Raw genomic sequence first — 88,870 nt, 5'->3', positions numbered from 1 at the left:
ACCCACACCAACACCCACACCCACGCCAATCCCTGGGGAAACACCCACACCAACACCCACACCCACACCAATCTCTGGGGAAACACCCACACCAACACCCACACCCACGCCAATCTCTGGGGAAACACCCACACCAACACCCACACCCACGCCAATCCCTGGGGAAACACCCACACCAACACCCACACCCACACCAATCTCTGGGGAAACACCCACACCAACACCCACACCCACGCCAATCTCTGGGGAAACACCCACACCAACACCCACACCCACGCCAATCCCTGGGGAAACACCCACACCAACACCCACACCCACACCAATCTCTGCACCAACCCCTGCACCAACCTCTGCACCAACCCCTGCAGAAACACCGACGCCAACACCATTGGTAACGCCAATACCAACAACCAACAACCTCCCTAACGATGACTGCATCTGTGACAAAATTGCCTATCCGAATTTAAACCAACCTAACTCAGTTGAAAACACCATACTTGGTGTATCGGGAATTCAAATAGGCACTGCCCAAAACGATGAATTTCTCGGCACTAACAACGGCAATATATTCGATGCCAAATCTGGGAATGACAACTTATATGGTGGTGCCACCAACGACATCTTTAATGGCAATCAAGGCAACGACTTCATCACCGGAGGCAAAGGTGACGACATCCTCTATGGAGATCAAGGAAACGACATCGTTCTTGGCGAATTGGGCAACGATTTAATCTTCGGAGGCAAAGGCAATGACTCCTTACATGGCCGCGAAGGTAATGACATCATTCTTGGTGATAAAGATGACGATTTCATCGATGGTGGTAAGGATAATGACGTTTTATATGGAGGCAAAGGTAACGACATAATGCTTGGTAGTCAAGGTGATGACTACCTGTTTGGACAGTTAGGTTCAGATACTATCTGCGGCGGTGTAGGGAATGACTTAATTAGCGGTAATGAAGGAGCAGATATCCTAGGAGGATGTGAAGGAAATGATACTCTTTATGGAGGGGAAGATAATGATACTATCCTGGGAGGAAAAGGCTCTGATATCCTTTACGGAGACTTGGGCAATGATAGTTTGATTGGCGGTAGCGGCAATGATATCTTTGTCTTAAAAGCTGGTCAAGGATTTGACATACTCGCTGATTTTACCGTGGGTCAAGATTTGATTGGATTAACCGGAGGTTTGAGTTTTGGTCAGTTAGCAATCAGTCAAAATACTCAGGGAACTCTCATCAAGAATCTCTTGACAGGGGAAGAGTTAGGTGTGATGATTGGAGTGAGTGCCAATGCGATAACATCTGCTAATTTCCGGTTGATTTAGGAAATCAAGAAAAGTACGATCGCCCCTTCGATCCAAAAGTGCGATCGCACTTAACCCAAAAGTCGATCGCCAAGTTCGATCGCACTTGAGAAGCCCGACTTCTTTAAGCCGTCGGGCTTCTCGCCTTCACTGCCAACCTTTTCTAAACAGTCTTAGCCCACTCGATCCAAGTTTCCATCGGGCGGAAACCGACTGATTTGTAAAGCTTCGTCGCCCCCGTCAAACTGTCAGCATCAACGCTGAGTTTAGCTGTGTTTGCCCCCGCCGCTTTTAAGGAGTGCAAACCCGCCAGCAGCATCGCTTTTCCTAAACCCATTTTCCGAAAGTCGCGCCGCGTACCCAACAATTCAATCCAACCGTCTTTTGTGCCGCTGCGGGCGTTTTTTTGGGGTTTGATTTGACAGTCGCAGAAAGCTGCAAATTTACGATCGCCCGAAACAGCAATCAAGTCTAATTCCGGTTGATAATTCGGATCTTGCATCCAGTAGCGCACGGTTTCCGCAGTTAAATCGTGGTGATTCCAGTGATCGATAAATGACTGGTTAAACATCTCTACCCAAGGTTGGATGTCTTGTTCTCCTGATACGTGTGTGAGCGCAAAATCTGCGGGAAATTCGGGTGTTGGTATTGGTTCGGCGAGCGATCGGGCCATTGTGAGAAAATAGCGATCGACCTCAAAGCCCTGTTTGTCTAACAGCCGCATCTCATCGGTTTGGTCCTCACGGCTGTAGGTACGCAATTTCGCGGGCAAATTCCGTTCTTTTCCTACTTCGCGCAGCCGCTTTTCTCCCCACTTAATTATGTCTTTTTCCAAACCTTCGCTACGGACATTTGGATGCACGTAAAACCAGAGACAAGCGTCTATTTCCTCTGGAGACTCGGGCATATCTAGGAGTGACAAACCGATCAGTTTGTAATTACCATCTTCCCACAACTGCACGTCGCGGGCTTGGTCGAGTTTGGGTGCATCAAGTATTAGCTTGAGTTCAGTTGCGGAGACTTCTTCGCCGAGTCTATCCACTGCTTCGCAAGCGTCGATTAAATTTGCGATCGCGCACCAGTCAGTTTCGCCCTTGTACGAGCGTGTTGTCAGGATATTCATAGAAAACTTGCAATCCGTAATTTCGGACTGTTCCTCTTAATTGGTATTGGCAAACAAGTACAGTGAATTTCTGGCAAAAATCCGAGTTTTTGATTGTTAACCGCTTCGGAATGCGGATAAACGCGGATGTAATGCAGATTTATTGTGGTGTCGATAAAACTCAGAAACCTGTTTATATCACCCAGGGTTTCAGGTTTTATCTAATTAGGCAATCATAAAAATTGGTTTGCCCTTCCGGGCTAGTTTTATATGTGAGTTTATGGCTGGATGTCGATGAGTCGCGCTCTCTTTCGTTACCAAGCTTGGTGCTTAAGTAACTATTGTTTGAATAAAGTTTCTACAGCTAAGTAAAGAAGTTGTCACCCCCACCGGGTAGTTGATTTTTACTTTTGCTCTCTTTTACACTAAACCCTTTTTCAGGGATTTTTGGCTCCTCCTGTTAACTCGCCCGATCGGGGGAGGGGAGAAGTTGAACTTATTTAAAAGTTACCTATTGCAACTATAACCTGAGCCGTTTTTTTTGGCAAGTTTGAAATTGAGGGAATCTTGCTAGTATTAACGAGGCTGCCATTTGAAGGCAGGAGCGCTCCGGCTTTTAACCAGCCGTAACTGTAATTTTTATAACGTTTTTCCCCGAGTTGGGGATTTAATTTTATCCAAACGTTAAACTAACGTTAAACAGTTTTCTCAGATTTATATGAGGTAAATATGCTCGACAACCTCGATTTAGATATCTCCCTCGATAAAGAAACCTACGAGGCAAAGATAGAAGTTTTAATGAAACAGTTGCGATCGCTCCAACTGGCTTGTCGGCAAAAAAACTTGCCCGCAATTATCGTCCTCGAAGGTTGGGCCGCCGCCGGTAAAGGCGCGCTGGTCAAAAAAATGGTGGGGTACATGGACCCGCGCGGGTTTGCCGTCCACCCGATTTGGCCGCCATCAGATGCAGAAATGGGCTATCCTTTCCTATGGAGGTTTTGGCAGAAACTCCCCGCGCGCGGCAAAATTGGTTTTTTCTACCACAGTTGGTACACTCATATTCTAGAAGACCGATTGTTCGATCGAGTCTCCGACGCAGAAGTACCAACAGTTATCCGGCAAATCAACGCCTTCGAGCGGCAGATGGTTGATGACGGCGCAGCAATTGCCAAATTTTGGATTCACTTGAGCAAAAAAGAACTCAAGCATAGGCTCAAAAAACTAGAAGACGATACCTTACAAGCTTGGCGAGTGCGGCCCGAAGATTGGAAACAAGCCAAAAAATACGAAGAATACACAAATTTGGCAGAAGAAATGATAGCCCAAACCGGCACGGGCCGCGCACCTTGGACGCTCGTAGAAGGCGATTGTCAACGCTGGGCGAGAGTCAAAGTTTTAACGCAAATGGCAGCGACAATTACAGAAGCATTGGACAGACAGCCGATGCAATCTGCACCCGTAGAATTGCCACCTCAAGAAAGCTTGCAACCCACCGAACCCGACTTGCTGGCCCAAGTAGATTTAACTCAATCGCTGTCGCCCGACGAATACAAACAGCAACTTCGCGAGGAACAAACCCGTTTTGGCAAACTGCAACAAAGCATCTACGAAGAGGAAATCCCCGTGTTAGTGCTGTTTGAAGGTTGGGACGCCGCCGGTAAAGGAGGAGCAATCAAACGCTTGACAGACATATTAGACCCCCGCAGTTACACTGTTAATGCCTTTGCGGCCCCGACAGACGAAGAAAAAGCGCATCACTACCTCTGGCGGTTCTGGCAGCGGCTGCCAACTGCTGGTAAAATCAGCATTTTCGATCGCAGTTGGTATGGTAGAGTGCTGGTCGAGCGAGTCGAAGGATTTGCCACCGAACCCGAGTGGCGCCGAGCTTATCAGGAAATCAACGAATTTGAGGAGCAACTCACCAGTTTCGGTTGTGTCTTAGTTAAATTCTGGCTGCACATCAGTCCTGACGAGCAACTAAAGCGGTTTACAGAGCGACAAAACAATCCATTTAAACAATACAAACTCACCGAGGAAGATTGGCGGAATCGGGAAAAGTGGAATTATTATGAAGTGGCGGTGAATCAAATGATTCAGCGCACCAGCACGCCGCTTGCTCCCTGGACGCTAATTGCGGCGGATAACAAGTATTATGCTCGTGTTAAAGTAATTCAAACGGTAACGCAGGCAATTCGGAATCAACTGAAGCGCCGATAAATTGGGATTGGTGAATCGGTAACAGGTAATGGGGAAAAAAGTAGGCAGAACAAAGCAGGGTTGAATTGTCAATTCCACCTGCGGCGTGCTCGATCCATTACCAATTACCAATTAACTATTACCAGTTATCAATTACCAATTAACTGTCAGCAATCTGTGACTGGAAGTAGCGGGTTTCACCCTGCAACCAATGGTTGATAGCTGACAGGAAGCGAGCATTAGGATACATGCGATCGGACTGCGTTATTCGCGAAAGTTAAAAACCCACCGATGCCCGTATTTCCTCCCGCAACTAAATTCGCGCTCGTTTCCAAAACTTCTGTACTAATTTATGAAGACACAGAATATTGCAAGATGCCAGAACTGTTAGCTCGCATTCTATTTCTATTCCTCCTGTTCTCATTGATCAAATCGTGGTGGGATCAATCAGGGGGCAAAGACAATCCGTTATTAGACCGGCTGCGCGTTTTGCTACTGATCAGCCTTTTGATCCTAGCTTTTTTTGCACCAGACACCCCGGTCGGAGCAGCGATTTTCGGCCTAATAGCCTTCTTCTTTAAGCCGCTGGGTTTTTCAATCACTCTGCTGGTGATTGCATCGGCGCTGATCACGAACGGGGGCATCCGCAACCCGGCGCCGAGAATGATCCTGGCAGCGCTGCTAGTTTTGATCCTTTCGAGTATGCCAGTTGTCGCTTATTGGTTCGCCGAGCAAGCAGAACGGGACGCCGCCGCAGCCGTCCGCACAGTTTGCTGTGACGAAACCGCAGCGGCGATCGTCCTCCTGGGCAAGGGAACCACTCAGCCTCACATCCCCAACCGAGTAGCGATTCAACTGACAGATACAGGCAATCGCCTGCCCTATGCTGCCGTTTTGTACAGAAAACAACTCGCACCTATGGTCATCGTTACCGCTGGCCCCAGACCAGAGTTGGAGGGTTATGTTGGCGAAGCTAAGGATATCGAGACTTTGCTGGCAAACAACATGGGCGTGCCGCGCAGCAGTATCGTTCTCGACGATAACGGCAGCAACATACGCACCAGCGCTGAAGAGGTGAGAAAGATACTCGACAGCCGCGGCGCGCCGCGCAAAGTAATCCTGGTAACATCTGCGATTCAGATGCGCCGTGCCAGCCTCGCTTTTGCGAATATGGGAATCCAGGTGATTCCTAGGGCTACCGACTTCTACACTTTTCAACCCACCAGAGGAGGGAAATCCAGTAGACTCCGCTTAGACGCGGGAGATTTTTTGCCTAGTGCAGAAGCTTTGGTAACTACGACGCGAGTATTCGATGAATATTTCGGGTCTTTCTATTACTATTTGCGTGGCTGGCAGGCTCCCAGAGCCTAAAGTGGCGAGTTGCTGGTGTTTTTCTTAGGCAACAGCGACTGCTCCCCAGATTGGTTTAAAATCTGATGAGAAGAAGACCTTTGTGGGGAGCTGTATTTTCTCATTCCGGCGGGGTCGCCGACAATCAAGTTTGCCATAAATGCAAACAATACCCAAAAGATAACTGGCTCCCACTCGGATTTTTTGGGCGGTGCTTCTGCCGCTTTGACAGATTCAACGTTGACTTTGATGTCTAGTTTGCCTTCAATTTCTTTGCCTTTGAGAACTCCGTCCTTGCACACACCCTTAAAAATCATGGGAGCGGGCTTTGGTGCTTCTGCTTTCGCTTCATCTGGCATTTTTTTATCCTGGTTTTGGTGAATCCGGTTGGATAGTACATTCTTAAAGGTTCGCGGGTTTTCCGGACAGGATTTTGCGAACTCTGAAAGAATTAAGTTAAATATGCACCCCGCCCCTTGCTGGGGCTTAAACATAAGAATCTGAAGGCATTTCAAGCTAGTGCTTGTTTGTTTTGGCTAGCAGCGTTGCCTTGAAGGTGCTACTTATATATCCGGGTGAAGGGGAGATTTTTATGCAAAGTACAGGTTTTTTATGAAAAATTTATTTGTTCCCGGCGGGCCGAAACGTCAATAGCCTGAAGTTCGAGCTTGGTTTATCTCCCCGAAGAAACCCAGTTTCTTCCCGCAGCGGGCCCAAGTGACGCAATTCGGTTAATAAACGGGGTTTCTGGCTCAATATCGCGCCAGCAGTGCCAATCTAAAATTTAAAATGATCGAAATAATCGAGAGTGAAAATATCCACTAGCAAACTATCTTGCCTGCAACCCGAACAACTGCAAGCTTGGGCAAAAGAGGCAATTAATCGCAGTAAATCTGGTCAAATTCCCGCGTACATACCTCTCCTAGCGCAAGCCGATCGACAAGGGTTTGCCGTGCAAATTCTGGCAATTGACGGTCAAATTTTGAGCTGGGGTAGCATTGCTCAAACATTCCCGCTGATGAGTGTAGTCAAGCCCTTTGTGCTGCTTTATTTGCTGTGCGAATTGGGCGAAAAAACGGTTTTTGACTGCGTTGGCTGCGAGCCTTCGGAACTGCCTTTCAACTCCTTAACTCAACTCGAAATAGACGAAGGGAAGCCGAGAAACCCGATGGTTAATAGCGGGGCGATCGCCCTAGCGTCTTTGATTCCCGGTCAAAATGCTGTTGCGCGCTGTCAAAACTTGCTCGATTGGCTGAATCTACAGGCAAACAGTCAGCTATTTGTTGACGAGTTAATGCTCGATTCCGTGAAGGCAATGCCGAATCAAAATAATTGGAATCTCGCCTTAAAAATGGTAGAATCGGGTTGTCTTCAAAACTCAAAAATTGCTTTAGAAACTTACAATCGCGTCTGCTGTTTGTCGGGAACTGTGGATGATTTAGCTAAGCTGGGAATGGTTTTGGTAAATAGTGGCGATCGAGCAATGGGAGAAAACTGCCGTACTGTCAAAGCGCTGATGGCGACTTGCGGTTTGTATGAAGCATCCGCCCGCTTTGCCCTGCGGGTGGGACTGCCGGCTAAGTCGGGAGTTAGCGGGGCAATGCTTTCGGTAATTCCGGGTCAGGGTGCGATCGGCTTTTACAGTCCGCCCCTTGATAAAGACGGAAATTCTATCGGTGGCTTATTTTTGTTAGAAAAAATAGCTAAAACTTTGCGGCTCAGCGTATTTGATTAGATGAGATTGCACTTTAATTTACCCTTTAATTTCCCCGACTAATTGGGTAAAATAATGGGTAATTGGTGATGGTAATGGGGTCAAATCAATCAGACATAATATCACAAATAATGACTAATGACTAATGACTAATGCTTTTCGCCCAAAATAGCATAAACCACAGTTTCTTCTTTTTTACCGCGCAATTGAATCGAGCCTACTTTTTGGCCTTCGTAGCGATCGCGCACGTAAGCAAAAGTCCTCGCCGTCACCAACAAATTAAAAGGACTGTCAGAAACAATTTCCTTATTCATCGCCTCCAATCTAGCAGCAACGTTGACAGCATCGCCGATCACAGAATAATTCAAACGCCGGGAACCGCCCACGCTACCAGCAACTAACTGTCCGGTATGCAAACCGATGCCAAACTTAATTAAAGGTTTGTGTTCACTTCTAAGCTGCTGATTAAGTTGGTGCAGCCGTTCGTGCATCGCAATACAAGCCGCAACTGCATTCAAAGCATCTTGTTGAATTTCTCGATATTCGGTATGACAAAAAGGCACCCCAAAAACTGCCATAATCGCATCACCAATGTATTTATCTACAACGCCGCCGTGATCCATAATACAGTTAGTCATCGCTTCCAAATAATTGTTCAACCAGGTGAGTAAATCTCGCGGTCGCATTTTTTCTGAAATCGAAGTAAAACTACGAATATCCATAAACAGCACCGTTGCTGTAAGTTCTTGAGGTTCGAGTTCTCCCTGTTCAAATATCTCCGCTTTGCGTTCCCAAATAAGCTGAGCTGTCTCTGGAGCGACGTGCTTTTCAAATAACCTCATCAACTGCTGCTTTTCGTACTGTTCCCGCAGTTGCAAAGCGGTGCCAGATAAAATGAGAGTGCCGATAGGCGCCGCAATCGGAACCCACCAAAAAAAGAAGCCAAATAACAAAGCAGCAGCCCCAATCCAAATTATAGGCAAACCGAGAGCGATCGCAATTCTCTCCTTAACACCTCGGTTGCCCAGAACCAAAGCGGTAAGCGGGCCAATCCCCAACAATAACAAAATTTCTAGCAGTATCGGCAGCCGCCGTAGCAAGCGTTGATTGAGCAAATTGTCAACCAATGCTGCATATAAATAAACCCCAGCCGTAGTCTTATTTAGAGGTGAAGATATGGGGTCTAAACCGGTAGCAACTATGCCCACTAAAACTAACTTATTAGTCAGAGCATCTGCGGGAATTCTACCTTTTACGACATCAACAAAAGCATAGGTAGGTAGATTTTCGGTTGTCCCCGGCCAGTTAACCCAGACTTTTTTTTCCGCCCTATTTTTTGAGTGTGGGAGCAATACTGGATCTTGGGGATTAGCAGCATTGTACCTGTGAGTCATTGCTAAACCGAAATTAGGAATCCCGTTGAGAAAGATTTTTGACTCGCGGGTAATACCGTCGCTATCGGCTTCTTGGCCTATGTGGCCGACACCTGCGGCGGCTGCTTTTAAAGAGGCTACGGGTTCTTCTTTGGGGGTTCTAGGGAGTACAACTTTGCCGTTGGCGGCGATTGCAGCGGCTAAAATATCATCTTTCGGACTGGGATCGAGGAAAAGAATGTCAAAACCAACTGCTGTAGGGGGGGATTTTTTCAGCGCTTCCAGCAGTTGGGCGTAGCGGTTGCGAGGCCAAGGAAATTGACCGTATTCCTGCAAGGAATGCCGTTCGATCGCAATTACCACAATTCTCTCATCCCATCCGGGATTTGGCAAAATTCCCGATTCTCGAATTTGAAATAGGGTTTTGTATCCCAAATATTCAAGGGGTTTCCACATTCCAAAGTGCAGCATGGCGACAGACATTATACCTACTGCTGCCCCTGTTATCCAGGGAGGGTTTGTTGCTATATATTGCCGGAGGCCGATTAGTTGATTGTGTTTTAGATAATCAATCCATTCTTTGAACTTCATGCAATTAATTTGACGCAATAATTCACATTCGAGTCCGAACTTCGAGAGGAGTGGGAGTCATGAAGTTTTACAATACCGTAAGGGCGAAGGGTGGGGGCAAAATTGATTTATTTTGACTACCGAGATTCACCGCAAAATGCTTCGTACCTACACAAAATAATCAACCCAGATAGGACTTAGGATCTAACTCACGTCCTCAGAGACTGCCCGCGTAAATTACTCGCGACGATAGGTTGTTTAGCGAACTGCGAAGCTGTAATGCCGTTCTGTGACTGACGGGCCTCGCACTACGATTTTGAGGCGGCGACTTGGAGGTAAAATTCCTTGGATTTTGAAGTTGCCATTTCGATCGATCTTAATCTCTTCGTTGTGGACATAAACTGTGTCGATCGGGTTAATTTGACCGCTGAGGCGATAGATATTGCCGCTGACTCTCAACAAACTGCGGACTTTGAGTTGAGCTAGGCGAGGGCTCGCTGAGGGAGCCACGGGCGAGGTGTGAGGGAAAATTGTCGTGGCGTTGCCGCCGTTGACAACTACTTCCGAGTCGGTGTTGCCGGATACTACGACTGCACCTTCAATAGTTTCGACTGCGGTTTTGCCCTCGCCGACGCTGACGCCAAAGGAGGTGCCCCGGACTCCGGCGACGCCTTCTGGGGTTTCAACTCTGACTGGGGCAGTTTTGGCAGAACTTTTTTGTTGGGCAATTTGACTAGATTTGCCGAGTCCGCTGAAGGTATTGAGGGCGACTATTTGGTTCGGCGGGATAATTGTTGAGGTGTTGGCTGCGGGAGTTGCCGCAGCAGTTTTGCCGATCGACAACCTGACTCGCCCCCTGCTGACAAAAATAGCTGTGTCTTTTTCCCCACCTGCACTGCTTGACAAATTGGATATTCTGACTGTGGTTTTTTCTCCAACTTCCACGATGCCGGCGTCGTTGTCGATGGCTAAACGGGCTGTGGAATCGGGGCCAGTGATGATTTCATCTCCGGGGGCGAGTAGCCGATCGCCCACGACCGCTGGCCGCCCTTTAAAGCTGACTGTACCGCGAATTTCTTCTATTTCGAGCGATCGCGCGGTCGCTGTTCCCTGGGCGTTTATCGTGTGTGCTGGGGATGGATTCGCCGCCACAGTTGCCGGATTTGTTGGAGATTTTGAGGCGATTGCCAATGCTGGCGGTCGATCGACTGAGATAATTTTAGTAGCGTTCGACTGCTGTTTGGGGGATGGAGAGAGCGGACTGGCGATCGTCCCACGAAAGGGCGACAGAGTCGCCAGCACAGCCAAGGACAAACTTAGGAGCGAAATTTTGGTCGATCGCCCACACGTAAAAATTTTATTCATAATTTCAATTTTGTCATATTGAAGTTCCTCGACTTCCTTTCCTCTATCAGACGGCATACATCCGGAAATCGTTCCATTTTTTATGCCGTAACACAGCAGTAAAAATAAACTTTAGCAGCCTGAAAGTTTAGCATTAAAACTTTTTTTTATGGTCATATTTTAGTAAACTGTTACAACATGGCAGTTTGCTAAAATCTAACCTTCGGAATTTTGTGCCAAGCTGACTCAAAGTGTTCTGCAGCATCAACTTTAGCCGATGTCAACGTTAGAGAGCGCAGATTTATATATAGCAAGCATAAAATTAATTACTGCCTATGAATGCCTTTTGGCTTCTGCCGGAAGGATGACTAATTTGGGATAAATTCTGTAGTTGTGGCAATTAATAAAAAACTTATTTTTGCTAAGCAATAAAAAATAATTATCTAAGTGGTGAACAACCTCTGCCAGTGGAGCTGGCGGCTGTGAAACCTTATGAAGCAAACCCAAGCGAATCAGCGTAGACGATCGACCAACTCCGACTAGAATACCGTCTTTTAGGGAAAGTTGGTGGAAATTTCGATGGAAAATCATAGGGAGCGATCGCCTGTTGGTGTTGCTGTTCCGAAGTAGACGCCAAACTGTAAAATAAACGGTTGTATATAGGTTATATAGAGCAGGAGAACAATTTCAGTGGCAATAGAAGTAGGTCAGAGAGTGAAGGTGCGCCGTCTCAGAGATCGGATACCTGCAAATATGGTGGGCAAGATAAAGGAGAATCCAGTAGGCACTGTTGACGGATTCAGAATGGTTGACGGTAGCGGAGTAGGCGTGGTTGTCAAGTTTGACGGTTTTGCGACTTGGTTCTTTGAAGATGAGCTAGAACCCGTTTAACAGATGTAGAAGGAAGAAGGAAGAAGGAAGTTCGGCAACGGATTCTGTAACGGATGTAACGGATGTAACGGATGTAACGGATGTCAGTCCGATGGAAGAAGGAAGAGGAAAAATTTTCCCAATTCTTCCCCTCTCCCACTCTCCCACTCTCCCACTCTCCTCTTCCTCCACTCTCCCCCCTCCCCCACTCTGGCTGAAGGTTGCGCTTAAATGTTAAAGAGTAAGCTTTGGCAGTGAGAACAGAAAATGGCTTTGATTTTGACATTTTTGGGCAAAGGTGGCACTGGCCGCAGTACGATCGCGATCGCAACAGCTAAAAAATATGCCGCTCAAGGCAAGCGAGTTCTGCTGCTCGGCCAAGATCCGGGCCCTGCATTGGGTATTCTGCTAGGGGTTCCTCTGACTCTCAGTCCCCAGGAAATCGCCCCCAACCTCAAAGCAGTTCAGGTGCAAAGCGCGCCGCTGCTAGAACGCAGGTGGGACGAAGTTAAACAACTAGAAGCTCAATATGTCCGCACTCCGTTTTTCAAGCAGATTTACGGTCAAGAATTAGGAGTGCTACCGGGAATGGACAGCGCGCTGGCGTTGAACGAACTTCGGGAATACGAGGACAGCAAACAATACGATGTAATTGTTTATGACGGCAATGGCGGCATGGATACGCTGCGGATGCTGGGAATGCCGGAAATTCTGAGTTGGTACATCCGCAGGTTCCGTCAAGCTTTGGTAGATTCGGATTTGGGGAAAGCGCTTTCACCTTTTATTCAACCGGTTGTCAGTACCGTCTTGACTGTGGATTTGTCGGGAGACAATGCTTTTCAATCTACTAAGCAAGTCGATAATCTTTTGGATAAGGGTAAGGAAGCGCTGGCAGATCCGAACCGCACGGCGGCTTTTTTGGTGACGACTGGGGATGCAAGTGCGATCGCAACTGCTCGCTATCTTTGGGGAAGTTCTCAACAAGTTAGTTTGACTGTGGGCGGTGTCATTGTCAATCAAGCACCGGTTACAGAAGCTATTACTGCCGAGTTTGATCCTTTGACGGCTGTTTCGGTTCCGGCGCACAGTGACAATAATTGGCAGCCGCTAATTGATGCTTTGCCCGATTTTTCTGAGGCCGCAAAAGCTCCTAAACCGATTAACATAAACATTGCACAGCGTCTAGTTAGTTTGTTTTTGCCTGGGTTTGACAAGAAAGAAATTAAATTGATTCAATCCGGGCCGGAAGTGACGATCGAAGCAGGCGATCAGCGGCGCAATATTTTGCTGCCTCCGGCGCTAACTGGGAAGTCTGTTACTGGTGCTAAGTTCCTGAATGGTTACTTGATTATTTCTTTTTAGGGTAAGGAAGAAGATCGTTTCTAGTAAGGACTAAAGTCCTTAGTTTCCCGAAAATCATGTGGGTAGGGAGACGGCAATGCCGTATCCTCCGCGGCCCAAGTCAGGACACGGCAGTGCCGTTTCCCTACAATTAATCGAGGGTAGGGATACGGCATTGCCCTGTCCTCCGTTGCTTATGCTACAATTTCCAACAACACATCACCAACCCAGCCAATGTTCCGACAAATTTGGCAAAGAATCCTCAACCTGTGGCGGCAAATTCAGCGGCGCTTCCGCAAACAACCTGCACCCCCACCGCCAAAGCCAACTCCGATTCGCACTTTTGGGGAATACGAACAGAAATTTTTGCAACTCTTAGAGGGTGTTGAAGAAGGCTGGAGTCGGGGCGAAATTAAAGGTTTTTTAATCGCCTGCAACATCAAAGATGCTGAGTGGGAAAACTGGCTGCAAGAATTTGGAGAAAGGTTGCTGGTATCCCCGGAAAAGCATTTAGAATTGGGTGGGCGAATGGTGCGGCTGGGTGAGATGAATTGCGGGAAAATTAGTGAGGTTGCTGCGAATATCGGCAGGCAATTGTTGGCTGGGGAGAGTTGGAGTCGGAATCCGGCGGATGATTCATCGGTTATAAGTGAAAATATTGTTACTCGATTGTTGGCTGGGGAGAGTTTGAGTGTTTCTTCTACAGATAATTCATCGGATGCTAACCAACCCTACTCAATCTCGCAGTCAGAACTCATAGCAAGAGGAATCAGTCAAGAGGCTATAGAATTATTTAACCAAGCAACAGAGAGTCGTAATGCAGGAGATTTAGAAGGCGCACTTGGCTTTAGCGAACAAGCGATTAAAATTCAACCAAACTACGCTGCTGCATGGTATCGGAAAGGGAGTGTTATAGCTGATTTAGCCCGCAACAGTGAGGCGCAAGCAGCCTACGAGAAAGCCTTAGAAATTGATCCCAAATACCACTATGCCTGGAACGGGCTGGGCAATGCCCTAAAAGATTTGGGCCGCAACAGTGAGGCGATCGCAGCCTACGAGAAAGCCTTAGAAATTGACCCCCAATTCCACTTTGCCTGGAATGGTCTGGGCATTGCCCTAACAGATTTGAGCCGCTACAGTGAGGCGGAAACAGCCTTCAAAAAGGCCTTAGAAATTGACCCCAAATACCACGATGCCTGGAACGGGCTGGGCGCTACCCTAAATGCTTTGGGTCACAATCGTGAGGCGATAGCAGCCTACGAGAAAGCCTTAGAAATTGACCCCCAATTCCACTATGCCTGGAATGGGCTGGGTCTTGCCCTAACAGATTTGAGCCACTACAGTGAGGCGCAAGCAGCCTACGAGAAAGCCTTAGAAATTGACCCCCAATTCCACTATGCCTGGAATGGGCTGGGCAGTGCCCTAAATTATTTAGGCTGTTACAGTGAGGCGATAGCAGCCTACGAGAAAGCCTTAGAAATTGACCCCCAATTCCACTATGCCTGGAATGCGCTGGGCGCTACCTTAAATGATTTGGGTCGCAACCGTGAAGCAATCGCAGCCTACGAGAAAGCCTTAGAAATTGACCCCCAATTCCACGATGCCTGGAATGGGCTGGGCAATACCCTCAATGATTTGGGCCGCTACAAAGAGGCGATCGTAGCCTACGAGAAAGCCTTAGAAATTGACCCCAAATACCACTTGGCCTGGTACAACCTGGGCATTGCCCTAAAGAATTTGGGCCGCTACAAAGAGGCGATCGCAGCCTTCAAGAAAGTCTTAGAAATTGACCCCCAATACCACCAGGCTTGGTATGGGCAGGGCGCTACCCTAAATGCTTTGGGCCGCTACAGGAAGGCGATCGCAGCCTTCAACAAAGCCTTAGAAATTGACCCCAAAGAGCACTATTCCTGGAACGGGCTGGGTAATGCCCTAAGTTTTCTGGATCGCAAGATTGAGGCGCAAGCAGCCTACGAGAAAGCCTTAGAAATTGACCCCCAATTCCACTATGCCTGGAACGGGCTGGGCACTGCCTTAACTTGTCTGTGCCGCTACAGTGAGGCGGAAGCAGCCTTCCACAAAGCCTTAGAAATTACAGGCGATCAATCATTGGAAGCTTGGGTCTGTCGAGGTTGGGTATTTTTCTACTCAGGGCGCTACACTGAAGCCATTCAAAACTGGGATGAAGGCTTAAAGAAATATCAGCCCAGCAATTGCGACTATCGCCTTGCTTGCAGCACGTTGCACCAGCAAAAAGACGAGGCACTACGAATACGGCAAAAAAATCGGCACTTATTTTGAATCTTTTCACAAAGGCAAAGCCAGCGATGAGATATCTAGCGCTTTAATGATGATTCGATTCTATGAAATTCTCAACGAACAGCGTTGCCAAAATAAGTTGCATCCGGCACTAGCCCTCAAAGAAGCGCAAAAATGGCTCCGAACTATTACTTACAGCGAACTATCCAACTGGTATCTGGAATTGTCTGAAATAATTAAAGACAATTCCGGTTGCAGTCAAGATTTGAGAGACGAAGCTAACCTCATCCGCAGAGATCGTGCTAAAATTGAATCTGATAAACCTCCTTATGCCGATCTCTACCACTGGGCAGGTTTCACAATTACTGGTAAAGTTAATCCCTAACTTCCAAACCATCGACTATTATGAAAGCAAGAGATATTATTAGTCTGCAAGCCCTTGGCGCTGCTTTAGCTAAACTAGATTCATCTGTCCAGCTTGGCGAGTTGGAAGAGAATATAAGTCGTCAGATATTGGCTTTAGAAAAATTAGCCGAACAAAACAACACTCTGAACGAAATTTACACAAAAGAACGCCTCGACTTAAAAGAGCAGTACCAAGCAAAATCAAAAGACAAACGCTACCAGCCGACAAGTGACAGCATTTACAGCACGGATGCTGCAAATTTAAGCCCTTCCTTTCCTCAGCCGCCTGAAGAAATGGAAAATCCCTCTGAAATAGCTAAAGCCTTTGACAATTTAATTGCATCTTTTAATAAAATCAAAAGCCTGTACGCGGTTGAAAACCCTATAGAAAGTTTTCAAATCATCATGGAACAAGAAGCGATCGCACCTTTGATTCTGGAAGCTTACGATCGCATTCGAGCGCTATTTCCTACGGAAAGATTAGGCTTGGAAGTGAAAACAGATCCAGAAATTGCCAACTGGCGATCGCTGTGGATTACCATTTACACCAAACTCGAAGTCGATGAAGCTTTTGCAAAGTTAAAAAATCTCGATCGCACTTGGTGGCTAGACGCGAGTCTTGTCATTCCTAACAATATACTAAACATTGACTTGGGGTGGGAATGAAATTCGATTGGGAGGAATACTTTAATTTAGCAAAAGAGCTAGCTGGAACCACTGAAGAAGCAAAATTGCGTTCTGCTGTAAGTAGAGCTTACTATTCTGTGTTTTGCCTAGCACGGAATTACTTGCGCGACATTCAACAAGATCCCCGACTCTCGCGCAATAAAACTTATGATATCAATGACCATCAATATGTAGCTGAAGAATTTATTCACAATCAATCAAAATCCCAGCCAATGATAGAGATAGGTAAAGATTTAACTCGCTTGAGAAAAATGAGGAATAAAGCTGATTATGAAGATACTATGTTTAACTTACAAAAAGAAGCGAGAAATGCGTTAGTGCTAGCTGAAAATATTATTTCAGCGTTAAGTAACTTAACTGAATAATCCGACAAATAGGAATCGATCGCAATAAACTTTAATGGCAACTCCTGCAAAAGCCCGGTTTCTTGAAGAAACCGGGCTTTTTAAGAAAATTACCTAACTTTTACCGTTACCGTTTCCATTGCCGCCAGTCGTTAGCAAAACCCGCTTAGCTAAAGGTTCCGGCACTTCTTGCAATCGATCGAACTCCCAATTAAAAAATCCTACTCCCATTGTCTGCGATCGCAATTCTACGATCAAATTCTGCATTTCTGCGATCGGCAAATAAGCAGAAACAGCATCCCATCCCTTCCAGCCTTTTTTACCTTCGTAGCCGAGAATTTGGCCGCGGTGTCCGCTGACCAACTGCAACACCTTTGATGTACACTCGTTCGGAGCGCAAATTTCAACTTTGGCGATCGGCTCGAGCAATGCCGGTTCGCACTTCGCCATTCCCTCCTGCATCGCCAAACGCGCCGCTTGCTTGAAAGCTTGTTCGGAACTGTCCACAGAATGGTAAGAACCGTTCGTCAGCGTCACCGCTACGTCTACCACCGGGAAACCCAGCGGGCCGCGGTCCAAATACTCGCGCACTCCCACTTCCACGCCGGGAATGTACTGTTTTGGGACGACGCCGCCGACTATTTTGTCGGTGAAATTGAAGCCTTCGCCGCGAGGCTGCGGTTGAATATCGAGGTACACATCGCCAAACTGTCCGTGTCCGCCGCTTTGGTGTTTGTAGCGCCCGTGGATAGAAGATGCAGGTTTGCGGATGGTTTCTTTGTACGGCACTTGCGGTAAGTGAGTTACCATCGGCAAGTTATACTTGCGGCGCAACCTGTCCAAGGCTACTTTCAGGTGGATTTCGCCTTGACCCCAAAGTATAATTTCGTGAGTGTCGCCGTGCTGTTCCCAGACTAAAGATGGGTCTTCTTCTAGCAATTTAGTTAAAGCGGAGCTCAGCTTAACTTCATCGTTGCGCTTTTCTGGGACGATCGCCAGTGCGTAGACAGGCGGGATGATTTCGGCTTTTGGCAATTCTTCCGATCGGTCTAGCGCCAGGGTATCGCCTGTTTTCAAGCCTTCTAGCCTTCCCAAAGCCACAATTTCCCCGGCGCTGACAGACGGCAAACTTTGCGTTTGCTGGCCACTCAAGCGGTACAAACCGTTAACTCGAACGCCGTTCAAAATTGCTCCGTCTGCCAGCGTCCCCCGCCACATTCTCACTAACGATAGTTTGCCTCCCTGGGGCGTGTAATAGGTTTTGAGGGTTTGAGCCAGAACTTTGTTTTCACTTAGTATAATGCCGCGGCGATCGGCTGTAGTTTCCGGTGTCGGCGCTTCCCTCAGCAAAGCTTCCAGCAGGGGCCGCACGCCGAAATCTTGTTCGGCGATGCCGATGAATACTGGCACAATTAAATCTGCGCCTAATTCCATCTTTAAATCGCGGGTAATTTCTTCGGCGTCGGGATTGATTTCTTCGAGCAATTCTTCGAGTAAATGGTCGTCAAAATTCGCCAATTCTTCGAGCATTTGCTGCCGCGCTGCGCTTTCTTGTGCTTTGAGGTGTTCTGGAAGCGGGACGGGATCTGCGGCGGCGCCCGGATGGTAGTGGTAAGCTTGTTCGGTTACTAAGTCGATAAAACCGATGATTTGTTCGTTTTTGCCGATCGGATATTGGTGAGGTACGATCGGTCTACTGGAAACGGATTTGAGCGCGTCGATCACCTCGGTGAAGTTGGTGCCGCAAGTAGTTTCGTCTGTGTAAGCTCGATCGATCTTGTTGATGAAAACTAGGTGGGGAATTTCCCAATCGTCGAGGAATTTAAACAGGGGTGCGAGGGTTAAAGTGCGATCGGCAACGGGTTCGCAAACAATTATCGCCGCATCCACACCTATGAGCGCATTGTAAGTTTCTTGGACAAATTCTACCGAGCCCGGACAGTCGAGAAATGTGAAGCGGACGCCTTCATATTCAGCGGTGGCGGCGTTTACTTCTACGCTCATTTGGCGATCGCGTGCTTCCGGCGAACTATCACCTATTGTGTTGCCATCTTTGACATTTCCTTTGCGGGTAATTGTCCCTGTCACCGACAGCAAACTTTCGAGCAGTGCGGTTTTACCGCTTAAATAAGGGCCAACAATTGCAACGTTCCGCGTGGCCCCAAGGACTTTTTCGTTCATATTGCCTCCAACAGAAAACTTGTTTTCCATTGCTCTTGGTGCAATCAGCTCAATACCATTTTCTAGACTTTTTCTAGGTTAATTTTTATTGCAGTTTCGAGCAATTTCTGATTTTGGTATGATTCTCTACTTTTGACGCTAGCGTATTTTGAGTGACGCAAACAGAAATTGTAGTTTTTCTTAATATTTGTTTGAATTTTTAACCGCAGATGAAGGCAGATTAACGCAGATGAACGCAGATAAGACTCTCGTTCCCAGGAAGAGCCTGAGAACGTATTTCTAGAGGATATGCCTCGATTTTAGCGGTTTTTGGTGTCTAATTTCTCAGGAGGCGCAAACCGCTTAAGGTTACTATTACTGTAGAGCCTTCGTGACCGATGACGCCGAAAGGCATGGTGATATTTCCGAAAAAATTAGCCGCTAATAACAGGACAATGCAACTGAGTGCAAAAACAATGTTTTGTTTGATAACTTTTTGAGCGCGACGGCCCAAACTAATTGCTTTAGCTAGTTGCTCTAACTTATCTGCCATTAATACGATATCAGCAGTTTCTAAAGCAACATCGCTGCCGGAAATTCCCATCGCAATGCCCACGGAAGCTTGAGCGAGGGCGGGGGCGTCGTTGATGCCGTCTCCTACCATTGCTACAGTTTGATACTGGGTTTGCAGTTGTTTAATTGCCTGCACTTTGTCTTCTGGCAAAAGTTCGGCGTACACTTCATTGATGCCTAATTGGCGGGCGATGTGTTGAGCTGTTTGCTCGTTGTCGCCGGTTAGCATAATTATATGTTCTACGCCTAATTTTTGCAATCGTTTTACCGTTGCTGCTGCTTCGGGGCGGAGGGTATCTGCTACTGCAATGATTCCCAAAAGCTGCTCGCCCTTTGCCACCCAAACAACTGTTTTACCTTCGGCTTGCAACTGCTGGCTGATTTGAGCTAATTCGGAAGTTGCTTCGACAAATTCGGCTTTACCAATGGCAATGATTTGATTGTTGACTTTGCCGACAATTCCTTGACCGATTTTTGCTTGTACGTCGGTAGCGGTTGACAATTGTAACTGTTGCTGCTGGGCGGCGCTGACAATTGAAGAGGCGATCGCGTGTTCGGAATGAGCTTCTAGGGCTGCAGCCAATTGCAGAACTTCTGTTTCAGTATATCCGGCTGCTGGTACAATTTGGATAACTTCAGGTTTTCCCGTGGTGAGTGTTCCGGTTTTGTCAAAGGCGATCGCCCTGACTTTACCAATCATCTCTAATTGCGCGCCACTTTTAAACAAAATCCCCTGTCTCGCCCCATTAGCAATTCCTGAAAGCAGCGCCGGCATAATCGAAGCCATCAGCGCGCAGGGGGAAGCGACTACTAGGAAAATCAGCGCCCGATAGATTGTCTCTTCCCAATTCCAGCCCAAAACAAAGGGCGGCAAAGTTGCGAGAAGCAAGCCTAAACCGACAATTAATTTGGCATAACCGCGCTCGAATTTTTCCACAAATATTTGAGAAGGCGGCGCTGCTGTTTGCGCTTCTTGAACCAGCCGAATCACTCGCTGAATCAAGCTGCTCTCTGGAGTTTTATGCACTTCAAGTTTCAGCGCGCCGACACCGTTAATTGTACCTGCATAGACTTCATCGCCGCTGGTTTTCTCCACGGGCATCGATTCGCCGGTAATCGAGGCTTGATCGATCGCACTGTAGCCTTCAATAATTATCGCATCTGTGGGGATGATTTCTCCGGGCTTGACTAAAATGCGCTCGCCAATTTCCAATTTGTCGATCGCAACGAACCGTTCCCCGCCGTACATTACCACCCTAGCAGTATCCGCAGTCAAACTCATCAAACTGCGGATGCTCCGTTCAGTCCGCTGCATAGCATAACCTTCAAGCGCGCCGCTAATTGCAAAGATTAAAATCAGCACCGCACCGTCAACAATTAAATGATATTCTTGCCGCCACAGCCCCAAACCGGCCGCGCCCAAAGCAGCGACAATCATTAACAAATCTACATCTAATTCGCGTTCTTGAAAAAGCGTAGTTAAGCCTTCGCGGGTGCTGGAATAGCCACCAATAACATAAGCTGCGGGCAAAATTAACACGGCTAAACCCAGCCAGCCGAATTGTAGCGCTAGCGAACCCAAGATTACTAGAATTCCGCACAGGGCGGCAGTCACAGCATCTGGATGTTCTTCGGCGAGGCGCCAGAGGCGAGAAATGGGGAGGGAATTGGGAGTCATGGGGGAAATTTGATTTGGTAGATGACTCCTGTAGCTTAAACATTGACATTAATGTCAATGTCAAGAGTGAAACTAAAATAAATCCAGCATCAACTCGCCCCTCGTTGAGTCCCAGAGTCCGACAGTCCGACAGGGATTGAAATCCCTGTCTCATAGCGCAAGTCCTCTGAAAGAGGACTCAAGAGAGTTGAGAATTGAATTTAATGTTTTAGTCGGTTTTAACCGACTTCTGCTATGAGACGGCGAATTGATTCCCCGGCGGACTCTGGGTAAATCAGAAAGCCAAATATACAGTCCCAAAATTCCCAAAATCGAATGCAAGAATACCTGACAATCAAACAACTTACAGAAGCGGTAAAAGGCACAATTACCCCGCGGATGGTGCGACATTATCACGCTTTGGGACTGCTATCTCCGGCGGTGCGATCGACCTCTAACTACAGACTGTACACCCGCAGGGACGTGCAAAGACTGCAAAGAATAGTCGCACTCAAGCAGCAAGGCTTTCAACTGTCTCACATCCGCAAACTGTTAGAAACTGACGCGGATGCTTCCCCAGACGCGCTGATGGCGACTCTGCAACGGCAATATCTGTCGGTTATTCAGCAAATTGTTCGCCTCAGAGAAACGGCTTCGGCGCTGGAAGGATTGCTGGGGCGGGATATTTCCTGTCAAGCGGTGCAAGCCGACGCATTGGCGCAATTAAGGCTGTTGCAGGCGGAAACTGAGGGGGGGTTGGATGAGTGGGAACAACTTTGGGAGGGTTGGGATGCGGGGGCGCACACTCACCCGGAGGATTTTGGGGAGTCGTTGCAGCATTTGTTGCCGGATTTGGCCGATCGCTCGGAAATTGAGGTAGACTTGCTTTCTAAACTGGTGTTAGCCTGCGGAGATTGTTCGCTGCTGCCGTTTGTGAAGTTGAGCGAAACGGCGATTAAATCGGCGCGGGAAGCTTTGAAAAATCAGTGTCAAATTGTGGCTGATGTGCCGCCTGTTTTTGCGGGTTTGGATCGGACAAGATTGGCGCATTTGGGAACAAGTATTGCAACTTTAATTGATGACCCGCACATCAATGCTGCGGCGGAAGCGGAACAGGAATTCTGGCGGCAGCGTGAGTGGTTTGATAAGTTGTTGAAACTGGAAAAAGGATGTATATTGGTGATAGGATATGCGCCGTCGGTGCTGATGGCGGTTTGCGAGGCGATCGAGTGTGGGCAACTGCAACCGGCTTTGGTAGTTGGAATGCCGATCGGTTTTAGTCATTCTCCGGTGGCGAAACGGCGGTTAGTGCGATCGGGCGTTGCTTATATTACAACTGTGGGGACTTTTGGCGGCGGGTTGTTGGCGGCGGTTGCTTTGAATGCTTTGGTTGAGTCTTTGATTGAAAAGCCGAATTGTCATTGTCATCTCAAGTAAAAATTGGCTTGAGAAAAGCGTACAAATCAAATTATCCTTAATCTGGATTTGTTGGATAGCGCAATTATGGCTTGAAACCTAGTTCAAAGAGTATGGCAAAAAGAAGTGTTTATATTCTAAGTATTACTCCGATTTTTCGGGGTTTAAGACAGCAAGATATGACTTAATTACTCAGGTTCCTATCACCCCTAAACAACATTTTGATTCTCTTTTAACCTAAAAATTTCGGAGATTCAAGCCAGAGCAATTAACCGCAAAAGGTACTCAGCTACTCACCATTGTCTTTGACCGTGGTGAGTATATCTTGTACTTTTTCAAAGGCAAGCTCAGTTATTCGGGCTGCCGATCTGGCACTGAGGCTGCATCTTTGACTCGTGTTTTTGGTTGGCTGTTAGCATAAGCACGAATTAAGGCAGACTTCTTAAGCCGTTTGACGCCACTCAAAACCAAGAGTGCAAACAGCGTTCCTATCAAACTCATCACCCACAAACCGCAGCCTGCCGCTGCACCTAATCCGGCAGCCAACCAAATAGTTGCTGCGGAAGTTAATCCTTTTACTTCAGCTTTACCCACTGGGTATTGAGTTTGTTGCAGAATGATTCCGCCCCCCAGAAAGCCTACCCCTGTGGCAACTCCTTGGATAGTTCGGCTCAAAGCATTGGAAGAGGAAAAGGTGCTGTCGCCATCCATCTGCAAAGGAATCATTACAAATATAGCTGCGCCTAGACTCACAATCATAAAGGTTCTTAAACCTGCTGGTCTACCTGGCTGCTGGCGGTTCATACCGATCGCGAAGCCTACCAGTAGTGCAGCCGTCAGCCTAAAGGTGACTGTTTGCCAATCGTTGGGGCTGAAAAAGATAGAACTCATTGCCTGTACTCCTACTAGAACTCGCTCTTCACGCGCACACATTCCCAGGCGTGGCAGGCTGACTTAAGGTAACTCCTGTTAGTCGCTAGATTTACTAGGGAATCAGGTTAAGTTTAAGTTAAGACTAAGTTAAATTCAAGTAGAGGTTCGGCTCGATGTGGGGCCCCGAAACGTCAAACGCTGGAACTCGGACGCTTTGTGGAGGCGCTTGGCTAATAGCTTGCAGAGAAATATCTGCGGTTGCCAATTTACATCGTTGCTTCTTTCTTCACCACTTCCCCAAAGCCCCCCAAACAGTACCCGAAACCACCCCCCAAATCGCCCCTAAACCAGCCCCCACGATCGCCCCCGCCACAGGCCCCAACTCCATCGGCACCCCAGCGCTAACAGCCGGAAACATCGCAGACACCGCCGCCCCCAACACAGCACCCGCAAAAGTACCCAAAAAACTGCCCCAAATCGCCCCCAAAGTCCCACCCCTGACCCCCGAAGGCTGAAACGAAATCGGCAACTTCGGCGCAAAACCGCAAAAACCCAACAAACCCCCAGAAACCACACCCCCAATAGCACCCACACCAGCCGCCACGATCGCCACACCCAGCAGCAAACCCGCAAACTCATTCACCGGCCGCATCTGGACACCGTATTGCTGCCAAACCACCAGCCCAGCCCCCAAAAAAACACCAGCCAGAGTCCCCACAAACGAGCCCCAGACAGCGCCCAAATACCCTCCGCGCCGGCCCCACACCCTACCCATCGGCAGCGCCAGAGGAGGCCGAAAACTCGCCCAAACACAGCCCCAGACAGCACCAACCACCGCCCCAGCCAAAATCCTCTCCCCGATTCCCGGAGTGCTATTAATCGCGCCAAACACCGCACCGCCGATCGCCGCCAACAAAAAAGCCCCCCAAGACGCCCCCACCAAAACTCCGCCCCACTTCCGCCAAATCTGATTCGGCGGCAAAGTAAAAACGCCCCACATCACCCCAAAAAAACAGCCCCAAATCGAACCAACAAAAATCGCCCCCAAAATAGCACTGCCGCCCTCAGCTATTGCCGAATAAATCCCCCCGATCGCCGCCAAACACAAACTACCCCAAACACCTCCCCAAGCAGCATCCTGAAAAATGCGCTCAAACTTGCCCACAGGAACCGGAGGCGCAGGAGTCCGACTCCGAGAAGACATCGGCATCGGTAGCAACGGCACTGCGTACTGGCCGAGGGGACGTGGCAGCCCCGTGGAGGGCTGTTGCCGACGCATTGCGGGCTGTGCCACGACAGGCGGTGGTTGGGGCTTTTTACGCTTGATTTTCGCGGGCTGCAAGTGCAATCCGTTGCTGACTGCTTGCCGCGAAGGAAACGGATCGCGCCCTTTGAGGAGTTTTGCCCGATCGCACCAAGGGCAACGACTGAGATGATTTCCGTATTTATGCTGACTGTTTTTGCTGCAAGTTATCAAAGCATCTTCGGCTTCCCGAATCGCATTCACCCAAGTTTTTGCATCCGGGCGCGCCGCAGGATTGCCGTGCCCTTCCTCAAAACAGCGGATAAACATCTGCCGCAGTCGCGGATGCAGCATCTCAAAAGGAGGCGCAGCCGGCATCGGGCGGTAGGGAATCCGTTTCGTACCTGTGGGGAAATGGCCCGATCGAATTCTCGCTTCCAAAGACGGCGGTTCATCGCTACCGAGATAAACTCCCGAAAACGGGTGCGTACCTTCCATCAGCAATTGAAAAATTAATACAGCTAAACCGAACAAATCGTGCTCTGGAGATCGATCTATATCGCGGAAAGTCTGGCCCTGCAACTCCGGCGGCGTAAACTCGGGTTTCCCCACGGGACACCGATAAACGTAACCTGTATAAGGATCGCGCACTTGAAACGAATCCGTGTCTACCAGCGTTACCAAGGCCGTATCCGTGACGAGAATGTTCGACTCGTTTACGTCGCCGATGACGTAACCCCTGACGTGGAGGGCGTTTACAGCCGAGGCGAGATTTCTGGCGGTACGGTGGAGGTAAAGATAGTTAAACAGCGGTTTTTGTTCGCGCCTGGTTTTAGGAGTGTAGAAAGTGTGTACCGGCATCACTTTGTTGACGCGCGGCATCACAAAACCGACAATTTTTTCTCGCCCGCCGACAGTATGCAGCAAATCGATCGGCCAAGCAATTGAAGCGTGTCCTGGTTCCGCGATCGGCGCATCCGGCGGCATACTGAACATGACTGTGAGTTTGTCGCCGTCTTCGTCTGTCGGTTTGTGGTAGATTTTTGCTACAAGGGACGAGTCTTGGGCGATCGGGTAGATGCGACCTTCACCGCCACTGGCGATCGCGGTTTTGGTGTCGATCGCAATCAGTTGTCCGCTAAATTGGCGCTGCAACTGCATAGAATTCCGTTATGGGATAGAGGATTTGGAAGCCATCACTCAATAAACTTGACTTGCACATTAAATCTTACCTTTGTTATGACTTAGGCACGGGTGCGTCGAAACCGGGTTTTTCACCAAAAGAGGCGTTGCAGCCCGCCGATTCGGTAAAAAACCCGGTTTCTTGGGTCGGAGTGCGTCAGCCCTGTTTCTGTTGGTGGGATGGGCGTCCCGCCCGTCCGCGCTATCAAAATTAGATGTGAACCAGCTTCAAATCCACCGACAATAACAACATTTTATCCTCAATTTTTTGCCTGACGGCCGGTGTCACCTGACAATTATCGCTGTTGAGGCATTCCACTAGCAAGTTGTGGGCATACCAATACTGTTTCAGCAAAGTTTTCTGTTGGGGGCAAAAGTTTCGATTGTAGCCGATCGCAGTTTTGAATTTTCCCAGCCAACTGCAACCGCACTCTTTGCGCCACTTTTTCCAGTTTTGCAAATCAGGCATCTGAGTCTGAAATTGTGCCAGCAGTTGTTTAAGTTCTGGTTCAATATCTAGTGCCCAAATGCCAACCAAGATACTCGCCACATCATTATCAAAAGCCCATTTCAGAGACTCGTTAACATCTGGAAATTCTACATTTTTTCCCGCCTTTGCCAAACAATTCCGCAACTTGCGAACTTTCGATCTATCAAACTTCAAACTCGGATCGAGGACGCGAGTCAAAGCCAAATCGAGTACGCAAACTAAGGCAACATAAAAAGCCCGAATTTCCGCCGGTTTGAACTTCCTTTGCACTAACTGAGACTTGTGATTTGCCCAGATTAGCAACTGCTGCAAAGTTTCATCTTTAGCGGCCATACTGTCTAATTTTTGTTGCATCAGCAGCAAAAGTTCGTCAGCAGGTTGCAAAATGCTGACAACTCTCACAAATTCATTTTTCCACTTTTTGTCTGCAATCCGGCTGACTAATTCTGGCAGGGAGTCAGGGTTGGCACTGTCAATGAGATATTCTGGTTGAGTGTCGGTTTCCTCTAGCAGTTCGTCAACTGCGCTTTTGATAAAGTTATCCACCAACCAGTCGCGGGTACGCGAGAAATTGCTCTCCAATTCTAGGTAATGACTGCCTAATTTTGCCTTAAAGTCTTTGGGAAAAATCTTTTTAGCCACTAACATATTTTTCCAGCGAGTTAGCTGGCTGCTGTTGCGTTCGGGAAAGCGGTTGTACAAATAGTCGATCGCGATCGCATCTAGAATATCCGCACCCAGCATTTCCCGCCGTTTCACCTCGTTTTCGGGCCTTATTAGGCGCCGCTGAGTTATATCCTCCCGATACTGGCTAACAGTTGGTTCAATCAAGTGCTGAATCAGCCAGTTTCCCCCACGGGAAAAATCGCGATCGAACTCTAAGTAAATCGCGGCAAACAAAGCCTCAAAACTTTCGGAAAAAGATATATTGTATTCGCTTTTGTCTGTTTCTTTCCCGTTCCATACGAGCCAACTAAGCTCGTTTAATTTCAAGTTTTGTGCAAATTCCGCAGTTTTTTTCGAGTCTGCTAAACGAGCTTTTAAGGTTGAGATAGCATCTGGATCGAGTTCTGGATATTGGCGGTAGAGGTAATCGGTAACAACTGCACCGAAAATCGCTCCGCCTAGGAGTGACAGACGTTTGTACTTAACCTCTTGCCAAGCGGGAGACTCCTCCGGGCGATCGGAGTAATATCTGGTAGAGTAACGGCAATTCAAGGCTATTTCCAACAGTTTTGTCTGCTGAAAGCTGGGAAGGTCGATCGCTGCTTTGACTGCTTCAATATCTACACTTTTATGTTTAATTCGCTCTAATTCTTCTTCACATTTACCCCACTTTTCCAACCAATCACCGCCCGCATCTTCCACATACAAATCCACAAAATCTACCCCGTAATTCATCCATTCATCCTGCATTTTTCTGGCTGCTTCCAGTTCTTCCCAGACTTTCTGCAAGTTATTTTCAACGGTGTGTGTACCTTGTACTGTCATAGTATTTGATTTTGATGTAATTTGATTTTATTTCCAACAATTCCACCGCGATTAAATCAAATCTCAATTCAATTTAGAGCGAGTTGCTAGTTGTGTCACAAGATTGATTGCTGCGGTAAATCTTCCCGTTACTTAGCCTTCCTCTCAAACACCTGTTGCCACCGTCTGGCAGATCCCTCCCGGAAACAGAAAAGGGGAGGAAAAATCTTGGTCTGTTTTCCCTTTTCCAGAAGCAGGCTGGGGGTTAGGTTTTTGGCATTGTCGCAAATTGTGCAATATGTGAGTTAGTCAAATTTTTTTTTCACCGAGTTTGGAGCAGTCGAACTATTCTCAGCAGCAGATATGCTTGATTTACGGGAACTTGAGGTAACGACCTGCGGGCAAATTATCACTATTATATAATGCAATGTTAACTAACTGGTTCAGGAAATTTGCATCGTTTTTATCATAACTTAAAAATAATCCTCTGTCAATCCCCCAATCTTGAAGAGTTTGTTGCCAATTCTGATATTTTTGTTCAGAGAATTCATCCGAAAGAGTAGTGACTTGAATGCAGAGGGGCTGTTGTTGGCGGCTGCTAACGATGGAATCGGTTGCCATAGAAAGATCGGCAACATATCGATACAAAACAGTGCCTTGGCGATCGACAATTCGGGCTGCGATCGCACGAATCACGATATCATCTCCCGGATCGAATTGGCCGGCCTTGAGTTTTTGTTTCCAGATGTAAAATTTGCGATCGTTTTCGCTCAACCATTTAGGAAATAGATAGCTGTACCAATACCTTTCTCCCGGCGTCATTAACTCAAACGCGGCTTTTTGTTCTCTTTCTGAAGGTAGAGATTGAACTGCCAGCCAAACCTGAGAATCTCGGATAAGCTGCAGCAAAAAAGCCATCACAAATTTCTTAGCAGTTAGCGAACCGGGTTTAACATCTTTCACCCAGCGATTGATTTCATCCAATCTTCTCGCCAAACTCGGATCTATTGGATCTGCTGCGCTAATTAGGGAGTTGAGCTTATCCTTAATCTCTTGTGCTTGCAAACGACGACCTACTGTACAAACTAAAGCAGAATTGTTGACACCTCGATTTTATTATAGAACCGCGCCAAATTTTCACCGCTCATTAGGCCTCTCCCAAAATTGTTGTGGGTAAGTATCCTGCCAGCCCTTAACTTTATTTGAGCAGATGTCTATTGAGTAGCTGCGACTGATTCCCGTAGGCGCTGGTACAATAAAACAAAATAAACATTCATCAACGGCCCGGCTAAAAACCCGAGTAGATTAGCTGCAAGCTGATATGCTACGGATTTCCCCGTCGGATCGATTAATAGGCAAATCAATAGTATTGGCACAAAAACCACCAAGATTATCAGCAAAGTGGATCTAAATACCAACCACCAACGCCCTTTAGTTAATTCCCAACTGCTGCTAATACTGTCCAACGCCGAAGAGTTATCAATAACGGTAGCGTAAGATGAAAACATTAACCTATATGATACATAAAACCCGGGAATTATTAGTGCAATGAAGCCAGCAGACACCAGCAGCAAACACATAAGGGAAGCAGCAATTAGTTGTAGCAATCTTCTGTTTGACTGAGTAAAAGACTGACCAACAGTTACTTGATTTTTTGTTAAATCTCGGTAACTGTAAAAAATCATAGCTCCCGACAAGAAAGGAACTACCACCAACCAGTAGATAATATTGAAAGCAACACCTACTGAACCTAGCTTGCCAGAACTATTGAGTCCGACACATATCAAAATTGGAGAGTTGATGAGCAACAGGGGAGCGTATCTAGAACCTATATTAGCAAAGGTTTCTCGCAACAGGCTTCGGGCACTAATTCGTGAAGCTGTCATAGTTTTTTATCCTGCTTTTGTAAGTGGATTGGTACATATTAAGTGCGTTTGACAAATAAACATTACATGGGAGGGTAAGTGAGAATACTCATCAAGTCGCTGGTATCTTATGATCCTACGCTAAACCTGCCCGGACAAGATACTATTTTTGTTAGCCCTTACCTACTTAGACATTATTAATTAGAAAAAGTTGCTAACAATAATGTTAAGTCATCATCGGTGCGTTCGGAAACGCGGGGCGATCGCAAAAATGACTCTAACTGCTGTTTCGCATCTTCCTCTTCTTTCCACTCGCCAGAAAACCGAAACAAAGGCGCAAAAAACGGCCCGTGGGGCGTGCCTTCCGGGATTTTGAGCGCTAGCATTTGCAAGCCGTCGGAAAAAACCGCTAAGTGCCGGAGTTTTTCCCGCAGTACCTTAAATTGCGCTGTTTCTATAGCATTCGGCGAAATCAAAAAGATAGTTTCGTTGATGTATTCGCCGCAGGGAGGTACAGTCAGGGCGATCGCATTTCCTGCACTATCACCTGCTACCGCCGCACCGTCGCCGATTTGAGCAACTGCGATTAATTCCGGTGTAGCAACAACCGCAATTAAAGTGCAGGCTAAATCTCTCGCAGCCACTTCCCGTACTGCCGCTTCTGCTTCCACCTGTGCCCGCGCAACTTGCAGTGATGCTGTCAAGAATACCTGCCATTCATCGTCATTTTGAGGCAGCTTTTCTTGTTGCTGGCAAATCGTTTCAACAACCGCTTCCACAGCAATTTTTGCCCCAACTTCTGCGAGTGCTGCCGAACCCGCACCATCGGCAACTGCTGCGGCTAAAACACCATTCGGCAAGAGACGCCAGCAGTGGGCATCTTGACAAGGCTGCGATCTTTTTTCGTGGCTGGTACCTATCACCGATGCCGCTACAACTTGCCAATTAAAGGATGAATTCTGCATTAATAACTCTTTAATTCAAAACTTCGTAAATTCACAACTATGCAAAGTCTGGACGGGTTTATTTATCCCTAATTAGGTAGGGCGATGCACAGCACACCTTACTTATTATGTAGGGCGACGCACACCGCACTTACCGCTGGTCACTTACTAATGACCAAGGACTTCCAACTAATGACTAAACAGTTCCCCATCCGGGTGGCGGCAGTGCTACTTGTTCATCAATTTTTGAGTGAGAAACTCTCTGCATACTAGCCGACAGCCAGATGAACATCTCTCTAAAGTCTAATCCTCTCAATTTTACAGGCGTGCGCTCGACAATTTGCGCCAGACGGGTGATATTAGCACCTTCCACTCCGACTGCAAAAAATGCCACGCGCTTGTTAGTTTCTTCCTCTTTAATCCGCTGTGCTGCTATTTCCACAACATCGTCGGATTCACCTTGAGGTTCGCCGTCGGTAATCATAAATACCCACGGGCGGTAATAGGTAATGCCGTTGTTGCGGTATTCGGATTTGCGGGCCGCAATAGTATCTAGTGCTAGCTGAATGCCTGCGCCCATGTGGGTTTGTCCTTGAGCTGTCAGCAGTGGCGTCTCGAACTGGTCGGCGGTCACGAAGTCTTGCACGACTTTGATATGATTGTCAAATGAAATAATCGCGACTTCGACTCGCTTTTTAGCTAGTTCGTCTTTAATTAGGTCATTCCTAAAAATTTCCAGCCCCTCATTCAAGGCATCTATGGGTGCGCCTTGCATGGAGCCGGAGGTGTCCAGCAGGAGGACGCAGGGACAGCGCGGCTCTGGGTTTTCGGCAAATTCTACGGCTTCGTCTAGTCTCATGGTTCGGGGTTGACCTGGGAGTGGCTCGATTTCTAGGTTTGTTACTTTACTGTATCAAGTCAGTAACAAATTTAAGTGCAAATTGCTAGGGCGATCGCATTTTACCATTTACCTGAATCGATTTTTGATTTTTGATTGTATATTTTAGATTTGAGAATAGGATGTCTGCGGTCAAAAAAACAAATTCATTCCTGCTTGTGGTAATATAGACTAATAGTATTACTGCAAAATAAGGATAAATCTTATGATTGCAACAGTCACGCAACAATTAACCTTTGACCAATTCCTTGTAGAATGTCCAGAAGATGGACTCTATGAACTGGTAAATGGAGAAATTGTAGAGATGAATTCCACAAGAAATCATGAGGATGTTGCTAATTTCATGTTGTTTGGCTTCAACGATGAAATCCGGCGACTAAATTTGAATTATGTAGTCAACACTACAGCCGTTATCAGAACTGTAAGTAAAGCCGGCATCGAACAAGGGCGGAGACCGGATGTCAGCGTAATCGATCGCGACTTGTGGCGATCGAACCGTTCTGCTTATGCTGCATTGCGGGAACCAATTCCACTGGCAGTGGAAGTAACATCAACAAATTGGGAGGACGATTATATCGACAAATTGGACGAATATCGCCGGCTCGGAATTCCCGAGTATTGGATTGTCGATTATTTAGCAATTGGCAGCAGGGAGTTTCTGGGAAATCCCAAAGTTCCAACTGTATTTGTTCACCTTTTGGATGCAGAGGGCAACTATCAAAGAAGCGCCTTTAAAGGCAGCGAACGAATTGTGTCGCGGACTTTTCCCGAATTAACGCTGACAGCAGAAGAGGTGATGAATGTTTAACTTCGGTTAATCCAGCTAGTCAGACTATTCTCCATAAACAATCACTAAAAATATGAAATCTATTTCTGATAAAAAACTTTCTAATCAAAAAGCTATTAGTCCTTGGAGTTACAAACCTTGGTGGTGCCAGCCTTGGTCGATTCTTTTAACTGGTACTAGCCTGATTAGCGGTAGTTGGTTTTTATTAAAAACTGTTTGGATAACTGTTTTAGTCGCGATTCCTTTATTAGCGTGGATGGGTTTTTTCTTGTTAGTTTGGCCGAGGTTGATGCTGTCTGGCGAAGTTTTGGATTCCGATGCAGATTAGGTTTTGGTGGCGCGCACCTTATGTTTAGGATAAGGTGCGCGGTCATTGGTGTCAACTTAACGTTAAACCCTCAGTCCGGCAGGGGTTCAAACAAGAGCCTCAAAGCGAAAGTCCTCGCTATGAGGACTAATGAGTTCTTCAGTCCTCTTCGAGAGGACTTTAGCTATAAGACAGGGAATTCATTCCCTGGCGGGCTGCCGGGTGAGCCAGAGGACTGGCGGACTCAAAGCTTAAGTTGACACTAATAGTGCGCGCTGCACACCCTAAACATAGGGTGTTTCCCCCTCTAGGTTTGCGGGTAATAGTCTTGAATTGCTTTTACTTCCATTGGGTAGGATTTGAGCGATCGAATTCCCGCTGCTGTCGCTTTGGCGCCGGCTATTGTGGTAATAATCGGGATTTTGTAAGTCAAAGCTGTGCGGCGGATAAAGATTCCGTCGGCTCGGGATTCTTCGCCGGAAGGCGTGGTGATAATTAGTTGAATTTTCTCATTCTTGATCGAATCCAACAAATTCGGTCGCCCTTCGTGCAGTTTCAATTCCAAATCTACCTCTAAACCTTGCTCTCGCAAAACTTTGCGTGTCCCGTGGGTTGCGACTACTCTGAAACCCAATTCTAAGAATTCCTTGACAACGGGTACAACTGCTAGTTTGTCCCGATCACGCATCGAAACCAGCACGGTTCCAAACAGCGGCATCATTTGTCCGGCACCTAATTGAGCTTTGGCAAAGGCTTTGCCAAAATCGGTGTCAATTCCCATGACTTCGCCGGTCGATCGCATTTCTGGCCCTAACAAGGTATCAGCTCCCGGGAACTTAGCAAAGGGCAATACTGCTTCTTTTACCGAAACATGAGTGGGTATAATCTCTTCAGTAAAACCTAAAGCTTCTAGAGTTTTGCCAGACATGACTCGCGAGGCCATTTTTGCTAAGGGAACTCCGATCGCCTTGGAGACAAAAGGCACTGTTCGAGAAGCTCGCGGATTAGCTTCCAAAATGAAAACTTGTTCTCCTTGAACAGCAAATTGAATGTTCATCAACCCGATTACTTTCAGGGATTTTGCTAATTCTATAGTCCAGCGACGGATTGTTGCCAAAGCTGTCTCCGAAAGCGTTTGGTAAGGGATAGAACAAGCAGAGTCGCCGGAGTGGATTCCCGCTTCCTCAATGTGCTCCATAATACCGCCGATCGTCACATTGCCAGTAGCATCGGCGATCGCATCGACATCCACCTCGATCGCATTCTCCAAAAACTTATCAATTAAAATCGGATGATCGGGTTCTACTAGGACGGCATAGGTCATGTAACGTTCCAATTCCGTATCGGAATAAACAATTTCCATTGCTCGCCCGCCTAATACGTAACTCGGGCGCACAACTACCGGATAACCGATCCGTTGAGCTACTATTAAAGCATCCTCAAAACTGCGCGCTAAACCGTTAGCAGCTTGCTGAATATCCAATTCCCGCAGAATCTTTTCAAATCGCTCTCTGTCTTCAGCAGTATCAATGGAATCCGGCGAAGTTCCCCAGATTTTGGTTTGTACATCGGAGTGATTTTCGAGAGCTTTTTGTAAAGGAACCGCTAATTTCAGTGGCGTTTGACCGCCAAACTGAATAATTATTCCCTCTGGATTTTCGGCTTCGATGATGTTGAGAACATCTTCTTTTGTTAGCGGTTCAAAATACAGGCGATCGCTCGTATCATAATCCGTCGAAACCGTCTCCGGGTTCGAGTTGACCATAATTGTCTCAAAGCCGTCTTCTCCTAGCGAATAGGAAGCGTGACAGCAGCAGTAATCAAACTCAATTCCCTGTCCGATTCGGTTCGGGCCGCCACCTAAAATCATCACTTTTCGTTTGGTAGAAGGCAAAACTTCCGACTCTGGCGCGAGACTGTGGCCTACAGGCGAAACTTTCTTTTCTTCATCGCCCACGTCCCAAATTGCGGCTCCCGCTTCGTAGGTGGAATAATAATAGGGTGTAAACGCTTCAAATTCAGCGGCACAGGTATCGACTGTTTTGTAAATCGGAATTACGCCTAACTGTTTACGGTAAGTGCGGACTTGATCTTCCGATGTTTTGGTGGCGTAAGCAATTTGGCGATCGCTAAAACCCAATTGCTTTACTTCAAACATTGTCTCTTTTGTCAACTCCTCCAACCGCGTTCGTTTCAAGAACTTCTCAGTTTCCAGCAATTCCTGCATCTTATCCAAAAACCAAGGGTCGATTGCTGTGAACTCGAAGATATCTTCCACCGACATTCCCATCATCATCGCGTGGCGAACTGTAAAAATGCGATCGGGATTTGGCGTCCGCAATCCGGCGCGAATTTGTTCCAAACTCGGCAATTTTTCCGGTTTGTCGCACCCGAAACCCGCGCGGCCTGTTTCCAATCCCCGCAGGGCTTTTTGGAAGGATTCGTTGAAGCTGCGCCCGATCGCCATTACCTCCCCAACTGACTTCATTTGTGTTGTCAGAGTCGGTTCGGAACCGGGGAACTTCTCAAAGGCAAATCGGGGAATCTTTGTCACCACGTAGTCAATTGTCGGCTCAAAAGACGCCGGAGTTTTCTTGGTGATATCGTTGGAAATTTCGTCTAGGCTGTAACCTACCGCTAATTTTGCCGCCATTTTTGCAATAGGGAAACCAGTTGCTTTCGAGGCCAAGGCGGAGGAACGGGAAACCCGAGGGTTCATTTCAATAACGATGAAATCTCCGTTGACTGGATTGACGGCAAATTGAATGTTGGAACCGCCGGTTTCAACTCCGATTTCGCGAATAATTTTCACTGAAGCATCTCGCAGGCGCTGATATTCTTTGTCTGTGAGAGTTTGCGCCGGGGCGACGGTGATAGAATCGCCGGTGTGGACGCCCATCGGGTCGAGATTCTCGATCGAACAAATAATCACCACATTATCTGCCAAATCTCGCATTACTTCGAGTTCGTACTCTTTCCAACCAATCAAAGATTGTTCGATCAAAATTTGGGATACTGGACTGGCATCAATCCCGCCTTGTGCCATTTCTTCAAACTCTTCTTGATTGTAAGAAATGCCGCCTCCCGTGCCTCCCATTGTAAAAGCAGGGCGAATAATTAACGGATAACTACCGATTTGGTGACCAATTGCTTTGGCTTCGTCGAGAGTGTTGGCAATTCCCGAAGGGCAAACGGCTACACCAATTCGCGCCATCGCTTCCTTAAACAATAGCCGATCTTCTGCCATTTCAATTGCTGGCAACTTAGCGCCAATCAACTCGACGTTGTATTTTTCTAGAACTCCATTTTTAGCGACGGCAACTGCTAAATTGAGCGCCGTTTGACCGCCCATAGTCGGTAAAATTGCTTGAGGTCTTTCTTTAGCGATGATTTGTTCGAGGATGACCGGCGTTAGAGGTTCGATGTAAATGCGATCGGCAGTTTCCGGATCGGTCATAATTGTTGCAGGGTTGGAATTCACCAACACTACTTCAAAACCTTCTTCTCGCAAAGCTTTGCAAGCTTGTGTCCCTGAATAGTCAAATTCACACGCTTGACCGATAACAATTGGGCCGGAACCAATGAGAAGAATTTTTTTTAAGTCTTGACGACGGGGCATAGGTTCGTAATTAGTAATTGGACAAGGTGGAGGATTAATTTGATATTTTGCATCAGTCTTAGAAACAGGCTTTTTGAGCTGTTCCCCCCAAAGCTTACTCAAAATAGTGCAAGTTTTGTTGTTAATTTGAAATTGTGCACCATTATCAGCCTTTTGGAAGCCGAACCTCGCAACTCCGGCTGACAGACACCCCCAGCTAACCAGAAATATTGATGAGAAAAGGGTGCAGTCGATCGGTAAATCAAGACTATTTTAAGTGTTGCGGTCAAATCGTGTTCTAAAATACACAATCCCTGTATTCCGCCTGATTAATTATTGTAGAGACTTAGACCAAGGCCTGTCCTGACTGTGGGGAACGGGTAGAATTAACCGGGTTGGATGATGAAATTTCCCGTAGCTTGCGGGGCCCGACGCCATCGCCCTCCGAGGATGTGACAATCACATATCCAGCCATGTAGCCGCGGCGATGGAGGACACGGCAATGTCGTGTCCAAAGCGTGTCAACTTAAGCCCATCGTCCGCCCTCCCACCCGCCCGTCAGTCCGCCAGGGAATGAATTCCCTGTTTAATAGCTAAAGTCCTCTCAAGAGGACTAATGAGTTTAAAAGTCTTCTTCTGAGTCCTCATAGCGAGGACTTGAGTTTTGAGGCAGGGGTTTCAACCCCTGTCGGACTGCGGGTTTAACGTGTTTGTTGACACGACGAAAGGCACGGTGTCGTGTCCCTACCGTATTTAATCCAATTTTTAGGCTTTGCGCGATCGGCGAATGAGTACACTAATCACTTCTCCCAGCTTTGCACCTCGCTGCGGCGGGCTCCAATCCCCGACGGCGGCAAATCCCAGTCGGTACAAGGTGTGGATGGTTTCTAACACGGCTGCGCGGGAACCGACAACAGTGATCCGCACTACTTCCTGTTCGGATACTGCTGAGGTGTCATTTGGACGATCGGAAAAGTTATCGTCAGGCACGAATTCCTGTGACATAATATGGTCTCCTGGTTTTTGGTTTTCTAGGAAAACCCAAAAACCCAGCCGCCCCGCACGTTAACACCGAGCAGGGCGGCTACAGAGAGTGTTAAAATTCTCCATTAGCCTCCAGACTGCTGCTATCAGTTTGGCGGTTAGCTGTCCATTGCTGTTGGTAGCAGCTTTGGGCAGTGCAACTAGATTTTTGAGCGACGCGGGCTGCTTCCTCTTCGAGCAAAGCAGCCTTAATTTCACAGCGTAGCCGCAGATGGGGGCCGCCGTCAATCGATTTTAGATTTTAGATTTTAGATTGAGATTTTCCTGCAACAACTCTCCGGTCACTCCCACCCTCCGCTTCTTCCAGTCTCTCCCCCTCCCTCAACCCAACCTACTAGATGAGGGAATGCGCCGAGGAAGATGTAAAATATGGAATCGTTCCAAAAGCTTAAAATCAAAAAACTAAAATACAGATATGCCTAGAACACAAGTGCGAATATTCCTTGCACCTGCTGCTTGAGGGCAACCACATCAATTTTAGATTTTAGATTTTAGATTGTCCTCCAACAACTCTCTCCATCTCCTATGCCTAGAACTCCCAGCGAATATTCCGTGCACCTGCTGCTTGAGGGCGGCCACCGCGAAGAAGTGCGTTTCGCAACGCTGCAAGATTTTCAAAAGTGGTACAGCAGTACGCTGGTGCCGAAACAAGATTCAAGAGAATTTCTTAACGTCCCGATTAAAAATATTCAAGGCGAATACATGGTAGTTCGGCCTACCAGCGTTCTCGCAATTCGCGTAGAACCGATATTTACTTCTAGCGTCGAACGATACGATGAATAAGGAAAATAATCAATTGAGTAGGGAAGATTGGAAATTGAGCAAGATTTTTCGCTATCAGCTATTAGCGATCGCCTGTTGCGTTTTGGCGATCGCTTTTTCCGTGCCCGCCGTTGCAGCCCCGCCACTGCAACCAATTAGTCTAAATCAATTGCAAGCTGGCGAGTCGGATGATCTCGCCTTTGACGCTCAAATCTGGGGCGAAAATGGCAAACCGGGCGATAAAGAATTGCTGTTAAAGTCGCTCGACAACAGCCTCCGCTATCTCGATACATCGGCCGCCGCCACTGCTTACAGCCGCTATCCGGTAGCAGGAGTTACGCGCGATCGAGTCCGCCGTTCCCTTGATCGATTCCGCCAATTAGTTGTCAGTTCCACCACCCCATCACAACTTCAGGAATCGGTCAAGCGCGAGTTTGTATTTTACAAATCTACGGGCAAAGATGGCAAAGGAACAGTCGCATTTACAGGTTATTTCGAGCCGACTTACGCAGCATCTCGCACCCCGAATTCCGAATACCGTTATCCCCTGTACCGGATGCCGCCAAACATGGCATCTTGGCCCAAACCTCACCCGACAAGATTGCAATTAGAAGGCGAAGATGCTTTGCAGGGAAGTAAAGGATTGCTGCGAGGATTAGAATTAGTTTGGTTGCGCGATCGCTTCCAAGCATTTCTCGTGCACGTCCAAGGTTCTGCCAGATTGCAGCTAACAGATGGTAGCGTCATGACAGTCGGTTTTGCAGGCAAAACCAGTCACAGTTATACAGGAGTTGGAAGAGAATTAGTTAAAGACGGAAAATTTACTTTAGAAGAGTTAAATTTGCCTAAACTCAAGGAATATTTTACTAATTTTCCGGCAGAGATGAACAAGTATTTGCCGAAAAATGAAAGCTTTGTATTCTTCCGGGATACTAATGGAGTTCCAGCCACAGGAAGCATTGGAGTGCCAGTAACTGCCGAAAGGTCGATCGCCACGGACAAAGCTTTAATGCCGCCCGGTGCACTAGCATTAATTAGTACAAAACTCCCTTATCCGAATGCGGCGGGACAACTCGAACAAAATGCGGTAAATCGCTACGTTGTGGATCAGGATACCGGCGGTGCAATCAAAGGCGCGGGGAGAGTTGACGTATTTATGGGAACGGGGGATTTAGCGGGCGAGAGGGCCGGTTTTATCAACTCGACAGGAGAACTGTATTATCCGCTTTTAAAGTAGATTAATTCTACTTGATGTGATTGTTTGCTGTGCGTTGCAATCCCGGACACGGCACGGCCGTGTCCCTACAGATATTATCGCCGACAATCTATATTTAATCCTACTTTTCAGAATTGCTATAAAATAGAAAATACCCCTCCCCTCCAAACTCCACAAATGCTAAACAAAATTCTGCACTTCTTCAAACGACTATTTCAGCGAATATTCGGAACCCCAACCCCACCCACCCCGCCGGGGAATACCGCCATCCGCCCCACCCTAACTGACGCGGAATACGAGTCGAAATTCATGGAAATCCTGGAAGGGGTGAATGCCGGTTGGAGTCGCGGTGATGTAGCGGGATTCTTAATCGCAAAACGCCTTAAAGATGGTGAATTGGTGGCTTGGTTGCGACGGTTTGGGCAAAGATTGTTAGAGGGCGCACATGATGACACCGCTGCTACGGAGGCGGTGGCATCGCTTCAGGAATTGGCGCAGCGGCTGGTTTTGTTAGGTAGAGTTGGCAGCGGGGAATTGTCAGAGGTTGCGAGGCAAATTGGGCGGGAAATATTGACACGGTTCCCGCTGCCGGAGGTTGAGGAGGAGGATACAAAGGGGAGGGTGATTGAGGCGGTGTTTGTTGGGGATGGTTTGGGTTTTTCTGGGGAAGTGAACCGCACAGGCGCAGAGGCTGCTGCGGAGGAAGAATCTGAAGTTAATGTAGATGCTGAGGCGTGGTGTGATCGAGGGAATGAGCAGTATAATTTAGGAAGATTTGAAGAGGCGATCGCATCTTATAATCAGGCAATTGCTCTCAAACCAGACTATCACGATGCTTTGCACAACCGAGAGGTAGCGCAACGTAAGTTAGGCGAAATTAAATAGGCGGACTCGCTTGTCTCCATAATTTTTGCTAGGTATTGCGAGCGACATGATACTATTAATAAGTAATGCCAGTTTTCCTGGCTAATTATCATACATTTAAAAGAGAAGTTGGAGGACTTCAGTCCTCACTACCCACTTAATTTGTAAGGTGTGTTAGGCGCACATACAATAGGTTTATACTATTAAAATTAGTCCCAAATTATTACATCCCAAACCCACATCGAATGACACAAGTAATCGGCATTGACTTAGGCGGAACCGCAATTAAACTCGGCCGATTCGGCGAAGACGGCATTTGTTATCAATCCTTAACTGTCCCAACTCCTCAACCCGCAACGCCAGAAGCCGTTTTAGCTACAATGACCGATGCTATTTTACAACTGAATCCGGTCGAAAATGCTGTAAGCGCGATCGGCATCGGCACTCCAGGCCCCGCAGACGCCGCCGGCCGCATAGCGAGAGTAGCAATTAACCTCAAAAACTGGCATAACGTCCCCCTAGCTGACTGGGTGGAAGATAAAACCGGACTGCCGACCATGTTAGCGAATGATGCCAACTGTGCCGGATTGGGAGAAGCTTGGTTGGGCGCAGGAAGGCACTTTAAAGACCTAATTTTAATAACTTTAGGTACAGGAGTCGGCGGTGCAGTTATCCTAAACGGCAAACTATTTGTAGGCCATCAAGGGGCGGCAGGAGAACTAGGATTGATTACTATAAACCCCGACGGCCCGGAGTGCAACAGCGGCAATCGCGGTTCTTTAGAACAGTACGTTTCGGTGCAAGCAATTCGCCGAGAAACGGGTTTGGAACCGCTAGAATTAGCAAATATAGCTAAGTCGGGAGATGCCAAAGCTTTAGAATTCTGGCAAAATTACGGGCGCTATCTGGGTATCGGTTTGGCAAGTCTCATTTATATTTTGACGCCGGAAGCTGTTATTATCGGCGGTGGAATTAGTGCAGGTGCAGAATTTTTCTTGCCGAAGGTTCGAGAAGAAATTGAGCGGCGGGTGTTGCCGACTTCTCGCGAAGATTTGCAGTTATTGGTTGCTGAATTGGGCAATCAAGCAGGCATAGTAGGTGCGGCCAAATTAGCTTGGCAGCTTGTTCAATAGTTAAAATTTAAAAATTCAGCGCATTTTACGGCGCTTTTTTCATATCTAAAATTAGGATGCAACCTAAGCATTTTAGGTAAAAAAATAAAATGAATGTGAGGAGTTACTAAACATAGTCTCCTTCATTCTTCATTGTTCATGCTTCTAACTAAGGACTAAGGACTAAGGACTAATGACTGCTTCATGGCAGAGATTGTCCAGTCGTATTTTTTATGTATTCCTGAATTTGTTGATAAGTTTCCGGGTTGCTTTGGCGGAGGATAACAATATTAGTTGCGCTGTCAGGCAGGCAAAAGCTTAGCCGACCGTTTTGTTCGCAAGCAAAAGAGCTAATTCGACTCATATCGATCGCAAATTCTTTGCGGTCATAATGAATTTTAATCCACGAACCTCTAGAATTGCGATCGATGGTTTTTTTGAGGTAATCGAGAACTTGCTTGTAAGCCTCATAATTGCCTTGGGGATTGAGGATAATCGGCTGACTGCTATTAGGCAGCCAAAAGGTGAGACGCTTGTTATCCAGTTCGCTAGAAAAAGCACTTATAGTGTCAAGGTCAATTATGTATGTACTTTTCTCATAAGTAATTTTGCTCCAATAAGCCACAAAGCCTCCTCAAACCTGTGTTTCTTGGTATTTTAGGATAGTTTGACAACTCCTACCATTTTAGATTTTAGATTGTAGATTTTAGATTGGGCATGACTGATGACTATCTGGGTTGGGAAGTTGCCTAAAGTTGCATTTTTTTGGGAAACTGGTATCAGCCTTGAAATCCGTAAAAAGTTAAGTAAAAATATCAGCATTTTTACCTTCTGCCTTCTGCCTTCTGCCTTCTGCCTTCTGCCTTCTCCCTTGTGGTACTAGCCCCCCAGCCCTAGCATAGGGGTGGGGGGAAGGTTTTTCACTCGTTGAGAATGCTGCCCGATATCTAGTCCGGTAAGTGCGACCCCTATCAAATCTTATTGGTCTGTTGGGCGGGTTTTGTAATGTCGATTGTCTGGGCGATTTGAATATTGTCTATTCTGAACCGCCCCTACAGACCTCTAATATATCAGAACTAATCGATCGCACAGGAGATGAGATCAGTTTGCTGCAACTTTCCCGGCAACCAAGTCCCGGCCCTCATCTTCTAAAACATCCTGCTTTCCTTGGATGCTAGCGGCCTGGATAAACCCTTGAAACAATGGGTGGGGGGTGCTAGGTCGAGATTGGAATTCGGGGTGAAATTGGCAGGCTATAAAAAAGGGATGATTGGGAAATTCGATCATTTCTACCAAGCGGCCGTCTGGAGATGTACCGGAGACTGCATAACCTGATTCTAAGAAAAGATTGCGGTAGGCGTTGTTAAATTCGTACCGATGGCGATGCCGCTCGTAAATCACTTCTTTCTGATAAAGTTTGAAAGCTAGCGTGTCTGGGTTGACACGGCACGGATACAAACCCAGTCGCATTGTACCGCCCAAATCAACTACATCTTGCTGTTCTGGCAATAAATTAATTACCGGATTTGATGTATCCGGGTCAAATTCAGCGCTGTTGGCATCTTTTAGTTGGGCGATGTGGCGCGCCCATTCAATCACAGCACACTGCATCCCCAAACACAATCCCAAAAAGGGTATTTTATGGTGTTTGGCATATTCGATCGCCGCTATTTTGCCGTCAACTCCCCGAACCCCAAAACCTCCCGGTACAAGAATGCCGTTGATATCTTTGAGATAATTATCGAGGTTTCCCGATTCTAAATCTTCTGAGTTAATCCAGTGCAAATTCAGGTCGCAGCCGATCGCAATTGCCGCGTGTCGCAAAGCTTCGACCACCGAAAGATAAGCATCGTTTAACCGCACGTATTTGCCAACTAAAGCAATATCAATTTTGTGATTGGGACTGTAAAGCCTGTTGACTAAAGTTTGCCACTGATGCAAATCTGGCTGGCGATGTTCGAGTTGCAGCAAATTGATCGTTTGTTCCGCTAAACCCTCCTGTTCCATCATCAGCGGCACTTCGTAGATACTTTTAGCATCTTGAGCGGTGATGACACATTCTTCAGGGACGTTGCAGAATTCCGACAATTTCTGTTTCATGCCCAAAGACAGCGGCCGATCGCACCGACAGACTAAAATATCTGGTTGAATGCCGATCGACCGCAATTCCTTCACCGAATGCTGAGTCGGTTTAGTTTTCATCTCCCCAGCCGAAGGAATCCAAGGTATCAGCGTGACGTGCATATACACAACATTTTGCCGGCCGACATCCTTGCGAAACTGGCGAATTGCCTCCAAAAACGGCAAAGATTCAATATCTCCCACCGTTCCGCCGATTTCCGTAATCACGACATCGGGATTAGTATTTTTGGCTACCCGGTGAATTCGCTCTTTAATCTCGTTAGTGATGTGTGGAATCACCTGCACCGTGCTCCCCTGATACTCACCGCGACGTTCTTTGTTGATCACCGCTTGATAAATGGAACCCGTGGTGACGCTATTGAGGCGAGACATGGAAGTATCGGTAAAACGCTCGTAGTGCCCCAAATCCAGGTCAGTTTCCGCACCGTCTTGCGTGACAAAGACTTCTCCGTGCTGAAACGGGCTCAGAGTGCCGGGGTCAACGTTAATATAGGGGTCTAGCTTCAAAATCGAGACAGAATAGTCCCGCGACTTTAATAGGCGGCCCAAGGAAGCACCGACAATTCCCTTGCCGATACTGGAAACCACGCCGCCAGTCACAAACACAAATTTGCTCATAGGATTTTCGACTTTAGATGTTTCAATGTCAGGTCAGACTCAAATGTGACATAGGTAATCCATAAGGGCAACCACGGGGGATTGCCCCTACACCCATTTGACCTATCATTGACGATTGTTATGTGCTTGCAACCAAGTTGTCAAATCTGACACACTGGCCAACTCTAAGACGGCCTCTCCTAAATTCTCTAATTGCTCAGCGGATAACTGACTGATGCGAGTTGGGATCTCCGGCGACAACGGGCCGACACGGCGCTCCAACAGCCGCATAACTAACTCCAACTTTCCTTGTTTGATGCCTTGTTCGATGCCTTGTTCGATGCCTTGTTCTCTCCCGATTCTGGTAGCTTTGGTAATTGCACCGCGTTGGTCTTGAATAAAAATTTCTCGCCTTTCTAAATCTTCTAATTCATCAGGAGCGAGATTCGCTTCATTCGCAATTGCAAAAGCCTGTCGGAGTTCCGGCACATTTCCCAACTCTTCGGGAACTGACCGTAAAATTTGAGCAGTTTTCATAAAATATATCCACTTATCTGTCAGCGTTTCTAACTCCTGTAATGTCTTGTCAAATTTGGGCAACTCAACAAATACAAGTTCAAATTCATCAGCTAGATATTCGGTTGAAAAACTTTTTTCTTTGAAAACAAAGCGCGAAATCACTGTTTCCATATCCTCAAACATTGGAAAATCTGTAATCGTCAGAGCAATCACAGGGTTTAACAAGCTGTAGCGGCTTCCTGTGGTTAGCTGCATTGAATAAGCTTTAGTGGCATTGTATAAAATCCGCTTCTCGAATGACTCTACATTCAATACTTGCATTTCAATAATTACAGTTTTGTTGCCATCAATCTTAGCTTTGACATCCAAGTAAGTATCTTTGACTCCTTTGATTTTGGGAGCTAAATAGGGATCTATAATTTCTAAATCTTCGATGACTGGCTGTGCTTCGTAGAGCATGGCATTCAAGAAACTAATCAAAATGTCCTTACTTTCAGCAGACCCGAAGATTTTTTTAAAGGCAAAGTCGGTTTTGGGGTTAATAAAATTCATGGCAATTTAAATTTATTAGAAGTTGAGAGGTTGAGGTTAGAGTTATTTAATTATTTAACTATTATACAATCTTGTAGATTGGGTTCGCGGACGATCGCCCCAACCGACCTCACCCAAATACGGATCAAGCGGCCGACAGCAGTCGCCCTGAGCAATCATGGCTTCGACAAAAGTTCCAGCGCCCAGTCCGCCCCTAGGCGAGCCAATCTAAAATCTCAAATCTCAAATCTAAAATCAGCCCTACGCGCTCAGTCATTTTTCCCAAAAAGCTAACTCAGGAACGTTTCGGCAATCGTAAAGTCATGATAAGCAAAGCACCTCAAGCCTGCTAAAAACAACAGCTATGAAGTTTGTCTGCGTTCTATCCCCTCAACGGTTGCTTTCTGCTGGTATCGCATTGCTCGCTGCGATCGAGTGTGGCGCGTGGCTTGCTCCCAATGCAGCGCGGGCAAAAGATCCTGGGAAAAATTATTCGTCTGTGTCGCCGAAAATCCTCGCTAGTAACGATGTTAATTGCAATGGCGGACGATCGCCAGAAAATCGGTGTCCAGTCGGCGGTTTGTTCGTCAAAGCTCAAAATACGACCCCAGAACAAGTCTTTCCTCTCAAGCAGACTGAAGTTAAAGCCAAAATAGCTGGCAATATCTCCCGCGTCGAAGTTGTTCAGAAGTTTGAAAATCCTTTTCCAGAATCTATAGAAGCTGTTTATGTATTTCCTTTGCCCGACGAAGCGGCGGTGGACGATATGGAAATTAAAATAGGCTCACGAATTATTAAAGCTGATATCAAACGCCGCGAGGAAGCTTTGGAAATTTACGAACAAGCCAGAAAGCAAGGCAGGACTGCTGGTTTGTTGGAACAAGAACGCGACAATATTTTTACTCAGTCTCTCGCTAATATCAAACCGGGAGAAAAAATTGAAGTTACGATTCGCTACACCGAAAGTCTCAAGTTTGCCGGCGGCGATTACGAATTTGTGTTTCCAATGGTGGTAGGGCCGCGCTATATTTCGGGAAATACGATCCCCCCCAACCCCCCTTTAGCAAGGGGGGGCTATAGTTCTGGTGCCGATCGCATTAACCCGCCTGTTTTGCCTCCGGGAACACGATCGGGCCACAATATTGCTGTTTCGGTAGAAATAGATGCCGGAGTTGCGATCGGTGATGTCCGCTCTACTTCCCATCAAATTACAACTCACCGCAGCGGCAATATTGTGCAAGTCCAATTAGCCAATTCAGACACAATTCCCAATAAAGATTTAATTCTGCGCTATCGAGTCGCGGGCGAAAATACTCGGGCAACTATTTTGACTCAAGCCGACAAGCGGGGCGGTCATTTTGCTACTTATTTGATTCCGGCTTTAAACTACAAAACAAATGAAATTGTACCTAAAGATGTCGTGTTTCTGATGGATACTTCTGGTTCTCAACAGGGCGAACCGCTGGCAAAATCTAAGGAGTTGATGCGCCGCTTCATTCAAGGGCTCAATCCCAACGATACTTTTACTATTATTGATTTTGCCAACACTACGAAAGCGCTTTCAACTACTCCTTTAGCGAATACAGCAGAAAATCGACAAAGCGCAATTAATTATATTGACAAGTTGCAGGCTAACGGTGGTACTGAACTGCTTAACGGTATTCAAGCAGTGATGAATTTTCCGGCGGCGGCTACGGGAAGGCTGCGGAGTATTGTATTAATTACGGACGGTTACATTGGCAACGAAAATGAAGTGCTAGCACGGGTTCAGGGGAGTCTGAAACCGGGAAATCGACTTTATAGTTTTGGTGTCGGCGGTTCGGTGAATCGGTTTTTGATTAACCGTTTGGCGGAAGTGGGAAGAGGCACGTCTCAAGTAATTCGTCAAGATGAACAGTCAGCAGAAGCGGCAGAAAAGTTTTTTCGTGAAATTAATCGTCCGGTATTGACTAATATTCAAATTAGTTGGGAAGGAATGGGGGAAAAACCGGAGATTTATCCGATCGCGCCCCCAGATTTGTTTGCGAGTCAGCCGCTGGTTTTGTTTGGCAAAAAGACCGATCGAGCTAACGGCCAACTTCGCATCCGCGGCACTCTTGCAGGTGGCAAAGCTTACGAGCAAGTTTTACCTGTTAATTTTGCTCAATCCGGCGGGCGGCAGCGAGAGTCCACTTCAGTCGCAGCAGGCGCTACGGATTTTGGCAATCCGGCGTTAGCTCAACTTTGGGGGCGATCGCGCATTAAAGATTTAATGAATCAAATGTTTGGTGGGGAGACTAAATCTCTGGTGGAAGCTGTGACTAATACTGCTCTGACTTATCGCTTGCTTTCGGAATACACGGCTTTTGTGGCTGTGAGCGAAGAAGTGCGAGTCGAACCCGATGGAACTCGTCGTCGAGTGCAAGTGCCTGTGGAATTGCCACAGGGTGTCAGCTATGAAGGTATTTTTGAGTCCGAGGGCGCTGAGCAAACTAGAGGTGGCTCTGGCAGGGTTACCTCCACTCGCAACTCGGCACCAGTGAGTCCAGCTCCTGCTATGGCGCCGCAGCAAGGTTACGGTGAGTTGCAACGCCCGAAGCCTTTGGCTTCTCGCCTCCAAGTAGTTAGCGCCGAAGGGTTGGATGCCGGGGCGATCGCCGCTTTGACTCAATACCTGCAATCTGTTAATCTCCCGGCGGGGGTTAGCGGTGAAACCGTGTGGGAGTTATCGGTACAAGACGGCCGCGTTGCCCGATTGGCGATCGACCCTCAAACCTCGACGCTGCAAGCAACAGACGCCGTAGAGACTCTCAAGAGGGCCTTGAGTTCCTGGCAACCCCCTGCAGGATTCAAGGGCACGCTGCGCCTCAAGTTGCGAATTACGGTCGATCCTTAAGGAATGACTATCTATGTCAAGAAACATTAACTTTTAATTCAAAAATACCGAAAGCGGGATCGCTACCGCGTGGAAGATATAAAATCTTTATTAAGAGATTGCCTTTAAACAGAAAGTGATGTTATTGAAATTTATACCGTTTGAGGCAAACGCTAAAACAGTTTCCTTTCTAAAACAGTTTCCTTTCTGAAACAACCTTAACAGTAAAGATTTCTGGATCGAAACCCCACAATCATAGAAGGTATGATGCCCTATGGAAGTTAGTGAACTGCTCAACAATTACGAAAAAGGACAAAGAGATTTTACTGGAGCCGACCTCAGCGGGAAAAACCTCAGCGGAGCAATCTTAATCGGAGTCAACCTTTCCCGAGCTAATCTTTCCGGCGCTAACCTCAGCAGGGCGTTTCTCACCAAAGCAACACTCAAAGGTGCACTGCTACAAAGAACAAATCTGAGCTTTGCCAAAATGGGTGAAACCCAACTCTCAGGTGCAGATTTGACAAAAGCTAATCTCAGCGGAGCTTTTTTGGTAAAAGCGAAATTGCCGAGAGCAAAGTTAAGTGGCGCAACTTTAACTGGCGCCAACCTGCGGGGTGCTGTGTTGTGGAATGCCAATTTGTGCAGCGCCGACTTGCAATTAGTTAACTTGCTGGGCGCAAATCTGACGGCAGCTAATTTTAAATGGGCAAACCTTTATGGTGCAAAGCTCAACAGTGCAAAACTTTTTGGAGCTCAATTAACAGGAGTCAGTTTGCGGCGAGCGCAGTTGACAGGGGTGAATCTCTGCGGTGTAGATTTAAGCGGCGTTAACGTGAGCGAAGCTAAACTAATGGGAGCTAATTTGGAAGGCTCGAATTTGGCGGGGGCGAATTTCAGCGCGGCTCAGTTGCGTGGGGTGAAGTTGGCGGGTGCAAACTTAACCGGGGCTAAGTTGAGGGGAAGTTGTTTGAGAGGGGCAAATCTGAATTGGGCAAAGCTGTGTCAAGCAGATTTGATTGCAGCAGATTTGAGCGAGGCGACGTTAATAGGAGCTAATTTAGATAATGCTTTGTTGGCGGGAGCTATTTTGCCGGATTCTACTAGGCGCTATTTTTCCTTAGCTGGGGCGGGCAGAGTCAATTCTTGGGAAGTTAATGAGATTAACGGTTGATTGTTGATTGATGACTGTTGACTGATGACTGTTCACTGTTGACTGATGACTATGACAATTAATTTTGGGGTGGTGCTGGTAACTGCTGCATCGGAGGCGGAGGCGGAAAATATTGCTAAAACTCTAGTTGAACACAAGCTGGCTGCTTGTGTGAGTTTGTCGCCAATTCGCTCTATTTATACTTGGCAAGGTGAGATTCATGCCGAGTCAGAGTGGCAGTTGGTGGTTAAAACTGATTTGGCTAAGTTTGAGGCTTTAAAAACAAAAGTTCAGGAACTCCATTCCTATGAAGTTCCCGAAATTATTGCTATTCCTATTATCGCTGGCAGCCATGCTTATCTGAATTGGCTGGGACAATCTTTAAATTTGTAGTCAAGACTTTACTCCTAAATTATCTAATGAAGAGGAACTAAAGTCTTTACTAAAAACTGTCAGAAACCTAGGAATTATGACTGGTAGGGCCGATGACGCCGATTTTGTGGCGAAAACTTAGTTCGCCACCGAACCAGCCTGTAATGCCCAGCAAGGTTGCAACGACGATCGATATTGCTAAACCTGTATATACGATCGGCTCAGCCGGATTTCCTTGTCGCAACACCAGGTTAATCAGGGTAAGTACCATAACCGCCACATTGCCGCCCATGTGCAACCAACCGGCACTGCGATCGCGCACTCTTTTAACTTTGAAAAAATCTAAAAAGCCCGTGATTGCTGCTAAAATCCCGGCAGCAAAACCGACACCCATCAGCCAAACCGAAGCTCTCGCCCAAAACGGATCGCTTGTGAGCCAATAACCGATGTCCGTGCCGGCGGCTCCTACTAAAAAGGCTACCGGAAAGATGACGATGATGGGGTGGATGGGATGGCCTGCAACTGAAAGCGTACTCGTAATGCCGGCGTCGCGATACTCTGAGTCGTCACTTTCGAGAATCGGCGGAATATTGGGATAAGGCGTACTATTTCTTTGATTTGTTTCCATGATTTCTACAGTAACTTTTGTACAACAAACCCATTTTTATTGGATTGAACTTAATCCCAAACCCGCTCGCCATTTTCGTCAACGCGGGCCTGCCGAATTACGTCAGAAATTTCATCGGCGTCTTTGACGTGGTGCAAAGCTTTCTTTTCCCCATCCTGTTCTTCGACGATCACATAAGTTGGAACTGTAACAACATCTCCCGTGATGTCTGGTACGTGGTCTACCGCCAGTTGCTGCGCTTTTTCTTCAATGGTTTGCGGTTCGTCGGAAATGCGATCGCCCGGATTGACAGTGCGCTCCATATCTTTGCCTGGTTTGTCGATACTCATAAAAACCTCTCTGGTATTTCTAATTTTTTTGCTGACTCTAATTCCTACTATTGAACGAAAAATATCCCTGCACAAACATCTCCCGAGGGGTGGAAGTTTCAGTTAGGGCGATCGCAGGCAGCCTCTTCCTGTAGGTAGAGGTTTTTCGATTGGTTCCGAAAAAACGTAAGCTAAAATCTAAGCATGATATTTTCCTTCCCTTTGAGTTGCCCATGAAAAGTTACGATTGGATTGTTGTCGGCGGCGGCATTACGGGTGCGTCACTGAGTTACGAACTGGCAAAAAAAGGTTTTGCTGTGCTGCTTTTGGAACGAGATGCTACCATGCAAAATGCTACTCGTTTTAGTTATGGTGGCTTAGCTTATTGGTCGGGTACGACTGATTTAACTCGGCAATTGTGTGGGGAAGGTATCGAACGCCACCGCAATTTATCGGCGGAATTAGATGCTGATACTGAGTTTCGCGAGTTGGATTTGTTGCTGACAATTGATGCGGGCGATGATGCCGAAAAAGCGGCAGCTAATTATGCGGATTTTGCGATTCCTCCGCAGCTTTTGAGTGTTGCAGAAGCTGGCGAGTTGGAACCTTTGCTAAATAAAAGTGCGATCGCCGGAGCTCTGACTGTGCGTCACGGTCACATTTCGCCGCCAGCCACAAATAAAGCTTATTGTCAAGGGTTTCTGCGGTTGGGAGGCACGATAGAATTTGCTGAAGTAATTGGGTTTATAGAAGAGGGAAATCGGATTTCGGGAGTCAAGACTGCCCAGGGAATTTATCGTTGTGAAAATGCTGTGGTTTGTGCTGGAGGTTGGAGTCGGAGTTTGCTGAAAGCCGCTGGTGTTTCTGTGGGAGTTTATTTTACTCACACGGAGATTTTGGAAACTGCACCTGTGGATTTGAAACTCAGGACTTTGGTGATGCCTGCGGTATTAAAACGTTTTGAATTGGAAGCTGAATCGAGTAGAAATGAGGTGGATTTTCTTTGGGATGAACCGGGTAAAGAGTTGCTGCCGCCGATTTTAGATTCGGGTGGAATTCAGTTTAATGATGGGAGTTTGCGGATCGGGCAATTGTCGCGTACTTTGAGCGATTTGAATGCTAAAGTCGATCGCGAAACCAGCGAAACGGCAATTCGTGCAGGAATCGGCAAGGTTTTGCCTGATTTGGCAGGTTTATCGGCAACTTGGCACGAGTGTATTGTGGCATTCAGCGCTGATAATTTGCCTGTAGTGGGGCCGATTGCCGATCGCCCTGGATTGCACGTTTTTTCGGGCCTCAGCAATCCTTTGGTGATTGTACCTGCTTTGGCTGAGCGATTTGCGAAGGCGGCGGGAGAAGAAGAGAGGGCGATCGAGCTTTTATCTCCCAGTCGATTTATCGCAGAAGAAAGTTCGGCAACGGATTCTGTAACGGATGTAACGGATGTCAGGAAGAAGGAAGAAGGAAGAAGGATAGATGACTAATGACTACTGACTAATGACTAATGACTAATGACTACTGACTAATGACTACTGACTACTAACTAACAAAGGCAGCGTGACAATAAATGTAGTACCTTTGTCGATCGCACTTTCCACACTTATTGTACCGCCGTGCAGGTCAACTATGTGTTTGACTATGCAGAGTCCCAAACCCGATCCTTTAATCTTGCCTACATTAGCACCCCGTTCAAACTGCTGAAATAGTTTTCCTTGATATTCCGCTGTCATCCCAATTCCCTCATCTCGAACGCACAAAATTATTTGTTGGTTTTCGCAGCTTAAGTCTAAACTTACCTTGCCGCCGTTTGGAGAATATTTAATGGCGTTTGAAAGCAAATTAGTCAGAAGGTGGTGCAGTAGTTTGGCATCGAGATTGGCGTGCAGCGGATTTGTGTGACTGCGGAAATGTACTAGGTGTTTGTCGGTGACGATAGGTTGCAGTTCTTCTAAAATAGAATTGCATAAATCCGTCGCATTAATATGATTTAAATTTAAGGAAATTTTGCCGGACTCTGCTTTGCTAAGCATTAAAATATCTTCCAGCAACCCACTCATATTACTAACTGCTTTTTTTATGCGATCAACATTTTTATTGCTAGTTCCGGGGTGTCTATGCAAGTCGCTATCTTCTAGCATTTCAGCCGATAACTGTATAGTAGTTAAAGGAGTGTTTAAATCGTGGTAAGCCATTGAAATAAAGCGCGATCTATTTTCGCTTTTTTCTGCTGCTAATGCCATTGATTTTTTCAGACTAACTGCTTCTTGATGTTTGCTCAGTGCTATCTTGATAGTGGCGTGCATTTCTCTTTCTTTAAAAGGTTTGAGCAGGTAGCCGTAAGAACCAGTATTTTCGGCTCGCTGCAAAGTTTCGTCGTCGGCATAGGCAGTTGTATAGATAATTGGTATATCTAATTCTTGATTAATTATTGCTGCTGTTTCTATGCCGTCAATGTCGCCTTTGATAACTATATCCATTAAAATTAAATCGGGTCTTAGTTCGCGGGCGCGCTGGATGGCATCCGCTCCTGAAGAAACGATATCGGCGATTTGATATCCCAATTTTTCTAATTTAGGAGATAAATTTTTAGCAATTAACAGTTCGTCTTCGACGATCAAAATATTAATTGGTTTTTCAGCAAAACTCATATTCTCACAATCTTTGAAAGTAGTTTAATTCGTTAAATTTCAAGTGAAATGCTGTTCCAACTTGTCTGGATATTTCGATGGTTCCTTCTAACTGCTCGGTTAAAGTGCAGACAACTTGAAACCCCATCGAGTGAGTTTTCCGAAAATCTAAGTTTTGAGGAAAGCCAATGCCGTTGTCCTTAACTAAGAGGTTGATTTCTTGATCGCCAGTTTGATAACATTCTACACTAATTGTACCAGTTGTGCCATCAGGAAAAGCGTGTTTCAGGGTATTTGAAACCAATTCATTGGCAATTAAACCGCAGGGAGTAGCGGTTTCAAGATTTAGGGAAATTGGCTCAGCTAATACCTGTAACTGAATTCGGTTGTTGCTAATATTGTAAGAGTGAAACAAGTTACTTACCAAATCTTCGAGATATTCTCCAAAATTAATTTGCGCCAGGTTAGTCGAGCGGTACAGTTTTTCGTGAATCAGAGCCATAGAATAAAGGCGATTCTGACTTTCTTCAAACATTTTGCTTACTTGCGGGTCAGCAACTGTGTTCGATTGCAATTCTAACAGACTGGCAACTACGCAGAGGTTGTTTTTGACGCGGTGGTGAATTTCTTTGAGCAAAATTTCTTTTTCTTTGAGGGAGTTTTTCAAATTTGCTTCCGCTTGTTTGCGATCGCTTAGTTCAGCTTGCAGTTGCTGGTAAAGTAGAGATTGCTGAATGGCGATCGCCAATTGATTCACCAACTGCTGAAATAAATTGATTTCCCATTCTTGCCAATCACGAGGGCCATCACATTGGTGGGCAATCAGCAATCCCCAAAGTTGGCTGTGCTGAATAATCGGCACTACTAACTTTGCCATAACTTGAATCTGTTTCATAAACTCCGCTACACAAGGTGTAAGTAAGGGAGAATCTAGTTCGGAGATCGCAGAAATTCGCCCTTGCAGATAAAGCTGATAACTTTGGGGAGGAAAAGCCTCTTCGCCAAAACATCTATCCACCAGTTGGCTGCATCCTTCTGCCACGGCTTCAGCAATGACTCGACCGCCACCTTCTGGTAAAAGTTGATAAACCAAAACTCGATCGGCTAATAATACTTGCTGGAGTTCCGCAACCGTGGTGTTGAGAATTTCCTCTAATTGCAAAGACTGGCGGACACGACGAGCGATCGCCTCCACAAGTCGTTCTTGCTCGAACTGCTGCCCCCTAGCGAGTTCGGCGTATTTAGAATTGCTGATATCAGCGGCATAACCAATAATTTCGATCGGAATGCCCCTGCTGTCAACCAATAGTTTTAGTTCCGTCCTTAGCCAGCGGTAAATTCCGTCTTGGTGTAGAAAACGGTACTCGCAAATGCAATTTTTTCCCTCGCATAAATCAGAAAAATTAACTAAAAATTGTGGCCGATCTTCAGGGTGAATCCGGCTAGACCAAAATTTAGAATCTGCTAACAATTCTTGGGGCTCGTAGCCAACGATTGTCTGAACGTTGTCGCTGATGTAAGTAGTACAAAAGTCCCCCGTCGGTGCGGCTGTAAAAATTACCGCCGGATTAGAACCCAGCAAAAATTGCAGGCGTTCTTTTAACTGCTGAAATTCCATTTCTGCCCGCTTACGATAACTGATATCTTCGATCGCCCCCATGCTGTAGAGAGGAATGCCCTCGCGATCGCGGATCAGCGTCACCGTCAAGTTTGCCCACATCAGCTCGCCATTCTTCTTAATCAAGCGTTTTTCCCTTTGGAAGCGACAAATCTTGCCCTCGACCAACTGCTTGATTTGCTCCACATCTGCTTGTAAATCTTCTGGATGCGTGAGTTCAGTAAAAGTCATGGTAGCCAACTCCGAATCGCTGTAGCCCAACATCTGGCGGTGAGCTTCATTCACTTTGATCGTGCGGTAGTCGCGCACGCTTGCCAAACCAAGCGCGATCGGAGCATCGTCAAATAAGTTGCGAAACTTTTCCTCGCTCTTTTGCAGTGCAGCTTCTGCGTGTTTGCGAGCGGTAATGTCTCGGGCGACCCACATCACCCGATCAATCTCCAGCGGCGAAATACTGGCATCAAACCAAAATAATTTGCAGCCAATTTCCATGCTGTATTCAACTCTGTGGGTTTGCCCAGATGCCAATGTTTGGCGAATGTGGGTCAGGGCAAAATTAGCTTCCGCTTCTGGGAAGATGTCGGCGACGGTTTTGCCCAGCACTTCAGGAGCCGGTTTGTACAACAGTTCGGGAGCCGTGGGGGCGATTTTGAGGTAGCGGCCGCTTGCGTCGAAAACCATGACGATATCCGTCATGGCATTAAACAGCGCTAGCAGTTCGGCTTCGGATTTTTGGAGTTTTTCTTCGGTCAATTTGCGATCGGTAATGTCGGTGTCAGTGCCAGTCAGGCGGAAGACCTTGCCAGAAGCCGATCGGATCGCGCTGCCGCGGGCAAGTATCCAGCAAATGCTGCCGTCTTTACGCAGCATCCGGTGTTCTATTTGATAAATTTCTGTCAAACCCTCTAGATAAGCATTTACTGCTTCGGCGACTGCAACTCGATCGTCGGGATGAACATGAGACGCCCAATTTTCCATGCGGTTAGGAATCTCTGCGTCCTGATACCCCAACAAAGCTTTCAAAGACGGAGCAATGTAGATTTCGTCGGTTTCCAAATTCCAGTCCCAAACCCCCACTTTGCCAGCCGATACTGCCATTTCGTACCATTGTGTCCGCTGCTGCACTCGCAGTTCTAATTCTGCATTGAGCTGCTGCAAAGCGATTTCTGCTTGTTTGCGATCCGTGACATCCCGGCCTGCAGCTTGATACTCGACGATTTGTCCGCTCTCGTCGAATATCGCCCGATCGATCCACTGCTGCCAGCGAATTTCCCCGCTCGACAAAATTACTCGGTGTTCGCAGGTAAAAATAGGGTTGTCGGGAGACACAGAAGTATATTGCTGTTGAAACATTTCTCGGTCTGCTTCTGGCAGCAGGGACATGAAGCATTTGCCGAGTAAGTCGAACGGTTGCACGCCGAAATAACGACAGTAAGCTTGATTGACAAAAGTTATTTTACCGTCTGGGAGGTAGCGGCAAATCAGTTCGGTTTGGTCTTCCACAATCGCCAGGTAGCGCGCCTCGCTCTGCCGCATGGCATTTTCGGCATTTTGGCGATCGCTGGCTTTTTCTAGTTCACAATTGCCCTCTAACAGTTCGCATTGTTCCTGGAGTTTTGCCACTTCTTGATGCAGTGCCTCGATCCAGCTATACATTGCTGGGCGAATCCTTTTTTCGCTGACTATACCTACTGGCTGACCCCGTTCATCTACAATTGGCAAGCAATCGATCGAGTATTGACAAAATAGCTTGAATGCGGTAGTAATATCTGTAAATTCGGATTCTTGTAAGACAATTAAATTCCGCGTCATTGCGTCGGCAACTTTCATGCCTTGCCATCCGTATTCGGAGGTGGCTAAGTTGAGCACATCTTCCGGGCTTAGCAGTCCGACTAGCTGATTTTCATCGACAACTAAGACGCAACTAATCGATGCTTTTACAGTTTCGTTTGAGTCGGGAAGTGCAGGTGAATTAGGCATTAGGCAAGGGTTGCTCATCCCACGCATCAGGGCGATCGCCTCTACGAGCGAAGTTGAGGGCTCAACCGTGGCAGGGTGGCGATCGACAGCTTCGTCGGGCGATCGTAAATTTGCCGACAAATTAGCTAGTTCCATTAGTCTTGGTCAAAAAGTATTGCTAATTAACTTTAGCAACACTTTTAGTCATCAGCCAGATGACTGATCACTTATGACTGATGAGCTGCCTGATTTTCGACCAATGAGAATATAAGTTTTCATTACCCCTTTGCCTTTAACTTCAATCATTCCTCGCTCCTGAAATAAATATTTATTTTCCAACAACTTATAAGTAGTTTCGCTCACTTGAATCCGCCAAGGCAAACCCTGAGATTCCATGCGGGAAGCAATATTTACCGTGTCGCCCCATAAATCATAAATAAACTTCTTTATACCAATTACTCCGGCAACAACCGGGCCGCTGTGAATGCCAATGCGGATGCTAAAATATTTATTATGGCTAGCATTAAATCGGGCTATTTCTGCTTGCATATCTAAGGCAAATTGGGCGATATCCTCTGCGTGGTCTGCCCTGGGTTCAGGCAGCCCTCCAACCGCCATGTATGCGTCGCCGATGGTCTTGATTTTCTCTAAACCGTGCTGTTCGCACAAAAGGTCGAATCCTGAGAAAATCTTATTTAAGAGATCCACAAGTTCGATCGGATTCATGACGGCAGACAAAGCAGTAAATCCCACAATGTCTGCGAACAAAACAGTCACTTCCGGAAAGTATTCGGCAATAGTAGTTTCGTTTTGCTTAAGGCGTTCTGCTATTGCCTTGGGCAAGATATTTAACAGCAGCTTTTCGGATTTTTCTTGTTCTTCCCGCAGGGCATCTTCTGCTTGCTTGCGTTCCGTAATGTCGTGGTAACTCCAAACTCTGCCGATAATTTTATCTCCCAGCCGCTGCGGTTGGGAATAGCGTTCAAAAAATCTGCCGTCTTGAAATTCCAACAAGTCGTAACTTTCGGCTTCTGGCTGCTCGTAAAGCGATTGTATTCTCTCTTGAAATGCTTGGGGATTCTTCATTTGGTTCAGGACAAAGGCGATCGTTGTGGCGTCGTCTCGCAGTGCCATCACTTCGTTAGGTATGCCCCACATTTCCACAAATTGTCGATTGAAAGTGACGATTTTTCCGCTCCTGTCAATCGCTAAAATACCGTCCGCAGTAGAATCAAAAGTTGCTAGCAGCAGGGACACAGATTTGGCTAGGGCGTCTTCGGCCATTTTTCGAGCAGTAATATCTCGCAAAATAGCGCGAATTGCTACTAGCGATCCTGCCGCAAATTTACAGCTTATGCTCCCTTCGAGCAAAATTTTTTCATGATATTTAGTAATAAATATTAGTTCAATAGAGTGCGGATACAATGTATCTTCATTTACGCTTTTTTGGGTAAGAGCTTGATACAATATATCCCGAGAGTCGGGGGAACTGTTCGGATGAATGATATCAAAAACAGTCATTTGAGCAATTTCTGATTCGGTGTAGCCCAGAGTTTCCCGCCAAGCCCGATTTACATACAAAAAATGACCGTCCGCTCCTATACTTTGAATTAAGTCAGTAGCATTTTCAAATAAGTCTCGCAGTTGTTCTTCGCTTTCCCGCAAAGCTATTTCCGCTTGCTTACGCTTAATAAATTGACCGAGTTGGCTGCCGATGGTTGCCATTATCTGGAGCAATTCTTCATCAAAACACTGCACTTCCCGGCTGAATAAAATCATCACCCCCAACACAGACTTTGCCGAATTTTCAGGATCGTAGTCGCCCACAATTGGAAAACCAAAAGCTCCGTGGAGTCCTTCTTCAGCAGCAATTTCGCGGCGTATACAACTGTCGTTTTTTGTGACATCGGCAATCCACTGAGAGGAACCGCTGGCCCAAACGAAACCCGGTAATCCTTCGCCAAACGCACAAGTCATTTGTTCGGTAAATTCGGCAAATTTGGGGATAGAAACTGAGCGTTTTGTCCAACTGGCGACGCAGCGAAGCAAATTGGGGTCGGAAACCGCAGTTATTCTCTTAGTTTCTGACAGCAGTTTTTCCCCAGATTCTGGCATCCAAAGTTCGGCAGTATCCCATCCCAAGCTGTCACAAATGATGGGAAGAATTGCTGCTATAGCTTTTTTGATTGTTTCGGATGCCGACAGGATGCGAGTGGTGACGTACTGAGTTATTTGTCGCTTGCGGGCGCGCTGTCTATCTGTGACATCGCGGCCGATGTAAACGAAATCTTGAAGGGCGGGCCCAGAGCCAGAAATACCTTTAATATCAGTCGAAATCGCCGTACAGGAAAACGAAACTGTTAGCTTTTCTCCGGTTTTTGCCGTGCAAATTACTTCGGCGTTAGTTTGAGATTGTTGAGGTTCCTCTTGGCTGACTGCTTGCAAAGAGGAGCCAAAAGCAGCAAGAGCGTCTATTTGCTGGCCTACTAATTCTGATTCGCTGTAACCGAACAAATCTTGAGCCGCTTGATTGACTTTTTTAATCTTTCCCGAGGCTGTTGTTACCAACAAAACTTCGGCCATTGAAGTAATAATTTTTTCAACATAATTATTAGTAGCCGCTAAGGTACTCAATAAAATATTCATTTCATTGGTAGCTTGCACTAGAGTTTGTTCTAAAGCCATCCTCTCGCTTACGTCTTGAAAAAATATAATTAATCTCTGATAATTCTCGTCATTGGTGAACTCCACGATATACATATCAAAATAAAGCCGCGAACCATTTTCTAATAGTCGCGTCATCGCTTTTAATTCAAAATTTGGCAAACGTTTTTCAAAAATATCAATTAAAATTTCTTCAGTTCCCACCAATTCTGGAAAGGGAATGCGGACATCGTTGCCGGCGATTACTTCGTCGGGAGAGTCTGCAAACCGCTGCACTTTCAGGGAGATTTCTTGGATTAAAAAGTTTTTATCCAGTGCTAGGTACTCCAAATGGTGGGGAACTAACAGTTTTTTTAACAAGGTTTTCATGTGAGGTTTTTAGTATTGAAGGCGCCCTCTGGATGTAATTATATAAAATTAATTTATTTATCTCTGTTTTTCAAAGGGAATTCTGACTATAAAGGTAGTGCCTAACCCTATCTCGCTATAAAATTCAATTTGACCTCCGTGCAATTCTACACACTGCTTGACTATGGATAAACCCAGTCCTGTACCGGGTATTTTTCCGACATTTTTGGCTCGATAATAAGATTCAAACAGTTGTTCTTGGTCTTCTATAGGAATGCCAATGCCTGCGTCTTTAATTTTAAATATAGCTTCTTCATTGTTATGACAATTTAATTCAAAATAAATATGGCTGTCGAGGGGTGAATATTTGACAGCATTTGACAGCAAATTTGTCAAGATGTGCCGCAGCAATTTTGGATCTAGTGCGGGCAACTGTTGCGTTTCCTGCGAGTCGGTATCATTTTGTTTCGCGGGCGTAACTAATTCTTGATAAATAAAGTTAATTGTATGATTTTTTCCATAACTAATTTTAATTGATTCTACTAACTCGCTGCAAAATTTTTTTAAGTCAACTGGTGCGGGATAGAATTCGAGTTTTCCTGCTTCGGCGCTGCTAAGCAACCGCACGTCCTCTAATAGCTGAGCCATTTGTTGAGATGCTGATTTAACGTGTTGCAGGTATTGTTGTTTTTCCGCGTGGGTGATTTCGTCCCCGTAGTCTTGGAGGATTTTAGTAGCAAATAATACTGTACTTAAAGGATTGCCGAATTCGTGAGCAATCATTGAGAAAAAACGAGATTTTACCTGTCTGAGTTCTTGCTCTTTTGCCAAAGAGCCGCGAATTTCTATTTCTTGTTGTTTGCGTTCTGTGATGTCCCTGCCTATATAAATGAAATCGTAAAGTCCCTCTAATTCTGTCTGAATTGCCGAACAGGAAAATTCTACCCAAATTTCTTCTCCTGCTTTAGTAGTGCAGACTATTTCTAGTTCTCTACGCAGCTCTTGCTGAGACAAAATATAGCGGTGGCGAGCTTGGTAAATTAATGTTTCTTCTAGTAATATTAAAGACAGGGGGTTGCCGATCAATTCTGCTTCGCTATACCCAAATAACCATTGAGCGGATTGATTGATTGTTTTGATAGTTCCTAATGTTGTTGTCACTAACAAAGCATCGCCCATCGAACGAATAACTTTATCTATATAATCTTTAGAAGCGGCTAAGGCGCTAACCAAAAGATTAGCTTCATTCGCGCTCTGAATCAACGATTGCTTCATCACCATCTTTTCGGTAGTATCTTCAATCAAAATTAGCAATTTATTTGGCACATCTTCTTGTTCTTCTTCATATTTGATAGCCAACATATCAAAGTATAAAGGGCGGTTCGGGTCGGCAAACCGGGCGATACCTTTGATTTCAAAACCCGGCAGCCGTCCCATAATGATAGACATGAGGATATTTTCAATGCCAATCAGTTCGGGAAAACTGATGCGAGCATCTGCACCGGGTATCGCGTCGCCCGGAGTATCGGCATAGTGCTGCACTTGGGCGGAGGTTGCCTGAATGATAAAATGGTGATTGACTACAAAATACTGTGTTTGTCGCGGCCCTAACAGCTTTTTTAACAGGGGGTTCATACTTGTTCTACCATTGTGTAAGCTAGTTTGTAGAAAATTTCGTCAACGTCTTTGCCTGTTTTAGCAGATGTCGTGCAGACTCCTATTACTTTGTCTTGACCTATCGAATGGGATATTTCCACTAGCAGCGCTAATTTTTCCTGGTCAATCAAGTCTACTTTGTTCAAAGCGACGATAATTGACCCTTTAGGATTGACTGAAGAATAAAGCTGAATGTGTTCGGAGATTCGCTCAACTGTTTCGGAGCGGCTGACATCGGCAACGATTAGAACGCCGCTAGCTCCCTGCAAGTAAGTCGGTGCTATTCCTTTGAATTTTGTATGTCCTTCTAAGTCCCAAATTAGCAACTGTGCAGTCACGTTTTCCCGCTGTTTTACGCCTTCTAATTCTACGTTTTTGCGAGAAATTTTTACTCCCACGGTGGAGAGGTATTGGTCGGTGAATTGCCGATCAACAAAACGGCGGATTAGGCTGGTTTTGCCCACGCCAAAATCGCCGATCATACACATTTTTTTAGATATAGTAACTGACATAATTATTTACTGTTTATGGTCTTAGTTATTGGTTCAAATACCACGCATCTGCTTAAAAGTCGTGGTTGATTGGGTTCCACGTCGGCAGGAGGATTGGGGATGCCAACCGTTTGGAGGCGCTTCGGATCAGCACCTTGCCGCACTAAAGCATCTCGCACTGCTGCGGCACGCCTGAGCGACAACTGTTGATTTGTAGCAATTTCCCCAGTTTGATCGCTGTGCCCAATTATCTTAATCTGTTTTTGAGGATATTGATCCATGAATTTTTTGACACTGGCGATGATTTCTTCATGTGTTGAGTCTAATTTTGTCGTTCCTGGCTCGAAGTAGATGCGGGTTGTAATTTTCAGCGGATCTAATTTAACTGTGCTAATCACAGATTGAACACCGGGAATTTGCTTCAGGGACTGAGCTATTTTCTGTACGTCTGCACCTTCTCTAACTGTGCCCTCTACAGTCACTTTACGATCGCCATACCGACTAAAAATAGAAACACCCTCTCTCTGGTTCAAAACTGCGGTAATCCGCTGCACCTCGGCCGCAGTCAAAACTGGATCGGGGGGGACATCTACAGCTACTATTCTATTATCTAATTGCAATTTCGGTGCAGTTGAGGCGGCTATTTTTGCGGCTTGTGCCCGCAATTCTTGATTTGGCAACTTACCAGTTAGCTTTAAAGTTTTGCCATCAACTGCCACATCTAAGCGGTAAACTGCTAATTCGGGAGTCGAGGCTAAAGCTGCAATGGCATTTGCTTCGAGGCGGCGCTCAACACTGCTGCGGTATTGATAAATTCCCCAAGGTACTAAGATTAAGCTCAGGGCAGCTAAACTGATAGCGGCTAGGGCGATCGGGGGTTTTTTAGATTTTTCCGTTTGTAGCGGGTCGAATAAAGTTTTTATACAAGGGTGCAGCGACTCCGGTATAGTGCCCGGATCGCCGTTAAACTCGTGAATTACTTGAGCATAATTAAGAATGAGATTACTAACGGTTTCTCGTATTTTCTTGATGAAAGAGTCTGGCGGTTCTCCTTTGATCACGACTGCCATGTAGCAATATCCCGCTACTTCTAGCAGAATTTTTGAGTCGCCGTATTCAATTTGATTTAGTTCGGAAGATTCTCCCGGCTGCACGATGCACTCGTTAACAAAGCTGCGAATAGCTGTCAGCATTCCTGCTACCATTTCTGATTCTAACTGGTAGCTTTCTGAGTTTTGAACTTCGGAAATTATCAAGCCAGATGCTTTGTGAATTAAGAAGGCTGCTTGGACGGTAAAGGGTACTGATTCTTTGAGGATTAATTCAGCTTCGGAGACTCCTTGTACTTTGGAGCGAATTTTTCTCTGGAATCCTTCGACGCTGATGGCATTTGACACTTTTTCATTGATTGTCTTGATAGCTTCTGCCATGTATCGGGAAATTGTACTGCCAATTACGGGATAGAGCGCATCCACCATAGAGTCGCGTTCGAGTTTTATTTGGGCTGTAATCGCTTTGCCCATTTCGGGGGCGAGGGCTTGAGCGATCGACTCTTGGTCAAGGCGAATTTGCTCTTTAATTGCCAGACCAATTTCTGGGGCGATCGCGTTAGCAATATCCGCTGGGGAATTCACTATTTGTTGAGCAAGTGCCTCGGGAAGCAGCTCAGCTATTGCCGCACTCATTGCTGACTTGTTTTCCTGAGTTTTTGCCCTAATCACTTCGTCAATAATTGGGACGATCGCCTTGACAACTTCTTCTCTGGAATCGGCAATTTTGCGGCTGAGAATTTCTGCGATCCAAGGCAACATCAACTCAATCAGCTCTTGGGGCTCGTAGATTTGGTTCTCCAGTTTTCCTAATTTATCGTCGATTGTTGCCATCAGGTGGCGCACCCCCGGCAAATCGTTTTCGGCCAGCAGACTTTTCACTTGCTCGATATCCGAGATTTGCGAGCCAAACATCAGATTTTGCAGCCTTTCCATCGCGCTGTCGGCTTCATTTAAATCCTGTTTAATTTGCCCTAATATTTCTGTCGGCTGTTCTCGTAAGTTGGGAATTTCTATATCCGAAGCCACCGCAGCATCTAAATATCCAGTTTCTGGTGGCTCTGAGACTGTGGAAACTATGGAATTATTGGGAATTTCCGAGGGTTCTGACTCGGTTTCGGGAGCGGAAAAATCCTGTAAATGCCGATCGAACCCGTGGGATTTTTGAGCCTGTACTTCCTGTAGAGAATCTTTCATTGTCAAGTTAGACAATTCTTCGACAGGCTTTGATTCCTCCTCCAAATCCGCCTGGGCGATCGCTGAAACATCTATAGTTTTAGCTGATGAATAGTCTTTTTCCAGTTCTGAAGTGTTTAGTTTGTGAGTAGCGAATAGCAAACTTTTGAACTCGTCTGCAACAGGCGGGGCATCGCCAGACTCCGGCTTGCGATCGCCAGTTTCGGGTACACTTGCTGCAACTTCCTCTTGCTTTTCTGAGGAAATACCTAACAAATCCATCAACCCGCCGAGGGCCCCAGCTTGATTTTTTTCGTCGCTGCTGTCATCTTCGGGCTCTGCATTTTCCTGGTTGGAACCTGCAATAATTTTGAGATCGACTAACAGATTCAGCAAGGGTTCGAGCTGGGTTGCTGCATCGGCAGCGGACTCGTCAGGTTTAGAAACAAAACCCTCTAACTCATTTTCGTCAGCCGGATTTTCTTTCGGTAAAGCCATGCGTTATTATCCGTTATGGTGGCGCTCCGGCAACAGAAATTCGGTATTTAACTTATTATCCGCAACGCCTTTAAGTTCGGGTACAAATTCTGTTCCTTTGAGCCTCATGCCGAGTTCAAACAGAATTTCTGCCATGTCGTCTCTAGAAACTTTAACATCTCTGAGCATAGAAAAACGACGATCGAGCTCTTCAAAAACCTGTGTTTTCAAAGTGCGGGTTTCTTCAGATAGTCGATCTCTGGTTTTGGAGAGTTCGTCGCGAAGCGAATTGGTTTGATTGTCTATAGCCTCGTCGAGGGCTTCCATGCTGCTGGAGAATTTGCGGTTAACGCGATCGACTTGCTGACGGATATCTGCGCTTTCTTCTTGGGTGTTTGAGGTGAGCGATTTAACTTTCTTTTCTAACGAATCAACAGCAGCCTTCATTTCTCCTGAAAGAACTGTTTTTACTTGTTCGATGCGAGTTTGCATATCTTGCTGCATCATCGACAAGTCGGAATCTATTTTATCGAAGCGATTGTCGTATTCTCTAAGCTGCGCTCCAAAAATTATATCGCGAATCTGGTCGATATTTCCCAGCCGTTCGCGCATTTCTTCTTTAGTTATTTCGGCCATGCTTGTACCTAGGATCTCCGGAGATTGTGAGTTTAAGAACTGGGCTAGTGATTTACTACCGTTGTTGGTGGCACTAGCTTTTTTGAGTGGGTGGGCTTTTATTTTTTGAACTCTCACCCCTGCGTCGGGGATGGGATTTTTTAGAGTATTGACTCTAAATATCCTGAGATTCAAATTTTTGAGCCTGGCCTTGTCACCAAAAATGGCGGTTTGCTATCCTTGGCTTGCAGCAAGCTCATAGAAGCGTAGATTTTGCTGCTATACAGTACAGCGGGGTAGATTTTAATGTCTTGTACTTACATATTCAATCATATCGCATCTTGACAGTGCCTCATACCACAGCGCTTGATCCCCGGCAAAAAGCAGGGCGCGCGGGCGCACACCTCCCATTATATAATATATAACTCAAAAGCTGCACCGATCGCTCGCCGATCGGCTCCGAGGATGTAGCCTTTGACCTGAAAGCACTTATACAGTCGAACTCTGCCCCTCTCCCCCTCGAATTCTCTTCTCCTGCGATCGCCCTATAAAAATTCATAGGGCCCGATCGACAGCGATCAGACCCAATAATATGAGAACTTTGTTTTTTCTAACAAACGAGATGTGTTTCCGATTGAGAACTGTTACTTACTAGGGTTTACAACTTGTGCAGCTTTACTTTTAATCCGCAACTACAACTATGTCTGACTCGACTGCGGTTTGGCTTGACTGCTAGATCGGCAGTTCGCCACTATTCCAAGTTGTGTTCGGTTAATTTCTGCTGCGCCTGGGAATCTAGACCGGAGACACCATGCCTATATCCTCGAACTTTCTTTCTAAATATAGCGACCTCCTTTCTCTTTCTGTCCGGGTGTCTATTATTAAGTTAGCACGAGCTTTCCGAGCAGTAAAGCACTATTTGCAAAACTTGATAGGTCTTTACATTACTAAGTATAATGATATAAATATCCACATAGATGTAAGTTCTATTGCTGCTACATCTTTACATACTTAACAGTTCTTGTCATGTCTATTTCTCCTAAGTTTCTCAGTGGCAGCCAAATCCGCCAAACATTCCTCGACTTTTATGCTCAGCGGGGACATAAAATCTTGCCGAGTGCTTCTTTGGTGCCCGAAGATCCGACAGTGTTGCTGACGATCGCCGGAATGCTACAATTCAAGCCGATATTTCTGGGACAGGGCACCGCCGAATCACCGCGCGCCACGACTTCTCAAAAGTGCATCCGCACCAACGACATCGAAAACGTCGGCCGCACCGCCCGCCACCACACGTTTTTTGAAATGTTGGGTAACTTCAGTTTCGGGGATTATTTCAAGAAACAGGCGATCGCCTGGGCGTGGGAACTTTCCACGGAAGTTTTCGGTTTACCAGCGTCCAATTTGGTTGTTAGTGTTTTCCGAGAAGATGACGAAGCTTTTGCGATTTGGCGCGATGAAATTGGCATTCCGGGCGATCGCATTCAGCGCATGGGAGAAGATGACAATTTCTGGCAATCCGGCCCGACAGGCCCCTGCGGCCCGTGTTCGGAGATTTACTATGATTTTCACCCAGAGAGAGGCGACAATATTGACCTCGAAGATGATACCAGGTTTATTGAATTCTACAACCTGGTTTTCATGCAGTACAATAAAGATGCAGAGGGCAATTTAACACCGCTGCAAAATCAAAATATTGATACTGGCTTGGGACTGGAACGGATGGCGCAAATCCTCCAGAAAGTCCCCAATAATTACGAAACAGATTTGATTTTTCCGATCATTCAATCGGCGGCGAAAATTGCCGGGATTGATTACCACAATAGCGATGAAAAAGTCAAGGTTTCGCTGAAAGTAATTGGCGATCACATTCGGGCTGTGGTGCACATGATTGCGGACGAAATTCGCGCGTCGAATGTGGGTCGAGGTTACATTTTGCGCCGGTTGATTCGCCGGGTGGTGCGCCACGGGCGGCTGATTGGAATTCAGGGCGAATTTACGGTGCGGGTGGCTGAAAGTGCGATCGCCCTTTCGGAAGCTGCTTATCCGAACGTGCGGCAGCGGGAAGCTCAAATTAAGGCGGAATTGGCAAGGGAAGAGGCGCAGTTTCTCAAGACTTTGGAACGCGGAGAGAAGCTGCTGGAGGAAATTGTCGATCGCACAAAACAGCAAACCAACCAACAAATCAGCGGTAAAGATGCTTTCACTCTTTACGATACCTACGGTTTTCCCTTAGAACTGACTCAAGAAATTGCTGAGGAACAGGGAATTACTGTGGATTTGGACGGCTTTGAAGCGGCGATGAAGGAACAGCAAACTCGCGCTAAAGATGCTCGCCAAACAATCGATTTGACTGTGCAGGGTTCTTTGGATAAGTTGGCTGAAACTATCCAAGGAACTGAGTTTGTTGGTTATGCTGAATTGTCGAGTTTAGCTGAGGTGGAAGTTATCTTGGTTGACGGCAAATCTGTGGAGGAAGCAGCCGCCGGTACCGAGGTACAAGTTGTTTTGAACCAAACGCCGTTTTATGCCGAATCCGGCGGACAAATTGGGGATAAAGGTTATTTGAATGGCAGCAGTCATGGGGAGAATGCAGAGGGTTTGTTGGTAAGAGTTGATGATGTCAAGAAGGAATCGGATTTCTTCGTGCATTTCGGCTTTGTGGAACGGGGAACGCTGAGAGTGGGCGATAGTATTACGGCGAAAATTGACAATAGCGGTCGCCGCCGAATTCAGGCCAACCACACAGCAACTCACTTATTACAATCAGCTTTGCGGAAAATTGTGGACGATTCGATTTCGCAAGCTGGTTCGCTGGTATCCTCTGAGAGATTGCGGTTTGATTTCAATTCTCCGCGCGCTGTGACAGCAGAAGAGTTGCAGAAAATTGAGGATTTAGTTAATAGTTGGATTGCTGAGGCGCACGCTGCTGAGGTTGCAGAAATGCCGATCGCCCAAGCGAGGGAAAAAGGCGCAACTGCGATGTTTGGCGAGAAGTACGGCGATGTGGTGCGGGTTATCGATTTCCCCGGCGTTTCGATGGAATTGTGCGGCGGAACTCACGTCAGCAATACGGCAGAAATCGGGCTGTTTAAGATTGTTTCCGAAGCGGGGGTAGCGGCGGGAACTCGCAGGATTGAAGCGGTTTCCGGTCAAGCTGTTTTGGACTATTTGAACGTGCGGGATAAGGTGGTGCGCGATTTGGGCGATCGATTTAAGGCGAAGCCTGAAGAATTGCCGAACCGGATTACTAATTTGCAGAATGAGTTGAAGGATACTCAGAAACATTTGGCTGCTGTGAAGTCGGAATTGGCTATCGCGAAATCCGACCAGTTGCTGAGTGCGGCGGAGGCGATCGGCGAATTCAAAATCATTGTAGCTCAATTGGGTGATGTGGATACGGAAGCGCTGAAAACTGCGGCGGAAAGATTGCAGCAAAAGTTAGGAAATGCTGCGGTTGTTTTGGCATCAATTCCTGAACCGGATAAGGTAAGTTTGGTGGCAGCTTTTAGTCCAGAAGTCAATAAGAAAGGATTGCAAGCTGGCAAGTTTATCGGGGGAATTGCTCAAATTTGCGGCGGAAAAGGCGGCGGGCGGCCGAATTTAGCGCAAGCTGGGGGACGCGATGCAAGTAAGTTGCAGGAAGCGTTGGAAAGTGCTCGCAATTTGTTGATTGAAGGGTTGGGTTAGTCTGGGTTTTCTGTAAGAAATAAAAACTCTTTGTATCTCTCGTTTATCGTCGAGTCTCGATCCCCCTAAATCCCCCTTAAGAAGGGGGACTTTGATCGGAATCTTGTCCCCCCTTCTTTAAGGGGGGCTAGGGGGGATCGGGGCCTAATCGTCAGTTCGATAGCTTGCGTCTGCCTGAATCTCCGCAGGCTGATACCGCATATTTTGGCCCCTACATCTGCGTTTATCCGCGTCCATCCGCCAATATCTGCGGTTAAAAACTCCTTTGATTTCCCACCACAATAAATGTAAAATCAAACAAACATGGGTAGTCAAAAATGAACCAACCACGCCGCCAAGCCTATCTCACCCTGATTCAATCTCTCCTCACCTGGGACAGCGACGAACAAACCGCCATCCTGCAAGCCAATCTAGAATTATTAGACGATGATTTTGCCGAATATTTGCGAGATTGGAAAACTGAAACTCTGCCCCGCTTGGATGCAGATGAAGCAGAAACTCATGCCCATATTTTATACGATTTAAATCTAAAATTTTCAAGTCTTCAGCAAGGCAGTCGCAGAAGCAACATAGAGATTGCGATTGGTTGTCTGGATATAGGATTAACTATTTTTACCCGCGAAGCTTACTCAGAAAAGTGGGCAATGTTTCAAAATAGTATAGCAATTGCTTACTCTTCCCGAATCAAGGGAGACAGGGGTGATAATTTAGAAAGGGCGATCGCCTTTTATGAAGCAGCTTTACAAGTTTACACCCGCCAAGCTTTTCCCGAAAATTGGGCAATGACTCAATATAATTTGGCAATTGCTTACGGTAACAGAATCAAGGGAGACAGGGGTGATAATTTAGAAAGGGCGATCGCATTTTTTGAAGCAGCTTTACAAGTTTACACCCGCCAAGCTTTTCCCGAAAATTGGGCAATGACTCAAAATAATTTGGCAACTGCTTACTTATACAGAATCAAGGGAGACAGGGGTGATAATTTAGAAAGGGCGATCAAATGTTATGAAGCAGCTTTAGAATTCCGCACCCGCGAAGCTTTTCCTCAAGATTGGGCAATGACTCAAAATAATTTGGCAATTGCTTACGGTAACAGAATCAAGGGAGACAGGGGTGATAATTTAGAAAGGGCGATCGCATTTTTTGAAGCAGCTTTACAAGTTTACACCCGCCAAGCTTTTCCCGAAAATTGGGCAATGACTCAAAATAATTTGGCAACTGCTTACAGTGACAGAATCAAGGGAGACAGGGGTGATAATTTAGAAAGGGCGATCAAATGTTATGAAGCAGCTTTAGAATTCCGCACCCGCGAAGCTTTTCCTCAAGATTGGGCAATGACTCAAAATAATTTGGCAATTGCTTACGGTAACAGAATCAAGGGAGACAGGGGTGATAATTTAGAAAAAGCGATCAAATGTTATGAAGCAGCTTTACAAGTTTATACCCGCGAAGCTTTTCCCCAAGATTGGGCAATGACTCAAAATAATTTGGCAACTGCTTACAGTGACAGAATCAAGGGAGACAGGGGTGATAATTTAGAAAGGGCGATCGCATTTTTTGAGGCAGCTTTAGAATTCCGCACCCGCGAAGCTTTTCCCAAATATTGGGCAATGACTCAAAATAATTTGGGAGAAGCTTACAGAAAGAGAATCCAGGGAGACAAGGGTGATAATTTAGAAAGGGCGATCAAATGTTATGAAGCAGCTTTAGAATTCCGCACCCGCGAAGCTTTTCCTCAAGATTGGGCAATGACTCAAAATAATTTGGCAATTGCTTACGGTAACAGAATCAAGGGAGACAGGGGTGATAATTTAGAAAAAGCGATCAAATGTTATGAAGCAGCTTTACAAGTTTATACCCGCGAAGCTTTTCCCCAAGATTGGGCAATGACTCAAAATAATTTGGCAACTGCTTACAGTGACAGAATCAAGGGAGACAGGGGTGATAATTTAGAAATGGCGATCGCATTTTTTGAAGCAGCTTTAGAATTCCGTACCCGCGAAGCTTTTCCCGAATATTGGGCAATGACTCAAAATAATTTGGCAGTTGCTTACAATAACAAAATCAAGGGAGACAGGGGTGATAATTTAGAAAGGGCGATCAAATGTTATGAAGCAGCTTTAGAATTGCGAACTCCTACCACCTTACCTCTTGACTGTCTGCTAACAGGCCGAAACTTAGGCAATTTAGGATTTGACGAAAGCTTGTGGGAAACAGCTATCTTCGGCTACGAAAAAGCGATCGAAGCAGTCGAACAAAGCCGCGAGTGGATAACCTCCGACAACCGCAAACGAGAAATCATCGAAGAAAATCTCAATATCTACGAAAAAATGATGCAATCCTGCATCAATCACCAACAATATGACAAAGCCCTGCAAACAATCGAACGCAGCAAATCCCGCTACCTAGTCGAACTCTTCACCAACAGCGAAATCTACCCGAAAACAGCCACCGAAACCGAAAAACAGCAACTTCAAAACCTGCGCCGCCAAATCGCCGCCTCCCAACAACTCCTAGAAACAGAAACCCCATCTCCTCCCCCTCTTTCCCCCCCCCTTACCAAGGGGGGGCCGGGGGGGGTTCCCGAAGACTCTCCCTCACAACGCACAACTCAAACCCGCAGTCTCAGCCCCGAATCTTTCCAACAACAAAAAGCCAAATTAGAAACAACATCACAGCAACTAACACAACTGCTGGAACAGATAAAACAGCGAGAACCCGAATTCACCCTAACTCAAAAAGTCGAACCCATCGACATCACAAAATTCCAACAAACCTTAGACACCAAAACAGCAATCATAGAATGGTACATCGGCAATTCTAACTCCCCCCTTACTAAGGGGGGCTGGGGAGGATCAGCCTTCATCATCACCCGCGACAGCATAAAACCAGTCACATATACCACAACCGAAATAGCCGAATTAGAAACCTGGAAAAACAACTATCTCGACCAATACCGCGACCAAAAAACCAACCAAACCTGGCAAAACACCCTATCCCAAAAACTCCAAAAACTCTCAGAAATCCTGCGACTAAACGAGATAATCGCCCACATCCCCCCCAACTGCAAACAACTAATCCTAGTACCCCACCGCTACCTGCACCTATTCCCCCTCCACGCCCTACAATTCACCTCAGAAACCCGATTTAAGCAAAAAACCAACTTTCGCGGCTACCTCCTCGACAGCTTCCCCGCCGGCGTGAAATACGCCCCCAGCTTGCAACTGCTGGAACTCGTAAAAAATCGCCTCACCACCAGAAACTCCCCCTCACCAAATCAGCAACAACTATTTGCCCTCCAGAATCCCACCGAAGACTTATTCAACGCGGACATGGAGGTAGAAACCATCAAAATCCGATTCAATCCACATCAAATATTACTCAAAAAACAAGCCACAAAAACCGCCCTCAACGAAAACCGAGAAAACCTCTCAAACGCCAGCTACCTGCACTTTTCCTGTCACGGCGTATTCAACTTTGACAATCCGCTGCTGTCATCCCTAGTGTTAGCCGATTCCCTAGAACCGCAAACCTCACCCCCGCCCCCAGAGTCAAATCAGCCCGATGAAAAACAGCGCTATGTCACCCTACGCAGCGGCAGAAAAACCATCCCAGAAAAATGCCTCACCCTGCGAGAAATCTTTGCCGAATTGCAGTTACCGCAGTGCAGTCTCGTCACACTTTCCGCCTGCGAAACCGGGTTAACCACCTCAGCCGCAATGACGGATGAATACATTGGTTTACCCAGCGGTTTTTTGTATGCGGGTAGCATGAATGTTGTCAGCAGTTTGTGGGCTGTCGATGATTTTGCCACGGCAATTTTGATGATTAAATTTTATCAGGAATTGCCAGATGCAGATTCAGTAGCCCTCGCTTTGAATGCGGCACAAAACTGGATGCGCGGCGTGAGTATGGAGGATTTTCGAGTTTGGGTAGAATTGTTAAATTTAGATAAAAAATCTAGACAAAGTGTGGAATTGTGGTTAATATCTTCGAGTGAGGAACAGCCGTTCGGCGATCCAAAATATTGGGCGGCATTCTGTGCGACGGGATATTAAGTTAGGTGTGCCATCAGGAGTTTGTAGGGGCGAGTTTTACCAACAATATATAACGATAACTAACAATCTAGACAAACCCGCCCTACCCCACCAATAACCCAAATCCACCTGAAATTTGCATCGAATGTTAAAATGTAGATGATGATTTTTCGTTTGGTGGGGGCGGGTTTGAGAGATTGTCGATTTCAGACAATTATTAGTGGTGAAACCCGCCCTACAAATTTATATTTTTTAAATCACGGGAGTAATTACAATGGAACCTGACAAAGTTATCACTATCTTTCTCAAATGGCTGCACGAAAATCCGGGTATCTTCACGCCGACAGCATGGAAAAATTTACCCCAATTAGAGGAAGAAATAGCAGAATCCGCAGATGATGAATTATTTCCCATTGCTTTCACTATCAGCAAGTGGTGTGGCAAGAATGGATTGGGAGAACAATTAAAAGAGAGTCTGCTGCGAAAAGATTTCGACGATGCGGGCGAACCCACCCCAAGTACAACACGGCCACTAACCAATATCACTCAAACTCTGCGTACCAGCATTGAAAATAGCTACAAAAAGCTTCAATAAATCGCAGCAAATAATCAATCAGATACCAGCAATGAGTCCAAGTAGCAAAATCTATGCCCCCAACGTCTATTTATTTGCCTTTCACCTCTGCAACGCCCTAGAATCCGAGTCTAATTCCCCTGTGGAATTCGCCAGTTTGTGGCAGAAGTGCGATGAGATTTTGCAAACTAACTTAGCAGTCACTACAAAATTTAATGACAGCTATTTGCACAAAAAAGAGGAACCTGTCGGCTGGCGAGTTAACCTGATTAATAAACAAGTTGTTGGCAACCGTAATTCCCTTGCCTTTGCTAAGGAGATTTCGGTTGAAAATCAGCCAATTACTCTCAAGGGTTTTGCCCTACCGCTGCGAATTGATGACAGCTATGCCCTGGGTTTAAAAATTTTTGTCCCTGAAAAAGTTAACGGCATTAAAACACCTGCTGTCGATGCTAGCATCTTCAAGGAGTTTAATCCCGATAACTGCTTGCTGCCGGATTTCGTGCAGAGTCATTTCGGGCAAACTCTGCTGCTTACAGCTTGGCTGAGTGTCGAACAAAATCAGGTGGCGCGGGCCGATTCGCAGTTTCTCCAAGCTTTAGGCAAACAGTGTCTGGAAAAGTTGATTTATGGTCAAAATCTGCCGAGTTTTTACCGTCAAGGCGAATTGTTCGGTAGCCCGATTTTAGAATACGGCAATCCGAGTCGGCAAGATACCGACTGCCACGTTATCGTCTGGTTTTTCAACAGTTCTGCAACTGATGAAATCTGGGATGAGACACGCTACAGTGATTTTATGGATTTGTTTCTGTACCGAAATAAGATTCTTCGCGCTTATCACGACAGCCGCAAGCTTTACCAGGTGACTCGCGAGGAATACAGACAAATTGAACTGGCGATTGACAAGACTTTTAAGTATTTGCAGCGAGATCAAGCTCAGCAAAGGCAATCGAAAGGTGCGGGTTTAAAGGAGGAGGAATTAGAACATCTTAAACGTCAGATGATTGAGATGCCACCTCGGGCTGTGAAGTATTCCCGGATGCTAATTGATTTGGAGTTTCGCCAAAATACGATCGCCATTCACGCCCAAAATTACCAAGATAAATTAAATAAAATAAGTCTTGACATCAAAGCAGCTAAAAAGTACGATGATAGTGATGCCGATTTAAGTTTCCTCGCAGCATTCAGTAAAGAAACTTGCCCGCAGTTTCAAAGGCAGATTCAAGCAGATTTAGGCTATTTCAAACACGGTTCGGGCTTGCTAGACCAAGCAACCGAGGCAATTAGAGCTATTGTGGCGATCGAAGAAGCTTATCGGGATGCGAAACTAGAGGTAACGATTCAAGCTGTCGGCTTTGGTTTGGGAGTAGCCGGGGTAGTGGCTGGCAGTTCTCCTTATTTAATTAAACAAGACCCGCCGAATCAAATTGTTGCTTTGCCTTTGCCTTTTCTGAAGGTGGGAATTAATTCTTTTGCCTTCGTATTGTTGATTAGTATCGGTGCCGGGGCTCTAGTTTGGGGTGGGGTTTTGTTACTGGCTAATTGCAAGAATCTACTAGGTAAGTTCAAGAATCTACTAAATAGAAATAAACAGTTTCCGCCGTCATAATCCCGGTTCCGGGCGGGCAAATCGCCCGCCCCAGAAAAAGATTAGCCTTAATATTGAGGTACAGACGGGTCTACTTCTTCACTCCAAGCAGTAATTCCGCCCTTAACATTAATCCCCTCAATTCCAGCTTCCTTCAAAATCCCCAAAGCCTTCGCAGAACGTCCGCCCATTTTGCAGTGTGCAATCAAGCGGTGGCCGTTCAACAATTCCTTGACCTTGGCGATACCTTCGCCGTGTTCGATATCCGGCAAAGGAACCAAAACCGACCCAGGAATTTGAGCAATTTGATACTCGTTGGGATTGCGAACATCTAACAATACAAAATCCTTCGCACCGCTGTCGATTAACTCCTTAAGTTCTGCGACAGTCATCTCAGAAATTTGCTGTTGTTCTTGCGCTTCCTGCGCTTTAGCTTGAGGAATGCCGCAGAATTGTTCGTAATCGATTAACTTTTCAATTACCGGACGCACTGGATTAGGCCGCAGTTTCAATTGCCGGAACGTCATATCTAAGGCATTGTAAAGCAACAGTCTGCCGCTCAAAGTAGTGCCTTGACCCAAGATAATCTTGATAGCTTCCGTTGCTTGGATAGACCCGACAACTCCGCACAAAACGCCTAAAACGCCACCTTCTGCACAAGAAGGAACCATCCCAGGAGGCGGGGGTTCCGGGTACAAATCGCGGTAATTCGGGCCGCCTTCGTAGTTGAAAACTGTTGCTTGTCCTTCAAATCGGAAGATGGAACCGTAGACGTTGGGCTTGTTTAAAAGCACGCAAACGTCGTTCATCAAATAGCGAGTCGGGAAGTTGTCCGTACCGTCGATAATGATATCGTAAGGAGTGGCAATGTCGATCGCATTTTCGGAACTAACGCGAGTTTCGTACAAATCAACTTGGCAAAAAGGATTAATTTCTAAAATCCGATTTTTAGCCGACTCAATCTTCGGTTTCCCAACCCAAGAAGTGCCATGAATTACTTGCCGCTGCAAATTAGAATGGTCTACAACATCAAAGTCTACAATGCCAATGCGGCCAACACCGGCGGCTGCTAAATACAGCAGCAGCGGCGAACCGAGGCCTCCCGTACCGATGCAGAGCACACTGGCAGCTTTGAGACGCTTCTGCCCATCCAATCCAACTTCTGGGAGGATGAGGTGGCGAGAGTAGCGTTCGTATTCTTGTTTGTTGAGCTGGATCTCGTCCAGATTAGGATTTAGCATGATATTGTGTGTAGCGCAGATTTTGAATTATATCCTATCTGAATCTTTCGCATTTTTACGAGTTTGTTATTTTTACTAATTATTTCTTAATCTCAGTCGGTTCCTGTGCGAGAATTTCCTCTGCTTGAAAGTTCCCCTCTCCGTCAAGACTCCAACTGCGGAGGTCTTCCCAACAGCCTTGTCGGACGGACACAATGATATAAGAGTATTGGGCCCAGGCCAATGTCCGATCGCACTCTGAGGGCACTGCGGGACAATCCGTGTGAGAATGATATATACCGATAATATCCAGAGTGCGATCGCGCCCGTGTTTCATCGCCCGCAACATATCTTCGGGCTTTATAGCATATCTGCGTCTTTCTGTCAATTCTTTTTGTTCCGGCCAATTCTCTTCAGCTTCCGCACTCCAAGCATTTTCAGTCGGCCAAACTTCTACTAAAGTTTTAACACCGCTACTAACTCGACCGAGCAACAAACCGCAGCATTCTTCAGGATAAGCGCTTTCAGCGTGGGTGCGCATGGATAAAATTTGAGAGTCGGAAAGTGCGATCGGCTGCATAGGATTTTATTGTAGATTTTATTGTAGATTTTTTTGTAAAGTGCGATTCCCTGCGAGATAGCTACGCTTCACGGGCTTTTTTTATTGTGGAACAGGCATCTTGCCTGTTCAGTACTGGCTTTTGTGGAGATGTCTATTGATTTGACATTCCTGTAGCTGTTTGCAAAATAGTTCTATAAGCAATAACAGCTTCTGTTTGGTTAACATATCCTACATATTGACTCAATACAGAAAAGTCTAACTCAGACAAAAATTCACTCCTCGAAATTAACTGATAACCCGACTCCCGCAAGCGGTAAAGAGAAAATTGATCGTTAGCCCAAAACCAGACTTCAGGAACCTGCAAACCGCGATACACTTCTAGTTTGTCAACACCGCCGCTAGTCAGAGCAATTTCTATCACAATATCCGGGACTTCTGCAAGTAAACCTAAACAGTAACACTCATCTGGTTCAGCACCCCGTCTCACAGCTTCGCGGCGAAATGTAGCACTACCGTAACCGTTGAGATTAATTAGCCTTTCAACTGCATAGGTTTCTATCAACCGGGCAATAATTTTTTTGAGCCTTTCGTGTTCTGGCGAAATCGTCATAATAATTTCTAACGTTCCTTCCAAGTAAGTCATCCTGGGGAATTCATCGACAAACATATCAGAAAGTTGCTCGTATTGCTCCCAACTAACATCATATAAAATAATGCGCTGTTCGGTAGCCGGTTCGAGAGTTTTTGGATCTAAAAGTAACATAATTAATTACCTCACTTAGATATCTAAAAGGTGGATTTTTTCAATATTTCTCACCCTTCTTCTCTGTGTCCTCTGCGCCCTCTGTGGTTCATAAAAAAGTTACTGTAGGGTGCGCCGGATCGCGCACCTTACCCCTTAGTTAATGTAGCTATCTAGCCCTCAATTGCAATCAAGTCGGAGTTTGCTGCAATTCCGGCCGCTCATCTGGGACGATCGCACCTTCGACAGGACACACCTGCAAACAAATACCGCAGTCTATACAGGTATCAAAATCAATCCAAAACCAATCAGTACCCTTGACATTTTTGCCGGGGCCGGGGTGAATACAAGCAACCGGACAAGCACCAACGCAATCAGCAACTCCCTCGCAAATATTCGTAACAATAGTGTGTGCCATAGTGTTCTCTCAAAAGATTTTAGTTAGATAGGGAATTAGCAATTAGCAATTGGCAAAACCTTCTCTCAATCAGCAGGATACATAATATCATACCGGGTGATTTTTAGCCAATTACCAACTACCAATTACCAATTACCAATTAGGCTAATTTACCGTTTCAATTGTTGGCAATCCTTCGGCATTTACCCAAGCAATTTGAGCAATTCGTCGATCGCGCGCGTATTCCCGCGCCGACTCTGCTGTCTCCCGACTCTCCAAATCTATTTCTACCCGAACTAGGTGAGTAGAGTCTCGAAGTTTGCGAGCGTAAGCAAACGCGGCGGCACTAGCTTCAGGAGTTTGAGCCACCACCAACCAGTCGCTAGCTGCTGTCTGGCTGGGCAATTGCCCCTCTGTCAGCAAAACTTGGTGCAACTCTTCAATATTCAGACAAAACCCAATGCCGGGGGAATTTTGCCCTTGGGGGTCGAACAGTCCTAAAAGTTGGTCGTAGCGTCCCCCTTGTCCTAAAACTCGCTGTCCTGTCTTGCTGCTGCTGACAACTTCAAACACAATGCCCGTGTAGTAGTCAAATGTTTGAATTAAACTCAAATCGAGGTGAATGTGGGATTTTAGATTGGGAATTTTTGACTGGCATTGGTGCAGCAATTCGATCGCCGATTTGAGATTATTTAACGCGGCTTGCTGCGGCAAATCTAAATCTAGTTTGGCAACAATTGGCAACACCTCTTCTGGTCTGCCGCGCAAGTCAAATAACAGCAGAGCTCTTTCTCGCAATTCGGTTGACAGCGGCAAAGTTTCCAAGGCAATTCGATCGAGATTGGCGATCGCCCCCCGAACTTTTTGGCGCACGTTTGGCGGAAACGGTTCGAGCAATGTTGCAGTCAAGCCCGCTTCTCCCAAAACCAAATGCCACTCATCAATTTCCAAGCTCTGCAAGCACTCAGACAGCAGCAGCAGCACTTCCGCATCCGCAACCGCCCCCCCCGCGCCGAGGAGTTCTACCCCAGCTTGATAGAACTCCTGTTGCCCGCCTGAGCCAGTATCTGGGCCTTTGCGGAACACGTTAGCGTTGTAGTAGAGGCGCTGAGGCTGCCAGCGAGTCCCTGCCATCCGCATTGCAGCCGCGCGGGCGATGGATGCTGTCAATTCCGGCCGCAAACCAAGTTCTCCATCCTCGGCGTCTTGCAGTTGAATTAAGGTCGATCGGTCGATCGCGCCCCCAGCCATTAAAGTCTCCAGCCTTTCTAGAGTTGAAGTAATAATCCGGTGATAGCCCCAGCGGTGAAAAACCTGCTGCAAGCGCCGTTCGAGCGAAATTTTTTGAGCAACGTCAAGGGGCAATAAATCTCTTGCACCGGATGGGGGTTGGTGAACCATATCAATTTTAGATTTTAGACTTTAGATTTTAGATGGGGCTTAGAAGCTTAGCTTTCTGGACGGTGTAAAAGTCTAACGAGGCAAGCTTAACATTCGACTTTAACAAATTAAGGTGTCATATCAATTTTAGATTTTAGATTTTAGATTTTAGATGGGGCTTAGAAGCTTAGCTTTAGGGGACGGTGTTAAAGTCGAAGAAGGCGAGCTTAACATTCGACTTTAACAAATTAAGGCGTCATATCGTTTTCGTTTGCATCGGAATAATCATTTTCTCCGTCAGTGCGATCGTCCCGTTCTTTCTGGAGCATCCGCGATCGCGGGACGATCGCACTGATGGTATAATTCCGATATCACCGGATTTGATATCACCAAGTCTTGATTTTTTTGATCTAGCTCACTCCACTGCTGAGCAGTTCACCCGTTTCTAAATATTCAAGACTCACAACTCACAACTTCTCACTTCTTCTTCCCGCCAAACAAACTTGCAAAAAATCCTGGTTTTTCGTCACTTTTTTTGGCCTTTGCGGCAGCTTGTTCCAGCTTTTTCTTAACCTCCAAAGCCGTCGGTTCTTCAGGATTTGATGCCAAAGCTTTGTTCATCTCAATTTTTGCCATTGTGGCTTGATTTTGTTCAAGGTAACACATTGCTAACAAAGCGTGGGCCTCGCTGTGTTTCGGATCGCGTTTCACCGCTTCTTTCAACTCTAAAATTGCTTTGGCGTAACTTTTGCTGTTCATGAATCCTTGAGCTCGGCGGCAATAGGCTGCGGTCTGCGAGTCGGGGGGTTCGACTTTAGGCGGAGGAGGAGGCGCGGGATTTGCGGTGGCTGGGGTTGCTGCTGCTGTTTTTTCTGTGCTAGTTGGGTTTGTGGCTTTTGCAGATGAACCGGGTGCAACCCCAACACCGCCACTCATGCGCTCTTTTCGCAGCAGGTAAACCATGTTGAGTTCGCTAATTTGATCGATCGCCTCTTGCGTTTCCTTAACTGATTCGTACTGCTTGAGAGCGAGTTTGCTAACTGCTGTTTTGTAAGCTTCTTCCCAATTTTGAGCGCTAGCTAACTGTTTGGCTGCTTCGCTTTCAATTTGCATTTTCGCCTGTTCTTTAGCGACGCGCTTGCCGATGGCTGCTAATAGCAGGCTGTATTCTTTGCGATCGCTTTCCTTGGAAAATTTGTTGTAGGCCGGATTGACTACTTTTGACAAAAATTGGTTAGCCCAATCTTTATCGGCTTGGCTTTCAAAAGAGCAAGTATCCGAATGCAAGCGGCGGGCGATTTTCATGTAGCGCTTGCGGATGTCGTTAAACTCGGCGTCTAAGGGAATTCCCAAAATTGCGTGCTGATCTGTAAAGTCATACTTGAACAGCCCTTTTGTCATTTCAAAAGACATAACTTTTACTCTTCCTTTCCTGGCTTTTCACTATTCTTTAATGTAGCTTGAGTCAAGGGGTTGTGACCCCCGTACTACCCCCTATCTATTGCTGGGGGGGCTACTTCCAAGAAGATAAGGGAGGAACGGCTAGCAGTGCGCTGCTGAGTTCGGCGTGTATTTTGCCGTTTGTCGCCAAAATCCGACCCGAGTTCATCTCAAAGGCACTGCCGTCATAAGCTGTAATTTGACCTCCGGCTTCGGAGACGATGACTACACCTGCTGCTACGTCCCAAGGGGCGAGTCCCCGTTCCCAGTATCCGTCCGATCGCCCCATCGCGAGGTGTGCGAGGTCTAGGGATGCGGAACCGCTGCGTCGCACGCCTTGGGTGAGGTGGGTGAGGTGACAGAATTCGGCATAATTATTGTCTGCTGTTTCGCGCCGATCGTATGCAAAGCCAGTGACTAGCAAGCTGGTTCTCAATTCTGAGATTTGGGAAACTTCGATCGGCGAACGGTTGCAGGTTGCTCCCAATCCTTTGCCTGCCCGAAACAATTCATTATGAAAAGGGTCGTAAATTACTCCTATTTGTGGTATACCGTCGATTAAAAGTCCGATCGACACGGCCCAAAAAGGATATTGGTGAGCATAATTTGTTGTGCCGTCCAAAGGGTCGATCGCCCACAGGTATTTGCTGCTGGCATCCCCTAATTTGCCGGATTCTTCGGCGAGGATGGCGTGGTCGGGTACGTGGCGGCCCAGAATTTCTAAGATGACGACTTCTGAGGCTTTGTCGGCTTCTGTGACTAAATCGCCCGATCGCCCTTTTTCTTGAATTTTTTCTAATTTTCCGCAGAAAGATTTTAGGACGGAACCGGCGGCTAGGGCTGCTTCGGTGGCTATTTCTAAGAAGTTTTGCAGTTGATTGTCAGTCATTTGTTAGTTGTTATAGCAGAAGGAAGAAGGAAGAAGGAAGAAGGAAGAGGAAGTACGAACCGCGAAGACGCGAAGGACATGAAGGAAGAGGGAAGAGGTTCAATGTTCGAGGGAAAAATGAAATCATTGCTCATTAGTTGTTAGTTATAACTGAGGAGTTTTTAGTCATTGACTAATGACTAATGACTAATGACTATTTCCGATTTTGCTGGCGAAATTCTGCGGGAGTTTGGCGCAAAGCTCGTTCTGGATTCCACAGGCCTTTACCCATGAGTCTCGCCCATTCTTGAGCGTTGATGAGTCGCTGCTGATATTTGGTGTTGGGCGATCGCACTGAGGCCAGGGCATAACCTTCTTTGACTAGCAGTTCGTTGAGCAAAATTTTATCTTGCCACAAATAGGCTAGTTTGCGATCGAACTGGTCTTTCTGTTCGATGTCTGATTCTAACAATACCTGTTTTCCCCCAGTTAGCTGTTCTAGTCTTTGTTTGGCTGCTTCTCCCCAAGGCTGCTGTTTTAAATCCGGCGCATCAATACCAATCAGCCTGATTTGTTCTAATAAGGCTATTTTGTCGGCTGTACTGATAACTTCGATTGTTTGGCCGCTGATGGCCCTTTCTACTTTGGCGATCGTACCTTGGGGAATTTCTGGTTTTTGGCAGCTAGCTAACAACAGACAAAGGGCGATCGCAAATAACCGATAAAGCATGGATAATTGGTAGTTGATAATTTATCAAATTGCCTCACTCTTCATCCAAGGGCAAACCGGCTCTAACTTTACCTTTGCCGAAGTAACGACCGAATTGCAGTTCGTACACTTCGTCTTCGTCTTGCGTCTCTACCTCGATGTTGGAACGGGGATAGCTGACGCACAGCAGGGCATAACCTTCTTTTTGCAGTTCCACAGAAAGCCCCATTGCTTCTGGCTGGTGCAGTTCCCCCGACTTGACGCGCACCGCACAGGCGGTACAAGCGCCGTTGCGGCAGGAAAAGGGCAATTCTACTCCTTGGTTTTCGGCGCTTTGGAGGATGTAGCGGTCTTCGGGTACTCGCACGGTGTGGCGATCGCCTGTCTGTCTGTTATGAATTTTAATTGTGTAAGAGTCAGTCATGGAATTTTAGATTTTAGATTTTAGATTTTAGATTGGGGTTTCCGGGGCTAAATCCTTTATATGAAAGGGTTTGCGACACAGGGAGCAGAATCCGGCCTGCCCGTTTGACACCCTACCCACATTAAACAGCAAATTTATGCCGTTACCCCTTCCCAAATCAGATTTGTTCTGCTAAGATAGTTTAGCTGTGGCTAAATGAATTAATTTAGCCCTGGAGAGGTGGCCGAGCGGTTGAAGGCGCACGCCTGGAAAGTGTGTTTAGGGCAACTTAACGAGGGTTCGAATCCCTCCCTCTCCGTTAAACAAGCTGTTCAGGTAAAAAAAACAGCTTGCAACAAAAATCTCTGATATGAGATAAATACTTTGATTAGAGCGAGATCCCTTGAATTCTTTGAGAAAAATCAAGGGATCTCGCTTTTATATTTTTGAGTGTAAATTACGGGCGATCGCGCCGAGAATAAACGCCCCGATATAATGCCAATAGTATAAAACCATAGTGACCTACACCAATCGCCAGCGATATGGTCTAGGAGCGTCACTTAATTGTTTTTTCCAAATTTATCTTTGAACTAATCATACCTTAATTTCGCAACGCCCATCGGTAACATTTAGGGACTGCCAGCATAGGGCCAGATGCCTCTGGCATGGGCATCGGGCATCGGGCATGGGTAATAGTTAGTGGTTACTGGTTAGTAGTTTTTCTAATCACAAATAACCAATGCCCTATTCCCAATGCCCAATTTCCAAATTAAATGAACAAGCTAGGTGAGATTTTAAAATAATCGCCTAGTGCCTTAGCTTGTGCCTTGCTAATCGCTCTTTTCCCATTCACCACCTCAGACACCACACCGCTCGATCCAATGATGCCTACCAAGTCCGCTTGACGGGTGCCACTCGATTCCATGATGTGTTGCAAAATCTCATGAGGCTCCGATTTGTCCATCGGATAATTTTCTGTCTCATAAACTTCAATCAGGGTGACTAACAACTTGTATAAAGCTCTCTCCTCTGGAGTGAGGTTTTTAGCGAACGTTAGCCGTTCGGCCACAGCCAGGAGGCGATCGTATTCCTCTTCGGTTTCGATCGCCATAGGAGCAATTTCTGCAAGCAATTTGCTATAAGTGGCTCCATCAAAAGTAAGGATCATTTTTCCATTTGTCTTTGTCGTATTCAGCGTGGGTTAGGAAATATTTGTAGTAAATAGTTTGGTTCTCGTAGTTGATACCGACAATCAGGCGATATTCGTTGCCTTTGATATTAAAGACTGTCAAGTCTGCTACTGCTTCGGCATCCCGGTAAATCTTGCGAACATCCTTCAAATTCTGCCATTCTGCTTTCTTTACAGTTTCGTTCCAGCTATCAATTTGATTTTTGACATCGGGATACTGGGCAGAATCTTTACGGAGGTTCCGGATCGAAATTAAGTGCATCGGTTTTTCTTTTATTTTTTATTGTGTTTTGCATAGTGATTGCTAATTGTTGACAGTTTGGCGTTGCTGATTTGCGGTATGAATCAACTTTTCCCTTGAAGTTACAAAACTCACCCTCAAGCGGGCTTATAGCAATTGGGAAATCTTGAATTCATACGGTGAATCAGCAACGGCGACAGTTTTGGTTGCATACTATGCTTATACTCTCATTTTGAGAGGAAAACGTCAAGGCCCGATCGAGTAAAAATTCTTTAACCCACTCCAAGTGGGTTTTGTGTGTGTAGGCGCGGTTGGAAACCGCAGGCTTTGTCTTTAATCCCACTCTTCCTCCCCCGACTTGATCCTCATCGTGTAAAAAAGCTTCTAGCAGCGTGGTTCGGGCGATCGCCTCGCAAATCAGAGTCAGCGTTTTAGCAGAGGCTCTACGCACGACAGCGTTGCGGTGATGTGCTAGAGCTTCCAGCCAAAAAAAGTTGCAGGTTTGCCAATTGAGCCGAGAGTTTCGGCTAAACTCAGCCTTACCATTCCCTGCGAATCTCCCATACATTCGACCATCTTTTTGAGCAGTTCGCTGTTGTTGGGATTGAAAGTTGCGAGGGCCATTTGCTCCCTCACCGTTAGCAAAGCGTCGATTTCTGCTGGCTCAATTGCTGTTTGAATATCAGTCGGGGAATTTTAGATTTTAAATTTTAGATTTTAGATTGAGGTAATTTATATCGAACTTAGCATCAGCGAGATTTGCCCCTCTGAACGAAGTACCCTCAGCATTTCCAATCTCTCGAACAATAGCGGAGAAAGACACAAACGCAAACCAAAGATACAGCAGCGACAGCAAACCGAAACACATACCCCAAAACAGTTTGTGAGTGCTCAGAAAAGCGCTCGCCGTTGCACTGAACAAAAAAGCCCCTGCGTAAGTCGCCACACTTCCAGCCGATGCGATCGCCACCTGTGCAAATTGGCCACGAATCCGGGAACTCACAAAAAACATTAACACCCCGCCGATCGCCATTCCAGCAATAGCAGCCTGGGAATTATTATTAGTTGCAGTGCCAGCATAGAAAAATCCCAACAAAGCTCCTGATAGAATAGCAGAAATTGTTTGTGCCAATCTACCCGCTTTTGAGGTTTTTGGCTGTTTGCTGGCGATCGCCGAAGCGAAACCCGCAGCGCTCAAAACCCCGTACAGCAACAGAACAAAAGGCCAACTGCGAGAGCCCGGTACTTGTCCTTGAGCTCCCAAAATCAGTCGAGTCAGAACATCGCCCACAACCAAACAAATCGCGATCGCCCCCGCACTCAAAACAGCAATCTGTCGCCGAGAAAGCCCGATTTTTGCACCGATAAAATTCGCACCCGCTAACTGAGCATTTCTAAAATTGCAGCCTCTAAGATCCGCGCCGCTGAAATCAGCACCGTTAAGAACTTGTCCTTGGAACGATCGATTTCGTAAAATTTGATTGCTAAAATTATTGGAATCCGAATACTTCATATTAGTACAGGATGTTTAAAAATATATAAATTTGTCAGTGTTCCCGTCCCCAATCTCAAATATAAAATGGTATGACTTATCGGCTCACTCTCAAACACATTTGGCATATTCTCGGTCTCGGAATATTGCTCGCACCAATACTACTCTACAACATTCCCTACTTTTTGCGTCCCCAACAAACAAACGAAGCCCGATCGCTCTTTCAAGGAATAGCCTACCGCAGGGAATTCCTGCCTAATCCGCGTCCTACCCTAATTCACATTGTTAGCATCGACCTAAAAGCGCCGGGAATAGGAATTTTTGTCACTCCCGGAAACCCAACACCCGATTTAACAGAAACCCATGCCCGCACGGCTACTGAATTCCTGAAAGAATTTAAATTGCAATTAGCAGTTAACGGCAATTTTTTTTATCCCTGCATCGAGGAAGCACCTTGGAATTACTATCCCCGCAGTGGCGATCGAGTAAATAATGTCGGACACGCCATTGCCAAAAGCCAAGCTTATTCTCAACCACACCCCGGCTTTCCTGCCCTTTGTTTTGATGCCAAAAACCGCGCTCAAATAATCGAAAACGGCACTTGCCCTGCGGGAACAGCCTATGCAGTTGCCGGAGATACTTTGCTGGTAAAAAATGGCAAACCCGTAGCACAAAGTCAGGAAGAACGCAAACAGGATAAACCCTATCCCCGTGCAGTGGTGGCGATCGACAAAACAGGCGACAAGTTGTGGTTAATTCTGGCAGACGGCAAGCAGAGGCTTTACAGTGAAGGGCTGAAATTGAGCGAAATAACTGATATTTCGATGCAGTTGGGAGCCGAGACCGTGCTAAATTTAGATGGCGGCGGATCGGTAACTTTTGCAGTAGCATCCCCGTCAGGAGCGAAACTCTTGAATGCTCCGATTCAGAATAAAATCCCCATGCAGGAACGTCCAATTGCCAATCATTTAGGATTTTATGCGCGGGAAAATTAGGGTTTTAAATTGCGTTTTTCTCTCCGAATGTTGGGCTTAAAAATGATTCTATGCTGCACTGCGCCCAAGCCGCTGCTTCTATAAAATCAGCTCTTAAAACCTATAAAAAAAATAAATGATGCCTCCGCATACTCAAATAAATAGGCTACTGATTGCCTTCATTACTAATACAAAACTTCGCTTAAATACCCACAAAATTTCTTATTCAGCAGTGAATTGTTTTTTAATCTGCCCAAAATCTGGGAATAATTGCTAAAATTGTAAAGAAACGTAACAAAAATTTATAATTGGCTTATGGAAATTAGCGAAATCCAAGCAGCGCTGCAAAGTTCGGATTCTCAAGACAGGCTGCGGGGGGTAACGGCTCTGAGAAAGTGCGATTCTGCGGTGGCGCTACCGATGTTGCTGAGCAAAGTGGACGATCGCGAGTTTATGGTGCGATCGTTCGTGGCGATGGGATTGCGGCAGATTCAAACTGCGGAAGCTTTTGCGGCGCTGTTAAAAATGATGCAGTTCGATCGCGATCCGAACGTGCGAGCAGAAGCCGCTAACTCTTTGTCAAGGTTCGGAACCGAGGCAATTTCTCATTTAGTCGAAGCTTTTCGCCGCGATGACAATTGGCTCGTCCGGCGCAGCATCATGGCTCCGTTGTACGAAATGCAGTGTCCTGATGCAATATTTGAAATTTGTGCGATCGGTCTTGGCGGCGAAGATTTACCAGTTCAGGAAGTAGCAATTGACGGATTTGGTCTGCTTGCCAATACCCAGAAGCAAGAAGAGGCTTTGCAGCAATTATTACCTCTTGTGAGCGCGGATTACTGGGGAATTCGGCTGCGAGTTGCTCGCGCGCTGAGCAAATTTGACAATCCTCAAGCTCGCGCGGCTGTGAGCTATTTGGCAAAAGATCGAGATCATCGGGTTGCAGGTGCGACTTTGGAAGCTTCGCTTTAAAACAACGGCTTACAAGCTCAACTGTGCTATCTGCGGTATCTTGCCGAAAAAACCCCGGGTCAGGAAATGTTCACGCGGTTCTACGGGGAGGAATGGATCGAATAATACATTCACGGCTTTTTGTTCAATTGGGAACGCAAGCTGGCACAATTGGTAAGTAACAAGAATTAATTTTAATACAAGCTTCAGCCACTATACTAATAAGTGTAGGTTGGCATGAGGAAAATGCCAATGGTCAAAAAAAATCGCAATGTAGTTAGTTCCAATTCAGACAGCAAAGTCAAAATCGGACTTTCGCTGACTTCTTCTAGTGCCGATCGATTGAACACGATCGCTCGAAAGCTCGGAATATCAAGGTCGGAACTCCTAGAACGCTTGGCACAAGGCGCTCTGGATATTTCTAAGGACAAGACGGAAGTTACTGTCACTTGGAAAAAAGGTGAAGAAACGCAGGTAGAGGCCCCTGACTTGCAAGGGGAAACAGCCGAAGAAAGCGATATTAATGACGCTGTAACGGCAGAAACTCTATCGGACTCGGTGAGCGTACAGCCAAATCCGCTGCAAGAAAGTTACGAAAGTTTACAGCAGCAGTTGAGTGAACGCGAAAGTTTGATCGCTTCTTTGCAGCAGCAACTCGCTACCGAAAAGCAAAATCTCGAAAGGCAATTGCAGGAAACAGTAGCGAAGTCAAGTTACGAAAGTTTACAGCAGCAGTTGGCTGAACGCGAAAGTTCGATCGCTTCTTTGCAGCAGCAATTAGCTACCGAAAAGCAAAATCTCGAAAGCCAATTAGCCGAAACTGTAGCGAAGTCAAGTTACGAAACTTTACAGAAGCAGTTGGCTGAACGCGAAAGTTCGATCGCTTCTTTGCAGCAGCAACTCGCTACCGAAAAGCAAAATCTCGAAAGCCAATTAGCCGAAACTGTAGCGAAGTCAAGTTACGAAACTTTACAGCAACAGTTGAGTGAACGCGAAAGTTCGATCGCTTCTTTGCAGCAGCAATTAGCTACCGAAAAGCAAAATCTCGAAAGCCAATTAGCCGAAACTGTAGCGAAGTCAAGTTACGAAACTTTACAGAAGCAGTTGGCTGAACGCGAAAGTTCGATCGCTTCTTTGCAGCAGCAATTCGCCGAAAAAGAACACCGGGAACACGAGTTTCAGCAACAGCTAGCAGAAAAATCGAGTTCCATCGAATCTTTGCAGCAGCAAGTGGCTGAAAAAGAACACCGGGAACACGAGTTTCAGCAACAGCTAGCAGAAAAATCGAGTTCCATCGAATCTTTGCAGCAGCA

General features: G+C 46.4%; 71 protein-coding genes and 1 tRNA gene. 29 read left to right on the top strand and 43 right to left on the bottom strand.

Annotated features, from left to right (window positions below; translation table 11 throughout):
* Positions 1-414 (bottom strand): hypothetical protein (locus QUA04_RS02980; protein WP_333253609.1); only part of this gene is annotated, 414 nt, incomplete at its 3' end.
* Between QUA04_RS02980 and QUA04_RS02975 the strand changes: the two genes are divergently transcribed.
* Entirely contained in the window at positions 389-1,327 is a 939-nt protein-coding gene (locus tag QUA04_RS02975; protein WP_333253607.1) for a calcium-binding protein, read from the top strand. The genes QUA04_RS02980 and QUA04_RS02975 overlap by 26 nt on opposite strands.
* Positions 1,328-1,469: 142 nt before the next feature.
* Here QUA04_RS02975 and QUA04_RS02970 read toward each other — a convergent pair whose 3' ends face one another.
* Positions 1,470-2,429, bottom strand: a complete 960-nt coding sequence (locus tag QUA04_RS02970) for a GNAT family N-acetyltransferase (RefSeq protein ID WP_333253605.1) — start codon at positions 2,427-2,429, stop codon at positions 1,470-1,472.
* Positions 2,430-3,137: 708 nt separating this feature from the next.
* Here QUA04_RS02970 and pap point away from each other — a divergent pair.
* Both pap and QUA04_RS02960 read left to right on the top strand, forming a co-directional pair.
* On the top strand, positions 3,138-4,625 hold the full coding sequence (gene pap / locus QUA04_RS02965) for a polyphosphate:AMP phosphotransferase (RefSeq protein WP_333253603.1): 1,488 nt from the start codon (positions 3,138-3,140) through the stop codon (positions 4,623-4,625).
* Between the two features lie 270 nt (positions 4,626-4,895).
* On the top strand, positions 4,896-5,975 hold the full coding sequence (locus QUA04_RS02960) for a YdcF family protein (RefSeq protein ID WP_333253601.1): 1,080 nt from the start codon (positions 4,896-4,898) through the stop codon (positions 5,973-5,975).
* On the opposite strand, the gene QUA04_RS02955 is transcribed toward QUA04_RS02960, so the two are convergent.
* On the bottom strand, positions 5,972-6,313 hold the full coding sequence (locus QUA04_RS02955; RefSeq protein ID WP_333253598.1) for a hypothetical protein: 342 nt from the start codon (positions 6,311-6,313) through the stop codon (positions 5,972-5,974). The two genes, QUA04_RS02960 and QUA04_RS02955, sit on opposite strands and share 4 nt — an antisense overlap.
* 449 nt (positions 6,314-6,762) lie before the next feature.
* Here QUA04_RS02955 and glsA point away from each other — a divergent pair, with 449 nt between their 5' ends.
* Positions 6,763-7,689, top strand: a complete 927-nt coding sequence (gene glsA, locus QUA04_RS02950) for a glutaminase A (RefSeq protein ID WP_333253596.1) — start codon at positions 6,763-6,765, stop codon at positions 7,687-7,689.
* 128 nt (positions 7,690-7,817) lie between these two features.
* Here glsA and QUA04_RS02945 read toward each other — a convergent pair whose 3' ends face one another.
* Complete coding sequence (locus QUA04_RS02945; protein ID WP_333253594.1) at positions 7,818-9,632, bottom strand: adenylate/guanylate cyclase domain-containing protein; 1,815 nt, start codon at positions 9,630-9,632, stop codon at positions 7,818-7,820.
* 237 nt (positions 9,633-9,869) lie between these two features.
* On the bottom strand, positions 9,870-10,976 hold the full coding sequence (locus QUA04_RS02940; RefSeq protein ID WP_333253592.1) for a FecR family protein: 1,107 nt from the start codon (positions 10,974-10,976) through the stop codon (positions 9,870-9,872).
* 669 nt (positions 10,977-11,645) lie between these two features.
* Between QUA04_RS02940 and petP the strand changes: the two genes are divergently transcribed.
* The 6 genes from petP (at position 11,646) to QUA04_RS02910 (ending at position 16,882) form a co-directional block, all read left to right on the top strand.
* Positions 11,646-11,846, top strand: coding sequence for a cytochrome b6f subunit PetP (gene petP, locus QUA04_RS02935; RefSeq protein WP_333054278.1), 201 nt, complete (start codon positions 11,646-11,648; stop codon positions 11,844-11,846).
* A gap of 246 nt (positions 11,847-12,092) precedes the next feature.
* A complete protein-coding gene (locus tag QUA04_RS02930) occupies positions 12,093-13,187 on the top strand; it encodes a Get3/ArsA fold putative tail anchor-mediating ATPase NosAFP (RefSeq protein ID WP_333253590.1) in 1,095 nt (364 codons plus the stop codon).
* 213 nt (positions 13,188-13,400) lie between these two features.
* Positions 13,401-15,467 (top strand): tetratricopeptide repeat protein, encoded by a 2,067-nt coding sequence (locus QUA04_RS02925; RefSeq protein WP_333253588.1) that lies wholly within the window; start codon positions 13,401-13,403, stop codon positions 15,465-15,467.
* Positions 15,394-15,810: a hypothetical protein gene (locus QUA04_RS02920; protein WP_333253586.1), complete on the top strand. Its 417-nt coding sequence runs from the start codon at positions 15,394-15,396 to the stop codon at positions 15,808-15,810. Before QUA04_RS02925 ends, QUA04_RS02920 begins: the two co-directional genes overlap by 74 nt.
* Before the next feature lie 20 nt (positions 15,811-15,830).
* Positions 15,831-16,496, top strand: coding sequence for a hypothetical protein (locus tag QUA04_RS02915; RefSeq protein WP_333253584.1), 666 nt, complete (start codon positions 15,831-15,833; stop codon positions 16,494-16,496).
* Positions 16,493-16,882: a HEPN domain-containing protein gene (locus QUA04_RS02910; protein WP_333253582.1), complete on the top strand. Its 390-nt coding sequence runs from the start codon at positions 16,493-16,495 to the stop codon at positions 16,880-16,882. Before QUA04_RS02915 ends, QUA04_RS02910 begins: the two co-directional genes overlap by 4 nt.
* Positions 16,883-16,975: 93 nt before the next feature.
* On the opposite strand, the gene QUA04_RS02905 is transcribed toward QUA04_RS02910, so the two are convergent.
* A complete protein-coding gene (locus tag QUA04_RS02905; RefSeq protein ID WP_333253614.1) occupies positions 16,976-19,042 on the bottom strand; it encodes an elongation factor G in 2,067 nt (688 codons plus the stop codon).
* A gap of 316 nt (positions 19,043-19,358) precedes the next feature.
* The gene (locus tag QUA04_RS02900; RefSeq protein WP_333253579.1) at positions 19,359-21,272 is read right to left on the bottom strand and encodes a heavy metal translocating P-type ATPase; all 1,914 of its coding nucleotides are present in this window, start codon (positions 21,270-21,272) and stop codon (positions 19,359-19,361) included.
* A 315-nt stretch (positions 21,273-21,587) separates the two neighbouring features.
* Here QUA04_RS02900 and QUA04_RS02895 point away from each other — a divergent pair, with 315 nt between their 5' ends.
* On the top strand, positions 21,588-22,688 hold the full coding sequence (locus QUA04_RS02895; protein WP_333253577.1) for a precorrin-8X methylmutase: 1,101 nt from the start codon (positions 21,588-21,590) through the stop codon (positions 22,686-22,688).
* 330 nt (positions 22,689-23,018) lie between these two features.
* On the opposite strand, the gene QUA04_RS02890 is transcribed toward QUA04_RS02895, so the two are convergent.
* The 7 genes from QUA04_RS02890 to QUA04_RS02860 all read right to left on the bottom strand — a co-directional run bounded on the left by QUA04_RS02890 (position 23,019) and on the right by QUA04_RS02860 (position 31,593).
* Positions 23,019-23,558, bottom strand: coding sequence for an MgtC/SapB family protein (locus tag QUA04_RS02890; RefSeq protein WP_333253575.1), 540 nt, complete (start codon positions 23,556-23,558; stop codon positions 23,019-23,021).
* Positions 23,559-23,826: 268 nt separating this feature from the next.
* The gene (locus QUA04_RS02885; protein ID WP_333253573.1) at positions 23,827-25,944 is read right to left on the bottom strand and encodes a DNA-binding protein; all 2,118 of its coding nucleotides are present in this window, start codon (positions 25,942-25,944) and stop codon (positions 23,827-23,829) included.
* Between the two features lie 232 nt (positions 25,945-26,176).
* Positions 26,177-27,946: an NACHT C-terminal helical domain 2-containing protein gene (locus QUA04_RS02880; protein WP_333253571.1), complete on the bottom strand. Its 1,770-nt coding sequence runs from the start codon at positions 27,944-27,946 to the stop codon at positions 26,177-26,179.
* A gap of 351 nt (positions 27,947-28,297) precedes the next feature.
* Entirely contained in the window at positions 28,298-28,990 is a 693-nt protein-coding gene (locus QUA04_RS02875; RefSeq protein WP_333253569.1) for a hypothetical protein, read from the bottom strand.
* Positions 28,991-29,139: 149 nt separating this feature from the next.
* Complete coding sequence (locus QUA04_RS02870) at positions 29,140-29,811, bottom strand: hypothetical protein (RefSeq protein ID WP_333253566.1); 672 nt, start codon at positions 29,809-29,811, stop codon at positions 29,140-29,142.
* A 176-nt stretch (positions 29,812-29,987) separates the two neighbouring features.
* Positions 29,988-30,755 (bottom strand): PP2C family serine/threonine-protein phosphatase, encoded by a 768-nt coding sequence (locus QUA04_RS02865; RefSeq protein WP_333253564.1) that lies wholly within the window; start codon positions 30,753-30,755, stop codon positions 29,988-29,990.
* Positions 30,756-30,930: 175 nt separating this feature from the next.
* On the bottom strand, positions 30,931-31,593 hold the full coding sequence (locus QUA04_RS02860) for a VWA domain-containing protein (RefSeq protein WP_332953856.1): 663 nt from the start codon (positions 31,591-31,593) through the stop codon (positions 30,931-30,933).
* A gap of 244 nt (positions 31,594-31,837) precedes the next feature.
* On the opposite strand from QUA04_RS02860, the gene QUA04_RS02855 reads away from it, so the two are divergent.
* Both QUA04_RS02855 and QUA04_RS02850 read left to right on the top strand, forming a co-directional pair.
* On the top strand, positions 31,838-32,440 hold the full coding sequence (locus tag QUA04_RS02855; RefSeq protein ID WP_333253562.1) for a Uma2 family endonuclease: 603 nt from the start codon (positions 31,838-31,840) through the stop codon (positions 32,438-32,440).
* A 52-nt stretch (positions 32,441-32,492) separates the two neighbouring features.
* A complete protein-coding gene (locus QUA04_RS02850; RefSeq protein ID WP_333253559.1) occupies positions 32,493-32,747 on the top strand; it encodes a DUF6737 family protein in 255 nt (84 codons plus the stop codon).
* A gap of 286 nt (positions 32,748-33,033) precedes the next feature.
* Here the strand turns inward: QUA04_RS02850 and carB are convergent, their stop codons facing one another.
* The 3 genes from carB to QUA04_RS02835 form a co-directional block, all read right to left on the bottom strand.
* The gene (gene carB, locus QUA04_RS02845; protein WP_333253612.1) at positions 33,034-36,345 is read right to left on the bottom strand and encodes a carbamoyl-phosphate synthase large subunit; all 3,312 of its coding nucleotides are present in this window, start codon (positions 36,343-36,345) and stop codon (positions 33,034-33,036) included.
* A 744-nt stretch (positions 36,346-37,089) separates the two neighbouring features.
* Positions 37,090-37,329, bottom strand: coding sequence for a hypothetical protein (locus tag QUA04_RS02840; protein ID WP_333253557.1), 240 nt, complete (start codon positions 37,327-37,329; stop codon positions 37,090-37,092).
* Between the two features lie 91 nt (positions 37,330-37,420).
* Positions 37,421-37,549 carry a hypothetical protein gene (locus QUA04_RS02835; protein ID WP_333200623.1) on the bottom strand — a complete coding sequence of 43 codons (129 nt, stop codon included), beginning with the start codon at positions 37,547-37,549 and terminating at the stop codon, positions 37,421-37,423.
* A gap of 344 nt (positions 37,550-37,893) precedes the next feature.
* Here QUA04_RS02835 and QUA04_RS02830 point away from each other — a divergent pair, with 344 nt between their 5' ends.
* From QUA04_RS02830 to QUA04_RS02815, 4 genes are all read left to right on the top strand, one after another.
* Entirely contained in the window at positions 37,894-38,151 is a 258-nt protein-coding gene (locus tag QUA04_RS02830; RefSeq protein ID WP_172192361.1) for a hypothetical protein, read from the top strand.
* Positions 38,144-39,367 (top strand): murein transglycosylase A, encoded by a 1,224-nt coding sequence (locus QUA04_RS02825; RefSeq protein WP_333253556.1) that lies wholly within the window; start codon positions 38,144-38,146, stop codon positions 39,365-39,367. Before QUA04_RS02830 ends, QUA04_RS02825 begins: the two co-directional genes overlap by 8 nt.
* Before the next feature lie 156 nt (positions 39,368-39,523).
* Entirely contained in the window at positions 39,524-40,231 is a 708-nt protein-coding gene (locus QUA04_RS02820; protein WP_333253554.1) for a tetratricopeptide repeat protein, read from the top strand.
* Positions 40,232-40,455: 224 nt separating this feature from the next.
* Entirely contained in the window at positions 40,456-41,343 is an 888-nt protein-coding gene (locus QUA04_RS02815; protein WP_333253552.1) for an ROK family protein, read from the top strand.
* 181 nt (positions 41,344-41,524) lie between these two features.
* Here the strand turns inward: QUA04_RS02815 and QUA04_RS02810 are convergent, their stop codons facing one another.
* The 3 genes from QUA04_RS02810 to QUA04_RS02800 all read right to left on the bottom strand — a co-directional run bounded on the left by QUA04_RS02810 (position 41,525) and on the right by QUA04_RS02800 (position 45,132).
* Positions 41,525-41,947, bottom strand: coding sequence for a hypothetical protein (locus QUA04_RS02810; protein ID WP_333253550.1), 423 nt, complete (start codon positions 41,945-41,947; stop codon positions 41,525-41,527).
* 476 nt (positions 41,948-42,423) lie between these two features.
* Positions 42,424-44,082, bottom strand: coding sequence for a CTP synthase (locus QUA04_RS02805; protein WP_333253548.1), 1,659 nt, complete (start codon positions 44,080-44,082; stop codon positions 42,424-42,426).
* Between the two features lie 105 nt (positions 44,083-44,187).
* Positions 44,188-45,132 (bottom strand): Rpn family recombination-promoting nuclease/putative transposase, encoded by a 945-nt coding sequence (locus QUA04_RS02800; protein ID WP_333253546.1) that lies wholly within the window; start codon positions 45,130-45,132, stop codon positions 44,188-44,190.
* A 343-nt stretch (positions 45,133-45,475) separates the two neighbouring features.
* On the opposite strand from QUA04_RS02800, the gene QUA04_RS02795 reads away from it, so the two are divergent.
* The 3 genes from QUA04_RS02795 to cutA all read left to right on the top strand — a co-directional run bounded on the left by QUA04_RS02795 (position 45,476) and on the right by cutA (position 49,508).
* Positions 45,476-47,986, top strand: coding sequence for a VIT domain-containing protein (locus QUA04_RS02795; RefSeq protein ID WP_333253544.1), 2,511 nt, complete (start codon positions 45,476-45,478; stop codon positions 47,984-47,986).
* Between the two features lie 253 nt (positions 47,987-48,239).
* On the top strand, positions 48,240-49,136 hold the full coding sequence (locus QUA04_RS02790; protein WP_333253542.1) for a pentapeptide repeat-containing protein: 897 nt from the start codon (positions 48,240-48,242) through the stop codon (positions 49,134-49,136).
* A 51-nt stretch (positions 49,137-49,187) separates the two neighbouring features.
* A complete protein-coding gene (gene cutA, locus QUA04_RS02785) occupies positions 49,188-49,508 on the top strand; it encodes a divalent-cation tolerance protein CutA (protein WP_333253540.1) in 321 nt (106 codons plus the stop codon).
* A 67-nt stretch (positions 49,509-49,575) separates the two neighbouring features.
* Here cutA and QUA04_RS02780 read toward each other — a convergent pair whose 3' ends face one another.
* Complete coding sequence (locus tag QUA04_RS02780; protein WP_333253538.1) at positions 49,576-50,115, bottom strand: DUF2231 domain-containing protein; 540 nt, start codon at positions 50,113-50,115, stop codon at positions 49,576-49,578.
* Between the two features lie 50 nt (positions 50,116-50,165).
* A complete protein-coding gene (locus tag QUA04_RS02775; RefSeq protein ID WP_333253535.1) occupies positions 50,166-50,444 on the bottom strand; it encodes a hypothetical protein in 279 nt (92 codons plus the stop codon).
* Positions 50,445-50,656: 212 nt separating this feature from the next.
* On the opposite strand from QUA04_RS02775, the gene QUA04_RS02770 reads away from it, so the two are divergent.
* Entirely contained in the window at positions 50,657-51,907 is a 1,251-nt protein-coding gene (locus tag QUA04_RS02770) for an FAD-binding oxidoreductase (protein ID WP_333253533.1), read from the top strand.
* A gap of 45 nt (positions 51,908-51,952) precedes the next feature.
* Here QUA04_RS02770 and QUA04_RS02765 read toward each other — a convergent pair whose 3' ends face one another.
* Genes QUA04_RS02765 through QUA04_RS02735 form a run of 7 tightly spaced genes read right to left on the bottom strand, consistent with a single transcriptional unit; the run spans position 51,953 to position 65,124 of the window.
* On the bottom strand, positions 51,953-53,071 hold the full coding sequence (locus QUA04_RS02765; RefSeq protein WP_333253531.1) for an ATP-binding protein: 1,119 nt from the start codon (positions 53,069-53,071) through the stop codon (positions 51,953-51,955).
* A gap of 4 nt (positions 53,072-53,075) precedes the next feature.
* Positions 53,076-56,783 carry a PAS domain S-box protein gene (locus QUA04_RS02760; RefSeq protein WP_333253529.1) on the bottom strand — a complete coding sequence of 1,236 codons (3,708 nt, stop codon included), beginning with the start codon at positions 56,781-56,783 and terminating at the stop codon, positions 53,076-53,078.
* Positions 56,784-56,834: 51 nt separating this feature from the next.
* Positions 56,835-59,660 carry an adenylate/guanylate cyclase domain-containing protein gene (locus QUA04_RS02755; RefSeq protein WP_333253527.1) on the bottom strand — a complete coding sequence of 942 codons (2,826 nt, stop codon included), beginning with the start codon at positions 59,658-59,660 and terminating at the stop codon, positions 56,835-56,837.
* 57 nt (positions 59,661-59,717) lie between these two features.
* Complete coding sequence (locus QUA04_RS02750; protein ID WP_333253524.1) at positions 59,718-61,274, bottom strand: PAS domain-containing sensor histidine kinase; 1,557 nt, start codon at positions 61,272-61,274, stop codon at positions 59,718-59,720.
* On the bottom strand, positions 61,271-61,807 hold the full coding sequence (locus QUA04_RS02745; protein WP_333253522.1) for a Rab family GTPase: 537 nt from the start codon (positions 61,805-61,807) through the stop codon (positions 61,271-61,273). The genes QUA04_RS02750 and QUA04_RS02745 overlap by 4 nt, the downstream gene beginning before the upstream one ends.
* A 2-nt stretch (positions 61,808-61,809) precedes the next feature.
* Positions 61,810-64,509: an OmpA family protein gene (locus QUA04_RS02740; protein ID WP_333253521.1), complete on the bottom strand. Its 2,700-nt coding sequence runs from the start codon at positions 64,507-64,509 to the stop codon at positions 61,810-61,812.
* A 6-nt stretch (positions 64,510-64,515) separates the two neighbouring features.
* Positions 64,516-65,124: a hypothetical protein gene (locus QUA04_RS02735; RefSeq protein WP_333253519.1), complete on the bottom strand. Its 609-nt coding sequence runs from the start codon at positions 65,122-65,124 to the stop codon at positions 64,516-64,518.
* Between the two features lie 1,005 nt (positions 65,125-66,129).
* Between QUA04_RS02735 and alaS the strand changes: the two genes are divergently transcribed.
* The 4 genes from alaS (at position 66,130) to QUA04_RS02715 (ending at position 75,010) form a co-directional block, all read left to right on the top strand.
* Positions 66,130-68,790 carry an alanine--tRNA ligase gene (gene alaS / locus QUA04_RS02730; RefSeq protein ID WP_333253517.1) on the top strand — a complete coding sequence of 887 codons (2,661 nt, stop codon included), beginning with the start codon at positions 66,130-66,132 and terminating at the stop codon, positions 68,788-68,790.
* A 317-nt stretch (positions 68,791-69,107) separates the two neighbouring features.
* Positions 69,108-72,848: a CHAT domain-containing tetratricopeptide repeat protein gene (locus QUA04_RS02725; protein WP_333253515.1), complete on the top strand. Its 3,741-nt coding sequence runs from the start codon at positions 69,108-69,110 to the stop codon at positions 72,846-72,848.
* A gap of 253 nt (positions 72,849-73,101) precedes the next feature.
* Positions 73,102-73,422: a hypothetical protein gene (locus tag QUA04_RS02720; RefSeq protein WP_333253513.1), complete on the top strand. Its 321-nt coding sequence runs from the start codon at positions 73,102-73,104 to the stop codon at positions 73,420-73,422.
* Positions 73,423-73,453: 31 nt separating this feature from the next.
* On the top strand, positions 73,454-75,010 hold the full coding sequence (locus tag QUA04_RS02715) for a hypothetical protein (protein WP_333253512.1): 1,557 nt from the start codon (positions 73,454-73,456) through the stop codon (positions 75,008-75,010).
* A gap of 47 nt (positions 75,011-75,057) precedes the next feature.
* Here the strand turns inward: QUA04_RS02715 and moeB are convergent, their stop codons facing one another.
* The 9 genes from moeB to QUA04_RS02670 form a co-directional block, all read right to left on the bottom strand.
* Positions 75,058-76,230, bottom strand: coding sequence for a molybdopterin-synthase adenylyltransferase MoeB (gene moeB, locus QUA04_RS02710; RefSeq protein ID WP_333253510.1), 1,173 nt, complete (start codon positions 76,228-76,230; stop codon positions 75,058-75,060).
* A 79-nt stretch (positions 76,231-76,309) separates the two neighbouring features.
* On the bottom strand, positions 76,310-76,789 hold the full coding sequence (locus QUA04_RS02705; protein WP_333253508.1) for a M67 family metallopeptidase: 480 nt from the start codon (positions 76,787-76,789) through the stop codon (positions 76,310-76,312).
* Positions 76,790-76,922: 133 nt separating this feature from the next.
* Positions 76,923-77,534 carry a Uma2 family endonuclease gene (locus QUA04_RS02700; RefSeq protein ID WP_333253505.1) on the bottom strand — a complete coding sequence of 204 codons (612 nt, stop codon included), beginning with the start codon at positions 77,532-77,534 and terminating at the stop codon, positions 76,923-76,925.
* Positions 77,535-77,703: 169 nt separating this feature from the next.
* The gene (locus QUA04_RS02695; protein ID WP_333164293.1) at positions 77,704-77,931 is read right to left on the bottom strand and encodes a ferredoxin family protein; all 228 of its coding nucleotides are present in this window, start codon (positions 77,929-77,931) and stop codon (positions 77,704-77,706) included.
* A 144-nt stretch (positions 77,932-78,075) separates the two neighbouring features.
* Positions 78,076-79,311, bottom strand: coding sequence for an ATP phosphoribosyltransferase regulatory subunit (locus QUA04_RS02690; RefSeq protein WP_333253503.1), 1,236 nt, complete (start codon positions 79,309-79,311; stop codon positions 78,076-78,078).
* Positions 79,312-79,767: 456 nt separating this feature from the next.
* Positions 79,768-80,703 (bottom strand): tetratricopeptide repeat protein, encoded by a 936-nt coding sequence (locus QUA04_RS02685; protein ID WP_333253501.1) that lies wholly within the window; start codon positions 80,701-80,703, stop codon positions 79,768-79,770.
* 100 nt (positions 80,704-80,803) lie between these two features.
* Positions 80,804-81,619, bottom strand: a complete 816-nt coding sequence (locus QUA04_RS02680; RefSeq protein WP_333253499.1) for an inositol monophosphatase family protein — start codon at positions 81,617-81,619, stop codon at positions 80,804-80,806.
* 193 nt (positions 81,620-81,812) lie between these two features.
* The gene (locus QUA04_RS02675; protein WP_333253497.1) at positions 81,813-82,328 is read right to left on the bottom strand and encodes a thermonuclease family protein; all 516 of its coding nucleotides are present in this window, start codon (positions 82,326-82,328) and stop codon (positions 81,813-81,815) included.
* A 34-nt stretch (positions 82,329-82,362) separates the two neighbouring features.
* A complete protein-coding gene (locus QUA04_RS02670) occupies positions 82,363-82,731 on the bottom strand; it encodes a 2Fe-2S iron-sulfur cluster-binding protein (protein ID WP_006635700.1) in 369 nt (122 codons plus the stop codon).
* 213 nt (positions 82,732-82,944) lie between these two features.
* On the opposite strand from QUA04_RS02670, the gene QUA04_RS02665 reads away from it, so the two are divergent.
* A tRNA-Ser gene (locus tag QUA04_RS02665) sits at positions 82,945-83,029 on the top strand.
* 450 nt (positions 83,030-83,479) lie between these two features.
* Here the strand turns inward: QUA04_RS02665 and QUA04_RS02660 are convergent.
* The 5 genes from QUA04_RS02660 to QUA04_RS02640 form a co-directional block, all read right to left on the bottom strand.
* Positions 83,480-83,878, bottom strand: coding sequence for a transcriptional regulator (locus tag QUA04_RS02660; protein ID WP_333253495.1), 399 nt, complete (start codon positions 83,876-83,878; stop codon positions 83,480-83,482).
* A complete protein-coding gene (locus tag QUA04_RS02655; protein ID WP_333253494.1) occupies positions 83,862-84,161 on the bottom strand; it encodes a type II toxin-antitoxin system HigB family toxin in 300 nt (99 codons plus the stop codon). The genes QUA04_RS02660 and QUA04_RS02655 overlap by 17 nt, the downstream gene beginning before the upstream one ends.
* A 163-nt stretch (positions 84,162-84,324) precedes the next feature.
* Positions 84,325-84,591, bottom strand: coding sequence for a hypothetical protein (locus tag QUA04_RS02650; protein WP_333253492.1), 267 nt, complete (start codon positions 84,589-84,591; stop codon positions 84,325-84,327).
* Between the two features lie 20 nt (positions 84,592-84,611).
* Positions 84,612-84,764 carry a hypothetical protein gene (locus tag QUA04_RS02645; protein WP_333253490.1) on the bottom strand — a complete coding sequence of 51 codons (153 nt, stop codon included), beginning with the start codon at positions 84,762-84,764 and terminating at the stop codon, positions 84,612-84,614.
* Positions 84,765-84,843: 79 nt separating this feature from the next.
* On the bottom strand, positions 84,844-85,653 hold the full coding sequence (locus QUA04_RS02640; protein WP_333253488.1) for a pentapeptide repeat-containing protein: 810 nt from the start codon (positions 85,651-85,653) through the stop codon (positions 84,844-84,846).
* A 71-nt stretch (positions 85,654-85,724) separates the two neighbouring features.
* On the opposite strand from QUA04_RS02640, the gene QUA04_RS02635 reads away from it, so the two are divergent.
* From QUA04_RS02635 to QUA04_RS02625, 3 genes are all read left to right on the top strand, one after another.
* Positions 85,725-86,627 carry a phosphodiester glycosidase family protein gene (locus QUA04_RS02635; protein ID WP_333253485.1) on the top strand — a complete coding sequence of 301 codons (903 nt, stop codon included), beginning with the start codon at positions 85,725-85,727 and terminating at the stop codon, positions 86,625-86,627.
* 294 nt (positions 86,628-86,921) lie between these two features.
* Positions 86,922-87,578 carry a HEAT repeat domain-containing protein gene (locus tag QUA04_RS02630; RefSeq protein WP_333253483.1) on the top strand — a complete coding sequence of 219 codons (657 nt, stop codon included), beginning with the start codon at positions 86,922-86,924 and terminating at the stop codon, positions 87,576-87,578.
* A 231-nt stretch (positions 87,579-87,809) separates the two neighbouring features.
* Positions 87,810-88,870, top strand: a 1,061-nt coding sequence (locus QUA04_RS02625) for a ribbon-helix-helix protein, CopG family (protein ID WP_333253481.1), incomplete at its 3' end; no start/stop codon positions are given.

The organism is Microcoleus sp. S13_C5 (assembly GCF_036700845.1).
In the GTDB taxonomy this organism is placed as follows: domain Bacteria; phylum Cyanobacteriota; class Cyanobacteriia; order Cyanobacteriales; family Microcoleaceae; genus Microcoleus.
This window is presented reverse-complemented; position numbering and strand designations above follow the sequence as displayed.

Coding starts and splice junctions, on each gene's coding strand:
- QUA04_RS02750 (WP_333253524.1), bottom strand. CDS start 61,274: ATGAACCCCCTGTTAAAAAAGCTGTTAGGGCCGCGACAAACACAGTAT.
- QUA04_RS02690 (WP_333253503.1), bottom strand. CDS start 79,311: ATGGTTCACCAACCCCCATCCGGTGCAAGAGATTTATTGCCCCTTGAC.
- QUA04_RS02925 (WP_333253588.1), top strand. CDS start 13,401: ATGTTCCGACAAATTTGGCAAAGAATCCTCAACCTGTGGCGGCAAATT.
- QUA04_RS02705 (WP_333253508.1), bottom strand. CDS start 76,789: ATGCAGCCGATCGCACTTTCCGACTCTCAAATTTTATCCATGCGCACC.
- QUA04_RS02630 (WP_333253483.1), top strand. CDS start 86,922: ATGGAAATTAGCGAAATCCAAGCAGCGCTGCAAAGTTCGGATTCTCAA.
- QUA04_RS02855 (WP_333253562.1), top strand. CDS start 31,838: ATGATTGCAACAGTCACGCAACAATTAACCTTTGACCAATTCCTTGTA.
- QUA04_RS02910 (WP_333253582.1), top strand. CDS start 16,493: ATGAAATTCGATTGGGAGGAATACTTTAATTTAGCAAAAGAGCTAGCT.
- QUA04_RS02745 (WP_333253522.1), bottom strand. CDS start 61,807: ATGTCAGTTACTATATCTAAAAAAATGTGTATGATCGGCGATTTTGGC.
- QUA04_RS02915 (WP_333253584.1), top strand. CDS start 15,831: ATGAAAGCAAGAGATATTATTAGTCTGCAAGCCCTTGGCGCTGCTTTA.
- QUA04_RS02740 (WP_333253521.1), bottom strand. CDS start 64,509: ATGGCTTTACCGAAAGAAAATCCGGCTGACGAAAATGAGTTAGAGGGT.
- QUA04_RS02815 (WP_333253552.1), top strand. CDS start 40,456: ATGACACAAGTAATCGGCATTGACTTAGGCGGAACCGCAATTAAACTC.
- QUA04_RS02850 (WP_333253559.1), top strand. CDS start 32,493: ATGAAATCTATTTCTGATAAAAAACTTTCTAATCAAAAAGCTATTAGT.
- QUA04_RS02760 (WP_333253529.1), bottom strand. CDS start 56,783: ATGGAACTAGCTAATTTGTCGGCAAATTTACGATCGCCCGACGAAGCT.
- moeB (WP_333253510.1), bottom strand. CDS start 76,230: ATGCTAAATCCTAATCTGGACGAGATCCAGCTCAACAAACAAGAATAC.
- QUA04_RS02865 (WP_333253564.1), bottom strand. CDS start 30,755: ATGCAGAATTCATCCTTTAATTGGCAAGTTGTAGCGGCATCGGTGATA.
- QUA04_RS02645 (WP_333253490.1), bottom strand. CDS start 84,764: ATGGCCCTCGCAACTTTCAATCCCAACAACAGCGAACTGCTCAAAAAG.
- QUA04_RS02755 (WP_333253527.1), bottom strand. CDS start 59,660: ATGAAAACCTTGTTAAAAAAACTGTTAGTTCCCCACCATTTGGAGTAC.
- cutA (WP_333253540.1), top strand. CDS start 49,188: ATGACAATTAATTTTGGGGTGGTGCTGGTAACTGCTGCATCGGAGGCG.
- QUA04_RS02640 (WP_333253488.1), bottom strand. CDS start 85,653: ATGAAGTATTCGGATTCCAATAATTTTAGCAATCAAATTTTACGAAAT.
- QUA04_RS02960 (WP_333253601.1), top strand. CDS start 4,896: ATGCCCGTATTTCCTCCCGCAACTAAATTCGCGCTCGTTTCCAAAACT.
- QUA04_RS02900 (WP_333253579.1), bottom strand. CDS start 21,272: ATGACTCCCAATTCCCTCCCCATTTCTCGCCTCTGGCGCCTCGCCGAA.
- QUA04_RS02945 (WP_333253594.1), bottom strand. CDS start 9,632: ATGAAGTTCAAAGAATGGATTGATTATCTAAAACACAATCAACTAATC.
- QUA04_RS02955 (WP_333253598.1), bottom strand. CDS start 6,313: ATGCCAGATGAAGCGAAAGCAGAAGCACCAAAGCCCGCTCCCATGATT.
- QUA04_RS02805 (WP_333253548.1), bottom strand. CDS start 44,082: ATGAGCAAATTTGTGTTTGTGACTGGCGGCGTGGTTTCCAGTATCGGC.
- QUA04_RS02830 (WP_172192361.1), top strand. CDS start 37,894: ATGCCTAGAACTCCCAGCGAATATTCCGTGCACCTGCTGCTTGAGGGC.
- QUA04_RS02765 (WP_333253531.1), bottom strand. CDS start 53,071: ATGAGTTTTGCTGAAAAACCAATTAATATTTTGATCGTCGAAGACGAA.
- QUA04_RS02695 (WP_333164293.1), bottom strand. CDS start 77,931: ATGGCACACACTATTGTTACGAATATTTGCGAGGGAGTTGCTGATTGC.
- QUA04_RS02680 (WP_333253499.1), bottom strand. CDS start 81,619: ATGACTGACAATCAACTGCAAAACTTCTTAGAAATAGCCACCGAAGCA.
- QUA04_RS02940 (WP_333253592.1), bottom strand. CDS start 10,976: ATGAATAAAATTTTTACGTGTGGGCGATCGACCAAAATTTCGCTCCTA.
- QUA04_RS02870 (WP_333253566.1), bottom strand. CDS start 29,811: ATGACAGCTTCACGAATTAGTGCCCGAAGCCTGTTGCGAGAAACCTTT.
- QUA04_RS02770 (WP_333253533.1), top strand. CDS start 50,657: ATGAAAAGTTACGATTGGATTGTTGTCGGCGGCGGCATTACGGGTGCG.
- QUA04_RS02905 (WP_333253614.1), bottom strand. CDS start 19,042: ATGAACGAAAAAGTCCTTGGGGCCACGCGGAACGTTGCAATTGTTGGC.
- QUA04_RS02820 (WP_333253554.1), top strand. CDS start 39,524: ATGCTAAACAAAATTCTGCACTTCTTCAAACGACTATTTCAGCGAATA.
- QUA04_RS02970 (WP_333253605.1), bottom strand. CDS start 2,429: ATGAATATCCTGACAACACGCTCGTACAAGGGCGAAACTGACTGGTGC.
- QUA04_RS02675 (WP_333253497.1), bottom strand. CDS start 82,328: ATGCTTTATCGGTTATTTGCGATCGCCCTTTGTCTGTTGTTAGCTAGC.
- QUA04_RS02790 (WP_333253542.1), top strand. CDS start 48,240: ATGGAAGTTAGTGAACTGCTCAACAATTACGAAAAAGGACAAAGAGAT.
- QUA04_RS02895 (WP_333253577.1), top strand. CDS start 21,588: ATGCAAGAATACCTGACAATCAAACAACTTACAGAAGCGGTAAAAGGC.
- QUA04_RS02725 (WP_333253515.1), top strand. CDS start 69,108: ATGAACCAACCACGCCGCCAAGCCTATCTCACCCTGATTCAATCTCTC.
- QUA04_RS02840 (WP_333253557.1), bottom strand. CDS start 37,329: ATGTCACAGGAATTCGTGCCTGACGATAACTTTTCCGATCGTCCAAAT.
- alaS (WP_333253517.1), top strand. CDS start 66,130: ATGTCTATTTCTCCTAAGTTTCTCAGTGGCAGCCAAATCCGCCAAACA.
- QUA04_RS02930 (WP_333253590.1), top strand. CDS start 12,093: ATGGCTTTGATTTTGACATTTTTGGGCAAAGGTGGCACTGGCCGCAGT.
- QUA04_RS02775 (WP_333253535.1), bottom strand. CDS start 50,444: ATGAGTATCGACAAACCAGGCAAAGATATGGAGCGCACTGTCAATCCG.
- QUA04_RS02860 (WP_332953856.1), bottom strand. CDS start 31,593: ATGAGACTAGACGAAGCCGTAGAATTTGCCGAAAACCCAGAGCCGCGC.
- pap (WP_333253603.1), top strand. CDS start 3,138: ATGCTCGACAACCTCGATTTAGATATCTCCCTCGATAAAGAAACCTAC.
- QUA04_RS02720 (WP_333253513.1), top strand. CDS start 73,102: ATGGAACCTGACAAAGTTATCACTATCTTTCTCAAATGGCTGCACGAA.
- QUA04_RS02670 (WP_006635700.1), bottom strand. CDS start 82,731: ATGACTGACTCTTACACAATTAAAATTCATAACAGACAGACAGGCGAT.
- QUA04_RS02715 (WP_333253512.1), top strand. CDS start 73,454: ATGAGTCCAAGTAGCAAAATCTATGCCCCCAACGTCTATTTATTTGCC.
- QUA04_RS02635 (WP_333253485.1), top strand. CDS start 85,725: ATGACTTATCGGCTCACTCTCAAACACATTTGGCATATTCTCGGTCTC.
- QUA04_RS02660 (WP_333253495.1), bottom strand. CDS start 83,878: ATGATCCTTACTTTTGATGGAGCCACTTATAGCAAATTGCTTGCAGAA.
- QUA04_RS02825 (WP_333253556.1), top strand. CDS start 38,144: ATGAATAAGGAAAATAATCAATTGAGTAGGGAAGATTGGAAATTGAGC.
- carB (WP_333253612.1), bottom strand. CDS start 36,345: ATGCCCCGTCGTCAAGACTTAAAAAAAATTCTTCTCATTGGTTCCGGC.
- QUA04_RS02885 (WP_333253573.1), bottom strand. CDS start 25,944: ATGCAGTTGCAGCGCCAATTTAGCGGACAACTGATTGCGATCGACACC.
- QUA04_RS02880 (WP_333253571.1), bottom strand. CDS start 27,946: ATGACAGTACAAGGTACACACACCGTTGAAAATAACTTGCAGAAAGTC.
- QUA04_RS02685 (WP_333253501.1), bottom strand. CDS start 80,703: ATGTCTTTTGAAATGACAAAAGGGCTGTTCAAGTATGACTTTACAGAT.
- QUA04_RS02700 (WP_333253505.1), bottom strand. CDS start 77,534: ATGTTACTTTTAGATCCAAAAACTCTCGAACCGGCTACCGAACAGCGC.
- QUA04_RS02795 (WP_333253544.1), top strand. CDS start 45,476: ATGAAGTTTGTCTGCGTTCTATCCCCTCAACGGTTGCTTTCTGCTGGT.
- QUA04_RS02655 (WP_333253494.1), bottom strand. CDS start 84,161: ATGCACTTAATTTCGATCCGGAACCTCCGTAAAGATTCTGCCCAGTAT.
- QUA04_RS02735 (WP_333253519.1), bottom strand. CDS start 65,124: ATGGCCGAAATAACTAAAGAAGAAATGCGCGAACGGCTGGGAAATATC.
- QUA04_RS02890 (WP_333253575.1), bottom strand. CDS start 23,558: ATGAGTTCTATCTTTTTCAGCCCCAACGATTGGCAAACAGTCACCTTT.
- QUA04_RS02800 (WP_333253546.1), bottom strand. CDS start 45,132: ATGAATTTTATTAACCCCAAAACCGACTTTGCCTTTAAAAAAATCTTC.
- QUA04_RS02780 (WP_333253538.1), bottom strand. CDS start 50,115: ATGGAAACAAATCAAAGAAATAGTACGCCTTATCCCAATATTCCGCCG.